Here is a 105,338-nt window from a genome sequence, read left to right as displayed (position 1 = left end):
AGCCAACTTGTTGGCGAGCCAGACGATGCGGTGGGTCAGGTCCGCCGCCTCGCGAATAAATTCGCTCCTACAGGGTTGCGATGGCTTCAGTGCAATTCCCGCCCCGCCAACCCCTTTTCCATATAAAGACTGCGCAGCGTGATCCCGCTCGGATGCTCGTACGCTTCGTCACGAATCGCGGCAAAACCCATCGCACGGTAGAAGTCAGCCGCATTGAGCGACGAGAACAGATACAAGCGAGTGAAGTGTTCTTGAGCCGCTATCGCCTCAAGTCCCTGCATCAACAGTTTGCCGATGCCATTGCCGTCCTGCCCTGGCTCAACGAAGACCGCGATCACCTCACCGCTCTGGCGATCCAGAATCCCGTAGCCCAACAGTTGGCCGTTTTCCTGCGCCATTAAGGCGCTTTGGGTGACGATCAGGCGCACGTAGGACTCAGGCGCAGGCGATGCACTCCAGACTTCGATCTGTTCTGCCGAATAGTGACTGGCGCAGGTCAGTCTGACCGCGCGGGTCCTCAAAGCCCACAGCTGGGGAATATCGCCAATGGCGGCTTTTTTGAGTTCGATCATGATGTTGTTCCCTCTCTCCGTTACGCGCGCACGGCCCTGTGCGCGCACTGCATGAAGGTGTCAATTTCGTCCGGCATTGCGCTCGGCGACGCGGCCCAACACCGCCAGGTCCATGTGCCCTTCGTCGTGGGCGGTCGCGTCCAGCAGGTTACCGCGCACCAGATCACCCAGCGGCATTGGCACTTGCACCTGCTCTGCCGCCGCCAGCGCCAACCCGACGTCTTTCAATCCCAGGGAAGCTTTGAAGGCGGCAGGCTCATAGCTGCGTTCGGCGATCATTTTGCCGTAACCGCCGTACACCGGGCCGGGGAAAATGCTGTTGGAAATCAGGTCGATCAACTGCCCTGATTCCATGCCGTAGGCGCCGACCAACACCGAGGCTTCGGCCATGGACTCAATGGCGCTGACGATCATGAAATTGACCGCCACTTTCATCACGTTGGCCTGGGAGGCTTTATCGCCCATGCGCCAGGTTTTGCGCCCGATCAGGTCGAACAGCGGTTGCACGGTGTCGATGGCATCGCTGGGGCCCGCGGCGAGGATATTGAGGTCGCCAGTGGCCGCTACATTGGGCCTGCCGAGCACGGGAGCTGCGATGTAGCGGACGCCTTTTTCTTCATGCCGAGCGGCGAGATCATCAGCAAAGGCCACGGCGATGGTTGCCATATTGACGTGGATCAGCGGCGCTTTGAGGGTGTTCAGCAGGCCGGACTCCAGCAGTACTTCGCGCAGCGCTTTATCGTCGGCGAGCATGCTGAACACCACGTCGACGGCGAATGCTTGCGCAGGCTCGGTTGCCGCCACTGCTCCCTGTTCGACCAGCGTTTGTACCGGGCCCGCAGAACGGTTCCAGACCACCAATTGGTGGCCGCCCTTCAACAGATTGGCGGCCATGGCCTGGCCCATATTGCCGAGTCCGACGAAACCGATTTTCATGGATCTGTGCTCCTGACGTGGAAAACAAAGACCCCTAGGATGCGCTTTTGCGGCTGGCGATGGGAAGCGCCGGACCGCCACCTTCATGTAGGCGGTTCACCCGCTTATGGGTGGAAGATTCATCCGCTTCTGCCCGGAAGGGGTAGGAGCCTTGCTTGCAGGCGATGGGCTGCGCAGCAGTCCTAATACCGACACTCGGTTTGGCTGACACACCACACTCACCGGTTTGCTGCCGCTTCGCGGTCGAGCGCGACCCCGGCAGATCGTCGGCAAGCCGGACTCCTACGCCTTCGGCAGAAGCAAGAGCCAAGCCCCAGTGCCTGCGGCAGAAGCGGCCGTTTTAAAAACTGACGGTCGCGGTGACTCTCGCGGTGCGCGGCGCGCCGAGGAACAGGTAGTCGTCGCCCAGGTATTCGCCGGCATCGCGCCAGTAGCGTTTGTCGAACAGGTTGTCGACCGTCAAGCGAAACACCGTGTCATAGCCATCAAACCGCGTGCTGTAGCGGCTGCCTGCGTTGAACACCGCGTAGTCATCGACCTTCTGCGTACCCTCGCGATTGGCGTATTTACTGGCGCTGTACTGCACACCGCCGAGCAACGCCAGGCCCGGGATCGGCAGGCTGTAATCGGCATACAGACTGGCGCGGAATTTTGGCACGTTGATCGGCTGATGATCTTCATACGCCGCTGTGCCGCTGTCTTCGACCCGTGCTCGAATCGCCGCCGCGCTGGCAGAAATCTGCAGCTGCGAGGTCAGCCAGCCGTTGGCGCTCAGCTCGATCCCGGTGTTCTTCTGCTGGCCCTGCTGCACGTAAGTCAGCGAGCCATCGTCGTTGGGTTTTGAATACTGATACGCCTGCCGCGTCTGGAATAGCGCCGCCGCAAAACTCATGCGCTGCCAGTCGTACTTGACCCCGGCCTCCAGCTGACGAGAGATCGTCGGCGCCAGAATCTCGCCAATATTGCTGTCGAACACCGACGCCGTGCCGCCCAGCGACAGGCCTTTGCTGTAGCTGGTGTACAGCGAAACGTTGTCCACCGGTTTGTAGATCAGCGCCGCTTGCGGCAGGAAAACCGAGCGCTGCGTATGGCGATTGTCGCTGCCGTCTTCGTTGTAGGCCTTTTCATCAAGACGCACCTGGCGCCCGCCCAGTACGGTCTGCCAATGCTCGTTGAAACTGATGCGATCAGTGGCGAACAGCCCGTACTGACGACTGTCGAGACGGCGCTCTTTATGCCCCACAGACACATCTGAAGGCGCGAACGTCTCGACCGGCTGATGAATATTGCCGGAGCCGACGTACTCGCTGAAATACGGCCGCGTGTCCACGGTGCGCCGGAACACACTGGTGCCGAAGGTCAGCTCATGCTTGAGCCAGCCGGTGTTGAACAGCCCGCTCATGGCCGCCTCGACCTCATCGTTGCGCTTGGTGTCATCGGGGCTGCGGAAGTCGTAAATGTCGTAATTGCCGTCCGAACCGAAATGCCCGGTGAGCGGTTCTGCCGAGCAGTTTGCGGCCTGGTAGTAGCAACCGTAGGCGAACGCGCTGTAGTCATCGATCACTACCCGGCTGCGGGATGCGCTGAGGCTGCCTTTCCAATCGTCGCTGAAACGGTATTCATAGCGGCCGTTCATGTTCAGCGACTGGATGCCCACCGGGTTCGACCAGCTTTGATAACCCAGCAACTTGCGCGGCGAGGCGTCGTGGGGCAGTTCGGTGCCGTTGAGCAATTGGTAACCGGGGACCGAGCGCTGCTCTTTGTCTTGGTATTCGACGTCCAATTGCAGGGTCGATTGATCGTTGATATTCCAGTCGAAGGCCACGGAACCGAAGTCGCGCTGACCGTCGGCGTGTTCGACGTAGGAACGAATGTCTTCGTGGGCCAGGTTCACCCGTAAGCCGAATTGTTTCTCGCTGCCGAACCAGCCGCCGACGTCAGTGGCCAGGTAGCGCTCGCCGTGCTCATTGGTGGAAACCGTGACAGAGCGCACGTCTTCCGGGCGTTTGGTTTTGTAGTTGATCAGGCCGCCGGGCTCGGAGACGCCGCTTTGCAAGCCAGACAGCCCCTTGAGCAATTCAACCTGTTCTTTGTTTTCCAGCGCGACGTTCTGCTCGCCGGTGATGGTTCGGCCATTGATGCGATAACTGCTGGCGGCGTTCAGCGAGAACCCGCGCACCACGAAATTTTCGTAGTAACCGACCGGGGCATAACTGTCGCCTACCGACGCGTCGTTTTTCAGTACGTCGCTGAGCAGTTTCGATTGCTGATTCTTGAGCATTTCGCTGCTGAACACGCTGATCGAGGCTGGGGTATCGAGTAGCGGGGCCTCACCAAAGCCGCCAACCGATGCGCTGCTGGCCTGATACACCGACGCCTGCTCGCCAGATACTCTCACTGCGTCCAGCGTCAGCGGCTCCGACTCTTGGGCGGCGAACAACGGCGAAGCGAAGGCGATGCTCAAGGGAAACAGGCGTCGGGTGAAGCCGGTTGCGGGGCGGCGAGGCGTGGGCATTTCGATAAAACTCCTGAGATGTTTCCAAAACCGGGATGACGAATGAAACCGTGGGAGCGGACCCGTCCGCGAAGTGGTCGGTACATCCGACATACCTTCAGCGCCTGAACTGCTGCATTCGCGGACAGGTCCGCTCCCACGGGACTTGCATCCGGCCAAGAATCCAATGGGTTCAACACCAACCAGCGCGGCGCATCTTTTACGTTTGTTGCCGGTTTTTTACAACCTCGGCAAACTGCGTTACATCTTTCGCCAACACGTTGGCGCTTACAGAACCCCACAAGGAAGTCCCGATGACCCTTTCGCTGTTCATGGCTGTAATCGCTTCCGGGTTTATCTACGGGATTTCTCCGGGGCCTGGCGTGCTGGCGGTGTTCGGCATTGGCGCCGCAAGGGGCCGTCGCGCCGGGGCGCTGTTTCTGTGCGGGCATCTGCTGGGGGACGTGATCTGGTGCAGCGTGGCGCTGGCGGCGATCATCGGCGCCAAGGTCTTTGGCAGCACGACGTTCAACATTCTCGGAGTAATGAGCGGGCTGTTTCTGTTCTGGCTGGGCTTTCGCGCGATCACCGCCAAACGCAGCAACGGCGACGATCAGAATGTCTCGGCGCGCAACCCGTTCTGGCACGGCATCGTGTTCGGCCTGACCAATCCAAAAGCCTACCCGGTGGCGGTCGCGACCTTCACCGCGCTGCTTTCAAGCCGCGCTGAATTGCTCAACTGGTCGATGCTGCCGCTGTTGATTCTGGTCAGCACCCTGGGCGGGATCATCGCTTACACGATCATCGTCGGCGTGGTGGGCGCGCGCCATGTGCGCACCCTGTACCAGCGTCACGAATTGACCATCACGCGCATTTGCGGGGTCATGTTCATCGGTTTCGCGGTCAATGCGCTGGTGCATGCGGTGCCAGGCTTGCTGCCCCGCCGCCCCTGATGGCGGGTCATCCCAACGGCGTGACGGCGGCTTCTTTGGTCAGCCACGCCAGAAACTCCTTCACCGGCGAATGCCGCTCGCGCCCCGGCGTACACACCGCCACATAACGCGGGCCGGGCAATGTGATGTCAGGCCGCAAAGCCACCAGCAAACCCTTCGCCACGCTGTCGGCCACCAATACATTGCTCGCCAACACCAGGCCATGACCGGCAATCGCCGCGCTCAGTGCGTAATGTTCGTCGTCGTATTCTCGAAAGCGCGCGTTGGCCAGCCAACTGTGTTCGCCGGCCGCCGCACACCAGCTTTTCCAGTTCACCACATCGGTGCCGGGGATCTGCCAGCTGAGGTCGATCAGCTCGATGTTTGCTTCATCGATACCGCCCATGCCCGGCGCTACGTACACCGCGAAGTGTTCGCGCATCAGCTCCACATGAATCAGGTTCGGGTCATGGCGATGAGTGGTGCGGATCGCTAGATCAATGCTCGAATCGCGCAACAGATCGACGATTTCATTGCGCGTGTCGATGCGTACGTTGAACTGCGGCCAGGCGCGATGAAAGCCGCCCAACCGGGGGATGAGCCAGGACGCTGCAAGGCCTGGAGTGGTGGAAAGGGTCAGGGTTTGCGAGGCCGATTCGGGGCAGAATCTTTCCAGACTCTGGCTGATGTCGAGCAACGCCCGGTGGGTCTGACGGTAGAGCTTTTCGCCGTCCTCGGTCAGCTTCACGCCCTGCCCCGAGCGGTTGAATAACAACGCGCCGAGCCATGCTTCCAGGGTTTTGACTTGATGGGAGATCGCCGCTGGCGTCACTGACAGCTCATCGGCAGCGGCCTTGAAACTGCCCAGCCTGCCCGCCGCCTCGAAAGTACGCAGGGCCGTCAGCGGTAGGTTGGAAAACACAAGGCGGCTCCAGGTGAATTGAATTGAATGGCGCTCAATTTATCTCATTTTTCTCAAGACCAGGCGGTCGGTAGCGTGGCCTTCAATTCGGTTTATCGATTGGAGGCGCAACATGCAAGGCCCTGCACGCAAGGTGGTTCAAGCAGTTCTGTATGAGGTCATCGCGATTTGTTTTCTGTCACCGGCGCTGGCGTGGGTGTACGACGAGAGTCTGGGGTATTCCAGCGCGCTGTCAGTGATGCTTTCGGCCAGTGCCTTGCTGTGGAACATGCTCTACAACACAGGTTTTGAATGGTGGGAGGCGCGTCAGGTCAAGCGCACCCGCACGCTACTGCGCAGGTTGATCCATTCGCTGGGGTTCGAGGGCGGGCTGACGCTTTTGCTGCTGCCGCTAGTTGCCTGGTGGCTCGAGATTTCATGGCTGGCGGCGCTGGCAACCAATCTGGGGCTGTTCGTGTTTTTCTTCGTGTATGCGTTGGTGTTTCAGTGGGGGTTCGATGTTGTGTTTGATGTGCCGGATTCCGCACGTTCTCCTGTAGGAGCGCGCTTGCCCGCGAAAGCATCCTTTCAATCGCCACAATCGTCGACTGACGGATCCTGATCGCGGGCAAGCGCGCTCCTACAACGGGTTCACGACGCCGCCTACTGCGCCAAACCGACTTTCAACACTTTGCCGTCGTCTTCGTCGGTCAGCACATACAGATACCCATCCGGGCCTTGGCGGACGTCGCGGATGCGGGATTTCAGGTCGCCTAGCAGACGTTCTTCATGCACCACTTTGTCGTCCTTGAGTTCCAGACGAATCAAATCCTGAGATGACAAGGCGCCAATGAAGATGTTGTGGTCCCACTGCTTGAACGTGCTGGAATCGTAAAACGCCATGCCGCTGATAGCTGGCGACTTTGGCCATACATGGAACGGCGTTTTCATGCCCTCGACCACCTTACCCTTGGCCTCGGAAATGGGCTGTCCGGTGTAGTCGATGCCGAAGGTCGCGATCGGCCAGCCGTAGTTGCCGCCGCGTTCGATGATGTTGATTTCATCACCGCCCATAGGCCCGTGCTCATTGGTCCAAAGAGTCCCCGTCCAAGGATTGAGCGCGGCGCCTTGCTGATTGCGGTGGCCGAAACTCCAGATTTCCGGACGCACGTTTTTCTGCCCGACAAAGGGGTTGTCCTTGGGAATGGTGCCGTCAGGATACAGCCGCACGATCTTGCCCTGGAGCTTGTCGAGGTCTTGAGCAGTGGGACGATTGTTGTTCTCGCCCAACGCGATGAACAGGTAGCCGTCGCGGTCGAACACGATGCGCGAACCGAAGTGATTACCCACCGACAGCTTGGGCTGCTGCTGGAAGATCCGCGTGAAGTTTTCAAGCTTGGTCATGTCTTCTGACAAACGACCACGGCCTGCTGCGGTGCCGCCGGTTTTGCCATCGCCGCTGTCCTCGGCGTAAGTCAGGTAAACCATTCGGTCTTTTTTGAAGTCCGGAGACAGCACCACGTCGAGCAGTCCGCCCTGCCCTTGCGCCCAGACTTTAGGCACGCCGCCCAGAGGCTCCGACAGCTTGCCGTCCGCAGAAACAATGCGCAGATTGCCCGGCCGCTCGGTCACCAGCATGCCTTTTTTGTCCGGCAGAAACGCCAGCGCCCACGGGTGTTGCAGGCCGGTCGCGACTTCATCGACGGTCAGCGTGCCTTCTTCGGATTTGTAAGTGGTGGTAGCGGCTGTAGCGCCGAGGGGCAGGCCCAGCCAAACGCTGGCACACAGGGTTGCGATCAAGGTTTTGCGGCTGATTGTTCGGCTGCGAGTCGTTTGAGGCATGGGCGATTCCTTATCGAGGGAAAGAGTTTTCTGACACTGAGGTCTCAACGAATATTGCCGCGCTGGCTGTTACCGGAAGGCGTTGGCGCCTGCTGGCGGGTGGGATAACCGTTGCGGATGCCGCCGTTTTCCAACGTCGGCGAGCGCGGGTTGACCCCGGTTGCCGGGCGGTTGACCGGAGGGCTGATCGATTGTGTGCCTTGGCGGCTGTTGGGATCAGCGCGGCGTATGGCGCCGTTGTCCGGGGTATTGTTACGGGCGGCGCCGTTGGGGTAAGTGGCGGCGGCAAGGGTTAAAGCCGCTTGCCCAGAGGTGGCATTGGTTGCCTGATGATTGCCAGCAGTACCGGCATAGGCAGGGCCGACACTCAGCAAACTGCCGAGGGTCAGGGTCGCAAGACTTCGCAGAACACTGTTCATTACTACCTCAAGAGATCGGGTAACGATTGGTGTGTTGGATGGCGATTGGTCAACTAGGTTCGCGTAGGCCGGGCGGATGAGCAACCGTAGGACGATTCCCTTTGTAACAAGGATCGTCCGAATACGCAGGATTACCGTGGGAGCGGACCTGTCCGCGAAGGGGCCAATGAGCCTGATGCAACGTTGTCGCCTGAAAGTCCGTATTCGCGGACAGTTCCGCTCCCACAGGTCGTCACTAAAGCCGAAATTATTTGTGTACCCTGCAACCGCCCACCCTGCCAGGAACCGCCCGCCATGTCCGACGCCAACACGCCTGCCCCCGCCCTGAAGGAAATCTTCAATCGCGAGCGTCTGCGCCACATTGCCGAACAAACCCTGGCGGTGTATCCGGCGTTCGACAGCAAGGCCTTCATGGCCCGCGCCGCGAAAGACCTGGACGGCCTGTCATTGATGCAGCGCTTGAACCGCGTCAGCCAAAGCCTGCATGCTGGTTTGCCTGAGGACTATCCGGCCGCACTGGACATCCTCTTTCAACTGGCACCCCTTTTGAACAGCGGCTTCGTGACCCTGATCCTCCCCGAATACGTTGCGCTGTATGGGCAGCATGATTTCCAGCGCTCGATGCAGGCGCTTAAATATTTCACCGCGTTTGGCTCCTCGGAGTTTGCCGTGCGGCACTTTCTGCGCAACGACCTCGATCAAGGGCTGGCGCTGATGCACCAATGGTCACTGGACGAAGACCCCCACGTGCGTCGGCTGGCCAGTGAAGGCTGTCGACCTCGCCTGCCGTGGTCATTTCGCCTGGAGAAACTGGTCGCCGATCCCTCGCCGGTGCTGGAGATTCTCGACAACCTCAAAGCCGACGACAGTCTTTATGTGCGCAAATCGGTGGCCAATCACCTGAACGACATCACCAAGGACAATCCCGAGTGGGTGCTCGATCAGATCGAAGCCTGGCCACTGGATAACCCGCACACCGCGTGGATCGTCCGCCATGCGCTGCGTTCGCTAATCAAAAAAGGCAATGCCCGCGCGCTGACGATCATGGGCGCAGGCGAGCAGCCCCAAGTGCGCATCCAAGGCTTGAGCCTCACGCCGAACGCTATCCATCTGGGCGAGCGCATCAGTCTGTCATTCACCCTAACCTCGACTAGCGACGCCCATCAGCGGCTGATCATCGATTACGCGATTCACTACGTGAAAAAGTCCGGTGGCACCTCGGCCAAGGTGTTCAAGCTCAAAACCCTGGAACTGGCCGCAGGGCAATCGGTGACCATCAGCCGCGAGCAACAGATTCGCAACTTCACCACCCGCGTGCATTACGCCGGTCGGCATGAAGTGGATGTGCTGATCAATGGGCAGTGCTTGGGCCGCAGTGGATTTGATCTGGCCGAATAACGCTGCGATGCGACTGGTCGCCGGTTGCACAAATCTTCCAGACTTGGCTTTAAGCTAAAACATACAGTCAGGCTTTAACGCAAAGCACCAGGACCAGGCGCATCCGCAGTTACTGGATTGAGGAACCCCATGCCCACCCCAAACTGGATTGATCTCAAGCAGGACGCCCTGTCTGGCATCGAGACCATGCGCGCGCATTTTGAGGGGCACGCTTACGATCCTCACTGGCACGACAGTTATCTGGTGGGCGTGACCGAACAGGGCGTTCAGCAATTCAACTGTCGTCGGCATAAGCACCTGAGCACGCCGGGCAAGGTCTTTATGCTGGAGCCGGGCGAAATCCATGACGGCGACGCACCCCATGCCGAAGGGTTTACCTATCGCACGCTGTATCTGGACCCAAAGTGGCTGGATCGGGAACTGCGCAGCCTGTTCGAGCAGACACCAGCCTCCACGCAACTGAGCTTTGCCACGACACTGGCGGACGATGCGCGTCTGGCGACGGCAACCGCCAACGCATTTAAGACGCTGCACGATGAGGAAATCCGCATCGTGCGTCAGACCGCGCTCGACACGTTGCTGTCGAGCCTGACCAGCCATTTGCACTGGCGCACCCTGATCACCCCGGACCCGCGCTTGCCGCTGGTTGCACAAAGGGCGCGGGATTATCTGCACAGCCACATGACCCAAGACATCGGGCTGGACGATCTGGCGCGGGAAACCGGTGTCGACCGCTTCCGCCTGACCCGAGCATTCAAGGCCGCATTCGGTATCGCGCCGCACGCGTATCTGATCCAGCTGCGGCTGGCCAAGGCCCGTCAGTTGTTAGCCCGAGGTGAATTACCGGTTTCGGTGGCGGCCGCGTTGGGTTTCGCCGATCAGAGCCATCTGGGCCGGTGGTTTCAGCGGGCGTATCGCATGACCCCGGCGGACTACCGCAAGCGCTGCTCAAATCTTCCAGACTGACGCGCGCGGGACCGTGAAGATCGGTACACGATCAATCACTGTCGAGTTGTTTCATGGACCAGATGCTGCCCTTTCTGCTGTTTGCTTTCGTCGCCTCCATCACCCCCGGCCCTACCAATATTCTGGTGCTGACCAACAGTTCGCGGCACGGCTTGCTCACCACGCTGCCGATTGTGTTTGGCGCCTGTGCCGCCGCCGCTTTGCTGGTGTTGCTAGTCGGTACCGGACTGGGTGATGTGTTGGCACGCCATGGGCAGGTGCAATCGGTCATGTCGTGGATCGGCATCGTGTGGCTGACGTGGATGGCATGGCAGATCTTCAGCGCGCCTGCCGAGGCCATCGACCCCAATCAACCACCAAAAGGCCCGCGAATGGGCGTGTTCGGCGCGGCTGCCTTGCAGTTGGTTAACCCAAAGACCTGGATGATGGCGCTGGCAGTGATCAGCGTGTTTGCCGGGACCGACGCAGACCGCATGGTGCGGGTGATGTGGCTGTCGCTGGCGTTCTTCCTTATATCCATCCCGTGCATGACGATCTGGGCCTATCTGGGCATCGGCGCCGCAAAATTCTGCCGCTCGGCAACGAGCATCAAGCGCTTCAATCAGGTCATGGCGGTGGTGCTGCTGGTGTCGGCGTGGTTGACGTTGGTGGTTTGAAACCCATGATCAAGCGCAGCATTTCGGGGCCGCTTCGCAGCCCATCGTCGGCAAGCCGGACTCCTGCGCCCTCCGGGCAGAAGCGGCAGCGTGCAGCGATACGAATCGCCGTTGATCCCAGGCTGCAGAAGCGGCAGCGTGCGTACGAGCAGAACTTGCTCATACGAAAGTGCCATCACCCTATTGCATCCGTTTTTTCTTTGTCTATGCTCTGAACAGCGAACGGTCGCCACTCAAATGAGTGGTATTGCGCGCGCGATTTTTCCGAATAAGTCGTGTTGGAGCCGATATGGATCGTCAGGCTGACCGTTGCCCCCTGCTGCCGCTTGTCGCTTCGATAGTCATCGGACGATTGGTCGCTGTCCTCGCCTTTCCATCCAAACAGCTCTATTTCAAAGGTTTGGGCGAAAATACCCGATCTGCTTGCGCAAGTTATGTCATCCCGCCATGACTCAAGTCCCGCCTCATGCTGTCGATGCAAACGTATGCCAATCAAGGAAGACGGTCACTGTGACCGCATTCGAACTATCGAGTCACGGAGCGCAGATGTTTAACTCTCACCGCAAGGCTGTCGAAGCCGAGTTGCAAGTCTCCTCAGCCGCTTTGTGCCACACACAGGCCAAGCTGGCCGCGATCAGCCGATCCATGGCGATGATCGAGTTCACGCCTGACGGCATCGTCATTCAGGCCAATGAGAACTTCTGCAACGCCATGGGTTATCAGCCCAACGAATTGGTCGGCAAGCACCACCGGATTTTCTGCGAAAAGTCTTACTGCGACAGCGAAGCCTATCCCAAGCTCTGGCGCGATCTGGCGCGGGGCGAGGCGATTTGCGGCACCGTCATGCGCCTGGACAAATCCGGTCGAGAGATCTGGCTGGAGGCCAGTTATATGCCGGTGTTCGGCGCCGACGGCAAAGTGAATAGCGTGATCAAGGTCGCCTCTGACGTCTCTGCCCGGCTCCACGAGAGTCACGAACACGACAGCATGATCAACGCGATAGGTCGTTCGATGGCAGTGATCGAGTTCTCGCCGGACGGACGTGTCATTACCGCTAACGACAATTTTCTGAAGACCACCCAGTACGCACTCAATGAAGTCGTTGGCCAGCACCACAGCATGTTCTGCACCCGTGCCGAGGTGGATTCGCCTGCTTACAAGGCGTTTTGGGCATCGCTCAATCGCGGCGAATACCATTCCCGTCGCTTTGAGCGGGTCAACAAATACGGTCAGACGATTTACCTCGAAGCGTCGTACAACCCGCTGTTTGACGCCAAGGGCCGGCTGTACAAAGTGGTGAAGTTCGCCAGCGACATCACTGAGCAAGTGAGCGTGCAGCGCATGGCCGCAACGACGGCCCACGACACGTCCGTTCGCACTGACGCCTGCGCGCAGAAGGGCTCCAGTGTCGTGCAGCAGACCGTTGCCGTGATCGAGCAAATCTCCACCGATCTGAATGAGGCTGCGCGCAGCATTGACGCAGTGAACAAGCAGTCGGAAATCATCGCCACCATTGTGCAGACCATCCGTGGTATCGCCGACCAGACCAACCTGCTGGCATTGAACGCCGCCATTGAAGCAGCCCGGGCTGGTGAACATGGCCGCGGGTTTGCGGTGGTTGCCGATGAAGTGAGGGGGCTAGCCGCCAGGACCAGCAAAGCGACAATCGAGATTGTCGATGTGGTGCGCCAGAACAACGAGCTGGCGAAGAGCGCGGTGTCGAGCATGCAATCGAGCTTGAGCCGAACAGGCACCGGGGTCGAGCTGGCCAATGAGGCCGGGGAAGTGATTCTGGAAATTCAGCAGGGCGCGCGGCATGTGGTCAATGCGATCAGCCAGTTCAACTCGACGTTGCAGTTGAGTTGAAACCGGCGCAATCCCTGTAGGAGCGCGCTTGCCCGCGATAACGGTGTATCAGTCAGCAGATTATCAGCAGACAGGATGCATTCGCGGGCAAGCGCGCTCCTACAGGATCAGGGGGGAGTCAGCCTTCACTCCCCAATATCCTCATTCCACAGCTCTGGCTTGTCAGCGATGAACTGGCTCATCAGCGCGACGCAGGTGGCGTCGTGCACAACGTCCACCTGCACGCCCCGCGAGCGCAGCAGTTCTTCCTCGCCCATGAATGTCTGGTTTTCGCCCACGATGATCTTGCGGATGCCGTATAGCAGGATTGCGCCGCTGCACATCGCGCAGGGTGAAAGTGTGGTGTAGAGCGTCGCTTCCTTGTAAACCCTGGCTGGCTGACGTCCGGCATTCTCGAAAGCGTCCATTTCGCCGTGCTTGATCGCACTGCCTTCCTGCACCCGACGGTTGTGCCCACGACCGATAATCTTGCCGTCGTGAACAATCACCGAGCCGATCGGAATGCCGCCTTCGTCCAGCCCCTTCTGCGCCTCGTCGATGGCCGCCTGCATGAATGGATCCATGGTGTTCCCCCGTCACGTCAAAAAAATTCGTCCCCCTGCCGACCGGCAGCGATGGGGCGTCAAGGTTTGGCTTTTTTCAGCGCACTGTCCAGCGCGGTGGAGACGTACACCTTGAGCAACTCGCTGGAGCGGCCCTTCATGTCCATGCCGACATCCCGCTGCTTGGCGCGAAATTTGTTGGCCAGCGGTTGCGCCGGTTCGCCGACATTGAGCTGTTGCAGTTCTTCCGGCGTGAAGGATTGCGAGTAAGCCGCCGCCAGGTTGCGATCCCATTCAGGCTGATATTGCGGTTGCAGGTTTTGCAGCTCGTCCTGCACCAGGGTTTGAGCCTGGGTTCGGCCAACGGCTTCAACGATGGTAGCGAAGGTGACGGTGCGCGAGGCCACCTGATAGCCCAGCCAGCCCAGGCTCTCACCCAAGTGATGGTCTTGCACAAACACCAGTGCTTGATCCGGAACAACGGCAGGCGCTGTTACATCAGCGCGGGCGTTTTGCGGCGCGTTCAGCATCAGGCAAACCAACGCACTCATCATTACGTTCATTACCGTCAGCGCAGTTGATCTGCGATACCCCATGTCCTCTCCCCGGCCATTTTTATCGTGGGTTCAACTTACTCGCTGTGCTGATGACGCTAGCAGTTGAGCCATGGATCGCCATCGGATCAAACGCCACAGCTCAACAAAGTCAGATTCGCGGCACCCGAGTGGATGCCCATTGCTGCTCGGTCATCCGGTAAATCCGCACACCGCGTCGATGGTATTGGCTGTGGATGAACCCACTGAACCCCAGTTTTTGAATGACTTTGACCGACGCCACATTGGTCGGCTCGACGATGGCGATCAACGAATCGATGCCCAATCGGCCGAACGCGTGATTGAGTGTGGCGCGGGCGGCCTCAGTGCCGATTCCCCTGCCCCACCAAGCTGTTGCGAGGCGATAACCGATCTCGATTTCGTCGGCGCCATCGACGCGTTCAGCATTGAGACCGCAGAAGCCGGCCAAGGTTGAGGTGGATTTATCGACGACGGCCATGGGCCCGAAACCGTGCTCGCGATAGGAGTGTCGGCACCACTCGATAAATTCGCCCGTGGATTTTTCGGACATGACCCCGCGCACGGAATGGCGCATGACTTCAGCGTCCGCAAGAATGCGCGCCAAATCCTGGGTGTCGTCACTGGTCAGTTCGCGCAGGATCAAGCGATCAGTGCGCAGCGCGGAATGGTGAATGCTCATGATGTCGCCTCGGCGTCAGTCGAATTGACAGGGCTTGATCATGGCGCAGGGGAAGCGGCGTTGCCAGTGGGGAATGGGTGGGTAGCGCACAACGCCTCTCTGTAGGAGACAACTTGTTGGCGAGCAGTCTGTACGCGGTGCCAGACACACCGCCTCTCTGTAGGAGACAACTTGTTGGCGAGTGGCCTGTACTCGGTGTGCCAGACACCGCCTCTCTGTAGGAGACAACTTGTTGGCGAGTGGCCTTTGTGCGGTGTGACAGTTACACCGCCTCGCGAACAAGTTCGCTCCTACAGAGGGGGTTTTTACAACCCCGCCGTCACCTTCTTGGCCACATCTGCCGGAACCCACGTTGTCCAGATTTCCGGGTGGTCTTTCAGGAAGCTTTTGGCAACCGCGTCCGGCTGTTCACGTTTCTCGCTCATCTGGCCCAAGGTCTTGTTCAACTGGTCGATCGGCAGATCAACTTTCTCGAAGAACGACACCAGTTCCGGATACTGCTTGTGGAAGGGTTCGGACACGCCAATTGCCAGGTGCGCCGCCAGCGATGCGCTGCCGATGGGGTTCGGGTTGCTGGCATCGGACAGGGTTTTCCAGGCGGCTTCGTTGAACGGCGGCTCTTCGAGTTTGATCAACTTGAAGCGACCTAGCAGCGGCGTCGGCGACCAGTAGTAGAACAACACCGGCTGCCCGCGACGTACCGAGGAACTGACTTCGGCATCCAGCGCAGCGCCGGAGCCGGTACGGAAGTTCACATAACTGTCAGTCAGCTTGTAGGCCTTCAGTTTCTGGGTGTTCACGATCTCGGACGTCCAGCCGGACGGACTGTTCAGGAAACGCCCTTGGCCCGGAGATTCCGGGTCTTTGAATACGTCTTTGTATTTGGGCAAATCGGCCACCGATTTCAAATCAGGCGCCAGCGGTTTGATCCCGCGCGCCGCGTCGCCCTTGATCACGAATTCCGGCACGTACCAGCCTTCGGTTGCGCCCTTGACGATGTTGCCCAGGCCATACACCTTGCCTTCCGCCTCGGCCTTGACCCACGCCGGGCTACGCCCTGCCCATTCTTCGCCGATAACTTGAATGTCGTTTTTCGCCAGCGCCGCTTCCAGGCTCACGGTGCTGCCAGGCAGTTTATCAGTCGGGTAGCCGTAGCCTTTCTCGACGATGGTGCGCAGGATTTCGGTGATCAGACTGCCGCTTTCCCAAGTGATATCGCCGAACAGGATGGGCGCGGTTTTGTCTGCCGCGTGGACCGATTGCGTCAGCACCGCCAGCGCCAGCAGCGAGCCGCCCAACAATTTTTTGATCGATGTCATGGTCGTTTCTCGAGATTCAAAGGGTCAGAAGGCTCATTTGGTTGTAGCACAGCAGGCGCGTCATTCCAGGCAAGCGCGCTTGCAGCAGGTCTGGGCCTGATCCATATAAACGCTGACCGAGCGCTGAGAGATACCCAGTTCGACAGCGATTTGTGGATAGGTCAGGCCGTTGTCCCGCGACAGCAAAAACGTCGCCTTGACCTTGGCCGGCAGGCGATTCAAGCGCCGATCGATACGGTTCAGGGTTTCGATGGCCTGAGCCAAATGCTCGGGTGACGGATTGTGACTGTCGTCAATGACGCTCAGTTCATCGAAATAACTGCGCTCGAGGTCGCGTCGCCGCCAGCGTTGGTACAGCAGCCGTTGAGCGATAGTGGTGAGCAACGCGCGGGGCTGGCGAATCGGCACGACGTTGGGCGATTCCAGCAATTGAATGAAAGCTTCGGAAGCGATGTCTTCGGCGCACGCGACAGAATTCAGATGCCGCCGCAAGCGCTCACACAGCCAGACGTAATGGCTGGCGAACAGACTGCTGATGAGTTCGCGATGGGAGAGTTCGGCGGCAGGCATGGGGCGTCCTTGAACGATGGTTTTTATGCTCACTGGCAAACCGGTGACAGGCATCGTAACAAGGGTTTTTATGCATTAAAAATAGCTTTATATGAGATCGATATTCCCATATCGAATATATAGGTGCGCGGTCTGTAGGAGCCAGCTTGTTGGCGAGAAGGTTTATCGCGGTCCCCCTGACACAGCCCCTCGCGAACAAGTTCGCTCCTACAGAGTGCCGGCGATTACCGGACAGTGGGGTATCCGAAATCAACCGCGTGTTGTTGGTAATCGAGCAGCACCTGGTAATCGTCCTCGCTGGCGGCGATCACTTGGCTTATTGCCAGAACGGATGCAACGTCGGGCAATTCCTGCAGCGCTTTGTTGAGGGCCGAGCGAATCGGTTCGGCATCGATTCCCAGCCTTGTGATGTAGGGCAAACTCGGACTCAGCGCTGTCTGGGTAAGAATCCGTAAACCGGCCACTTCATCACTGCCGTCCCGCGCCAGATAGTCGTAGGTCACGCTGTCGATGGCCGCCAGATCACCCCGCCCTTCTTTGAGCCAGCGCAAACTGTCGCGATGGCCACCGGTGACCGACACCTGTCCAAAGAATCGACCCTCCACCTGCAACGGCGCCAGCGTGTGGCGGAACAGATTCATCCCGGAATTGGAATCTTCGCTGTTGATCAGCCCGTGACTGCCGCGAAAGTCGATCAGCTCATGGCGCGGATCTTCCTCGCGCACCAGCAACAGGCTGCAATGACTGCCCTCGGCGCTATGGGGCAATTGGTACACCGGGCGACCGATCACCTGCACGTGGCCACGCAATTGGGTCATCAGCGGATAGCCGCACGTCTGCGCCAGTATCAATTCCGGTGACAGCCAGAGCGACTTGAGGTCGGGCGTCTGGTCATGCAGGCGCGTTTTCGCCAAGTGCTCCAACGTGCGCGTCAGCCAGCGCTCCTGTGCCTCACGCACTGGTTGCGGCGCGACGTACATCAGCAGTTCGGCGAAACCTTGAGGCATGGGAAAATTCCGGATCAGACGTAGGGATGTTGAGGACTGTCGATAGGATTGAGGCTGTGCAGCCGAAAGAGTTCACCATATCCCCGCACCAGAAAAAACCCGCTGCGTGCCAGCCATTGCTCCCTCCGTTCGTGATACACGGTCGGCATGTGGTACCACGACAGCCCCGGTAAATCGTGGTGTACCAGATGCAAATTCAGGTGCAGAAACAGCCAGCTCCAAGGCCATGCCGCTTCGTTGATCACTGTTCGCTGTTCCGGATGCTCGCTGGGCCGATGCTCGTAATACGAACGCACCATCGACACAGCGAGCGCCGGCAAAGCGATCAACAACATGTAATGCAGGGGGGAAAGCGCGCTGTACTGCGCGATAAACCAGAACATCAGCACCGCGAACGCGCCGTGGGTGGCCCACATCAGCCACGCCTGCCGTTCGCCGCGCAGCAAACGTTTCGATTCCCCGATCAACAGACTGCTCAACGCCAGCGGAGCACCAAACAGCACGCGCCCCGGCAAGGTTTTATCGAGCCAGCGCAGCAGTCGCACGATGCCTTGCGTTCGGGCCCAGCCCGACTGACTCAGGTAACGGCTCTCGGGATCCAGGCCCGGCACGGTCAAATCTTCGTCGCGGTGATGCTCAAGATGGGTGTCTCGGTACAGCGTGTAGGGGTACCACACGGCAAACGGCGCGTAACCCAGCACCTTGTTCAGCCACAAAAATCGCGTCGGATGGCCGTGCAGCAACTCGTGTTGCACCGACATCCACAGCACGAGCAACGGAATCATCAGCACCGTGGTCGCCCAGACTCCAAGCTTCGGGCTCAACAGCAGCAAGCCGAACCAGGCGCCGTAAACCCCCGCAAGCAACATCCAGGTCGGCCATTCCGTGCGGCCGGTAAAGCTTGCGCGCAAACGCTGAACGTCTTCGCGCTGGCGGTCGTCGAGGTAGTTGGGCATCGCAGATACCTGCATCGGGGCTGATACCGGTATGTGCATCGACGCAGGAAAATCTTGTAGACCGATTGGTTATGGCGGTAGAACGAAAGCCCCAAAAAGCCGCTGCGCCCCGATGTTTCCCATGCAAATTTGCGTATTACCCGAGATTTCCCGTCCGCTGCTGGACAAGTTCTACCGCGCCCATCAATCGCCCATGCGCGGCAAGGGTGAAGCGACAGCGTGGGTGGTCAGGGATCCGCAGATTATTGCGGCGCTGTGCATCACGCCGGTAGACGGCGGGCACTGGCTGACCGGCGTGTTCGTTGCGCCTGATCGACGTGGTCAAGGTATTGCAGCGCGTCTTATCGAGGCGGCAGTGGCACAGGTCGGCGGCAAGGTCTGGCTGTTTTGCCACCCTGAGTTGGGCGACTTTTACGCGCGCCTGAAATTTGAGGCGGTGTCTGAGTTACCTGAAACGCTTGCAGGACGATTCGCCCGTTACGCCAGAACCAAAGCGCTGATCGCCCTGTACCGCCAATAAAAGCAGCTCACGTCCCGACAAGAAATATCGGGAGCGAGGTGCTTAGATCCTTATTGCACACGCGACCCAACCGAATGCATGATCCCAAGCGCAAACCCGCGTGCTAGCCTCGGCCATCACCTTTATCCAGACCAACGGGACGCCCATGAAAAAGACGCTTATCGCCTGCTCTCTTGCCGCGTTATTCGGATCGACGCTTGTCATGGCCGCCGACACACCGCCGCCTTCGAACATCACCCATGAGCAGTTCGCCAAGGTGCTGGCCGGCGACTGGCGATTGCCGCAAAACAGCGCGCGCGATCAATACCGTCATCCAGAACAGACACTGCAGTTTTTCGGCTTGCGTGACGACCAGACCTTGATCGAGATCACGCCGGGCAATGGCTGGTACAGCGAAGTCCTCGCGCCGCTGCTCAAGGACAAGGGCCAATACATCGCCGCCGTTGTCGCACCCAATACCAGCGATTACGCCAAGCGCGCCGTGGATAATCTCAAGCAGAAGTTCGCCGCCGATCCTGAGCATTACAGCAAGGCGCAGGTGATCGAGTACAACCCCAAGCAACCTGATCTGGGCAAACCTGCCTCGGCCGACGCGGTGCTGACCTTCCGTAACGTGCATAACTGGACCGACGCGAAAACCGAAGTCGCGACCTTCAAAAGCTTCTACGAAGTGCTGAAGCAGGGCGGCACGCTGGGCATCGTCGATCACCGCGCAAAAGCCGGAACCACGGCTGCACAGAACGAGAACAACGGTTATCTCCCCACTGAATACGTGATCAAGCTGGCCACGGATGCGGGGTTCAAGCTGGTGGGCGAAAGCGAAATCAACGCCAATCCGAAGGACACCAAGGACTACCCTGACGGGGTCTGGACGCTGCCGCCATCTTTGGTGCTGGGGGAAACCGATCGCGCGAAGTACCAGGCCATCGGCGAGTCTGACCGGATGACCCTGCGCTTCGTCAAACCGGCCAAGTAAAACGCCGGTCTATTCGTCGGCGTTCGGATCCATGCCCGGAAACAGTACGTCGATGTAGCCGAAGCGGCTGAAATCGGTAATGCGCGAGGGGTACAGCCGACCGATCAAGTGATCGCATTCGTGCTGTACCACCCGCGCATGAAAGCCGCGGGCGATGCGCTGAATGCGCTTGCCGTCGGGGTCGAAACCTTCGTAACGAATGTGCTCGTAGCGGTCGACCACGCCACGCAGACCCGGCACGGAAAGGCACCCTTCCCATCCCTCTTCGAGGGTCTGCTCCAGCGGCGTGATCAGCGGATTGAGCAGGATGGTCTGCGGAACCGCTTCGGCCTCGGGGTAACGTTCGCTGCGCTCGAAACCGAAGATCACCAACTGCAGGTCAACGCCGATCTGTGGCGCCGCGAGCCCCACGCCGCCGACGCTCTCCATGGTTTCGAACATGTCGGCGATCAGGGTTTTCAGCTCCGGGGAGCCAAACATTGATTCAGGCACCGGCGGCGCAATACGCAGCAGGCGCTCATCGCCCATCTTCAGAATTTCGTGAATCATAGTGGCCCTTGCTGGTGAACGAGGATGCGCCGCGCTGACTGCGAACAGCGTGCGCGGGCACATCCTGCCATAAACGGCGTCAGGATTTATCGACCTTGAGCGCTGGCTGCAGCTCAGGGTCGTGATCGTGACTGTGGTCGCGGCCCAAGCCGGACACGTGCTGCTTGTGAGTTGACTCGATACCGCCGTCGCCTTCTACCTTCTCGCCTTTATCCTTGCCTTCGGCGGACATGTGCTCGATGACGGCATTCATCTCCGCGCCAAGCAGCAGCACCGCTGCCGAAATATAGAAGTACAACAGCAGGACGATAATTGCGCCGATGCTGCCGTACATGGCGTTGTAGTCAGCGAAGGTTTTGACGTAGTACGCAAAGCCCAGGGAGGCAATGATCCATACCACCACGGCCAGGACCGAGCCTGGAGTGATGAAACGGAACTTCTGCTCGACGTCCGGCATGACGTAGTACATCAACGCCACGGCCACCATCAGCAGCAGAATGATCAGCGGCCAGCGCAGGATGGTCCAGAGCGTAACAATGAAGTCTTCCAGCCCAATCTGCGCCGCCAGCCAACTCATGACCTGCGGGCCTGTGACCATCAGCGCAGCGGCAGCCAGCATCATCCCCGCGATACCAATGGTGTAGAGGACCGACAGCGGAATACGCTTCCAGACCGGGCGCGCTTCGACCACGTCGTAGGCGGCGTTCATCGCGCTCATCAGCAAGCGGACACCGGCCGAAGCGGTCCACAGCGCAATGACGATACCAATCGACAACAATCCGCCTTTGGACTGCTGGAGCTGGTCGATCACGGGGTTGACCTGCTCCAGCGCCTGAGGCGGGAGTACGAATTCGGACTGCAGACGCAGCCAGGAGAAAAAGTCCGGCAGGTGCAGAAAGCCGATCAAGGCAATGAGGAACAGCAAAAACGGGAACAACGAAAACAACATCTGATAGGCAAGCGCCGACGCGTAGGTCGACATCTCGTCATCGAGAAATTCTTTGACCGTCCTGACCATTACCTTGGTGAACGGTAATTGGCGCAAATCCGGGAAAATCATGGCGTCTCCTTTCGCAACGTCGCTAAGCACATTTACCTATACGAGCGGGCAAACGCTGTGAAATTCCATTGCCAGCCGCGTGGGCGGGCTTTTTACCCTAAGTAAAGCAGTGTGGCGACCCAATAATTGCTTAACTCTTCAAGAGGTGAGCATTCAAGGTCTGCGATAGCCACACAGCATAACGGCCGTCCGAGGACAGCCGTTATCGCGTTTCCAGATGTTTGCGCACGCGTGTCAGGCGTTGCGTGCGCGGGCCATCAGACCTTGTCGACGCCTTTTTTCACAGCGTCTTTGGCTTCGCCAACTTTTTGCTGGGTTTCGCCTTTGACTTCCTGGGCCTTGCCTTCTGCACGCAGTTTGTCGTTGTCGGTCGCTTTACCAACGCCTTGTTTGACGTTGCCGACTGCTTCGTTAGCCATGCCTTTAATTTTATCGCCAGTGCTGCTCATGAGATGTCTCCTGGGTAAGAATCAGGTGTCATAACCTCGACGTAATGATTGACTCATCGCCGTTTGCGAAGGTTTCAATTATTTTTCTCAACGGCATTCAGCGTGATGCGCTGGCAAGAAATCGCGGCTTTTCAAGGGTGTGAAATTTAGACTTTATGTTTGCCAGTCAACGCCTGAGAATGCGCGACTGAAACGTATCCACGGGAACATCATGAAACTCGACAAAACGCAGGCCATCGCACGCAGGAATAAGGATCTGGGTGGCGCCGTACTTGGCACCAACAACACCCATTTCGCGGTGCTCAACACTAACCGGAACATCTGGTGGTTCGACTTGCCGGTGACGCGCCTGCAAGTGGGGCAATACGAATGGCTGCACCTGCTGCTGCACACCCCAAGCACCGATGAGCTGCTGCACTTGAAAGTGACCACCGCGTTCATGCGCGAGCATATGGAAGGCTTGGTAGTGCGCAACGAGGGCAAGCGTAAATCTACCGTCAGCCTGGAATTGAGCGCTGACAAGGACGCCTGGTTGCGCGATGCACGACCGAATGGGGCAAATGTGAGCTTTGCAGCGTTTTTGCAGAAGTAATAGGAACACCGAACTGTAGGAGCGCGCTTGCCCGCGATGCATTGTGTCAAATGCAGAAGGTTGTCTGACCTGACGCAATCGCGGGCAAGCGCGCTCCTACAAAGTGTCGTTGCTTCAGCCCACACGTCGCGCCGCGAGATACCCGACCGCACCCGCCACGCCCGACGCAAACGTCCCCCACGCCCAATCCACCAGCGACAACTGCCCTGGCCAGCCTTGCAGCGTGGCCCAATTGGTCAGGTCGTAGGTGCCGTATGCCATGAGCCCAAGCAGTGCGCTGTGCAGCGCCGCTCTGCCAATCCGATGATGACGTAGCCCTGGCAGTACACCGAAAAACACGATCCCCGCCCCGTATAGCAAATAAAACAGCACGGCAGGCGCAATCACCGGTGTCGGCAGCATCAGCCCGCCCAGCCAGGCGCGGTAGGTCGGGCCCATCAAGACGCCAAGCCATAAACCGTCCAGCACCAGAAATGCCAGCAGCGTGGCAATGTAAGCCGTAAGCGTTTTCTTCATGGGAAGTCCCTGAACAAGGTGTAGGAGGATCAGAGGTGACCCATCGCTCTGAAAGATAGAGCGTGTTCAGGGACCGAAGATTCAAACCAAGTCGATGCGGTCCGCGTGAATCACAATCTCACCTTGCTTGTACAACGCGCCAATGGCCTTTTTGAAGTTGCCTTTGCTGACGCCAAACAGGTTGCTGATCACCTGCGGATCACTTTTGTCGCTCACCGGCAAGGTGCCGTTGTTTTCGCGTAACTTGGTAAGGATCTTGGAGTTCAAGCTGCTGGCAGCCTGTTCGCCCACCGGTTGCAGACTCAGGCTGATATTGCCGTCAGCGCGAATCTCCTTGATGTAACCTTTTTCCTCTTTACCCGGCCGCAGGAACTTGAACACTTCGTTCTTGTGAATCAGGCCCCAGTGCTTGTTATTGATGATCGCTTTGAAGCCCATGTCGGTCGCTTCAGCCACCAGCAAGTCGACTTCCTGCCCCACCTTGTAGTTTGCAGGCACCTTGTCCAGATAGCGGTCAAGCCGGCTGGTAGCGGTGATGCGTCGGGTGTGTTTGTCCAGGTAGACATGCACCACGCAATAATCGCCCGCTTTGAGCGGCTGCCGTTCTTCGGAGTATGGCAACAGCAAATCTTTGGGCAAACCCCAATCCAGAAAGATGCCAATACTGTTCACTTCAACCACTTTAAGACTGGCGAATTCACCGACCTGAACTTTCGGCTTTTCTGTTGTTGCAATTAATTTGTCATCGCTGTCCAGATAAATGAAAACGTTAAGCCAATCTTCGTCTTCGCTGGGAATATCTTTAGGAATATAGCGATTAGGCAGCAGAATTTCGCCATCTTGGGCGCCATCCAGATATAAACCGAAGTTAGTATGTTTAACCACTTGCAAACTGTTGTAGCGCCCGACTAAAGCCATGTTCGAATACCCTCGTTACGTGGGCGGCATTCTACCCGAGTTTTGCGCGGGGGTTGATGGCTGTCGGTGATGGCTGCCAATCGGCGCGGTCAGGCTCAGGAAAATCAAGGCTTTAGCGCGAGCGATCGGCGTTGAGGTCCTTGCAACCGGTCCACTCGTCAGATGTGTGGGGCTGGGCGGTGCAGGATTTCAGTCAGTTATCTGGATTGCTGCGATGGAATCTTGGCAATTAAAACAGTGATTTAGCGTAGACCTTCAGCTTCTCACCCGACTTTTGCGGTTAAACCGGGCTTTCATTCACTCCCATATTTGCCAAGCAATTGCCGGGCGGTTCGGATAGAATGGCCGGCCGTATTAATTTTATATAGGTTAATAGCAGCCATGCGTGTAAAAGCATCCAACTCGAAAGCCAAGCCAGCTCCAGCCGTTGAAACAAGCGACTCGATCAACGCGCAAATCGCGGCTTTCCTGAAATCCGGCGGCGAGATCCAGCAAATCGCAAAAGGCGTCAGCGGCCAGACCTTCGGCCCATCGAAACAAATCTCCCTCGGCAAAAAGTAAATTTCCCCCCGCATCAGTTGTCGATCTCTGGGCGCTTTGAACACAAAGCGCCAGGGCCATCGATCCCCGCTCCAACAAAGCTCTGCTTTACTGTCTCGTCAGACGCCACCAATTGGCCGTCATTGACCAGCCACTCTGATCGCTACGCAAAACCCTGAGACCAGACTCCTCTGCGGAATCCAAAATGAAGAAATGGATATTTTTCGGTGCAGTACTTTGTCTGGGCGGCTGCGCAACGCATGGCTGCGACACCACGGTGCAAGGCAGTCCCTGCCGTGCTGAACACCTTCTCTACCAAAACGACATGATCCAGGCCAAGGTGCTGATCAGCGAAAGACGCCAGGAAAACTACGAGCTGGCCGACGCACTGCTGGAGCGAGCCGCCAAAGACGACACCTCTGGCGAAGCCGGGTTTTATCAGGGAGTTCTGCTGATTCGCCAACAAGGCGATGACGGCAAGATCATGACGCTGTTGCAGAAATCGGCTGATCACCATTATCCACTCGCCATCGCCCTGCTGGCTCAACTCACGGGTATGCATGATCAGGAAAAGGCGCGTGCATACCGCAAGCAGTACGACGAGTTGGACGTTGCCAAGAGCGGATATCCCTCTTTTCCACAAGCGCTGATCGTGGTGAATAACCTCGTTTCCCCTGCCAACTGAAAGCGAAGTTCATATTTTTCGCTGTGAATCGACCAGTGGTCGATTTCGCCGGTCATTGACCGGTATGCTGGCGAGGCTCTAGCTCGCGGTTCTTATCAGGCTTTCAGGCCATATCGATTTGACACCATCGATTTCATTCCTCCTGCTAAATCCAAGGAGTGATGCATGCCTTATGCTCGCTATTACCTGCTGTTTGCCAGCACATTGCTTGTCTGTCAGACCGCTGCAGCTCAGGTTATTGAGCGAGATCTCGGCGATTTCAGCCTCAAGCTCGGCACCACGCCCAGCCGCACCATGGCGCAGGGGCTGGTCACGCCAACGGGCGGCGACTCGGCTTTCCACGGTGGCCTGGACCTGACTCACAACAGCGGGTTCTATTTCGGCCAGTGGTCGCCCAATGCCGGCATCGCCCCGGACAGTGTCCTCGAAGTCGACTCGTACGCGGGGTTCAAAAAGCCCTTCGACAAAACCCTCGGTTACGAACTGGGCGTTATCCGTTACAGCTACCCTAATACCGCGCAGCTCGACAGTCATGAGCTGTATGCAGGCTTCCGGATATTTGATAGCCGCATCGGCACCGCCTTCAGCAACGACGCCGGACGTCAGGACAGCACGCTGTTTCTGGACTTGGGCGGCATCGTGCCGCTTGGCCTGGATTTGCGCATGCAATACGGCAATCATCAGCTCGACACCCCTGCCGCTATCGACGGTGGTGGCCTGGTCAACGCTTACAACGATTGGTCGTTCAACGTTTCGCGCCCGTTGATGGGCATGGACATGAACCTGATGTACAGCGGCTCAAGCCTGACCGGTGCCGACTGCGGCGCCTACAGCGGGCACAACGCTTATTGCGAAAGCACCGTCACATTGAAGGTCGTGCGATCGTTTTTCTGACGGTCCGATCAAAATGCGCTGAACCGGCGTGACATCCTCTGCTCTATACGAGAAGTCAAACGAGCAAGGATCCGTCATGCGCCACACGGTCAAAGTCTGTATTTCCCTGCTGTTTGCCTTGATGCTCGTAACCGGATGCAGCCGTGTTGGCCTGGCGTACCGTAATCTGGATGTGATCATCCCGTGGTCGCTCAGCGACTATCTGGACATGAATACCACCCAAAAAGACTGGCTGAACGAGCGCCTCAAAGAGCACCTCAGCTGGCACTGCACAACGCAAATTCCCGAATACGTGGCTTGGCTCGACCGTTTGCAAGACATGGTCGAAACCCATCAAGTCAATCAATCGGAATTGGCCGCCCGCACCGTTGAAGCCAAGCAGGCTATCGCCACCCTCTCCCGTGAAATCACACCGTCGGCCGTCGAGCTACTCAAGCAGCTGGACGATAAGCAGGTAGCGGAGATGCAGGATGCGTTCGCCAAGGACCTGCGCAAACACGAAGATGAGTTCGTCAATCAGCCATTGAATGAGCAGATCAAAGACCGAACCCAACGCATGGAAAAACGCTTGAATCCATGGATCGGCAAGCTGAACCCGGCCCAGCTGACGCGCGTCAAGCAATGGTCAACTTCTCTGGGTGAGCAAAACCGACTATGGATCGACAACCGGGCACATTGGCAGGCCCAGCTACTCAATACCGTTAAACAGCGTCAAGCCAACGACTTCGACGGCAAAATTGCCAAGCTGTTGCAGGACCGCGAGACGTTCTGGACGCCTGAATACCGCAAAGCGTATGACCGAACCGAGCAGGCCGCGATCTCGTTGCTGGTCGATCTGGTGGCCGAGAGCACACCGGATCAGCAGCAAAAGCTGTTGCAGAAAATCGCCGATACCCGGAAGGACTTCACGGATCTCAGCTGTTTGAAGGCTGCCAAAGCGGCGCTTTAATGCGTAGGAGCGAACGTGAGTCTGTAGGAGCGAACTTGTTCGCGAGCTGGGTTTTCAAAGGCGAAATTGCTCGCGAACAAGTTCGCTCCTACAGGGGCCGCGCTCTGTTTAAAGCTTAAATCGAGCCGCCAGCGATCTGGGCCTTGGACGCTACTTCGTCGAAAGTTTCGGGCTCAAGAGCGTCGTCCTGATCGTCCAGCACATGGCGTGGATGGTTTTCGCCGGGGATGCTGCTGTCGATCATCGCGAGCAGACTGGCGCCCCGTGGAGTCAGGACGAAGTTCTCGCCGTTCCCGCCCTCTTCTTCCGGGCGAGATTCAATAAAACCATTTCTGAACAGCAGCGCTTCGTAATTGGCCGCTTCCATTTTCAGCGTATCGAGATTGCCGACATCTTCGCCGTCAGCGGCTTTGGCAGCTGCGTGCTCTTCAGCGTATTTGCGTGGCTTGAAGCTGTCATCGGCGCTGTTTTGTACTTCATGCAACAGGCGCTCGATCAGATCCCAGTCGTATTTGTTAGACATTTTTCAACCTCCAGCAGGGATAAATGACCCGTGACATCCGGTCATCGGGTTTGTGTGGCTCTAGAGTTGTGACCCAGCGGCGCGCTGGCCGTTCAGCGCAGAGGGCCGGGCGGTCGGGGTGAACTTTTCCGGCGGCATCCGGCTCCACTTTATAAGCCCGCAACAGAAACAGAGGCTGTCATGAAATCCCTGATGAGCTTGACCGCAGCGTTGGCACTACTAACCGCAATGCCGGTCTGGGCATGTACACCTGAAGAAGCCCAGGCAAAACGCGAACAACTGGCGCGAGAAGTCCAGAAGCTGACCCAGCAGAACCCGGCGAAAGCCAAAGAGTTGAATCAAGAGATTAAAGACATGCAACTGGAGACCGCCAGCAAGGATGTACCGGACAAGTGCCAGTTGATTGATCAGCGATTGAAAGAGATGGATGAGGCGGCAAAAAAGGCTGAAGGTTAGTTCGACGCTTTAATTGGGAACGCTAAAACCGTGGGAGCGGACCTGTCCGCGAAGGCGTTGGCACACCCGACAAATACCTATCGGCTGAGCCATTGCCTTCGCGGACGGGTCCGCTCCCACGTGTGGACTATCCAATTTACTCCGCAGCAGGCGCTTCGGTCTTACGCTTCTTCAACGGCGCCATGCCATCGCTGCTCACCAGCGAATCAGGCTTGGGGCGATTCTGCGACTTACGCTTGGTCGGGCCCTTGGCGGCAACTTTCTTCTTGTCGCCTTTGCCGTCGGTTTTCTTCTTTTTCACGCCAACAGCCTTGCCCGACGCCTTGACCTTCTTCGGTCCGCCGTAGGTGCCTTTGACTTCCTTGATCACACGACGCTCGAAGCTTTGCTTCAGGTAACGCTCGACGCTGGACATAAGGTTCCAGTCGCCGTGGCAGATCAAGGAAATTGCCAGCCCTTCGCCGCCTGCACGACCGGTGCGCCCGATGCGGTGAACGTAGTCATCGCCACTGCGCGGCATGTCGAAGTTGATGACCATGTCCAGGCCGTCAACGTCCAGACCGCGTGCTGCCACATCAGTAGCAACCAGAATCTTCACCCCGCCCTGCTTCAGACGATCGATCGCCAGCTTGCGGTCTTTCTGATCCTTGTCGCCGTGCAGTACAAACGCCTTGTACTCCAGCGCGACCAGTCGTCCATATAGACGGTCGGCCATGGCGCGGGTGTTGGTGAAGATGATGGCTTTCTGGTACTTCTCGTTGGCCAGCAGCCAATTGAGGATTTGTTCTTTGTGAACGTTATGGTCAGCGGTCACGATCTGCTGACGCGTACCTGCGGCCAGTTCACTGACGCTGTTGACCTGCAAGTGCTGTGGATCCTTGAGCACTTTGCCGATCATTTCGCGCAGACCCGAACCACCGGTGGTGGCCGAGAAGAGCATGGTTTGCTGACGATTGGCGCACTCTCCGGCCAGACGCTCGACGTCTTCGGCAAAACCCATGTCGAGCATGCGGTCGGCTTCGTCGAGGACCAGCAGTTCAACGTGCTTGAGGTCCAGGTTGCCGGCGTTCAATTGTTCGAGCAAACGACCCGGCGTGCCGATCAGGATGTCAGGCACCTTGCGTAGCATTGCGGCCTGGACCTTGAAGTCCTCGCCGCCAGTGATCAAGCCGGCCTTGATGAACGTGAATTGAGAAAAGCGCTCGACTTCTTTGAGCGTCTGCTGCGCCAGTTCACGAGTTGGCAACAGGATCACGGCGCGGATATCGACGCGAACCTTCGCCGGGCCCATCAAACGATTGAGCATTGGCAATACAAACGCAGCTGTCTTGCCGCTGCCGGTTTGCGCCGTGACCCGCAGATCATGCCCTTCGAGCGCCAGCGGAATAGCCGCTGTTTGCACAGGCGTTGGCTCGACGAAATTGAGTTCGGCCACAGCTTTTAGCAGGCGTTCGTGCAGGGCGAATTGGGAGAACACGGGTGTTACCTCGGCGAAATGCAAAAAAACAGTCGCATAGGGTACCGGTTTCGGAGGTCGAGGCCGAGTTTCTTTACCTCAAACGCCCCTTTTTGTTACTGGATTTGCCATCAGCCGCCCCAGGCCTCACAACAATGCTCTAATCGCGCCCCGTTTTTTTCAGACAGGAGATGTGTACCAAATGGACACTCAATCACTTTGGCTTCGGGTTCAGGCGTTCTGGGGGCTGCTTGAACAACAACCGCTGCTGCGCACCAGTATCGGCCTCGCCGTGCTGTTGATCGCCGCGTTGGTGCTGGGCCGCCTGGCTCGGTTCGTTATCCTCTACGCCGTGAAGATGCTGGGCAGACAACCCGCTCTGTTCTGGCTCAATGACTTTCTGCACAACAAGGTGTTTCATCGTCTCGCGCAAACGGTGCCGTCGCTGATCATCCAGTTCGGGCTGATACTGGTGCCGAACCTCAGCACAACCACCAGCCAGGTGCTGGGCAATATCGCGCTGGCCTTCACCATTCTGTTCCTGATGCTAACCGTCGGCGCACTGCTCAACGCACTGCTGGATATCTACGCGCGCACCGATCACGCCCGCACCCGCTCGATCAAGGGCTACGTGCAACTGGCAAAGATGATTTTGTACATCTTTGCCTCGATCATCATCGTCGCAACGCTGATCGATCGCTCGCCGCTATTGCTGCTGTCCGGGCTCGGCGCCATGTCGGCGGTGATTCTGTTGGTCTACAAAGACACGCTGCTGTCATTCGTGGCCAGCGTCCAACTCACCAGCAACGACATGCTGCGGGTCGGTGACTGGATCGAGATGCCGCAAGTGGGCGCCGACGGCGACGTGGTGGACATCACACTGCACACGGTCAAAATTCAGAACTTCGATAAAACCATCGTCTCGATCCCCACGTGGCGGTTGATGTCCGAATCGTTCAAGAACTGGCGCGGCATGCAGCAGGCAGGCGGCCGACGTATCAAGCGCAGCCTGTTCATCGATGCCAGCGGGGTGCGCTTCATGACCGACGAAGAAGAGCAAACCCTGACCCAGGTGCATCTGCTGACGGATTACATCGGCCGTAAAAAAGCCGAGCTCAGCGCCTGGAATGAAGCTCAGGGCAACGTCGCGCAGGTCTCGGCCAATCGTCGCCGCATGACCAACCTGGGGACCTTCCGTGCCTACGCACTGGCCTATCTGAACTCACACCCCGACATCCACCCCGACATGACGTGCATGGTTCGGCAAATGGAAACTACGGCGCAAGGCGTGCCGCTGGAAATCTATTGCTTCACCCGCACCACCGCCTGGGGAGAATACGAACGAGTACAGGGCGATATATTCGATTACTTGTTAGCGGTATTGCCGGAGTTCGGCTTGAGTCTTTACCAACAACCGAGTGGTACGGATTTGCGAGCGGGGTTGGCCCGGGTTTCGACAATTTAACAGTCGGCAAACTTACGGCGTCGAACAGGCGCTGATCATTTTATTCCACACAACAAAAAGCCCGACGTCCGTCGGGCTTTTGAACTGCTGTAGCGCAAAACTTTACTCAGTAGCGCTGATAAGTCGAACCAAACTCTCTGCGGTTGTCAGCAACGATAACGGTGCTGGACGACTTGCTGGCGAAAGGTTGGGCGCCGTTTTGGTTGTCGGCGTTGATGTCATCGGTGCTGTTAGCAGCAGCGACGGCATGAACGTAAGTGCTTTCCAGTACAACCGGCTGACCTGGAGCAGTGGTGGTTTGTGGGCTGGCGAACACGGAGGTGGTGGCCAGAACGGTCAACGCAAAGCCTGCAACGATTGAAAGTTTCATGATGGATTCTCCAATTAGCGAAAGTAGTAAGCGATTTAAAAAGTTGTGGATGACTCAGTAGCGCTGATAGCTCGAACCGAATTCTTTGCGGTTTTCAGCGACGATTACTGTGCTGGACGATTTGCTGTCGAAAGGCTTGACGCTGTCTTTTGCAGCAACTTTGCTATCGATGACGGTGGCACTTGAAGTGTCAACGATGGCGCGGGTGTAAGTTTTTTCAGGGCTGGCGAATACTGCAGTAGAAGCCAAAACAGAAAGTGCGAAGCCAAATGCGATGGAAGTTTTCATGATCTGTTGCTCCGAGAAGTTAGGGTTAATTCGTTTCGTTGGAGCAACTTTATGGGCTGGGCCCACTATTGAGAAACCACTCTGATGAATCGTCATTATCGATGCCACTGATATCAGGCGTGGGCGCCTCTAGCCCGCGTGTTTTGAGATATCCGGAATCCAATACCACTCTGTAGGAGCGAATTTATTCGCGAAAAACGGGCTCGATCAGCGAGTTCGTCATGGGCGAAATGGCCTCTCGCGACTGAATTCGCTCCTACAGGCAGAACGGACAACGGGTAAACCGCAGGCATAAAAAAGCCCGATGACCTCACGCAAGCGGGTCTATCGGGCAACGCATCCAGGAGCTTTCAGATGCCAAAGGGAGAGTCGATGAACAGGGGCAGGATGAACCGGGCCGATTAACCGGGGATTAACGAAGCCCTCGATTGATCAGTGGCGCTTGGCCGCAGCCATATAAGAGGAGCGGAGAGTAAACGTGACGATATCGATTAAAAAGCCTTAAAACCTGCTGCTAACCATCTAAGAAATTGTTTTATCTGCAAGGGCGCAGTACGCTCCCTTGCGATGGGTCAACGTCACTGGGGCTCGCACTTGAGCGTGATGTACAACTTGATGATTTCCCGGTTGAATTTGGCGGTGACGTCCACGCTGCTTTTAGCGGCGACCTGCACTCGGCGCGTGCGCGGTGCCTCGGGGCCATTGCGGAAAACAACGCTACATTTTGCCGGGACAGCGCCGTAATTGTTCAGGGTGATGTTGCCGATGTCGTACGTCGTGTCGTGGGTGTTGTAGTCGATCTGTACGCCGTTGAGATCCTTGTCCACATCAATGGGGTACGCAAACGCGCTCAAAGGCAGCATCGCTAGCAGCACACAACAGATTTTTTTCATGCGGCAGTCTCCAGTCAGGGATGCCAGCTTAGGACAACAGGAGCGAAAGATGAAAGCGCCCCGCGTGACCCTTGATCAATGGCGAACATTGCAAGCCGTGGTCGATCATGGTGGATTTGCCCAGGCCGCCGAAGCGCTGCACCGTTCGCAGTCATCAGTGAGTTACACCGTCGCCCGGATGCAGGATCAACTGGGCGTGCCGTTGCTGCGCATTGATGGGCGCAAGGCCGTGCTCACCGAGGCAGGGGGCGTGCTGCTGCGGCGTTCGCGGCAACTGGTGAAGCAGGCCAGCCAGTTGGAAGATCTGGCGCATCACATGGAACAAGGCTGGGAAGCCGAAGTTCGGCTAGTGGTCGATGCGGCGTATCCCAATGCGCGGCTGGTGCGTGCGCTGACGGCTTTCATGCCGCAAAGCCGAGGCTGCCGCGTGCGGTTGCGTGAAGAGGTTTTGTCCGGAGTGGAAGAAGTACTGCTCGAAGGCGTTGCAGACCTGGCGATCAGCGGGTTCAGCATTCCCGGTTATCTGGGCACCGAAATGAGCGCTGTCGAGTTTGTCGCCGTGGCTCACCCCCAACACGCACTGCACCAGATGCACCGTGAGCTCAATTTCCAGGATCTGGAAAGCCAACTGCAAGTGGTGATTCGCGATTCGGGGCGCAGTCAGCCCAGGGATGTCGGTTGGCTCGGCGCCGAACAGCGCTGGACCGTGGGCAGCCTGGCCACTGCCGCAACGTTCGTCAGCAATGGACTTGGCTTTGCCTGGCTGCCAAGGCACCTGATCGAGCGTGAACTCAAGGAGGGCGTACTGAAGATTCTGCCGCTGGACAAAGGTGGCAGTCGTCATCCGCTGTTCTATCTTTACTCCAGCAAAGACAAGCCGCTGGGGCCTGCGACGCAGATTCTCATCGAGCTGATCCAGAATTTCGACACCGCGCCGCTGGATGTGCCGTTTGTGGCGCCGCAGTTGGCTTGAACATCCGCCGTCTGTAGGAGCCAACTTGTTGGCGAGTTGAACACCGCGATGCATCAGGCGCACCGCCTCGCGAACACGTTCGCTCCTACAGATAACCACAATCCGCGTCCCCCACCCCCCTTACAGAGATCGCCCTTGCATGGCATTTTTCGACCACGATGGCTGTTCACTGCACTACGAAGAATACGGCCACGGCGCGCCGGTTTTGCTGGTGCATGGCCTGGGGTCGAGCTGTCAGGATTGGGAATATCAGATCCCCGCGCTGTCTGCGCATTACCGGGTGATCGCCGTGGATGTGCGCGGTCATGGCAGGTCAGACAAACCTCGCGAGCGTTACAGCATTCCTGCGTTCAGCGCCGACATCGAAGCACTGCTGGAACACCTGAACCTGGGCCCCGTCCATTACGTTGGCCTGTCCATGGGCGGCATGATTGGCTTTCAACTGGCGGTCGATCGCCCGGAACTGCTTAAAAGCCTGACCATCGTCAACAGCGCGCCAGAAGTAAAAATCAAATCAGCCAATGATTTCTGGCAATACGCCAAACGCTGGACCCTGGCGCGAGTGGTGAGCATGGAAACCATCGGCAAAGGCCTGGGCAACAATCTGTTTCCCAAACCCGAGCAGTCTGATCTGCGTCGCAAGATAGCCACGCGCTGGGCGCAGAACGATAAACGCGCCTACCTCGCAAGCTTCGACGCGATTGTCGGCTGGGGTGTGCAGGAGCGCCTGTCGCGAATCGTTTGCCCGACGCTGATCGTGACCGCCGACAAGGACTACACCCCGGTGCAGTTAAAAGCCGATTACGTCCGATTGATCCCCAATGCGCGGTTGCAAGTCATCGCCGACTCCCGACACGCCACGCCTCTGGATCAACCCGATGAGTTCAATCGGGCGCTGATAGCCTTCATCGCGGCGCATGAAGGTTGAGACCGAACAGGCATGACGCACTGTCCAAATCCCCCCAAACGTGCTTCCCTTGTGACCTGTTTTTGCCGTCGAAAATCACTTTTCAGGACTACTGCCACATGCTGAAAAAAATCGCTCTCTCTGCCGCCGCCGTGCTTTTTGCCTCCAACCTGATGGCCGCACCGGCGCCTCACGTCATTCTGGATACCAGCTTCGGCCTGATCGAGATTGAACTGGAACAGGACAAGGCACCGATCAGCACCAAGAACTTCCTGGGTTACGTAGACAGCAATTTCTACAACGGCACTATCTTTCACCGTGTGATCCCGGGCTTCATGGTTCAGGGCGGCGGTTTCACCCCGCAGATGGTTCAGAAAAACACTCAAGACCCGATCAAGAACGAAGCTGAAAACGGTTTGCACAACGTACGCGGCACCCTCTCGATGGCGCGCACCTCGGACGTGAACTCTGCCACCAGCCAGTTTTTCATCAACACCAACGACAACGCGATGCTCGACCACGGCGTGCGTGACTTCGGTTACGCGGTGTTCGGCAAAGTGGTAAAAGGCATGGACGTGGTGGACAACATTGTTCACTCACAAACCGCCACCAAAAGCGGCATGCAGAATGTGCCCATCGATCCAATCCTGATCAAATCTGCAAAGCGCGTTAACTGAGCAACCGGCTTGACGCATACCTGCACGAAACCGGCCCAGCCGATCGCGGTTTCGTGCAGCCTGATCAGAAGTCTGTCCCTCAGCAAGGAGTGCCCGCTTAGCCCGTGGGTGTCATAACCAATGTTTTATCGCCGTTTCGAAAAACTGATCGATATCTTCCGCGAAGCCCCCACCGTCGCCCCGCCCAACAAAGTTCTGTCGTTTTACGTGTACTACTTGCGTCAGGTATGGCCCAGTTTTGCGGCACTGTTGGTGGTCGGGCTGATCGGCGCACTGATCGAAGTGTCGTTGTTCAGTTACCTGAGCCGCATCATCGACCTGGCGCAGGGCACACCTGACCCCGACTTCTTCAAAATACATGCCGCCGAACTGATCTGGATGGTGGTCGTCGCGCTGGTGTTGCGCCCGGTTTTCGTCGCGCTGCACGATTTGCTCGTACACCAGACCATCGCCCCCGGCATGACCAGCATGATTCGCTGGCAGAACCACAGCTATGTGCTCAAGCAGAGCCTGAACTTCTTCCAGAACGACTTCGCCGGGCGCATCGCTCAACGCATCATGCAGACCGGCAACTCGCTGCGCGATTCAGCGGTGCAGGCGGTGGACGCCCTGTGGCATGTGCTGATCTACGCCATCAGCGCGCTGGTGTTGTTTGCCGAAGCCGACTGGCGCCTGATGATTCCGCTGCTGGTGTGGATCGCTGCCTACACCGTAGCGCTGTTCTACTTCGTGCCGCGTGTGAAAGAACGCTCGGTGGTGTCGTCCGATGCGCGCTCCAAGCTGATGGGCCGCATCGTCGATGGCTACACCAACATCGCCACTCTCAAGCTGTTCGCGCACACCAATTCCGAACAGCAATACGCTCGTGAAGCGATTACCGAGCAGACCGAGAAGACCCAACTGGCTGGTCGGCTGATCACCTCGATGGACGCTGTGATCACCACGCTCAATGGCATTCTGATCGTCACCACCACCGGCCTTGCGCTATGGCTGTGGACCCAGTCGCTCATCTCGGTGGGCGCGATTGCGCTGGCTACGGGTCTGGCGATCCGCATCGTCAACATGTCCGGCTGGATCATGTGGGTGGTCAACGGCATCTTCGAAAACATCGGCATGGTGCAAGACGGTCTGCAAAGTATTTCCCAGCCGGTTGGCGTCAATGACCGCAAAGATGCGCCCAAACTGGAAGTGGACCGCGGCGGCGTCAAGTTCGAGAACCTGGACTTCAATTATGGCAAGGGCAAGGGCGTGATCGAAGGCCTGAACCTGGACATCAAGCCCGGCGAGAAAATCGGTTTGATCGGCCCCTCAGGTGCAGGCAAATCTACTTTGGTGAACCTGCTGCTGCGGCTGTATGACGTGCAGGGCGGGAACATTCTGATCGATGGCCAGGACATCTCCCACGTCACTCAGGAAAGTCTGCGCGCCAACATCGGCATGATCACGCAGGACACGTCGCTTCTGCACCGATCGATCCGTGACAACTTGCTGTATGGCAAACCCGATGCGACTGATGCGGACCTGTGGGAAGCGATGCGCAAGGCCCGGGCTGATGAATTCATTCCGCTGCTGACCGACTCCGAAGGCCGCACCGGACTGGACGCTCATGTGGGCGAGCGTGGGGTGAAGCTGTCCGGCGGCCAGCGTCAGCGGATTGCAATCACTCGGGTGCTGCTCAAGAATGCGCCGATTCTGATCATGGACGAGGCCACCTCGGCGCTGGACTCAGAGGTCGAAGCGGCGATCCAGGAAAGCCTGGAAACCCTGATGCAGGGCAAAACCGTGATCGCCATCGCTCACCGGTTGTCGACCATCGCCCGGATGGATCGCCTGGTGGTGCTGGAGGACGGCCAGATTGCCGAGACCGGCACGCATGCTCAATTGCTCGCGCACAAAGGCTTGTATGCGCGGCTCTGGGCGCACCAGACCGGTGGGTTTGTCGGGGTGGATTGAAGCAGGAGCGCGCTTGCCCGCGATTGAGGTGTGTCAGGTTACTAACGGCTGATTGACATAACGCAATCGCGGGCAAGCGCGCTCCTACAGTGATCCTTGGCGTCTTTCGATGATTTGGTCTCAGCACAAAACCTGTAGGAGCTGACAAGCAGCGCGAGGCTGCGATCTGGGTGTGTCAGTCAGACGGCAATCGCAGCCTTCGGCGGCTCGTCAGCTCCTACAGTGATCTTTGGCGCTTGCGGTTATGTGTGCCAAACGCAAGACCCAGTGGGAGCGGACCTGTCCGCGAATAGGCCGGTACAGTCCGTACATTTGCAGTGCCTGCACCTCAGCCTTCGCGGACAGGTCCGCTTTCACAGTGGATCTCGTCTGACCGTAAGAATTATGTTTGCCGATAAGGCAACGCGGCTCTGGCCTCTTCGGCATACGCCAATATCCCCGCCCTTTCCTGTTCGAGAAAATCCGCCACTGCCTCACGCAAGCCGGGGTGCGTGAGGTAATGCCAGGAATGGGTGATTACCGGCTCAAACCCACGAATCAGCTTGTGCTCGCCCTGAGCACCGGCATCGAAGCGCTTGATGCCCTTGTCGATCGCATATTCCATGCCCTGATAGAAACAGGTCTCGAAATGCAGCCGGTCAAACTCCGCCAGACAGCCCCAATAGCGCCCGTAAAAGCTGTCACCACCGATCAGGCTGAAGGCCATTGCAACAGGCCGTGAGCCCTGCTTGGCGAGCACCACGCGAATCGATTCGGGCATGCGCTCTGCCACCAGGCTGAAAAACTCCCGCGTCAGATACGGCGCTTGCCCACGAATCTCGTAGGTATTGGAGTAACAGGCGTAAACGAAATCCCACTGCGCCTGGGTCAGTTCGTGCCCTTCCAGCCATTCAAACTCGATGCCCTGCCCCGCCACTTGCTCGCGCTCTTTGCGCATCTGCTTGCGCTTGCGTGAACTCAGGGCGTCGAGGAAGTCCTGAAAATCACGATAGCCACGATTCTGCCAGTGGTACTGACAGCCGATGCGCTGCAACCAGCCTGGTTGCTCGGCCAGCAGCGCGTCGGCGGTGGGGTCGGTGAAGTTGACGTGGACGCTGGACAGCTCCTCGATCTCGACATAGCCCGGCAGCGCCGCCAGCAGATCGCGGCCGTCTTCCGGACGTCGGGCCAGCAACCGAGGCCCACTGACGGGGCTGAATGGCACAGCGACCAAGAGTTTCGGGTAATAAGCGATGCCCGCACGGCGGCAGGCATCGGCCCAGCCGTGATCGAACACGTACTCGCCGTAGGAATGCCACTTGCGATACGCCGGCAGCGCAGCAATCAACTGATCCCCTTCGTAGTGCAGCAGGTGCTCGGCGCGCCACCCGGAACGCGGCCCGAGGCTGCCGCTGTCCTCCATCGCGCTCAAAAAAGCATGCCGCAAAAACGGCGAATCTCCCGGGACCAGGTCATCCCACTCTGCAGGCGCCAAGGCCGACAGACTCTCCAATCGATGTAACGGCATCGCATCCCCCACTCGTTTCGACTGCCTGGCGAGTATCACTCATTGGCCTGGATTGCACATGAAATTTCCCCGGACAGCGCTCTAGATCGCGGGTTCAACGAATTTTTCACATGTCATCGATATGGCATCACTTTGCCACCGTACTGTAATAATCCATCGCGATACTGGCGCCAGTTTTTAGAGCGTCCGGTTCTAAACAACGGACGATCCCGTCCACCGCCGGACGGTATTTCCAGGGTGGTTTCCTCCACCCCTCTCAGCTACGGAGATTGATATGCGTCTTGCTTCCACCAAAACTGCGGCGGCCCTGTGCGGGGGTCTGTTACTGGCCATGAGCGTTCCGGCCAGCGCCGCAGTCGACGCCAAATTGCTCGACATGCTTAAGGCAAACGGATCGATTTCCCCAACGCAGTACGCTGAACTGCAAACCGAGCTTGCCAAGGATCAGCAAGCTCAACAGGTCGCTCAGCAGCAACAGGCCACGCAGATCGCCGCGTCGCAAAGCAAGACCGATGAGATGAACGCCTTCGCACAGAAAGTCGCATGGGCCGCCAAGACTCAGTTCAAAGGCGACGTTCGCGTCCGTCAAGAAACCATCAAGATCGATGGTCAGAACAACAGCCAGGACAAAGACCGTCAGCGCATTCGTGCCCGTCTGGGTGCCTACACCGAGATCAACCCACAAGTCAGCACCGGTATCCGTATCGCCACCGGCGGCAGCAACGACGCACGTTCGACCAACCAGGATCTGGACGGCTACTTCGTCAAGAAAGACCTGTGGCTGGACCAGGGTTACATCGACTACCACCCCGATGCCATCAAGAACCTGCACATCATTGGCGGCAAGATGAGCCAGCCGTGGGTCAGCATGGGCGACATCATCTGGGATAGCGACATCAACCCGGAAGGTCTGGCTGCAACTTACAGCCTGCCGATCACCAAGGGCTTCGAGCTGTTCGGTAGCGCCGGTAACTACACGCTCAAGGACAACATCGACGGCGACGGTACGCAGTTCAAGAACGACCTGCGCCTGAACGCTGCTCAGTTGGGTGCCAAGTTCGCGCCGATCGACGCGCTGAAAGTGACCATGGGCGGCAGTATCTACCAGTACCAGAACGACAAGGACAGCGCTGCGCTGTCGGTCAACGGCAACAACACCAACCGTTTCCGTCTGATCGAAGGCTTCGGTCAAGTCGACATCAACGGCCTGGCCGTTCCACTGTCGGTATATGGCCAGTACGTGGTCAACAACGCCACAGACAGCGACGAAGACACTGGCTGGTTGACCGGCGTGAAAACCAAGGTGTTCGGTTTCGGTCTGGACTACAACTACCGCGACACTCAGCGTAACGCAGTGGTTGGCGCCTTCACCGATTCGGACTTCGCCAACGGCACCACCGGTTCGCGCGGTCACAAGCTGGGCGTTTCCTACGATATCGACAAGAACTTCTCGGTCGGCGCTACTTACTTCCTGACCAAGGCTGATTACGCAGTAGCCAGCCAGCGCGACGCCGATGCCAACACGCTGCAACTGGACGTGCTGGCCAAGTTCTAAAACAGCAGCAAGCTTCAAGTTGAAAGCGACAAGTTAGAAGCCTCAGGCGCAAGTGCTCCCTTTGCCTGAGGTGATTACACCCTTGCAACCCGCCGTTGCCCTGTCGGATCCCCATCATCCGTTCGACAGGTCAGCGCCGGGTTGTTTTTGTTCGCGCCCATATTGTAGGAGCGCGCTTGCCCGCGATTGCGGTGTATCAGGCACCAAAGATGAACCTGTCACACCGTAATCGCGGGCAAGCGCGCTCCTACAGAGGGCGGCGTCCCTTACTTCTTACGCAGGATCACGCTACCAATCGAATACCCCGCCCCAAACGAACTCAACACGCCCAAGGCGCCGCTTGGCAGGTCGTCCTGGTATTTGTGCAGCGCAATCACTGAACCTGCCGAGCTGGTATTGGCGTAGGTATCGAGAATCACCGGCGCTTCTTCAACCGTCGCTTCCCGGCCCAGCAGCTTCTTGACGATCAGGTGGTTCATGCTGAGGTTCGCCTGATGCAGCCAGAACCGTTGCACGTCGCTGACGTTCAGGCTGTTCTCCTGCAAATGCGTGCCAACCAGTTCCGCCACCATAGGGCAGACGTCGCGGAACACCTTTCGGCCTTCCTGCACGAACAGTTTGTCGGGCTGGCCCTCGCCTTCTTCAGCGGTGCGGTTGAGGAAGCCGAAGTTGTTGCGGATGTTATTGGAGAAGGTGGTCAGCAGCTTGGTGCTGACGATCTCGAACTGATACGGCGAGGTCGCCAGATCAGCCCGCTCAACTACTACGGCTGTGGCAGCGTCGCCAAAGATGAAGTGGCTGTCGCGGTCACGGAAATTAAGGTGCGCGGTGCAGATTTCGGGGCTGATCACCAGCAACGCTCGGGCCTGTCCCAGTTGCACGCTGTTGCAGGCGGTTTGAATGCCGAACGTAGCCGACGAACAGGCCACGTTCATGTCGAAGCCAAACCCCTGAATCCCCAGTGCCGACTGCACTTCGATGGAAATCGCAGGATAGGCCCGCTGCAGGTTGGAACAGGCCACGATTACGCCGTCGATATCGGCGGCGGTTTTGCCCGCCCGTTGCAGCGCCTGCTCGGCAGCGGCGACGCCCATCTGGCAAAGGATCGACCACTCATCATTGGAGCGCTCCGGCAAACGCGGCTTCATGCGCTGGGGATCGAGAATCCCGTCTTTGTCCATGACGAAGCGGGCTTTGATGCCGGAAGCTTTTTCGATGAACGCCGCGTTGGATTCGGTCAGCGGCTGCACTTCACCGCGCTCGATGGCCGAGGCGTTTTCGGCATTGAACTGAGCGACATAAGTGTTGAAAGATTGCACCAGTTCTTCGTTGGAAATGCTGCTGGCCGGGGTGTAGAGCCCTGTGCCACTGATCACGACGTTGTACACGGTCGTTCCTCTCTTGTTTGATGGCAGCAGGTGACAGACCTGCTCAGGCATTGGCATTGTCGAGTTTCTGGGACGGCAGTACCAATGCAGAAATAATAGCTCCCCATCGAGCGGGGACAGTGTTCGTGATGCGTTGACGATCAAGGCGCGAAGTTTGCCATATCAGCCCGGATTTGGCGCTAGTGGGGAGGTAAGTCTGTAGGAGCGCGCTTGCCCGCGAAGGCAATCATTCAGCCGACATAGGCGTTGCCGACATACCGCAATCGCGGGCAAGCGCGCTCCTACAAAATGCCGATGATCATCCTTCAACCGCCGCCCACTGCTTACTCAGTCGCTTATCCGAAATCGGCACTTTGGTGCCCAGTTGCTGGCCGAACAGCGAAACGCGGTATTCCTCCATCCACCAACGGTAGACCACCAGTTCATCGTCGCGCTTGCCCTCCTGAGCGTGTTTGTCAGCGCGGGCCTGGTATTGCGCCCACAGGTTGGCCAACTCGATGCTCCAGACCCGATCCTTCTGAACTTGCGAGGGCAGTTTTTCCAGGCGCAGCTCGATGGCTTTCAGGTAGCGCGGCAGTTCTTTAAGCCACTGCGCCGGGGTCTCGCGCACGAAGCCCGGATACACCAGTTTGCTCAGCTGCGATTTGATGTCGTTGAGCGCCACCGCCTGGGCCAGATCGATCTTGCCCTTGAAGCGCTTCTGCAAGCCATGCCACAGCTTGAGGATTTCCAGGGTCAGCTTCGCCAGGCGCTCGGCGTGTTCGGTCAACCCGCCACGCTTGCGCTCGGCCAGCGACAGCAATCCGGCACCGTCACGAGGCAAACTGCTTTCGCCTTCCAGAATGCAGCTGTCCAGGCTCGCCAGCAGGATGTCCTCGATCAGCGCATCCACCCGGCCCAACTCGCGATACAACAACCCAAGCTCAGTCTGCCCCGGCAGTTTGCTGCGCAGGAATTTCGCCGGTTCCGCCAGTTGCTGCAGTAGCAAGCGCTGCAAGGCGCGGCGGTGTTGATACTCAGCTTCGGTGGCCGTGGAGAAACGCCCCTCCTTCACCGCGCCCCCCTCTTCGACCAACGCCGGATACACCGTCATCGACAGCCCGGCAATGTTTTGCTGGGTCTGCTGCGCCACCGCCGAGAAGCCTTTTGGCTCGACCGGCTGCTGACTTTTCGCCGTCTGCGGGACGGCCAACGCGGCTTGACTGGCCTGGGCAAAGCGCGCGGTCAGTTCGTCCAGCTCGCGACCTTCGCCAAGAAACTTACCGTCACCGTCGACGATTTCCAGGTTCATTTTCAGATGGCCTTCGAGCTGCCGGGTCGCTTCATCCCACGCTTCTTCGGAGACGCGAGCACCCGTCATGCGCAGCAGCTCGCGGCCCAGCGCCTGGGTCAACGAGCCCTCGCCAAACGTCATGCGCTGCAAGGCGGCTTTAACGAAATCCGGCACCGGCACGAAATTCTTGCGCAGGGCTTTGGGCAGTTCACGCACCAAGGCAATGCATTTGGTTTCCAGCAGCCCCGGCACCAGCCATTCCAGACGCTCGGCAGGCAGCGACAGCAACAGCGGCGCCGGCACGCGCACCGTCACGCCGTCGCGCGCATGGTTCGGTTCGAAGTGATAGGTCAACGACAGGGTCAAGTCGCCCAGCCGCAAGGTGTCCGGGTACTGATTGGCGGTGACTTCGCTGGCTTCGCGGGCCAGCACGTCTTCTTCGCGCATGATCAACAGCTGCGGGTTTTTATGACTTTCGGTCTTGTACCAACTGTCGAACGTTGCGGTCTGGTGGATCTCCGCGGGCAGGCGCTCGTCGTAGAAACGGAACAGGGTTTCTTCGTCCGCCAGTATGTCGCGACGGCGGGCCTTGGCCTCCAGCTCGTCGAGTTCTTCCAGCAATTTGGCGTTGGCGGTCAGGCATTTGGCGCGGGACAGAATCTCGCCTCGCACCAGCCCTTCGCGAATGAAAAACTCCCGGGACACCACCGGATCGATCGGCCCGAAATGCACCGGGCGCCGACCCACCACGATCAGCCCGAACAGCGTGATCTGCTCGAACGCCACGACCTGTCCGCGCTTCTTCTCCCAATGGGGCTCGAAATGGTTTTTCTTGATCAAGTGCCCGGCCAACGGCTCGATCCAGTCCGGCTCGATCTTCGCCACCATGCGCGCGTAGAGCTTGGTGGTCTCAACCAGCTCGGCGGCCATCAGCCATTGTGGACGCTTGCGACCCAGCCCCGATGACGGGTGAACCCAGAAGCGCCGTTGACGGGCGCCCAGATAATCGCCTTCTTCGGCTTTCTGCCCGATCTGGCTCAGCAGGCCGGACAGCACCGCTTTGTGCAATTTGGGGAAGTCGGCCGGTTCTTTGTTCACCGTCAGTTGCAGGTCCCGGCAGATCAGGCTCAGCTGGCGGTGGGAGTCGCGCCACTCGCGCAGCCGCAAGTAATTAAGGAAGTTGCGACGGCACCAGTTACGCAGCGGGCTCGCGGTCAGCGCTTGACGCTGCTCCTCGAAACCGCGCCATAGATTGACCAGTCCGGCGAAATCCGAGTCCTGATCCTTCCACTGCGCGTGGGCTTGATCGGCCGCTTGTTGCCGCTCGGGCGGACGCTCGCGGGGGTCCTGAATCGACATCGCACTGGCGACGATCAGCACTTCCTGCAAGCTGCCCTGCTTGGCCGCCTCCAGCAGCATGCGCCCCATACGCGGGTCCACCGGCAGGCGCGCCAACTGGCGACCCAATGGCGTGAGCTGGTTCTCGCGATTGACCGCCGACAGCTCCTGCAACAGGTTGAAACCGTCGCTGATGGCTTTGCCGTCAGGTGGCTCGATAAACGGGAAATCGGTGATCTCGCCCAAGCGCAGATGCAGCATTTGCAGGATTACGGCGGCGAGGTTGGTGCGCAGGATTTCCGGATCGGTAAACCCCGGGCGTCCGTTGAAATCCTCTTCGCTATAAAGACGCACGCACAGCCCCGGCTCGACACGCCCGCAACGGCCTTTGCGCTGGTTGGCGCTGGCCTGGGAAATTGCCTCGATCGGCAGGCGCTGCACTTTGGCGCGGTAGCTGTAGCGACTGATGCGCGCGGTGCCGGTGTCGATCACGTAACGGATGCCCGGCACGGTCAGCGAAGTCTCGGCCACGTTGGTCGCCAGTACAACGCGACGGCCCGGATGGGACTGGAAAATCCGCTGCTGCTCGGCGGGCGAAAGGCGCGCGTACAGCGGCAGAATTTCGGTGTGCTTGAGTTGTGCCTTGCGCAGCATTTCGGCGGCGTCACGAATCTCGCGTTCGCCGGGCAGGAATACCAGCACATCGCCAGGGGATTTGCGCTCGGCGCGTTCCATGTCGGCCAGTTCGTCCAGCGTCGCGAGAATCGCTTGATCGACGGTGAGGTCTTCTTCGACGCTGTTGCCGTCTTCGTCTTGCTGCGAAGTCAGCGGGCGGTAGATCGTTTCCACCGGGAACGTGCGGCCCGAGACCTCGATGATCGGCGCCTTGTCGAAATGCTCGGAGAAGCGCTCAAGGTCGATGGTGGCCGAGGTGATGATGACTTTCAGGTCCGGGCGACGGGGCAGCAGGGTTTTCAGGTAGCCCAGCAGGAAGTCGATGTTGAGGCTGCGTTCGTGGGCTTCGTCGACGATGATCGTGTCGTAGCGTTCGAGAAAACGGTCGTGCTGGGTTTCGGCCAGCAGGATGCCGTCGGTCATGAGCTTGATCAGGGTGTTGCTGTCGCTCTGGTCTTCGAAACGGACCTGGTATCCGACCAAGGCACCGAGGGGCGTGCCGATTTCTTCCGCGACCCGGCTGGCAACGCTGCGCGCAGCGATTCGGCGCGGTTGGGTGTGGCCGATGAGACCGTGCTGGCCGCGACCGATCTCCAGGCAGATTTTCGGCAATTGGGTGGTTTTGCCGGACCCTGTTTCGCCGGCGATGATCAGCACCTGATGCTTGAGCAGCGCCTCTTTGATCTCATCGCGTTTGGCGGCAATCGGCAGATTGTCGTCGTAGCGGATCGTCGGGACGCTGTTTTTGCGTGCCAGCACCTGAGCGCTGGAGGCCTGAACGCGCTCAACCCACTGCGCCAGCTTCGCCTCATCGGGCTTCTTGCGCAGCTCATGCAACTGGCGACGCAGACGATGACGATCACTGATCATCGCGTGGTCGAGGTTCTTGAGCAGTTGGTCGATGGAGGGCGATTCGTCGGTCATCAGCGGCGCAGGGTCTTCATTTGAAATGCAGGGCGCGGATTGTCGCAGATTTAACACGGTCCCTGTAGACGCTGCGAGATCCTGTAGGAGCGTGGCTTGTCCCGCGATGGCGGCGGGTCAGGTCAATCGATAGTGGCGGGACGAATGCATTCGCGGGCAAGCGCGCTCCTACAGGGAATGGACCAGCCACAAAATCCCGGCCAGGCTCAAATCCGCTGTAGGAGCGCGCTTGCCCGCGATGGCGGTGGGTCAGGTCAATCGATAGTGGCGGGACGAATGCATTCGCGGGCAAGCGCGCTCCTACAGGTACGCCGGGGAATAAAAACCCCCGCGCTGGGCGGGGTTTTGGAACTGCGTAGGATCAAGCCTGCTTCTTCAGCGCCAGCTTTTTGATTTCACCGTCGCGCAGCTCGCGGCGCAGGATTTTGCCGACGTTGGTGGTTGGCAACGCGTCGCGGAACTCGATGCTGCGCGGCACTTTGTAGGCCGTGACGTTGGCGCGCATGTGCTCCATGACCTGTTCTTTGGTCAACGTTGCACCTGGCTTGGTGACGATGAATATCTTGATCGCCTCGCCCGATTTCTCGTCCGGCACGCCAATCGCTGCGCACTGCAACACACCCGGCAAGCCTGCCAATACATCTTCCAGCTCGTTGGGATAAACGTTGAAGCCCGACACCAAAATCATGTCTTTCTTGCGATCAACGATGCGCATGTAGCCATCAGGCTGGATCACGGCGATGTCGCCGGTCTTCAGCCAGCCGTCGGCATCGAGCATTTCATCGGTGGCGTCCTGACGCTGCCAATAGCCCTTCATCACCTGCGGACCTTTCACACACAACTCACCGACTTCGCCCAGCGGAAGTTCTTCGCCGGCATCGTTGATGGTTTTGCACAAGGTCGAGGGCACCGGAATACCGATGGTGCCCATCTGGATCTTTTGAATCGGGTTCACCGTCGCCACCGGGCTGGTTTCGGTCATGCCGTAACCTTCGCAGATCTCACAACCAGTCACTTCCTTCCAGCGCTCAGCCGCCGCCTGTTGCAGCGCCATGCCGCCGGAAAGCGTGACTTTCAGCGAGGAGAAATCCAGCTGACGGAAATCCTGGTTATTGCACAGCGCGACGAACAACGTATTGAGGCCGACGAAGCCGGAAAACTTCCACTTCGACAGCTCTTTGACCATCGCCGACAGATCCCGCGGGTTGCTGATCAGGATGTTGTGGTTGCCGATCAGCATCATCGCCATGCAGTGAAATGTGAAGGCGTAGATATGGTAAAGCGGCAACGGCGTGATGAGGATTTCGCTGCCTTCGTTGAGATTGGACGCCATCAACGCCTTGCATTGCAGCATGTTGGCGATGAGATTGCGGTGAGTCAGCATCGCGCCTTTGGCAATGCCGGTGGTGCCGCCGGTGTATTGCAGCACTGCGACATCGCCGCTGTCCGGCGAGGCGTCGTTTACCGGCTGGCCGTGACCTTTGGCCAACACGTCGTTGAACTTGATCGCCTTGGGCAAATGGTACGGCGGGACCATCTTCTTCACGTACTTGATGACGCTGTTAACCAGCAAGCGCTTGAGCGGCGGCAAGAGGTCGGCGACTTCAGTGACGATGACGTGTTTGACGCCGGTTTTAGGCACGACCTTTTCTGCCAGATGCGCCATGTTCGCCAGGCAGACAAGCGCTTTGGCGCCGGAGTCGTTGAATTGGTGTTCCATTTCCCGCGCGGTGTACAACGGGTTGGTGTTGACCACGATCAGCCCGGCGCGGATGGCGCCGAAGACGGCAATCGGGTACTGCAATACGTTGGGCAACTGAACAGCGATGCGGTCGCCGGGTTGCAGGTCAGTATGCTGCTGCAGGTAAGCGGCGAACGCGCCGGACAACGCGTACATCTCACCGTAAGTGAGTGTCTTGCCCAGATTGCTGAAAGCCGGTTTGTTGCCGAAACGCTCGCAAGACTGCTTCAATACGGCCTGAACGTTGGGATACTCGTCAGGATTGATATCGGCGGCGATACCAGACGGATATTTATCCTTCCAGAAGTTTTCGATCACGGAAGACGACTCCTCAGCAGCAGCGATTTCTACACGCCGCTTGAATGCGGCGATTTGTTGTGTTTGGAAGGGTGTAGCTCGCGCGTTTCGGCCTGATTAGGGGTCCAAAAGCGGGCCGAGAGTAGCAGCTTTGCCAAAGGCCGCCTAGAGCCAAAGGTGGGCGCCACGGTCACAAATATGACTCTTGAATTCGCGGCAGTCACGTTTAGAGCAATGAACCTAAATGTCGAAAATCACCGCCTCATTGTAGGAGTGCGCTTGCCCGCGATTGAGGCTTGTCTGGCTGATCGATGGTGGCTAGATAAATGCAATCGCGGGCAAGCGCGCTCCTACAAGGCGTTTTCTGCAAACAAAAACGGCGTGTTCTCACACGCCGTGTTCCTGTTTCAAACAGCCTAAGCCATATCGCGCAACTCGCGGCGCAGGATTTTGCCTACCGGCGTCATCGGCAGTGACTCACGCAGCACGATCTGCTTGGGAATCTTGTAGCCGGTGAAGTTTTCTTTGCAGTAGGCCTTCAACTCTTCGCAGGTCAGGCTCGACTCGCGCGGCACCACGAACAATTTCACCGCTTCCCCGGAGCGCTCGTCAGGAACGCCAATCACCGCACAGTTGGCAACCTTGGGGTGACGCATGACCACGTCCTCGATTTCGTTTGGATAGACGTTGAAACCCGAGACGATGATCAAATCTTTTTTGCGGTCGACGATGCGGATAAAGCCGTCTGGGTCGATCACCCCAATGTCGCCGGTCTTGAGCCAGCCGTCGGCGTCGAGTACCTCGGCAGTGGCATCCGGACGATGCCAATAGCCGAGCATGATCTGCGGCCCCTTGAGGCACAATTCGCCGCGTTCTCCCAACGGCAATTCAACGCCGTCGTCATCGATTACTTTCGCGACCGTGCCCGGCAACGGCATACCCACCGTACCCAGCCGAGACTGAGCGCCATAAGGGTTGGCGGTGGCCACGGGAGAAGTTTCGGTCAGGCCGTAACCTTCGACAATGGGGCAGCCTGTCAATTGTTCCCAGCGCTCTGCAGTAGTTTTCACCAGCGCAGTGCCGCCTGAGTTGGTCAACCGCAGCGTGGAGAAGTCCAGAGTCTTGAAGTCGGGGTGTTCCATCAATGCGACGAACAAAGTGTTGAGCCCGATCATGGCCGAGAAGCGCCACTTTTTAAGCTCTTTGATGAAACCGGCGATGTCTCGCGGGTTGGTGATCAGCAGGTTGTGATTACCGCTGACCATCATGCACATGCAATTCACGGTAAATGCATAAATGTGATAGAGCGGCAGTGGCGCAACCATGATCTCGCTGCCCTGCTTGAAGATCGGCTGGCCGTCGGTGCCGTGCTGCAGCATGCAGGCATAAACCTGCTGCATGTTCGCCACCAGATTGCCGTGGGTCAGCATCGCGCCTTTGGGCGAGCCGGTGGTGCCGCCGGTGTATTGCAGGACCGCGATGTCTTCGAGATCCAGTTGCACACGCTGCAAATGATCCCCGCGCCCCATTTTCAAGACGCTTTTAAACGCAACAGCCTGGGGCAAGTGATAGTCGGGGACCATTTTCTTGATTTTGTCGACCACGGTATTGATCAGCCAGCCTTTGGCAGCCGACTGCATGTCACCCATTTTTACTTCGATCAGGTACTGGATGTCGGTATCTGGCAGTACTTCCTGCACGTTCTTGCCGAACAGGTTCAGGTAAACCAGAGCGCGGGCGCCGGAATCCTTGAACTGGTGGCGCATCTCGCGGGTGGTATACAGCGGGTTGGTGTTAACCACGATCAGGCCCGCGCGAATCGCCCCGAAGACGGCGATGGGGTACTGAATCAGGTTGGGCATTTGCACGGCGATGCGGTCGCCGGCTTTTAAATCGGTCTGTTGTTGCAGGTAGGCGGCGAAGGCTGCGGAGTAGCGATCCAGCTGGGCGTAGGTAATCGTGACGCCCATATTGCTGAACGCGGGGCGGTCTGCGTACTTCTTGCAGCTGCGCTCAAACACCTCCACCACTGATTTATAGGCCTTTAGATCCACCTCAGGGAGCACGCCCGCCGGGCGTTTATCGTTCCAGAAGTCAGGTTGCATGTTGTTTTTATCCTCTTACCTGAGAGTGCTTGCCGGACGTTAGCAGTTAACGTCTGTCAGGCAAATAGCCCGACAAGTGTCATCATTATTGTGAATCTTGCCAGTGATCAGACGGTCACTTGTCATCGGCTATACACTTCTACCCAAGCGCCGACACGCAGCTTTTCAAGACAAATTCTTACAAGGGCAAGGAATCGCCATGAAACATGAAGGCTTTTGGCTCGACGCCGACGACCACAGCCGGTTAAACGTCAATGCCTGGATTCCGGTGGCGGGGCCCAAGGCTGTGGTTATGCTGGCCCACGGGATGGCTGAACACAGCGGGCGCTACGCGCGGCTGGGTGCAGCGCTGAGTGCTGCAGGTTTTGCGCTGTACGGCCACGACCAGCGTGGCCATGGCCGAACGGCAGCGCACGGCGTGCTTGGGCATTACGCCGATGAAAAGGGATGGAGCAAAGTGGTGGGTGATCTGGACACCCTGCGTCTAGCCATCGAGGCGCGACATCCTGGGCTGCCGATTTTCCTGCTCGGGCACAGCATGGGCAGCTACGTTGCCCAGGCTTATCTGTTGCAGCACAGCAGCACGTTGCAGGGAGCGGTGCTCAGTGGCTCGAATTTCCAACCGGTTTCGTTGTATCGCGGCGCCGCCCTCATCGCCCGGCTAGAACGCTGGCGGCAGGGCGCGACAGGCCGCAGTGCGTTGATCGAATGGCTGTCGTTCGGCGCGTTCAACAAGGCGTTTAAGCCGGTTCGCACGCCATTTGACTGGCTCAGCCGCGATGCTGCCGAGGTTGATCTGTATATCAACGACCCAATGTGCGGGTTTCGCTGCACCAACCAGTTTTGGCTCGACCTGCTGGGCGGGCTGGCGCAGATCAGCACGCTGTCAGAGCTGGAAAAGATCGATCACCGCCTGCCGCTGCTGATTATGGGCGGCGAATGTGATCCCGTGAGCGAAGGCAAACGTCTGAGGGATCTGGCTAACGCCTACAAAGGCACAGGGCAGCAATCGGTCACGCTGAATCTCTACCCCCAGGCGCGGCACGAAATCTTCAACGAAACCAACCGCGACGAGGTCACCCGTGATCTACTCGCCTGGTTTGAACAGGCGCTGACCGAGCCAAAAGCGCGCCCGGCACCATAATCGTCACGGATTTCGATTTTCTTCGTTTTTAATATTCATGTCTCAGGATCACCCCATGACCGAAGTCACCAACACCCCGTACGAGGCCCTTGAAGTTGGCCAGACCGCCAGCTACAGCAAGACCGTCGAAGAGCGTCACATCCAGCTGTTCGCCGAGATGTCCGGCGATCGCAATCCGGTGCATCTGGATGCCGAGTTTGCCGGCAAGAGCATGTTCAAGGAGCGCATCGCCCATGGCATGTTCAGCGGCGCCCTCATCAGCGCTGCAGTAGCTTGCGAACTGCCTGGACCGGGCACGATCTACCTGGGCCAGCAGATGACCTTTCAAAAGCCGGTGAAGATTGGCGACACGCTGACCGTGCGTTTGGAAATTCTTGAGAAACTGCCGAAATTCCGCGTGCGCATCGCGACCCGCGTGTTCAACCAGAACGATGAATTGGTGGTGGATGGCGAGGCCGAGATCCTTGCGCCGCGCAAGTTGCAGACGGTGACGCTGACGGATCTGCCGAAGATTACGCTCGGCTGAAATACCGACTCTGTAGGAGCCAACTTGTTGGCGAGGCGGTGGCTAATGTGTGTCAGGCAGGCCGTCTCGCGAATGAATTCGCTCCTACAGAAGAATAAAGCGGGACCACTCAACGCTTCTTTGGCTTGCCCTTGGGCTTTTTCTTGCCCTTGCCCAGCGGCAGGGCTTGCTCGAAGGCCGAGCGGACTTCGTTGAGTCGCTTGTCGTTCAGATCATGCACACGCTTGGCGCGTTCGGCGCCAAGATCTACCAGCTTTTCGTCGTCGCTCATGGCACTAAGGTTCTCGCAATCTTAATGCAGCCAATAATGCGCAATCGCGCTGCGCATGACCAGCACACGTAGCCTTCAAACCTTCAAATCCAGCCACAAGCCCTTGCGCGGCTCGTCGTCGATGATCGGCACCACCGGCACCGTGTCGTCCGCGTTCAATGAGTATCCGGGCACCGCCAGCGGTTCTTCCTGCAACTCGGGATGGCGATCGGCGGTGCGCCGGTCATTGCGACGACGTTGCTGCCTGCGCTGTTCTTCGCGCAGCAATAATTCGCCCTGAGCAGGATCGCGCTCGGCCATGTCGATGACCGTCTCGCTGAAACTGGCCTGAACGGCGGCCACCGGCGGAATATCCGGGGTCGATTTGACCGGGTCCAGCTGCGATGTCACGGGGGCCGCGCTCAATGGGATCAACGGTGGCAGCATGGTAATGGTCTCCTGATATAAACCTGTCGGCTGCCTTTTCGTCGACTTGAGCCGTTTGATCGGAAAGTTTCGACTATGTTTTTCCCAGCAAGTGCCAAAACCGGTACTGCGCCCCACAAATACAGGCGTTTTTGCAATGTATCTTTGGCCTCGGCGCCTTGTTCCGTTAACATAGTCGGCTTTTTCACGGCGGGAGTCAGGCAGCATGGCGCAGCAGTATCAACCGGGGCAACGCTGGATTAGCGACAGCGAAGCCGAGCTGGGTTTAGGCACCGTTCTGGCACAGGACGGCCGCTTGTTGACCGTGCTCTATCCGGCCACTGGCGACACGCGTCAATACGCGCTGCGCAATGCACCGCTCACGCGTGTGCGGTTCTCACCGGGCGACGTGATCACCCACTTCGAGAACTGGAAAATGACCGTGCGCGAAGTCGACGATGTCGACGGCCTGCTGGTCTACCACGGGCTCAACGCGCAGAACCAACCCGTCACCCTGCCTGAGACCCAACTGTCGAACTTCATTCAGTTCCGCCTGGCCAGTGATCGCCTGTTCGCAGGACAGATCGACCCGTTGCCGTGGTTCTCCCTGCGTTATCACACCCTCGAACACACCAGCCGCCAACTGCAATCCTCGTTGTGGGGCCTGGGTGGCGTTCGTGCTCAGCCTATTGCCCACCAGTTGCACATCGCCCGGGAAGTCGCCGACCGCGTCGCGCCCCGTGTATTGCTGGCGGACGAAGTAGGCTTGGGCAAGACCATCGAAGCCGGCCTGATCATCCATCGCCAACTGCTTTCAGGTCGTGCCAATCGGGTACTGATCCTGGTGCCGGAAAACCTCCAGCACCAATGGCTGGTCGAGATGCGTCGCCGCTTCAATCTGCAGGTCGCGCTGTTCGACGCCGAGCGCTTCATCGAGAGCGATGCCAGCAACCCGTTCGAAGACACCCAACTGGCGCTTGTGTCGCTGGAATGGCTGGTCGAAGACGAAAAAGCCCAGGACGCCCTGTTCGCGGCGGGCTGGGACATGCTGGTGGTCGACGAGGCTCACCACCTGGTCTGGCATGAAGAAAAGGCCAGCCCGCAATATTCGCTGGTCGAGCAACTGGCTGAGGTCATCCCTGGCGTACTGCTGCTGACCGCAACCCCGGAGCAACTGGGCCAGGACAGCCACTTTGCGCGCCTGCGCCTGCTCGATCCGAACCGTTTCCATGACCTGCACGCCTTCCGCGCCGAGAGTGAAAACTATCGCCCGGTAGCCGAGGCCGTTCAGGAGTTGCTGGATCAAGGGCGTCTGTCGCCCAAGGCCCACGAAACCATTCGCGGCTTCCTTGGTGCCGAAGGCGAAGCACTGTTGGGCGCCGTGGCAGATGGCGACACCGAAGCCAGCGCCCGTCTGATCCGCGAGCTGCTTGACCGCCACGGCACCGGTCGCGTGCTTTTCCGTAATACCCGCGCCGCCGTGCAGGGTTTCCCTGAGCGCAAACTGCATCCATATCCGCTGCCCTGCCCTGCTGAGTACCTGGAGCTGCCGATTGGCGAACACGCTGATCTGTATCCGGAAGTCAGCTTCCAGGCGCAGATGGAGACCCCGGAAGACGAACGCTGGTGGCGCTTTGACCCGCGCGTCGACTGGCTGATCGACACCCTGAAGATGCTCAAGCGCGTCAAAGTGCTGGTGATCTGCGCCCACGCCGAAACCGCCATGGACCTGGAAGACGCGCTACGCGTGCGCTCCGGCATCCCGGCCACGGTGTTCCACGAAGGCATGAACATCCTTGAGCGTGACCGCGCTGCCGCTTATTTCGCGGATGAAGAGTTCGGTGCGCAAGTGCTGATCTGTTCGGAGATCGGCAGCGAAGGCCGCAACTTCCAGTTCTCGCACCACTTGGTGCTGTTCGATCTGCCAGCTCACCCGGACCTGCTGGAGCAGCGCATCGGTCGTCTGGACCGGATTGGCCAGAAACACATTATCGAGCTGCATGTGCCGTACCTGGAGCCCAGCCCGCAAGAGCGCCTGTTCCAGTGGTATCACGAAGCGCTGAACGCCTTCCTCAATACCTGCCCCACCGGTAACGCTCTGCAACACCAGTTCGGCCCGCGTCTTCTGCCACTGCTTGAAGGTGGCGATGACGACGAATGGCAAACTCTGGTGAACGAAGCGCGCGATGAGCGTGTGCGCCTGGAATCCGAACTGCACACCGGTCGCGACCGACTGCTGGAACTCAACTCCGGCGGCGCGGGCGAAGGTGATGCGCTGGTGGAGGCGATCCTTGAACAGGACGATCAGTTCACCCTGCCGATCTACATGGAGACGCTGTTCGACGCGTTCGGTATCGACAGCGAAGACCATTCGGAAAACGCGCTGATCTTGAAGCCGAGCGAGAAGATGCTCGACGCCAGCTTCCCGCTGGGCGACGACGAAGGCGTGACCATCACCTACGACCGCAACCAGGCGTTGTCTCGCGAGGACATGCAGTTCCTGACCTGGGAACACCCGATGGTTCAGGGCGGCATGGATCTGGTATTGGCCGGTTCCATGGGCAACACCGCCGTGGCGCTGATCAAGAACAAGGCACTCAAGCCCGGCACTGTATTGCTGGAATTGTTGTACGTCAGTGAAGTGGTCGCGCCGCGCTCTTTGCAGCTGGGCCGCTATCTGCCGCCTGCCGCACTGCGCTGCCTGCTGGATGCCAATGGCAACGATCTGTCGGGCGGTGTGTCATTCACCAAGCTCAATGAGCAACTGGAAAGCGTGCCCCGTGCCAGCGCCAACAAGTTCATCCAGGCCCAGCGGGACGAGCTCACGCCGCGGATCAATGCCGGTGAAGCGAAGATCTCGACCAAGCACATCGAACGTGTGGCTGAAGCGCAACGTCGTTTGGCAGCGGATACCGACGAAGAGCTTGCTCGCCTGACTGCACTGCAAGCGGTCAACCCCACCGTACGCGACAGCGAGCTGGTGGCGTTGCGCGAGCGACGCGAACAAGGCCTGGCAATGCTGGATAAGGCAGCGCTGCGCCTGGAAGCAATTCGGGTGTTGGTGGCCGGTTAACTTCCTGATAAAACGCAAAATCCTGTAGGAGCGCGCTTGCCCGCGATGGCAGTGCGCTAGTCGCTGATTTACTGGCTGACACACCGCAAATCGCGGGCAAGCGCGCTCCTACAGTTCCTGATCAGACCAACGACGGCTTACCACCCTCCACCACCGGCGCATCCGCCACCATACCCTCCCGCATCCGCTCGGCATCACGACTGAAACACCGCGACCCCTGAAGCAGAAACACCAGCGCAAAACACAGCGCCACCGGAATCAGATACATCGCGTCATGCAGTCCCACTGCTTTAAAAGCTTCGGTCATTTGCCCGGCCTGCGCCGCGTACATCGCTGAGTGGGCGAAGTGGTCCGACAGCAAGCCCACCACCACCGGCCCCAATCCCCCGCCCAACAAATACAGACCGGCAAAAAACAACGCCATGGCCGTTGCGCGCAATCTTGGCTGGACCACGTCCTGAATGGCTGTGTAAACGCAGGTATAGAAGTTGTAAGAGAACAGCCAGCCGACGCTGAATACCGCAATAAACACACCAATCTCAATCCGACCGGCGTGCAGTGCATAACCGGTTGCCAGCGTCGCAATCAGCATGCTGAACGCGGCAAACAGCAGCCGTCCGTTACGCGTGCGTTGATGCAGCTTGTCCGCCACCCAACCGCCAGCGGTCAAACCCACCAGCCCTGTCACGCCGACGATCAGCCCGGTGGCCATGGCCGCTTCCTGCAACGGCAGCAAAAAATAGCGCTGCAGCATCGGCACCATGAACGAGTTGCAGGCGTAGGTTGCGAAGTTGAACGCCAGCCCCGCCAGCACCAGCCAGCGAAACGTCGGAATCGCCAACACGCTGCGGATCGGCTTTTTGATTTTCTCTTGGGACATCTTCACGCTCTCGGCCGCCCCTCGTTGCGGCTCGCGGATCAAAAACATGAACACCGCCAGAATCAGTCCCGGCACTGCCGCGATAAAGAACGGCGCGCGCCAGCTGTCGAACGCTTTAACCATCGCGCCGATGGTAAAGAACGCCAGCAGGAGGCCCAAGGGCAGGCCAAGCATGAATATGCCCATGGCCCGGGAACGCTTGTGGGCCGGGAACAGATCACCGATCAGCGAATTAGCCGCGGGCGCATAGCTCGCCTCCCCGATGCCGACCCCCATGCGCACCAGCAGAAAGGTCCAGAAACTGCCCGCCAGACCATTGACCGCCGTAAGCCCGCTCCACACTGCCAGCCCCCAGCCCATCAACTTGCGCCGCGAACCGTTATCGGCCATGCGTCCAAGCGGCAGTCCCGCGATGGCATACACCAGCGTGAATGCAGTACCGATGATCCCTAACTGGAAGTCGCTCAGGTGCCATTCCATCCGGATTGGCTCGATGATGATGGCCGGGATGGTGCGGTCGAAGAAGTTGAACAGGTTGGCCAGGAACAACAGAAACAGCACGCGCCAGGCATTTGCCGCTTGTTGATTGCCCGCAATCGAGGGTTCGCCCATGAGTCATCCGTCCATGTTTTTGTTATTCGGGGACTGCCTTTCTGCGAATCTAAATCCCTGAGAGGGCAGTGTCTGTAAACATTCGTAAAGCGGATAACGGCGAATTAGTGCGCAAGACCTGTCGCAACCAAATCTGGCGCATTGCTTATAACCATTAGTGAGCAGAGCTATTTCGAAATAATTGATACGACGGTCCAGCACCTGCTGACTAACCCAAACGGATATCTATAATCATCTCAAATTGCCAGTACCTCCATTCGGATGATGGCAACCTCGGATCTGGACGCAGGGACACGCTATGGAATGGCTGGGCATACACTTTTTATCCGCCATCCCGGCAGACGGCCGGCTGCTGATGAACTGCAATCACAACCCTTCGCTGGTGCTGCTTGCCTATCTGGTGGCCTGCGCGGCCAGTTTTGCCACCCTGAACATCGCCGAACGTGTCGGACATGTAGAGACTCCGAACGCCAAGATGCGCTGGCGCGGGCTCGGTGCGTTGTGCCTGGCGGTGGGCATCTGGGCGATGCACTTCATCAGCATGTTGTCGTTCCAGACGCCGCTGGAAATCCACTACGAGCTGCCGATCACCGTCGCCTCGCTGATTATTGCGCTGTTCGCCGGGCTGGTTGCCATGCGTGCGCTGAACCGCGCGTCGCTGGGGCCAGGACAATATCTGCTCGCCGCCACCTGCATGGGGCTGGGCATCGCTGCCATGCATTACGTCGGCATGTCCGCAATGCGCTCCAGTGCCACGCAGTATTACGACCCGCTGCTGTTCGGCCTGTCGATCGTGATCGCTATCGCGTCCAGTCTGGTGGCGTTGATACTGGCGATGCGCTTTCGTAACGGCAGCAGCCTGACCCACCACTTGCTCAAATACATTGCCAGCCTGGTGCTGGGCGCTGGCATCGTCAGCACGCACTTTATGGGCATGTGGGCATTGCATCTGGTAGTGCCCGTGGACGCCGAGCTGCGAATGGCTGGCACCCAGAACAGCCTGCAATTGAGCCTGACCATCGCCCTGATCGTCCTGCTGATCATGGCCGGCAGCATCAGCGCTGCGCTGGCCGACAAAAAGCTGCAGAGCAAAGACCACGACCTGCGTCGGGTCAACGCGCTGCTCAATCAACTCGATCAGGCGCGCGCGTCCCTGCAACAGGTTGCGCACTACGACCCCCTGACCAATCTGATCAACCGCCGTGGCTTCAATCAGGTCTTCGGCGAACGGCTGACTGAACAGCGACTGTGCAGCGGCAAGCTGGCGGTGATGTTTCTGGACATCGATCACTTCAAGCGTATCAACGACAGCCTCGGTCACGATGCCGGGGACGAATTGCTGAAGGTAATTGCTGATCGTATCCGTGGCGCGACCCGGGCCAGTGACATGGTCGCCCGGTTTGGCGGCGATGAATTCTGCATCCTCATCACCCTGCAAAACCCGGAGGAAGCCCGTTATCTGGCGCAGCGCGTCATGCAGAAAATGAAAGAGCCCATCGATCTGGGCGGTCGGCGCATGGTGATGACCACCAGCATTGGCATCAGCATTTTCCCCGACGACGGCGACAGTTGCGACGAACTGCTCAAGCACGCGGACCTTGCGCTGTATCAATCCAAGGGGCACGGGCGCAACACCGTTCACTTCTTCAGCGCCAACCTTAAAACCCGCGCCAGCATGGAGCTGCAACTTGAGGAGCAGTTACGCAACGCCCTGCGCGAACAGGACGAGTTGCAACTGTATTACCAGCCCATCGTGGACCTGCGCACCGGGCATGTCGCCAAGCTCGAAGCACTGGTCCGCTGGCAGCACCCGACCCAGGGGCTGCTGACGCCGGATCGCTTTATTACCATCGCCGAGAACAATGGCCTGATTGCTGAACTGGACAATTGGGTGCTGCGCCGCGCCTGCCACGACCTGGGGATGTTGCGCGACTCTGATTTCGACAAACTGATCATCGCCGTCAACTGCTCGGCGCTCAATCTGGCGCGCGATGCGCTGGTGGACGAAGTCGCTCATGCCCTGGACGAGGCTGGCGTTTCAGCTAATAGGCTGGAAGTGGAGGTCACGGAAAACGCGCTGATGGGCAATATCAGCAACACGGTTTTGTTGCTCAAGGAAATCCGCAAGCTGGGTGTTGCGTTGTCCATCGATGACTTCGGCACCGGTTACTCGTCGCTGGCCTACCTCAAGCGACTGCCACTGGACACGGTGAAGATCGACCGCTCGTTCATCATCGACATTCCAGCTTCGCCCCAGGACATGGAGATCGTGCAGGCGATCATCGTCATGGCCCACACGCTGCACCTGAAAGTCGTGACCGAAGGAGTGGAAACCGCGGCCCAATTGGAGTTTTTGAGCAAGCACGGCTGCGATTACGTGCAGGGTTATCTGTTCAGCAGGCCAGCGCCGCTTGAGGTATTGCTGCCTCTGGTGCAGCAGATCAATCAGCGCAAACCGGCTGGGCTCTCCCCGACCATGGCAATGCTGGAAGCGGCGCGGCTGAGTCTGCATACGCCGCAGCTCGAAAGCGTCGAAGCACCCGAAGACCCAAGAGCGGATCGTTTCCGGTCCAAACCGATTCGGCAGAGCTAAGGGCCTATGGAGATTTTGTAGGAGCGAACTTGTTCGCGAAGCGGCTGACCTCATGCCCCCCATATCCGGTCTCGCCAACAAGTTGGCTCCTACAGAAAAGCAGGCACTGTCATGGGATTTTTCGCTACTTGAGGCAAGTAGACGGTTACTGACCTACCCACTTTGCCATCACGCCACGCACCAATATAAGGCGTCGATTACCGCGACGCCCTTTCCTGGATCAGCACCCAAGGGGCCACGACCACCGCCCACAACGCCGGATCGCGAGTCAATAAGTCCAAAGCCCGCGACTCAGCCACCTTGCCGACCTCTTCACGCTCAAGCCAGCCAGCCACGGCTGGTTCGTCGTTCTCGGCAAAGGCCACTGCGACGGCAATCAAATCCTGTTCAGCCTCGACCCACAACAGGGCACCCTTCGCAAAGAACGGTTGCAATTCTTTCCAGGTGATTGATGCAGTTTCGCCAAGCAGCTTGGCATAGAGGGTGCTAGGTTCTTGCGTCATGGGTTTCACCAAAAAGAAAATCCGGGCAATGATAGCGCCCTGTTTTCTTCAGACAAACCCAGATTCAAGTGATTGATTGCAGGGAACTTCACGCACGCCGATAGATTTGGGGAGGTCACTCAGGGATCGACCGGTATGAATGTGTATCTTTGTGTCAATTAAGCGACATCAGTAGTCCTTGCCCCCCGTAGCCAGCTTTTCAAGCGATCAATCGGCGCTCTAAACTGTTCCGGTACAGTTGCCGGGGGTACGGTCTGGATAAGTTAATCCGGTCCTGCGCCTTTTGGCCGTCAGGATTATAAAAACGACAACGCAAGAGTGGAGCATCATGACTAAGGGTATTACTCAGATTTCCAAACTGTTCGCCGCACTGGTTCTGGCGGGTGTTGCCAGCCACTCGTTCGCAGCCGACACCATCAAGATCGGCATCGCCGGCCCTAAAACCGGACCGGTTGCCCAATACGGCGACATGCAGTTCAGCGGTGCGAAAATGGCTATCGAGCAAATCAACGCCAAAGGCGGCGTGGATGGCAAGAAACTCGAAGCCGTGGAATATGATGACGCCTGCGACCCTAAACAAGCGGTAGCGGTCGCCAACAAAGTGGTCAACGACGGCGTCAAGTTCGTGGTCGGTCACCTGTGCTCCAGCTCCACTCAGCCAGCGTCCGACATCTACGAAGACGAAGGCATCATCATGGTGACCCCGGCTGCTACCAGCCCGGAAATCACCGCTCGTGGCTACAAACTGATCTTCCGCACTATCGGTCTGGACAGTGCTCAAGGCCCTGCCGCTGGCGAATACATCGCCAAACAGGTCAAGCCTAAAGTCGTTGCGGTCATCCACGACAAGCAGCAATACGGTGAAGGCATCGCCACCGCCGTTAAGCAGACACTGGAAAAAGACGGCGTGAAAGTCGCTGTGTTCGAAGGCATCAACGCCGGCGACAAAGACTTCTCTTCGCTGATCGCCAAGCTCAAACAAGCCAACGTCGATTTCGTCTACTACGGCGGCTATCACCCTGAGCTGGGTCTGATCCTGCGTCAGGCACAGGAAAAAGGTCTGAAAGCCGGTTTCATGGGTCCAGAAGGCGTGGGCAACGCATCGATCTCGCAGATCGCTCAGGACGCATCCGAAGGCCTGCTGGTGACCCTGCCGAAATCGTTCGACCAAGACCCGTCCAACAAGGCGCTGGTTGATGCTTTCGCCGCGAAGAAAGAAGACCCGAGCGGTCCGTTCGTGTTCCCGGCCTACGCTGCTGTTGAAGTAATCGCCGACGCCATCAAAACTGCCAAATCCGAAGACACCGCCAAAGTGGCTGCTGCCATCCACGCTGGTACCTTCAAGACCCCTACCGGCGATCTGTCGTTTGACGCCAAGGGTGACTTGAAAGACTTCAAATTCGTCGTTTACACCTGGCACAAAGACGGCACCAAGACTGAAGCGCCTGTGAAGTAATCGCACGCCCTTCGTTCAACCCGAAGCCCACTGCAACCGCAGTGGGCTTTGTTTTAGAAGGCCGACGGGATTCACAAGACCCCTTCGACTGAACATCTTGAAACCGCACCAGTGAATCACTGGGCTCGTGCCAAACGCAGACGTAGATCACGACGTGCGAGCGGGAAAAAGACTTCACCAGTGAAACACCGATAAGGTTTTTAGGAGCGCGCGGCAATGCCCGAGATAGACATCTATCACTTTTTCCAACAGCTGGTTAATGGCATGACCATTGGCAGCACTTACGCCTTGATCGCCATTGGCTACACCATGGTGTACGGCATCATTGGCATGATCAACTTCGCCCACGGCGAGGTGTACATGATCGGCTCGTACGTGGCGTTCATCGCCATTGCCGGCTTGAGCATGATGGGTATCAACAGCCTGCCGCTGGTGATCACCGCAGCTTTCGTCGCCAGTATTGTGGTGACCAGCGCCTACGGTTACGCCATCGAACGGGTCGCCTACCGTCCGTTGCGCGGCAGCAACCGTCTGATCCCGCTGATTTCCGCCATCGGCATGTCGATTTTCCTGCAGAACACTGTGCTGCTTGCGCAGGATTCCAAGGACAAATCGATCCCCAACCTGATCCCTGGCAACATCGTATTCGGCAGTGTGAGCACCCATGAAGTGGTGATCTCCTACATGCAGATCCTGATTTTCGTCGTGACCCTGATCGCGATGCTCGCACTGACCTGGTTCATCTCCCGCTCTCGCTTGGGCCGCGCCTGCCGCGCCTGCGCCGAAGACATCAAGATGGCCAACCTGCTTGGCATCAACACCAACAATATCATCGCCCTGACCTTCGTCATCGGCGCTGCACTGGCGGCGGTCGCTGCGGTATTGCTGAGCATGCAATACGGCGTGATCAACCCTAACGCCGGGTTCCTGGTCGGCATCAAAGCCTTCACCGCAGCGGTATTGGGCGGTATCGGCAGTATCCCGGGCGCGATGCTCGGCGGTCTGGTGCTGGGTGTGGCTGAAGCGTTTGGCGCTGACATTTTCGGCGACCAGTACAAGGACGTGGTGGCGTTCGGCTTGCTCGTTCTGGTGTTGTTGTTCCGGCCAACCGGCCTGCTGGGCCGTCCGGAGGTTGAAAAAGTATGACTCGGAATCTCAAATCGGCCTTCTTCAGCGCCTTGTTGGTGCTGGCCGTGGCTTACCCGATCCTGGGGCTCAAGCTGGAAATCGTCGGGGTCAACCTGACCGTTCTTGGCGCCAGCCATACCACCGTCGCCATCATTTTTGGCTGCGCGCTGCTGATGTTTGTGCGCGTGCTGTTCGCTGAGCAAATCAGCGCTGCGTGGCGTTCATCCCCAAGCCTGCCCAGCGTTCCGAGCAAGGCCAGCAACTTTCTGACCCTGCCGTCGACCCAGCGCTGGTTCCTGCTGGCATTGGTGGTCGGTGCGTTCATCTGGCCGTTCTTCGGTTCGCGCGGCGCGGTGGACATCGCCACGCTGATCCTGATCTACATCATGCTCGGCCTGGGCCTGAACATCGTCGTTGGCCTGGCTGGCTTGCTGGACTTGGGCTATGTCGGTTTCTACGCCGTCGGCGCCTACAGCTACGCGTTGCTGTCGCACTACTTCGGCCTGGGTTTCTGGATCTGCCTGCCGATTTCCGGATTGATGGCGGCGCTGTTCGGCTTCCTGCTGGGCTTCCCGGTATTGCGATTGCGCGGTGACTATCTGGCCATCGTGACGTTGGGCTTTGGTGAAATCATTCGTCTGTTGCTGCGTAACATGACCGACCTCACCGGCGGCCCGAACGGCATCAGCAACATCGAAAAACCAACCCTGTTCGGCCTCACCTTCGAACGCAAGGCGGCCGAAGGCATGCAGACCTTCCACGAGTATTTCGGCCTGCAATACAACTCGATCAACAAGGTGATCTTCCTGTATCTGGTGGCGTTGCTGCTGGCACTGGCAGCACTGTTCGTGATCAACCGCCTGCTGCGCATGCCGATTGGCCGTGCGTGGGAAGCGCTGCGCGAAGACGAAATCGCCTGCCGCGCGCTGGGTCTGAATCCGACCATCATCAAGCTCTCGGCTTTCACCCTGGGTGCTGCGTTCGCGGGTTTTGCCGGCAGCTTCTTTGCTGCGCGTCAGGGCCTGATCACTCCGGAATCGTTCACCTTCCTGGAGTCCGCGATCATTCTGGCAATCGTGGTACTGGGCGGCATGGGCTCGCAACTAGGCGTGATTCTGGCGGCGATCGTGATGATCCTGCTGCCGGAAATGATGCGTGAGTTCAGCGAATACCGCATGCTGGGCTTCGGCGCCTTGATGGTGCTGATGATGATCTGGCGTCCTCAGGGCTTCCTGCCCATGCAGCGTCCCGTAATGAAACTCAAAGGGGATCTGAGCTAATGAGCCGTCCACTTCTGCAAGCCTCAGGTCTGAGCATGCGCTTCGGTGGCCTGCTGGCCGTCAATGGCGTGGGCCTGACCGTTCATGAGAAACAGGTTGTGTCGATGATCGGCCCCAATGGCGCCGGCAAGACCACCGTCTTCAACTGCCTGACCGGTTTCTACAAGCCGACCGCAGGGACAATCCTGCTGGACGGCGAGCCGATTCAGGGCCTGGCCGGTCATGAAATCGCCCGCAAAGGCGTGGTGCGTACGTTCCAGAACGTGCGCTTGTTCAAGGAAATGACCGCTGTCGAGAACCTGCTGGTGGCTCAGCATCGTCATCTCAATACCAACTTCCTGTCCGGTCTGTTCAAGACTCCGTCGTATCGCAAAAGCGAGCGCGAGGCCATGGAGTACGCCGAGCATTGGCTGGAAGCGGTGGACCTGAAAGAGTTCGCCAACCGCCCTGCCGGCACGCTCGCCTACGGTCAGCAACGCCGCCTGGAAATCGCCCGCTGCATGATGACGCGCCCGCGCATCCTCATGCTCGACGAACCAGCTGCAGGCCTGAACCCCAAGGAAACCGAAGACCTCAAGGCGCTGATCGGTGTGCTGCGTAACGAGCACAACGCCACCGTTCTGCTGATCGAGCACGACATGAAACTGGTGATGAGCATTTCTGACCACATCGTGGTGATCAACCAGGGCACGCCGCTGGCTGATGGCACGCCCGAGCAGATCCGTGACAATCCTGAAGTGATCAAAGCCTACCTGGGGGAAGCGTAAATGCTGCAGTTCGATAACGTTTCCACCTTCTACGGCAAGATCCAGGCACTGCACGGCGTCAGCGTCGATGTGCGTCAGGGCGAGATCGTCACGCTGATCGGTGCAAACGGCGCAGGCAAGTCCACGCTGCTGATGACCCTGTGCGGTTCGCCGCGCGCCCACAGCGGCAGCATCCGTTACATGGGTGAAGAGCTTGTGGGGCTGGAGTCGTCGGTGATCATGCGCAAGAGCATCGCGGTGGTGCCGGAAGGCCGTCGCGTGTTTGCGCGTCTGACCGTGGAAGAAAACCTGGCCATGGGCGGTTTCTTCACCGAGAAGGACGCTTATCAGGAGCAGATGGATAAGGTGCTGCACCTGTTTCCGCGCTTGAAAGAACGCTTCAATCAGCGCGGCGGCACCATGTCAGGCGGCGAACAGCAAATGCTCGCGATTGGCCGCGCGCTGATGAGCAAGCCCAAGTTGTTGCTGCTCGATGAGCCGTCGCTGGGGTTGGCGCCGATCATCATTCAGCAGATCTTCGAGATCGTCGAACAGCTGCGCCGCGATGGCGTAACGGTGTTCCTGGTGGAGCAAAACGCCAACCAGGCACTGAAAATCGCTGATCGCGCGTACGTGCTGGAGAACGGTCGCGTGGTGATGCAAGGCACTGGCGAAGAACTGCTGGTCGACCCGAAAGTGCGGGATGCTTATCTCGGCGGGTAAACAGAAACGGAAATCTTGCCGCTGATGAAATACCTGTGGGAGCGGACCCGTCCGCGAATGCGTCGTTTCAGTCGATAGAGATATATCGAATGTACTGGCCTCTTCGCGGACAGGTCCGCTCCCACAAAAGCTGCATTTCCTGTAGGAGCGAACTTGTTCGCGAGAGGCCGGAACTGGTGTACACATCAGGCCATCTCGCCAACAAGTTGGCTCTTACAGGGTCATCAGAGGTTAGCCAGCGCCTGACTGCTGCGCTCAAACCAGGTGGTCAGGTAATCGGCCATCACCTGGGTTCTCCTTGGCAATTGCCCTTCAAACGGATGCACCAGAAACAACGATGACGTGGGCGTCTGGTAATCGCGCAGCAACCAGTGCAAGCGGCCGTCGTTGAGCTCGTCATGAATCATGTACGAAGGCAGCCGCGCCACACCTGCGCCGACCAATGCTGCGCGCTTCAACAGGCCGTAGTGGTTGCTGGCGAACGTGCCCTTCACATGCACCCGCTGCGGCTCATGATTTCGGTGATATACCCAGGATTCCCGGCCGCTGTAATGGCTGTTGAGCAAACAGCGATGAGCGCGCAAATCTTCGGGCGTCTGCGGTTTACCGAACTGCTCCAGATACGAAGGGCTGGCACAGGTCAGCTCCTGTAGCGCCAGCAACGGCTTGGCCACCAGCCGCTCATCCACTCCGACGCTGGAACGAATCCCCAGGTCAAAACCATCGCGGCGCATGTCCCTAAAGTTGTTATTCAGGTCCAGCTCCACCTGAAGCAATGGATAGCTTTCAGCGAACTCGGTCAGCAGCCCCTCAAAAAACGTTTCGCCCAACGACACCGGAACGGTCAAACGCACAGTGCCAGACAAGCTCTCACTCAAATAGGCCATGGCATCGCGTACCCGATCCCGTTGCACCAGGAGTGCTCGCGCCTCAGGCAACAGAATCGCGCCGGCAGATGTCAGCGTCAGGCTGCGGGTGGTGCGGTGGAGCAAGGTCACGCCGTAGCTTTTTTCAAGCTTGCTGATGCGCTTGGACAACTGGCTGGTGCTGGTCTCCAACCACTGCGCGGCGAGGGTAAAACTGTTGGCCTCGACCAGCATCGCGAACGCGGCCAGATCGTCCATTTCGCTCATGATTGTTTCCTTATCCACAAACCGGGTTTGCGCTTTACCCCATATATCCGTGGGCAAAGGCGATTCACACTGTGCGTCATATCCATCCAGGTAAGGACTGCACCGTGAAAATTCTATTGATTGGCGCCAGCGGGACCGTAGGCTCGGCGATTGAAAAAGAGCTGGCGCCGCGTCATGACATCATCCGAATCGGCCGCAGCAGTGGCCAGGAGCACGTCGATATTAGTGACAGCGGCTCGATCCGCAAACTGTTCGAACGGACAGGTCCTTTCGATGCACTGATCTGCGCGGCTGGCAACGTCACGTTCGCGCCACTGGCGGACATGAACGAGGAATCCTTCGCCCTCGGCCTGCGGGACAAGCTGATGGGTCAAGTCAATCTGCTGCTGATCGGTCGTGAATTTGCCAACGACGGCGCCTCCTTCACCTTTACCACCGGCGTGCTCAGCCATGACCCCATCGCGGCGGGCGCGTCGGCGAGCCTTGTAAACGGAGCGATCGATGCGTTTGTGCGCGCCGCTGCGATTGAAATGCCCCGGGGCATGCGCGTCAACTCGGTCAGCCCCAACGTGCTGGTGGAGGCCATGGGCAGCTACGCACCGTACTTTCGCGGCTTCAAACCGGTGCCTGCCGCCGATGTAGCCCTGGCGTATGCAAAAAGTGTCGAAGGGCTACAAACCGGACAGACTTACCACGTCGGGTAATCGCCTCTTGTGATGAGCGAACAGGCTGAGTAACGTGGCGGCACTTGTCTGGAGACCCGCCCCATGTCCGCTGCTCGTTCCGTCGTGATATTCGCCCTGCTGCCCCTGTTTGCCGGATGCCAGATGCTGGCGCCCAAGTCTGATGCCACTAAGGTTTCCACGGCGGGGATGATCCGCATGCAGGGCGAACTGACCGGCCAGAATGGCAAGCTGATGTTCCAGCCGTGCGACGAGCATCGCTTGTACGTGGTGCTGGATAAGGGCAATACCGGCATTCTTCAGGAAGCAGCTTCGGTGGTGGATAAGAACGGCAAGGCCTTCGCCGATGTACGTGGCAACTTTGTCGCTAGTAAGGCGGCGGGCAGTGAAGGTGAACTGAGTCTGTACCAGTTCTACCGCGTCGAGCGCCCCACCGATGCCTGCATGGACCCCAACTTCAAGCGCTTGACCATCCACGCCAGCGGCAATGGCCCCAAGTGGAACCTCAATGCCAGCGGCAAGGGCATGGTGCTTGAGCGCGAAGGCAAGGCGCCGTTTGCCGTGCCTTACATGGAAGAACAACTCCCCGATGGCCGCTTCAACCTGGTCACCGACGCCAACGATCAGCACGTTGAGCTGTGGGTCGCGCCCCAGCGCTGCGTCGATACGGTCAACGGCTCGGTACAGCACTTGACCGCGCAATTACGCGTCAACGGTCAGGTGCAGCAGGGCTGTGCGTATTACGGTGGTGGCCGTAACGATTGATCTTCCACTTCGTCGGCACGCGGTGCCTGATTTTGTAGGAGCGCGCTTGCCCGCGAACGCGGTGCGTCAGCGATAAATCGGACGCAGGTGGGTTACTTTCGCGGGCAAGCGCGCTCCTACACTTCCCGGATCATCCGGTCCGTCACCGTTTGCGCGCCAATCTGGCTTATAATCGCCGGTTCTTGAAGCGCTGCCGGGCAGAACCTGCGGCCCGGAAACTGGACCTTTCAATGTTACGAATCACCGAACTCAAACTCCCCCTGGAACATGCGGAAGAAGCGCTGCGCCCTGCGCTCCTGCAACGCCTTGGGATCGACAGCGATGAACTGATCGACTTCACGCTGTTCAAGCGCAGCTATGACGCGCGCAAGAAATCCTCCGAACTGCAATTCATCTACACCATCGACTTCGAAGTCCGTAACGAAGCCGCACTGCTGGCGCGTTTGTCCAACGATCGACACGTCACCCCGGCCCCGGACGTCAGCTACAAAGTCGTCGGCCACGCACCTGCGGACCTCACCGAACGCCCCATCGTGGTCGGGTTCGGACCGTGCGGCATCTTCGCTGGCCTGTTGCTGGCACAAATGGGCTTCAAGCCGATCATCCTCGAGCGCGGCACCGAAGTGCGCCAGCGCACTAAAGACACCTGGGGGCTGTGGCGCAAGAACGTGCTCAAACCTGAGTCCAACGTGCAGTTCGGCGAAGGCGGCGCCGGCACGTTCTCCGACGGCAAGCTTTACAGCCAGATCAAAGACCCGAAATTCCACGGTCGCAAGGTGCTGCACGAGTTCGTCAAAGCCGGAGCGCCGGACGAGATTCTCTACGTCAGCAAACCGCACATCGGTACTTTCCGCCTGACCGGCGTGGTCGAGAACATGCGCCAGCAAATCGAAGCGCTGGGCGGCGAAGTGCGTTTTCAGCAGCGCGTGACTGACGTGCTGATCGAAGACGGTCAGTTGCACGGCGTCGAACTGGATGGCGGCGAGCGCATCGAATCGCGTCATGTGATCCTCGCCCTCGGCCACAGCGCGCGGGACACCTTCCGCATGCTCCACGGCCGTGGCGTGTACATGGAAGCCAAGCCGTTCTCGGTGGGTTTCCGCATTGAACACCCTCAGGGCCTGATCGATCGCGCGCGGCTGGGTAAATACGCTGGCCACCCGAAGCTGGGCGCCGCTGATTACAAACTGGTGCACCACGCCAAGAACGGCCGTTCGGTCTACAGCTTCTGCATGTGCCCTGGCGGCACAGTGGTTGCGGCGACGTCCGAACCCAATCGCGTCGTCACTAACGGTATGAGCCAGTACTCGCGCAACGAACGCAATGCCAACTCCGGCATCGTGGTCGGCATCACGCCGGACGAGGATTACCCAGGCAGCCCGCTGGCCGGGATCGAGCTTCAGGAACGCCTCGAATCCCACGCTTACGTGCTGGGCGGCGGAACCTACGAAGCGCCTGCGCAGTTGGTGGGTGACTTCATCGCGGGCAAGGTGTCGAGCGAGCTGGGTAGCGTCGAGCCGTCCTACAAACCCGGCGTTAAGCTGGTGGACCTGGCCGACGCCCTGCCCGCCTACGCCATTGAAGCGATCCGCGAGGCGCTGCCTGCGTTCGACAAGCAGATCAAGGGCTTTGCCCAGCATGATGCGGTGCTCACCGGCATCGAAACCCGCACCTCCTCGCCACTGCGTATTACGCGTGGCGACGACATGCAGAGCCTGAACGTCAAGGGGCTGTTCCCGGCTGGCGAAGGCGCAGGTTATGCGGGCGGGATTCTGTCGGCGGGCGTGGACGGGATTCGAATTGCCGAGGCGTTGGCAAAAAGCATGCTGGGCATCGCCATCTAATATTGCTTTTGCGCATACAAAAACGCCCCGACATGCCGGGGCGTTTTTGTGTAACAACTTCTTACTTCAGCACTGAAACACTCAATCAGGCTCAGCGAGTGACGCGGCTGGTGCCGTTGACGCTCATGATGCGAACACGGTCGCCGACCCGGAAAATCTCGTTTTCCTGAACCTGCTGAACGTAGGCGCGCATGGTGCCGTCGTCTTCACGCACGGTGATTTCCACGCCCTGGGTGCGGGTGAGACCTTCTTCGGTCATCGAACCCAGCAGACCGCCAGCAACGGCACCGATCACTGCAGTCACGATGCTGCCACGACCGCCGCCAATGGCGCTGCCGCCTACACCACCCACGATTGCACCGGCGCCAGCACCGATTGGGGTCTTCGTGCCTTCGATCTTCACAGGGCGCAGCGACTCGACGGTACCCAAACGAACGGTCTGAACGGTCCGGGCTTCATCGCGCGAGTAGGAATCGCCGGTCAGACTAGAAGTACAGCCGCCCAGTGTCAGCGCCATGGCTGTGAACGAAGCAACTAACAGAACGGACTTGCGCATAACAATATCTCCAGAGGAACAGGCGGCCATTAAACTCCGCGACGCCAACCGATGTCACGGCCCTGTACCGATAATTTACGTTCATTCAGGCGTGATACAGATACGCCAGCGTCTTCACTTATGGACGATTGCGCACTGATTTGATTCAACGAAAAATCGCCCTGCCTGCCGGATTGTCAGGGCGCCAGACGTTCACGCAACCACGCGCCTTGCACAAGACGGTAATTCAAACGGTCATGAAGACGGCTTGGGCGACCTTGCCAGAACTCGATGCGATCCGGCACCAGCCGATAGCCGCCCCAGTGTTCCGGACACTCAGGCGGGGTATCGCTGAAACGCTGCTCGGTGGCGCTGAGCAAATTTTCCAGCTCCGCGCGGTCAGCGATCACCCGGCTTTGCGGCGACGCCCACGCGCCTAAACGGCTGCCCAGTGGGCGAACCTGATAATAGGCGTCGGATTCTTGTGCGGTGACTTTGCTCACGCGACCTTCGATGCGCACCTGGCGCTCAAGAGTCGGCCAGAAGAACGTCATTGCGCCGAATGGATGAGCAGCCAATTGCTGGCCTTTGGCGCTGTCGTAGTTGGTGAAAAACGTGAAACCTTGAGCGTCCAGGCCTTTGAGCAACAGCACCCGGCTGTGGGGACGGCCATCAGCGTCGACAGTGGCCAACGTCATAGCGTTGGGCTCGATCGGCGCCTGCTCGGTCTTCACCGCTTCATCGAACCACTGATGAAACAGAGCAAATGGCTCAGCGGTTGCCTGCGCTTCGGTCAAACCGTCGCGGGCATAGTTGCGGCGCATGTCAGCCAGGCGCTCAGTCATCACGTACTTCCTTAATCGGCATCCGTTGTCGGGATGCCGATGTTACTTCAGTTCGCGTTGGCTTGAGTATTGGTCGCTTTTTTTGCCGGCGTCTTGGCTGGGGCTGCTTTGGCAGGGGTGGTTTTCTTGGCGACAGCCTTTTTCGCTGGCGCTTTGGCGGCCGTGGCCTTCTTGGCAGGGGCAGCGGCTTTTTTAACCGGTGCGGCCTTTGCTGCCGGGGTAGGTGCAACGACAGGCGCTGCGACCACTGGTTTGTTCTGCACGGCGACCATGACCGGCGCTGGCGTCGGCATGTTGTACTTGGCGAGCAGCGCAACCATGGTCTCTTGCGGGGTCATGATCATCTCTACGCGGCGGTTCAGTTCGCGACCTGGCGCGCTGTCGCTGGCGGCACGCGGTTGCAGATCACCCATGCCTCGCAGGTTCAGACGGTTACGCTGCAGACCACTGAGACGGAAAATCGCGGCGACAGACTGGGCGCGTTCCTGACTGATTTTCAGCGGTGCGTCGCCTGCCAGGTCCGAGTGGCCCAGGACCAGAACCGCGGTTTTTGGATCGCGTTCGAGCATTTTCGCGAGCTTGGTGATTGGCCCAAGGTTAGTGGGCAGCAGCATCGCAGGACGGTCAGGGTTGAAGGTGCTATCCACCGGCGCGGTGATCACCAGAACGTCTTCACGACGCTCAAGTTCAAATTTGCTGCCCTTGATGGCTTCGCGCATAAGGGGCTCGTTCGAATCAAGCCAGGCCTGAGTAACCTTTGGGTCGACCTTTGGTACAGCCGGGGCAGCATCTTTTTTATCGGCCGCCGGGAAAGGCCACCACCACTTGTTGCCGTCATTGGCGCTGGCAACGGCAGGAGCTGCCTTGGCTGTCGGCTGAGTGGCGGCCAGTTCTGGTTTGGTTTCAGTGGCGCCATGATCGGAACCAAACGGCCAGTACCAATGGGTGCCGGTTTCGGCATCAGCCTTCTTCACTTCAGCGACTGCAGGTTTTACTTCAGGCTTGGCGGGTGCGGCGTCGGCAGTTTTGCCAGCACCGAACGACCACCATGGGGCGCTATCGGCAGATTGATTCTGAGGCGTCTGGGCGCAGCCAGTGACGGCAAGACAAACGGCGAGAACGAGGCTTTTATTGGTAGACATGGATGACCCGAAAAATAATTGATCAGAAAATGAACGAAGCAGCGCCCATATAACACGCAAAAACGGTCTGTTGGAAAAAGAAACCGCTCTGCGGTTCCCATATCAGGCATTTACCTGACAGTCGGTTATAAACAAGCACTTAACAGCGATATCTATTGCAAACACTCACCAAGCACGCGCACCAGCTTTTGCGCGCGGGGGTCCATCAGCACGTAAGGCCCGAGAGTATTGGTGACGAAACCGAATGCGACATCACGCTCAGGGTCGGCAAAGCCCACCGACCCACCTGCGCCGGGATGGCCGAAGGCTTTGGCACCCAGGCCGTAGGTCGCGTTGGGCATATTGGGTTGATCGAGCATGCAGCCCAGCCCGAAACGGGTTTGGGTCAATAGTGTCTTGTCCTGCCCGATGCTGTGCTCGCGGGTGAGCTCATTGAGCAAGTCAGCCTCCAGCAGGCTGCCGTCCAGCAATGCACTGTAGAACCCGGCAAGACTGCGGGCATTACCGTGACCGTTGGCGGCAGGCTGTTGCATGCGGCGCCATTCCGGCTTGTTGGTGCTGGTCATGACCGAAGGAGGATTGGTAAACGCGCGGGCAGTCATCGAAGCGGGCTCGCGCATAGTGGTCTGCACAAGTCGCTGCGCCGCTTCGTCGCCACTGTTGCCCTTGCCGCGAGCTATATGAGCGACCCGGTAAAACTCTTCATCGGCCAGACCCACATGAAAATCCAGACCCAGTGGACGGGAAATGCGCGCTGCAATGGACTCGCCCGGCCCACGTCCGTCGGCGCGACGAATCATCTCCCCTACCAACCAGCCGTAGGTGATGGCTGCGTAGCCATGACCTTGGCCAGGCGTCCACCAAGGCTCTTCGGCAGCCAGTGCGCTGGTCATTGCGTGCCAGTCGTAAAGTGCTTCGGCGGGGAGCAGTTGCCTGATCGCGGGCAGCCCGGCTTGATGGCAGAGCAAATGGCGCAAAGTAATGTTGCCCTTGCCCGCTGCGGCAAACTCGGGCCAAAGATCGGCAACCGGCTTGTCCAGGTGCAGCTTGCCTTCGTCCACCAACTGCAAGGCAGCGACGGCAGTGAAAGTCTTGGTGCAGGAGAACAAATTGGCAATGGTGTCGGTGTGCCAAGCCTCCGCGCCGTCTTTGTCAGCGGTGCCAGCCCAGAGATCGACAACGCTCTGGCCGCCGACCTGAATGCAAAGCGCCGCGCCGCGCTCCTGTGGATCGTCGAACAGCGCCGCGAACGCCTCGCGCACTGGCTCGAATTGAAGCTCGAAATGACCCTGAATCTGCACGTGCCTGCTCCCGGTCCACCGCTGGCTGAAATGGCGTGCATTGTTCCAGCGATTAGCACGTTTGGGAACCGACACATTGTGTAGGAGCTGACGAGCCGCCGAAGGCTGCGATAGCGGTGTGTCAGGCATATTGAATCGCAGCCTTCGGCAGCTCGTCAGCTCCTACCCGGGATGCGGTGATCAAGGGGTTTTTACGGGCCCCTTGCCCAACACATCCACCACTTGGTTGTTGGCTTTGCGCACGGCATCGACGAAACCCTGATACGGCACATCGGTGATGCCGACCAGCCCAAGGTGGCCGTTCTCGCCATCGAGTCTGCGTCCGGACACCGGCTGATCCAGATACTGGAACCAATGCACGCCGACAATCGACGGCTCGGCCAGGGCGTTTTTCAGGAAGTTGGCGTAGGCCGGGCCACGATCCTCTTCTTTGGCGACTTCCATCGCACCACCCCAGAAAGGCCCACGGTCACGGGAGCCGAAGTGGAACTCGGTCACCATCACAGGCTTGTCCAGCACGCGCAATTTGGCGAAATCAAAGCCGTCCTGCGGTTTGGGCGTATAGAAGTTGAAACTCAGCACGTCACAGAATTTGGCGCAGGCCTCGACCGCTTCCGGCGTGGTGACCCCGAAACGGCCGCCCAGCAGCAGATGGTTGGGCGCATGCCATTTCAGAGAGTCAGCAATGGTTTTGAAATAGGTCTCGGCGAACACGCGCAGAAAATATTTGAAGTCGTTCTCGATTTCCGGGTGCTCAGGACTTGGCAACGGCGGTTCGAAGCCTGGGTCTTCCATCAACTCCCACGCCGGCAGGTCAATACCCCACGCCTTCGACAGCCCTTCCTGATTGCGATATTTGTCGCGCAATTGCTTGAGGAATGCGCGTTTGGCTGGCACATCAGTGGTCTGTTTAAGCGTGCTGTACGCCAGAGCGTAACGGGCTCTCGGGTCATCGCCCGGCGCGGCCCACGCCAGCTCGTTATCCGCGTAATAGCCGATTAGCCACGGATCATCCCGATGGTCACGCGCGGCGATAGCGACAGCGCGTTCGGTGGCCATGGCAAAACGCGGATCGAACGGATCGGGCATACCGCCCCACCAATCCTGGCCCGTGCTGATGCTGACGTAATCGCCGACGATCGACAGCGGCAAGGTATAGGGCACGCGAGCCTTGAGCCCAAGGCCCGCATCGCTCCAGTTGCCGATGGTATTGAAACCCCAGCCTTGCAGGCGGGTGAGCGTGTGATCGATCCAGCGCTCGGCATCGACCTTGGCCGGTTTGCAATCAGGCTTCTCAGCGGCGGTTTGCGATGCGCTATCGACGGCACAGGTCGGCACGCCATAGGTGCGTTGCAGGTTAGCGCCGTAGAAGTCGAACCAGCGTCCCTGATCGAACTGGCGATTGCGATTGGCCCCGGTGTCGCGGTTATCGTCGCTCTTGCCATAGAACGCTGCCAGCGGTTCATCCGCTTGCGGCAGGCTGGCAAACATCGACTCGCGGCCTTCGATGTAGGTTTGGCTGTCATCGGGTGTGATGGCGTTAACGCCCAGCGAATAAAACGGATGGCCTTCAGGGGTCACCAGATACCAGCGATCATCGTGCTTCTCGGTCCGAAAAAAGCCCTTGGCTTCAAACGTCGGACCCTTGAGCATGCCGCCGTATTTGTCGTGCGCTGGACGCTCGGCCATCCAGGTCTTGAGCTGTTGTTGCTCTTTGTTCGCAGAGGTTTTGAGTTGATCGTCGCTGGTCACCTTTTCCGGCCATTTACCGCGTGCGTATTGGCCGTAACCATCGACCAGATTGCTGTAGACAGCCTTCTGCATCTCATCGCTTTCCTGCACGCCAAAACGTTCTATCAGCACACTTTGCGCGATATCGGGCTGGGACATGGAAACAGTGACCGACGCCACCTGACTCAGGTCAAGCTCACCCTCGCTGCTGGCCAGCAATACGCGCTGCCCATCGAACGTCCAGGGCATCGGCGGACCTGCGCGCATGCCTTGGCTCAAGGCCGACGTGGCGTGCAGTGGCACATACAACGTTTGCGCTGGGCCTGCGGGCAAATCAATGCGGCTGTTGAGAATCTTGCCGTCGTTGCTCTGGATTTGTACGTACAGCGTCAGCGCCCAGTCCATGGCGCTCTGAATGCGCAGGGTCATGGCGCTGTCGGCCGACCAGTCCCAGACCCCGGCCTGTGGTGCCAGACGCAGGCTCGGTTTGGCGACCGGATTGAACGTTACACGGCGCAGCACTTCGCCTTCGGCGGTCTGCTCGGCGTTGGATTGCGGCAGGCTGGCATCTTGTGTTGTGACCTGCACCACATCGGCAGGACGCACGAAATTGAACAGCGTCTGCTGACCGTTGGGCGCGGCAATCGCAGGCCCGGCGCAAAGCAGCGCGAGCAAGGCAGACAGTGAACGGTGAATCATGTGGACGGGTGCTCCTGGTGAGAACTTAAGGCCCGATACGGACATAGTGGGAGCGGACAGGTCCGCTCCCACAGTGATGATGCATTGCGCTTGGCAGATCGACTTGAGACAGGATCCTGCGCGATTAATCCCGAGCGATATCAGGAAATTTCGCGGCGGAACGGAGGAAGCGCATTGAGGATGGCTTTGCCATAGCGTTGCGTGACCACACGACGGTCCAGCAGCGTGATCGTGCCGCGATCCGCTTCGGTGCGCAGCAAACGCCCGCAGGCTTGAATCAGGCGCAATGAAGCATCCGGCACAGCGATTTCCATGAAGGGATTGCCGCCCCGGGCTTCGATCCACTCCGCCAGGGCGGCCTCGACCGGATCATCCGGCACAGCGAACGGGATCTTGGCAATGACCACGTGTTCGCAGTACGCACCGGGCAAATCGACGCCCTCGGCAAAGCTCGCGAGACCGAACAGCACGCTGGCATCGCCACCATCGACCCGGGCCTTGTGCTTGTTCAGGGTTTCCTGCTTGGACAGGTTGCCTTGAATGAACACACGCTTGCGCCAGTCACGCTCCAGGCCGTCGAACACGTCCTGCATCTGTTTGCGCGACGAGAACAACACCAGCGTGCCTTTGGAGCCTTCGACCAGGTCCGGCAGATCGCGAATGATCGCAGCGGTGTGCTCGGCGGCGTTGCGCGGATCGGCCTTGAGGTCCGGCACCCGCAACACACCGGCATCGGCGTGATGAAAGGGGCTGGGCACCACGGCCGTCACGGCGCCTTTGGGCAAACCGGCGCGCATGCGGAAACGGTCGAACTTGCCCAACGCCGTCAGCGTGGCCGATGTCACCAGCGCACCATAAGCCACGTTCCACAGGTTGCGTCGCAGCATTTCCGCCGCCAGGATCGGGCTGGCATTGACCTCGATATCAAATAGCGAACCGCTGTCCGCCAGTGTTAGCCAACGTGCCATGGGCGGGCTGCTTTCAGGGTCTTCGGCGGTGAAAGCGGTCCACAATTCCCAACTGCCGTGCGCACGGGCCAAGAGGCTACCGAACAGCGGATACCATTCTTCAGCCTGATGGCTGGCGATGCCGATGTTGACCTCGCCATCCATGCCTTCCTTGAGCAATTCGGTCAGACGCGTGAACAGATCGTCCAGCCGCGCAAAGCCTTTTTTCAATTCGATGCCCATCTCGCGCATGTGCTCAGGCACCACGCCACCCACGAAACGATGGCGAGGGCGCTCGCGGCCTTCCATGTCTTCGCCGGCCTTGAAATCGGCCAATTGCTCGCAAGCGGTGAACATGAATTGCTGCTGGGTCTTGATCTCCCGCGCCAGCTCCGGCACTTGTTCGATCAGCTTGCCGAGGTCACCGGGTAAAGGATGCTGGGCGAGCAGTTTGGTAAGGTTCTTGGCGGTGGTTTCCAGCCAGTCGGAAGTAGAGCGCAGCCGCGAATAATGGGCAAAGTGGCCGATGGCCTTGTCCGGCAAGTGGTGGCCTTCGTCGAACACATAAAGTGTGTCGCGCGGATCGGGCAATACCGCACCGCCACCCAGGGCGAGGTCTGCCAGGACCATGTCGTGATTCGTCACGATCACGTCGACTTTTCCCATGCCTTCGCGCGCCTTGTAGAAAGCGCATTGTTGAAAATTCGGACAATGACGATTTGTGCACTGGCTGTGATCGGTGGTGAGGCGCGCCCAGTCTTGGTCGGCCAGCTCCTGAGGCCAACTGTCCCGGTCGCCGTCCCATTTGTTGCCCGCCAGCTTTTCGATCATGGTGGTGAAGAGCTTCTGGCTGGCCTCATCGACCTCGATCTTGAAGCCTTCTTCTTCGAAAAGCTGCGCTGTCGCGCTTTGTGCGTCGCCTTCCTGCAACAGCACGTCCAGTTTGGACAGGCACATATAACGACCGCGGCCCTTGGCCAGGGAGAACGTGAAGTTCAGGCCGCTGTTGCGCATCAGGTCAGGGAGGTCTTTGTAGACGATCTGTTCTTGCAAGGCGACGGTGGCAGTGGCGATCACCAGGCGTTTGCCCGCAGCTTTGGCGGTGGGAATCGCAGCGATGGCGTAAGCGACCGTCTTGCCGGTGCCGGTGCCTGCTTCTACGGCAACCACGGCCGGATCGCCCGAACGGCGGCCCTCTTCGTCGGTGTCGATGTCGCCCAGCACCTTGGCGACCTCGGCGATCATCAAACGCTGGCCGTAGCGCGGTTTCAGGCTTTTGGCTTCGAGGAAACGCGAGTACGCGCCCTGAATCTGGGATTTGAGTTCGGTGCTGATCATCAGGCTACGGTCTTCGCTCGGCGCTTTAACAGGTGCTAAACAGGCGTCATGTGGCACATCACGCTAAAAAACTGCTGGATATATCTTCAGTAGTTCCAACGGGCGGCTATCATACCGCGCTTAATCTTTGCGCGCAGAACGGAGTTCCGCATGTCACCGACCGCTCTTGTCTACACCTTGCACTTATTGGCCGCGATCCTGTGGGTTGGCGGTATGTTTTTCGCCTGGATGATCTTGCGACCGGCGGCAGTGGCTGCCCTGGAAGGGCCGATGCGCTTGAAACTGTGGCTACAGGTGTTTTCGCGATTTTTCGTGTGGGTCTGGACGGCGGTCATCATGCTGCCTGTCACGGGGATCGGCATGATTCAGGTGAATTTCTCAGGATTCGAAACCGCGCCGCGTTACGTGCAGGTGATGATCGGGCTGTATGTGGTGATGGTGGCGCTGTTCATCAAGATTCAGTCGGTGCAACTGCCCGAATTGCGACGAGCTGTTGCAGCAGAGCAATGGCCTGATGGCGCGGCGGCGCTGGGCAAGATTCGTCGGCTGGTGGGCGTCAATCTGTTGGTGGGGATTGCTGTGGTGTGTATCGCAGCGGCCCGCCCGATGTTTTGATACCGGCCCAGTAGGAGCGCGCTTGCCCGCGAAAGCGTGGTTCCAGACGAAATCCACGTCACAGAAATACCGCAATCGCGGGCAAGCGCGCTCCTACAAGAGATAAGCGGTTAAAGCTGCTTCAAATACACCGCACCCGCAGGACCTGCCGCGCCGTCCTGGCCTTTCTCGCCGGTCTTGCCCGATTTGGCGCCATCGGCGCGGTAAACGATGCAGCCCTTGGACGTGCCACCTTTACCGCCCTTCCCGCCCGCGCCGCCCTGGCCACCGGCGCCGCCTGCAACATTGACCTTCACGCGGTCCTCTGGAAAGTCTCTTGGCAGTTCCAGCCGGACCAATGCCCCTGCCGCGCCTTCGTGACCGTTGCCACCATTGTCGCCATCGGTGCCGCGACTGGCTGAGCCAAAGGTGCAGCCCGGATCTTCACCGTTGCCTCCGTCCAGGCCTACGAAGCCTGGCACGCCCGAACCGCCCCGCGCGTCAACCGACAACACATCGGCATTGAGCTGCTCGACCCGCAGGGTCAGATTGCGTCCCGGCAAGGGCGCTTTGTTAAAAGTACCCGGCGCGCCACGGGCCGTGATCTGGCTGCCGCTGCCGAGCTCGCCGCGCTTGATCTGGAAACTGAACGGCTGCTGGCTCGGCACGATCGCAATACGCGCTTCGTGACCAAGCACCAACTGGTCAACCTTCACTTCAGTCAAGCCTGCGGGGATCAGCAACGTACCGTAATCGGCCACTTCCAGACGCTCGAGCTGCAGCACACTGGTGTTGGTGGGCAAGCGCATCAGCGAGTGTGTCTCGACCGAAATCGTCTGCGCCATGGCCCAGGAACTGCTCAAAGCCGACACTATCCCGGCGGTCATCAGCAATCCATTACGCATGTTGAACCTCCGCAGAACGACGACCGAAAGATTGCAGATGAAAAATACCGAACACCAGAATCAGCACCCGGTCACGCCACGGTTGCGCACGCCCGCGCAAGCTACCGTTGAACAAAAACAATTCCAGCACATGGGTCAGCAACAGCAGACTGCCCGCCAGCCTGACCAGCACATCGAAGGGGTTTGGCAGCATTACGGCCTGATTGACCAGCACCACCACCCAAAACCCCAACGTCAAAATCTTCCCTAACCCCCAAAACACCCTCATGACACGCCTCTGCTGTTTTCTTTCTTTTAAATCCGGTGTGCTTTTAAACCCGTCGCACAACGCGCAAACGAGCATTTCCTGGCGCACAGTACGGCGACGGCCATGACTATGCCAGAAGCCCATGAAAATAGTTGATGCCACTGGCGTGGTGAACAAAACACACGCAAGAAAAACCCGACGCTGGGTCGGGTTTTTCTGAGCTACCGCGTTGAGAGTTCAGCGATCAACGATTGATCTTGATCTCTACGCGACGGTTGAGCGCACGCCCTTCAGCTGTTTTGTTGTCAGCAACCGGACGCGCTTCGCCATCACCTTCCACTGACACGAAAGCGCTGCGCGAAACACCTGCGCCGACCAGATAGTCAGTCACAGAATTTGCACGTTTTTCGGAGAGCTTCTGGTTGTAGCTGTCACTGCCCACGCTGTCTGTGTGGCCGCTGACATGCAGTTGCACGTTCGCAGCTTCAGTTTTCAGGCGAGTAGCGACGGTATCAAGTTGCGCTTTATCGGCAGATGTCAGGACAGCTTTGTTGAACTCGAAATGCACATCACGAATGGTGATGATTTCTTCTTTAGGCTGAACCACTGGCTCTACGACAGGGGCAGGAGCGGCCGGTACGATCGGGCAACCGGTCGCATCGACTGGGGTGCCTTTAGGCGTATCAGGACACTTGTCGACGCTGTTCAACACGCCATCACCATCATCGTCGCCATCGCCGTGAACCCAGCAATAAGCGCCGGCCATCACACCGGTCGCAGCACCGAGGCCCGCTGCCACCGATGCTGTCTGGAACGCGCCGATTGCAGCACCACTTAAGGCACCGCCTGCCGCGCACAGTGGCCAGTCGGTCTTTTGCAGGCCCGCACAACCCGTCAATACACTGGTAACCAAAATCAGAGGTAACGCTGTCCGAATCATGCTCATACAGTTCTTCTCCTTTGGTATCGGCTAAAACCGACTGGGATGGAGTAAAGACGGCCCTATACCAGTTTTCCACTCTGCTGCGATCATGCAGGGCAATAGGCTGTCGATTTCCGCGATCAGTGCTCAAAGACCTGGGTCAGTTGCACTCAATCATCGATCTACGCTTCCTGCACACGATTACGAGAGGCTGAAACCTGGAAGGATCTTCTTTTGGGGTAGCCAAATGCCTTCACTCCGTACATTTGGTCATGCCCATGCAGGAAAAAGTTCAAGCGCTAGGCCATATCGGCTCGGCAGGCTAGTCTTGCAAGCTTGATCAGGGGATTTAGATGACCGACAGTTTTTCTACTCGCACACCGCAACAAGCCCTCGCGGCGTTGCTGGATCTGCAAGCGCCCAAGCGGCTCCTACTGATTGGCGCGCAGACGTTTCCGGCGCTGCTCGCGTTTCAAGAGGCCCATCCCGACACTCATGTGGCTTTCGCGGCACCTGGGCGTTTGCCTCCTGAAATCGCGGCCCAGCGTTTTGATCTGGCGTTGGTGGTTGATTGTCTTGAGCACATTCCCAAGCGTGAAGGCCTTGAATTGCTGGGCGGCATTCGCAATCTCAACGCCAGCCGCATCGCGGTGCTGGCCGATCTTAAAGCGGCACAATGGCAGACCACCGACTTTTATTCCCTGGCGCTGCAACTGAGCGAACGTTTCGCACGGGACGATCAAGTGCTGACCTTGTTCACTTACGATCTGCGTGAATACAAACAGGTCCCGGACTGGCTGAACGCCAAGTTTTGGGCTAACCCGGAAAACTTCGGCAAATACTGGTGGTGAGAGAGCCCTCATGAGCAGTTCAGTTTGTCCTTGCGGCAGCGGCAATCTGTTGAGCGCCTGCTGCGGCCATTATCACGCAGGCCAGCCAGCGCCGTGCGCCGAAGCCTTGATGCGTTCGCGCTACAGCGCTTATGTATTGGGCCTGATCGATTACCTGGTGCAGACCACGCTGCCTGCGCAGGCGACGGGACTTGATCGTGAAGCGATCAGTCAATGGAGCGCGCAGAGCACCTGGCTTGGGCTGGAAGTTGAAAGCGCGCAAGTTTTGGGGGGCAAGCCTGAACACGCGTTCGTGACCTTTACCGCCCGCTGGCACGATCAGGGCGGTGAGCACAGTCATCGGGAGCGCTCGGCGTTTGTGCAACATCATGACCGCTGGTATTTCATCGACCCGACCGTGCCGTTCAAGGCCGGACGCAATGACGCTTGCCCCTGCGGCAGTCAGCAGAAATTCAAAAAATGCTGTGCTGCTTACGTGAACTAAGCAGTTTGTGCACGTAATCCCCCGCCGCAGAGACCACACCAGCCTGTGGGAGGGAGCTTGCTCGCGATTCGATAATAGGCACCCAGGTGATGCAGCGGATGTAATGGCCTCATCGCGAGCAAGCTCCCTCCCACAGTTACCGCGTCATCGTGGATGAGGGCAGGCAATGAGTTCGCTCAGGATTTGGCCAGGCTCAGGTGGGACGTATCGGGAGCAGGTCCCGCAGCCGGGCGTTTGAGCGATTCAATGTCGCTGCCGGCGGGAGCCAGACTCAGACCGGACAAATCAAGTCGTGGCGCCGCCGGTCTGGCTTTTGGGTCTTGAACGTCGCTGCCCAAATCGGCGATTGAGAAGTCAGGCGCCTCGACATCAACAAACGCGGCCATGTAAACATCACGCGGTTCTATCTGTTGATTGCCGGCTGCTTTAGTCATGGGAGCGGCTTTGGGCAGCGACGGTTTGCGCGTCCAGGTCGGCTCGTCCGGCGGCGGTGCGAGTTCGACCTCTTCGACTTCCACTTCATCCGCAGGCTCCGGTTCAGCCTCAACGGGCATGGCGACCACTTCGACGAAAGCACCGGCACGCTCAAGGGTGGAGCGGTACTTCTCGGCACCGGCTTCGTCCAGGTTATTTTTGAGCACCAGACGGCGACCGGAGAACAGCAGTGCGATGCGTTGTGCGTCCGCCTGAAACAATTTTGCGAGGTTGCCCTGGACCCGCTCAGCTTGAGCGCCGGGAACCAGTTGGCCGGAAAATACAATTTCGTATAGCTTCACGGGTCAATACTCCTTCGACACATAGCGTGAGTATGGCGCAGGCTCTATGAGACAGCGAGTTGCCGGGTTGCCCTCAATCGGTCCATTGCTAGACTCAAGCCCGACAGGGAGTAAATGAATGTTTTTTCAGGCACGTGTTTTTCAAGTGGTCGGCCTTATGCTGCTGCTGGGGTTGTCCGGGTGTTCGACCTGGATCACCGGCGGCTACGAAGACCCTGACGTCCGGCTGATGAAGGTCGAGGTGGTCAAGGCCAAACTGCTGCGCCAGGACTTCAAGTTGCGCTTTCGCGTTGATAACCCCAACGACTCAAGCATGCTGGTGCGAGGTCTACGTTACAAAATCCTGCTCAACGATATTCTGCTCAGTGAAGGAGAGTACAGCGACTGGTTCGTCGTCAAGGCCAACAGCCACAGAAACTTCTCCGTACCCGTGCGCACCAACCTCTGGGAGCACCTCAAAGATATTTCGAAAATGCTGGGCAAACCGAACCAGCCTATTCATTACCGATTGGAAGGCAAGCTCAAGACCGGACTTTTATTCGGACATAGCGTGCGTCTTGGGCGCAACGGCGAGATAATCCCCGGCGATTTAATTCCGGAGTAACCCCGATGAACCAGCAAGCCCACGTCCATGGCCCTGATTGCGATCACGATCACGATCACGCCCACGACCACCAACACGATCACGGCCATGTCCACGGCCCGCACTGCAACCATGAGCCGCAAGAGCCTGTGCGCAATGCATTGAAGGACGTAGGCCGCAACGATCCCTGCCCTTGCGGCAGCGAGAAGAAGTTCAAGAAATGCCACGGCGCCTGATCGCCGCCCGCATTGCCAACGGCCTGTGAATCAGGCCGTTTTTATTTGTGTCAGCGCGCGGCAAAAGAGTAAAACAAGCGTCAGCCTGAAACGGCAGTTGTCTTGACTCATTTGGAGCTATCGATGATCGACCTGCATTACTGGACTACCCCTAACGGCCACAAGGTTTCTATCTTTCTGGAGGAAGCAGGCCTGCCGTACAAGATTTTTCCGGTCAACATTGGCAAGGACGAGCAGTTCGAGCCGGACTTCCTGAAGATCGCCCCCAACAATCGCATCCCGGCCATCGTCGACCATACGCCAGCCGATGGCGGCGTGCCGTTGAGCCTGTTTGAGTCCGGCGCGATTCTGTTGTACTTGGCCGAGAAGACCGGCCAGTTCATCGCCAAAGACCTGCGCGGCCGCGAAGAAGTGCTGCAATGGCTGTTCTGGCAGATGGGCGGCCTGGGGCCGATGGCCGGGCAGAATCATCATTTCAACCGGTTCGCCAAAGAAAAAATCCCTTACGCGATCACTCGCTACGTCAATGAAACGGCCCGTTTGTATGGCGTGCTGAATAAGCGTCTGGCGGATCGGGCGTATGTGGCGGGAGACGACTACAGCATCGCTGACATGGCGATTTATCCGTGGATCGTGCCGCACACCTTTCAGGAGCAAAACCTGGATGATTTCCCGCACCTCAAGCGCTGGTTTGAAAGTGTTGCCAGCCGTGAAGCGGTGAAGCGGGCGTATGCGCTGGTGGACAAGGTCAATCCGCCGAAGCCCTGAGCAACGCTGATCCCTTGTAGGAGCGCGCTTGCCCGCGATGGGGTGTGTCAGTTGACGCATTCATTGCACAAAGATCGCATTCGCGGGCAAGCGCGCTCCTACAGGTCAGGCGTCAACTTGGACATTCCCCGAAATAAACACCCGCTCCCCGCTTGCGCGCCGCCTGCCCGCTCACTAACGTAGCGCCTTTCGTACGCCTACCCCCGCAGGAGCTTCAACATGGCCTCGCCAGCCCTCTTATTTGTAAAAAACCGGTTCGGCGTTGCCGCAGCCATGACGGGGCTTTTGAGCCTTGCGGGTTGCCAGTTGAATGGGGGTGACAGCAGCACCCTGCCGCCCACCAATGGCGTGTTCGCCATCAAAGGCCTGGCGCAGAATGTCTCTGTGCGCCGCAACAATCAGGGCATGCCGCTGATCGAGAGCAACACCTTCCACGATGCACTGTTCACCTTGGGCTATGTTCACGCCACCGATCGCATCAGCCAGATGGTGCAAATGCGCCTGCTGGCCCAAGGGCGTCTGTCGGAAATCGCAGGCCCCGGTGCTCTGGATCTCGACCGCATGATGCGCGCGGCCAATCTCAAGCAAAACGCCAGCGAGCTTTACGCTGCTTCATCGCCACGCCTCAAACGCTTCTTCGAAGTCTACGCCCGCGGGGTCAACGCTTACCTGTTCCGCTACCGCGACAAACTGCCGGCCGATCTGGCGGAATCGGACTACAAGCCTGAGTACTGGAAACCGGAGGATTCAGCGCTGATCTTCAGCCTGCTGAATTTCAGTCTGTCGGTGAACGTGCAGGAGGAAATTGCCTCGCTGGTGCTGGCGCAGAAGGTCGGGACTGACAAGCTTGCCTGGCTGTTGCCGACCTACCCCGATGAAGAATTACCGTTTGCCGAAGCCGAAAAACTCAAGGGTCTGAACCTTGGCACGCAGCTGCCAGGGCTGAGCGATCTGGACAAGGCTGCGCTGCAACTGTCGGATCTCAACCTGCTGGGCGTTGCTGCTTCCAACAACTGGGCCATCGCGCCACAGCGTGCGCGATCCGGGAAAAGCCTGTTGGCCACCGACAGCCAGTTGCCGACCACATTGCCATCGATGTGGAATTTCGTGCAGATCCGCGCGCCGAAATATCAGGCCGCGGGCGTGACCGTAGCCGGTCTGCCGCTGGTGTTGTCGGGCTTTAACGGCAAGCTGGCGTGGGGCATGGGTCCGGTGCTGGGCGACAACCAGGACTTGTTCCTGGAAAAGATCAAGCGCGAAAACAATCGCCTGATGTACATGGCCGACGGCAAATGGCTGCCGGCCACTGCTCATGAAGAAACCTTCTTCGTCAAAGGTCAGCGTCCGGTGCGCGAAGCGGCCTACGCCACACGCCACGGCGCCCTGCTCAACGGCAGCTCGGCGCAGCTCAACAGCGGCCTGGGCATTGCCCTGCAAACTCCCGATGCAAAAGACGACAAAACTCTGGATGCCCTGTTTGACCTGACCCGCGCGCAGACCGTCGAGCGGGGTTTTGACACCACCCGTGAGATTCGCGCGATCACTCTGAACATGGTCTTCGCCGATGCCGCGAACGTCGGTTGGCAGGTCACGGGCAAGTACCCGAATCGTCGCGAGGGCTTGGGCCTGATTCCATCGCCGGGCTGGGACAGCCGTTTTGACTGGGACGGCTTCGCCGACGCGATGCTGCACCCCTACGACCAAGACCCGCAGTCCGGCTGGATCGGCAACGCCAACAACCGCACGATGACCAAGGGTTATGGCATGCAACTGTCCAATTCTTGGGATTATCCGGAACGTGCCGAGCGCATCGCTGAACTCGCCAACAGCGGCAAGCAGGACAGTCGCAGCACCATCGCCATGCAATACGACCAGACCACGACGTTCGCGGCCAAGCTGAAGAAGATGTTCGAAGCCCCGGGCATGTCCCAGCCGCTGAAAAAAGCCATCGACGCCTTGCCAGCCCCTGAGCGAGATAAGGCCCGCGAGGCCTATACGCGCTTGATGGCGTTCGACGGCAAACTGTCGCCGACCTCGGCGGATGCGGCGATTTATGAGCTGTTTTTGCAGGAAAGCGCCAAGCAGATTTTCCTCGATGAACTGGGCCCTGAAACCAGCCCGGCCTGGAAAGCACTGGTGCAGGAAGCAGACCTTTCCTACTCGGCTCAGGCCGATCACCTGCTGGGCCGTGACGACAGTCCGTATTGGGATGACGTGAAAACCCCGCAGAAAGAAGACAAACCGGTGATTCTGGCGCGCAGTCTGGCGGCGGCGATCACTTCGGGCGACAGCCTGTTGGGCGGTGATCACAAGGCCTGGCAGTGGGGCAAACTGCATCACTACGGCTGGACCAGCCAAAGCGCGCAATTGGCCGCAGCACTGGGCGGCAGCAAACCGAGCCTGTTCAAGGGCCCGGTTGCAGCGGGCGGCGATCACACCACGCTCAATGCTTCGGGCTATCGCTGGGGTCAGGATTTTGATGCGGTGCAGGCTTCGACGCTTCGCATGATCGTCGACTTCTCACAGCAGGAACCGATGATGGGCCAGAACGGCGCAGGCCAGTCCGGCAACCCGGCCAGCCCCAATTATGCAGACGGCATCGAGCCTTGGTTGAAAGGCCAGTACCTGTCGATACCGATGCAGCCGGAGAATTTCGAGAAGGTTTACGGCAAAGCCCGGCTGACGTTGACGCCTGGGAAGTAGCGCCAACGATGAGCGTACCCACGTTCATCGACTCCTGTAGGAGCGCGCTTGCCCGCGATTCCGGTGTGTCAGACACGATGATGATGACTGACATGATGCCTTCGCGGGCAAGCGCGCTCCTACAAGTGCGATCTTCGTAGGCATCATCATCGCGAGCAAGCTCCCGCCCACAACATGATCAACGGCTGAAAATGGGAACGATCATCGGCCCATCCCGCTCATAACTGACAAGCCCCTCCATCTGGTTATCCCATGGATCTTGTCATCGCCCGCCCTGAAGGTTTGTACTGCCCGCCCGGAGACTTCTACATCGATCCGTGGCGTCCGGTCGAACGCGCGGTCATCACCCACGGCCATGGCGACCATGCGCACACCGGCAATAAACACTATCTGGCCGCCGCCCCCGGCGAAGGCATTTTGCGTCAGCGTCTGGGTCAGGACATCAACCTGCAAACCCTGGAATACGGCGAAAGCATCACCCATCACGGCGTGAAACTCAGCCTTCATCCTGCGGGGCATGTGCTCGGTTCGGCGCAGGTTCGCCTGGAGTACGAAGGTGAGGTCTGGGTCGCATCAGGTGACTACAAAGTCGAACCGGACGGCACCTGCGCGCCATTCGAACCGGTGCGTTGCCACACCTTCATCACCGAATCCACCTTCGGCCTGCCGATCTATCGCTGGGCGCCACAATCGGAAATTTTCACCGGCATCAACGACTGGTGGCGCGCGAACGCTGCCGTGGGCAAGGCCAGCGTGCTATTCGCCTACTCGTTCGGAAAGGCGCAGCGAATTCTGCACGGCATCGACCCCAGCATCGGCCCGATTCTGGTCCATGGTGCCGTGGAACCGCTGAACCGCGTGTACCGCGCAGCGGGCATCCGCATACCGGAAACCCAATACGCAGGCGATTTTAAAAAGACCGACCCGGCTTTGCGCCAGGCCTTGATCATCGCCCCGCCGTCGGCTGGCGGCAGCACGTGGATGCGCCGTTTTGGCGAGTTCAGCGACGCCTTCGCCAGCGGCTGGATGATGTTGCGCGGCCCAAGGCGTCGGCGCGGCGTGGACAGAGGCTTTGTCTTGTCGGATCACGCGGACTGGCCGGGCCTGTTGTGGGCGATTGAAAACACTGGCGCCGAGCGGGTGATGGTGACCCACGGCTCAGTGGCGATTCTGGTGCGTTATCTGCGTGAGCTGGGCCTGGATGCCCAAGGCTTCACTACCGAATACGGCGCTGAAGAAGATGAGGCACCTGCAACGCCGGAACCCGCCAGCGAGGAACCGGCATGAAGGCATTCGCTGAGCTGTACTCGGCACTCGATGCCACCACGTCGAGCAACGCAAAGCTGGCTGCCATGCAGCAATATTTCGCTATGGCAGCGCCCGAAGACGCGGCGTGGGCGGTGTACTTTCTGTCTGGAGGTCGGCCTCGGCAACTGGTGCCGACGCGCTTGCTGAGAGAACAGGCAATCGCCTTGTCTGGGCTGCCGGAATGGCTGTTCGAAGAAAGCTATCAAGCTGTGGGGGATATCGCTGAAACGCTGTCGTTGCTGCTGCCTCAGGCCGAACACAGTTCCGATGAAGGGCTCGCGACCTGGATGGAAAACAAGTTGCTGCCACTGCGCGGCTTGCCCCCTGAGGAATTGATGGAGCGCCTGCCGACGTTCTGGGCGCAACTGGATCGCCTGAGCCTGATGGTGTGTCTTAAGCTCATCACAGGCAGTTTTCGGGTCGGCGTGTCGAAGCTGTTAGTCACTCGCGCCCTTGCTGCGCTCGCCGACATAGACAGTAAGCGCGTGGCGCAACGGCTGGTGGGTTACACCGATTTGTCGCACCGCCCCAGCGCCGAGGGTTATCTGAAACTGATCGCCGCTGAATCCGAGGATGAACATGCCCAGCGCGGCGGCCAGCCTTACCCGTTCTTCCTCGCCCACGCGTTGCAACAGCCGGTGGATCAATTCGAAACCCTGCTGGGCCCGGCTGAAAACTGGCAGGTGGAATGGAAGTGGGACGGCATACGCGCGCAGATCGTCAAGCGCGAAGGCCGATTGTGGATCTGGTCCCGTGGCGAAGAACTGGTCACCGAGCGCTTCCCTGAATTGCACAGCCTGACGCAGGCTCTGCCCGACGGCACAGTGATCGATGGCGAAATCGTGGTGTGGAAAGCGCCCGTGATCGAGGCCGACAGTGGCGAAGGTTTCAGTCTTGACACGCCCGCTCCCGGCACAGCTGACGCAGATTCGCCATCAGTTCAGCCCTTCGCTCTGCTGCAACAGCGCATCGGTCGCAAGACTCTTGGCAAGAAAATCCTCGAAGATGTTCCGGTCGTGATCCTCGCCTACGATCTGCTGGAATGGGAGGGTCATGACTGGCGCAGTCGCCCTCAGCACGAACGTCGCACGCAGCTGGAAACATTGATTGAGCGCTGTAACAGTCCGGTGTTGCTTCCCTCCCCGGTGCTCAACGGCAAAGATTGGCTGGACCTCGGCAAGCAGCGCGAGGCCTCACGCAGCCTGGGCGTCGAAGGCATGATGCTCAAGGCGCGGGATTCGATGTACGGGGTGGGCCGGACCAAGGACATGGGCGTCTGGTGGAAATGGAAAGTCGATCCGTTCAGCGTCGATGCCGTGTTGATCTACGCGCAACGGGGTCATGGACGACGGGCCAGTTTGTACAGCGACTACACATTCGCCGTCTGGGACGGGCCGGAAGATGCCAGCGAACGCACCCTGGTGCCCTTCGCCAAGGCGTATTCCGGGCTGACCGATGTCGAAATGCGCAAGGTCGATGCGATCATCCGCAAAACCACGGTCGAGAAGTTCGGCCCGGTGCGCAGCGTGACCCCGACGCTGGTATTCGAGCTGGGGTTCGAGGGCATTGCCCTGTCCAAACGGCACAAGAGCGGAATCGCGGTGCGGTTTCCGCGGATGCTCAGGTGGCGGCTGGACAAACCGGTGGCCGAAGCTGACAGCCTGGCGACGTTGCAGGATCTTTTGAGCTAGGCACCGTTTTGGGGCGCACGAATTTGAGCGCACCACTTTGATCACTGTAGGAGCGCGCTTGCCCGCGAAAGCATTGTGTCAGCCATCGATGTGATAACTGACCCACCGCAATCGCGGGCAAGCTCGCTCCTACAAATTGCTGCAGCGCTAATCCCCCATTCCCGCTACTCTCCCACCCGCTGGCCTCGGTGAAAATGTCGAAAGATGGCGCTAAGTCATCATTGCGACAACTGCGTACATTTAAAACGCACGTTCGTATCTTTGGTTCGGAAATTGCTGTCTATTTGCGGTCTGGCACTCGCCGGTAGCAAGCCTTCGCGTGTTCCCAACGCTCAATTTGGTTTTAAGGACTGAACGATGAAAAAAGCATGGCTGACCCTTTCTGCACTCGCCATCTGTCTGGCCGCTGGTAACGCAATGGCCAAGGAATACAAGGAGCTGCGTTTTGGCGTCGATCCTTCGTACGCACCCTTCGAATCGAAAGCTGCTGACGGCAGCCTGGTGGGCTTCGACATCGATCTGGGCAACGCGATCTGTGCTGAACTGAAGGTCAAGTGCAAGTGGGTCGAAAGCGATTTCGACGGCATGATTCCTGGTCTGAAAGCTAACAAGTTCGACGGCGTTATCTCGTCCATGACTGTTACCGACGCACGCTCCAAAGTCATCGACTTCTCGTCAGAACTGTTCTCCGGCCCTACTTCGCTGGTGTTCAAAAAAGGCGCTGGTTTCACTGAAGACCCGGCTTCGCTCAAAGGCAAAACCGTTGGTTACGAGCAAGGCACCATCCAGGAAGCCTACGCCAAGGCCGTTCTGGACAAGGCTGGCGTAAAAACCCAGGCCTACGCCAATCAGGATCAGGTTTACGCTGACTTGGTATCGGGCCGTCTCGACGCTTCCGTTCAAGACATGCTGCAAGCCGAACTGGGCTTTCTGAAGTCGCCACAAGGTGCTGGCTACGAAGTCAGCAAGCCAATCGACAACCCGTTGCTGCCAGCTAAAACTGCGGTCGGTATCTCGAAAGGTAACAAAGACCTGAAAGCACTTTTGGATAAAGGTATCAAAGCGTTACACGACGACGGCAAATACGCCGAGATCCAGAAAAAGCACTTCGGTGATCTGAATCTGTACAGCGGTAAGTAAGAAAACAGACGCCCGTTGATTTCAGCGAGAATCCCTCGCTGACAACGGGCGTTTTATTGACTGTATAGGTTGCACATGTTCGAAACCCTCCTGCAAAACCTGGGACTCTCCGCATTCAGCTTGAAAGGCTTCGGCCCGCTGCTGCTTGAGGGCACCTGGATGACCATCAAATTATCGCTGATGTCGTTGCTGCTGAGCATCGTCCTCGGTCTGCTCGGCGCCAGTGCCAAGCTTTCAAAATCCGCCCTTCTGCGAGTACCCGCTCAGGTCTACACGACCCTGATCCGTGGCGTGCCCGATCTGGTGCTGATGCTGTTGATCTTCTACAGCCTGCAAACCTGGCTGAGTACCCTGACCGACGCAATGGAATGGGACTACATCGAAATCGATCCCTTCAGCGCAGGCGTGATCACTCTCGGTTTTATCTATGGCGCCTACTTCACGGAAACCTTCCGTGGCGCGATCCTCGCCGTGCCCCGTGGTCAGGTCGAAGCCGGCACTGCGTATGGCCTGTCCCGCAGTCAGCGCTTTCGCTACGTGGTGTTCCCGCAAATGATGCGTTTCGCGCTGCCAGGCATTGGCAACAATTGGCAAGTGGTGCTGAAAGCCACCGCGTTGGTGTCGATCATCGGACTGGCCGATCTGGTCAAAGCGGCGCAGGACGCCGGCAAAAGTACTTATCAGCTGTTTTACTTTCTGGTCCTGGCGGCACTGATCTACCTATTGATCACCAGTGCATCGAACTTTGCCTTGCGCTGGGCTGAACGACGTTACGCCGCAGGCAGCCGGGAGGCGCAACGATGATCGAATTGCTTCAGGAATACTGGCGAGCCTTCCTTTATACCGACGGCCAGAACATCACCGGGCTGGCCATGACCATGTGGTTGCTCAGCGCCTCGATCGCCATTGGCTTCATCGTGTCGATTCCGCTGTCAATCGCCCGCGTTTCGCGCAACCCGTTGGTGCGCTGGCCGGTGCAGTTCTACACCTATCTGTTTCGCGGCACGCCGCTGTATATCCAGCTACTGATTTGCTACACCGGCATCTACAGCATTGCCGCCGTGCGCGAACAGCCGATGCTCGGCGCGTTTTTTCGCGACGCGATGAACTGCACGATCCTGGCCTTCGCCCTGAACACCTGCGCGTACACCACCGAGATCTTCGCGGGCGCCATTCGCAGCATGAACCACGGCGAAGTCGAAGCCGCCAAGGCCTACGGCCTGACCGGCTGGAAGCTGTATGCCTACGTGATCATGCCGTCGGCACTGCGTCGCTCGCTGCCTTATTACAGCAACGAAGTGATTCTGATGCTGCACTCGACCACCGTGGCCTTCACCGCCACTGTGCCGGACATCCTGAAAGTGGCGCGCGATGCGAACTCGGCGACCTTCCTGACGTTCCAGTCGTTCGGCATCGCTGCGCTGATTTACCTGACTGTCACGTTCATTCTGGTCGGGCTGTTCCGACTGGCCGAACGTCGCTGGCTGGCGTTCCTCGGCCCTTCTCACTAAGGCTCACTTTCACCAGGCTGCGACCTCTCAGGCCCGTCTACTCAGGAATGTTCAATGCGACACCAGACTCATGATTTGCTGGCGCCGGTGCCAGGCACGGCGCGGCAGATTCACAGCTTTCATTACGGCCCCGAAAATGGCGCCTGCAAAATCTACATTCAGGCGTCGCTGCACGCCGATGAACTGCCCGGCATGATGGTGGCCTGGTATCTGAAACAACGCTTGGCCGAGCTGGAACGCGCCGGGCAATTGTTGGGCGAGATCGTGGTAGTGCCGGTGGCCAACCCGATCGGCCTCGAACAGGTGCTGATGGACATTCCGCTGGGCCGTTACGAGTTGGAAAGCGGGCAGAACTTCAACCGCTTGTTCGTCGATTTGAGCCAGCAAGTAGGCGACGAAATCGAATCGCGGCTGACCGACGATTCCGATCACAACGTACGACTGATCCGCACGACGCTGCTTGCCGCGCTGAAAGCCCTTGTGCCCGGCACGCAGCTGGAATCCCAGCGTCTGGTACTGCAGCGTCTGGCCTGCGACGCCGACATGGTCCTTGACCTGCATTGCGACTTTGAAGCGGTGGAGCACTTGTACACCACGCCCGAGGCCTGGCCACAGGTCGAGCCGCTGGCGCGTTATCTCGGCTCCCAGGCGAGCCTGTTGGCGACCGACTCCGGTGGTCAGTCATTTGACGAGTGCTTCACGCTGGTGTGGTGGCAGTTGCAGCAGCGCTTCGCTGGCCGGTTCGATCTGCCGCTGGGCAGCTTTTCTGTCACGCTGGAGTTGCGCGGCCAGGGCGATGTTTGTCACGCCCTCGGCAGCCGCGACTGTCAGGCGATCATCAGTTATCTGATGCATTACGGTGCGATTGCCGGTGAGCCAGAGGATCAACCCCAATTGCTGTACCCGGCGACACCCTTGGCCGGGGTCGAACCCGTAGCAACCCCGGTAGGCGGTCTGCTGGTGTTCTGCACATTACCGGGCGAGCACATCGAAGCGGGACAACTGATCGCTGAGGTTATCGATCCGATCAGCGATGCAGTGACACCGGTTCACGCGCTCAACCCAGGCCTGATGTACGCCCGCTCCCTGCGACGCATGGCGACAGCGGGCATGGTCGTTGCCCATATCGCCGGTGTCGACGCCTACCGCAGCGGCTACCTACTTTCTCCTTAAGGATTGCCAGTCATGTACAAATTGACCATCGACGGCCTGCATAAAAGCTACGGCGACCACCAGGTGCTCAAAGGCGTTTCGCTCAAGGCCAACGTCGGCGACGTGATCTGCCTGATCGGCGCCAGTGGCTCGGGCAAAAGTACTTTCCTGCGCTGTATCAACTTTCTGGAACAACCCAACGACGGCGCCATGAGCCTGGATGGCCAGCAAATCCGTATGGTCAGCGACGCCAGCGGCATGCGTGTGGCGGACCCGGCCGAGCTGCAACGCATTCGCACGCGCTTGGCGATGGTGTTTCAGCACTTCAACCTGTGGAGCCACATGACGGTGCTGGAAAACATCACCATGGCACCGCGCCGGGTGTTGGGCGTGTCCAAAGTCGAAGCCGAGGAACGCGCTCGCAAGTACCTGGACAAGGTTGGATTGCCGGCGCGTGTTGCCGATCAGTACCCGGCGTTTCTGTCCGGCGGCCAGCAACAGCGCGTCGCCATTGCCCGTGCGTTGGCAATGGAGCCGGAAATCATGCTGTTCGACGAGCCCACTTCGGCACTCGACCCTGAGCTGGTAGGCGAGGTACTGAAAGTGATTCAAGGTTTGGCCGAAGAAGGCCGGACCATGATTCTGGTGACTCACGAAATGGGCTTTGCGCGCAAAGTGGCCAATCAGGTGGTGTTCCTGCACCAGGGCCAAATCGAAGAAATCGGCCACCCGGATGACGTACTGGGCAATCCGAAAAGCGAGCGCTTGCAGCAGTTTTTGAGCGGGAACTTGAAGTAAACGGCAATCCTCTGTAGGAGCGAACTTGTTCGCGAGGCGGTGTCCCTGATACACCGCATGCCACCTCGCCAACAAGTTGGCTCCTACAGACACCCGCGAGCGAACAAACTTCAAACTAATCCCCTCCCCCGGCTGTCTCTGACTTAACCCCGTCCAGAGCTCACAGCCCACGCATGCCCAAATCACCCGATTTCGCCCAGCGATGGTTTGCAGCACGCGGCTGGAAAGCCTTCCCGTTTCAAAAGGAAGTCTGGAAAGCCGTCAAACAAGGCGAATCGGGACTGCTGCACGCCAGTACTGGCGCGGGCAAAACCTATTCGGTGTGGTTCGGCGCCCTCAACAACTTCGCCGAGACAGTCCCGCCCACGGCTGATAACAAACCGCGCAAACGCAAAGTGCCGGCACCGCCGCTGACTGTCTTGTGGATTACCCCGATGCGCGCCCTCGCCGCCGACACCGCACGCGCGCTTGAGGCGCCACTCAAGGAACTCGAGATCCCGTGGTCCATCGGCCTGCGCACAGGCGATACCAGCAGTAGCGAACGCGCCAAACAAGGCAGGCGCCTGCCCACCGCACTGATCACTACGCCAGAAAGCCTGACATTGCTGCTGACCCGTGCCGATGCCCAGGTAGCCCTGTCGCCATTGAAAATGATCGTTGTCGACGAGTGGCACGAACTCATCGGCAACAAGCGCGGCGTGCAGCTGCAACTAGCGTTGGCGCGTCTGCGAAAGTGGAATCCGGACCTTATCGTCTGGGGGTTATCGGCAACCCTGGGCAATCAAGCCCACGCGCAACAAGTGTTGTTGGGCGACGGCGGCGTCACGGTTCAGGGCAAAGTGGTCAAGGAGCTGATTGTTGACACCTTGCTGCCTGCCAGCATCGAGCGTTTTCCCTGGGCGGGCCACATGGGGCTGCGGATGCTGCCGCAAGTGGTGAAGGAAGTAGACAGCAGCGCCAGTTGCCTGCTGTTTACCAACACTCGGGCGCAATCGGAAATCTGGTATCAGGCGCTGCTGGACGCGCGTCCCGACTGGGCCGGACTGATCGCCCTGCACCATGGATCGCTCGCCCGCGAGGTGCGCGACTGGGTCGAACGCGCGCTGAAGGAAGGCCACCTTAAAGCCGTGGTCTGTACGTCAAGTCTGGACTTGGGCGTGGACTTTCTGCCAGTGGAGCGAGTGCTGCAAATTGGCTCGCCCAAAGGCGTGGCGCGGCTGATGCAGCGCGCAGGGCGTTCAGGCCATGCGCCGGGGCGCCCATCGCGGGTCACGCTGGTGCCGACCCATAGCCTTGAACTGGTAGAAGCGGCTGCGGCCCACGACGCTGTCGCGGCAAGACTGATCGAACCCAGGGAATCGCCCGACAAGTCCCTGGACGTACTCGTACAGCACTTGGTGAGCATGGCCTTGGGCGGTGGGTTTGTGCCTGACGATCTATTGGCCGAGGTTCGCACAGCCTGGGCCTATCGAGATTTGACCGATGAGCAGTGGGAATGGGCGTTGCTGTTCGTTCGGCAAGGGGGGCATTCGCTGACCGCTTACCCGGATTATCAGCGGGTAGAGCCCGATGAACACGGAGTCTGGCGTGTCCCTGACGCACGTTTGGCCAGGCGCCACAGGATGAGCGTCGGCACCATCGTCAGCGACGCCAGCATCAACGTGAAGTGGTGGAGCAAAGGCGGCGGCGGAGGCTCGCTGGGCAGCGTGGAAGAAGGCTTCATCGCGCGACTCAAGCCCGGCGATGGTTTTCTCTTCGGCGGCAGGCTACTGGAACTGGTACGCGTCGAGAACATGAGCGCATACGTGAAGCGCGCCACAACAAAGAAGGCTGCCGTCCCACGCTGGAATGGTGGACGGATGCCGCTGTCCAGCGAACTGGCTGACGCAGTGGTGGAAAAATTCGATGCGGCAGCCCACGGCGATTTCTCAAGTCCGGAGATGCAGGCCGTCAGGCCGTTGCTCGATGTGCAGCAGGAATGGTCTGCGCTGCCCCGCAAAACCACGTTATTGGCCGAAGTCCTCAAATCCCGGGAGGGCTGGCATTGTTTTCTTTATCCATTTGCCGGGCGTCACGTGCATTTGGGGCTTGCAAGCTTGCTGGCGTGGCGCCTGAGTCGGGATCGACCTTTGACGTTTTCGATTGCGGTCAACGACTACGGGTTTGAATTGCTCAGCGCTACCGAGATCGACTGGGCCGCACATTTGCAGCCCCGACTGTTCAGCGAGGATGACTTGCTGGCCGATATCATTGCCAGCCTGAATGCAGGCGAACTGGCGCTGCGACGGTTCCGGGAAATTGCCCGAATTGCCGGGCTGGTGTTTTCCGGCTATCCAGGAGCACCCAAAAGCAATCGACAACTTCAGGCCTCCAGCGGGCTATTTTTTGAAGTGTTCAAACAATACGACGCGGGCAATCTATTGCTGACCCAGGCGGAGGAAGAAGTTATGCGACAAGAACTCGACGTCACCCGACTGGAGCACACATTGCAGCGGATCAATAGTCGTCAGTTGGACTTGCACGTCATTAAACGCCCTACGCCATTGGCATTCCCATTGTTGGTGGAACGTATGCGCGAAAGCCTGAGCAGTGAAAAACTGTCTGACCGAATCGCGCGGATGGTCCGTGATCTGGAGAAAGCTGCTGGCCCTGAGGTCGGCGCATGAAGTCTTGGTTGTCTATCGAACTGGCTGGCGCGCAATTGTATTTGCTGGCTGACAAAGCGATTTATTACCCGGCCCAGCGTTGCTTGCTGGTTGCCGATGCGCATTTTGGCAAAGCCGCCGCCTATCGCAAGCTGGGCCAGCCGGTCCCTCACGGCACTACGGAAAACAATCTGCAGCGCCTGGACGCCATGTTGGCTGCATGGCCCTGTGATCAGTTGATCTTTCTAGGGGATTTCCTGCACGCCCCGGAATCTCACGCGGCCGGGACCCTGGCGGCGCTGGGGAAATGGCGAGCCAAACATGCCGAGCTGCGGATCACGCTGATCCGCGGCAACCACGACAAACGCGCAGGTGATCCGCCTGAGCGTCTGAACATCAACGTAGTGACGGAGCCTCTGATGCTCGAACCCTTTGCGCTACAGCACGAACCAGACCCTCATCCCACGCATCACGTGCTGGCAGGACACGTCCACCCTGCCTACCGACTGTATGGCAAGGGACGACAACGACTGAGACTGGCGTGCTTCTACGTGCAGAAATCGCTGACGCTGTTGCCAGCGTTCGGCGCATTTACGGGTGGGATGAATATCGAGCGAGCGCAGGACAGCCGGATCTTCGTTGTAGGAGACGACGCAATCTGGGAAGCGCATTAGGATCTCAAAGCGCTGAAAGCGCTTTGAGCAGGAATGGTGTGCTGAACATCCCTGCCAAAGCGTGCGCTTGGGCAGGGATAAAATCATGCAACGGGAGCGGGTGGTGGCTCATCCGGAATAGTCGGCACACCGGGCTCTTCAGGCTGGGGAAATTCGTTTGGAGTATCGGGATTAGGCTGGCCGGGAATACCGCCACCTACCATGTTCAGCTGTGGATGCGCTAACAGCGACCAAGCCAAGAGTCCTACCTGATTTTGTCCCGGGTCCGCTTCCTTGCTGGAGGGGTTCGATTGTTGTCTATTCATAGGGCACTCCCTGAGCGTCTGGCCCCACCCGCATGCGGCGAATGGGAACGGTTCAGTCTGTAGAGTGCCGATTTGGAGACTAATTCACTTTCGAAATGACCAACGGCATTTTTTAATTTCCGGCCGTCAGGTGCGTGGCAACGTGACACCACGCTGGCCTTGATATTTACCACCACGATCCTTGTATGAGACTTCGCATTCCTCGTCGGACTCCAGAAACAGCATTTGTGCGACGCCTTCGTTCGCGTAGATCTTGGCTGGCAATGTGGTGGTGTTCGAAAACTCCAGGGTCACATGGCCTTCCCATTCCGGCTCAAGCGGCGTCACGTTAACGATGATGCCGCAGCGGGCGTAGGTGCTTTTGCCCAGACAGATGGTTAGCACGTTGCGGGGGATACGGAAATATTCGACCGTGCGCGCGAGTGCGAACGAGTTCGGCGGGATGATGCAAACGTCACTTTTGATATCGACAAAGCTTTTTTCGTCGAAATTCTTCGGGTCAACGGTGGCCGAATTGATGTTCGTGAACACCTTGAATTCATCGGCGCAACGCACGTCGTAACCGTAGCTGGAGACGCCGAAGGAGATCACCCGATCAGCGCCTTCGCCACGCACCTGACGCTCTACGAACGGCTCGATCATGCCGTGTTCCTGCGCCATGCGGCGAATCCACTTGTCCGATTTGATGCTCATGGCGATGTCCTGAATAGCGAGGTGAAAAAGATGTCCGGCATCTTACCGGGCCAAGGCGCCGGGTTCAAAGGCTGTACGCCTCCGTGCGCTAATCGGTTTGGCATCTCTTGAAATAAATCCTCGACAGACCATTGGCACATCAGAAAAAAACGGTTAAGGTGGGTCCACTGTGTTGCTTGTGTCACTGAGAATCTCTACACGATGTTGAATTTCGATCCAACCATCTCCAAGAATTTTTCCTGCTCTTTGCACTCAGTCTCGGCCAGGGTTCTTCCTGAGTCGCAGTTAACTTTGTCCAAGGAGATACACCATGTCTAATCGCCAAACTGGTACCGTTAAGTGGTTCAACGATGAAAAAGGCTTCGGCTTCATCACTCCACAATCGGGTGACGACCTGTTCGTTCACTTCAAAGCAATCCAATCCGACGGCTTCAAAAGCCTGAAAGAAGGCCAACAGGTTTCTTTCATCGCTACCCGCGGTCAGAAAGGTATGCAAGCTGAAGAAGTTCAAGTTATCTAACTTGTTCTGATTTGCTTAAAAGACCCCGCCCTCAAAAGCGGGGTTTTTTTACGCCTGCAGTTATGTAGCCAGCAATACCATTGCTCTGTAGGAGCGAATTTATTCGCGAGCTGGCAATGCGCAGGAATTAACTCCCGAGCTGCCGCTTCGCGAACAAGTTCGCTCCTACAATAGCGAATCAGTCGTCGCTGACGGTGATGCTTGGCATTTCCGGCGAAGCTGCTTCCTGCAGCACAATCCGCGCGCCTACGTGCCGGGCCAACTCTTGGTACACCATCGCAATCTGGCTTTCTGGCTCAGCAATCGCTGTCGGCTTCCCACCATCGGCCTGCTCACGAATAAGCATCGATAGCGGCAATGAAGCCAACAACTCGACGTCATACTGCGTCGCTAGCTTCTCACCCCCACCCTCACCAAACAGATGCTCGGCGTGACCACAGTTCGAGCAGATATGCACTGCCATGTTCTCAACGACGCCGAGAACCGGAATATTGACCTTGCGGAACATTTCGACGCCTTTCCTGGCATCAAGCAGCGCGAGATCCTGCGGCGTCGTGACGATTACAGCACCTGCGACTGGCACTTTCTGCGCCAGGGTTAGCTGGATGTCACCCGTACCGGGCGGCATATCGATCACCAGATAATCCAGGTCATTCCATGCGGTTTGCGTAATCAACTGCAATAGCGCGCCGGAGACCATCGGACCTCGCCAGACCATAGGTGTGTTGTCGTCGGTCAAGAAGGCCATCGACATCACTTCGATGCCGTGCGCCTGGATCGGAACAAACCACTTCTGATCCTTGATCTTCGGACGCGTGCCTTCGGGGATGCCGAACATCACGCCCTGACTCGGGCCATAGATGTCTGCGTCGAGAATGCCCACTCGGGCACCCTCACGTGACAGCGCCAGCGCCAGATTGGCGGCAGTCGTGGATTTACCCACGCCGCCCTTGCCGGAGGCGACAGCCACAATATTTTTAACATTAGCCAGAGCAGGGATCTGACCCTGAGCCTTGTGCGACGTGATCAGCGTATTGATTGCTACGGTGGCCGACGACACACCTTCCAGCCCCTCAATGGCAATCTGCAGGACATGCGCCCAGCCATTTACGAACAGGGCGGCGGCGTAGCCCAGCTCCAGCTGAACGCTGACGCGATCACCCTGAATCTCGATGGCGCGCACGCATCCGGCGCTCACTGGGTCTTGATTCAAATAAGGGTCAGTGTACTGACGAAGGACGGCTTCCACCGTTGCGCGATTAACGGCGCTCATGGGTTACTCCCGAAATAAAGACTGAGCAAAACAGGCGGCCATCCTACCCCTTATGTCGGGTGACGACATCGATTCCCTGCATTTACGGCACGTTTCCCACAGCGCTGCGGGGTGAAAAAAAATGCTCAGACCTTTATAGTGGCCGACCTCCGTTTCACTTCAAGTAGCCGAGCCCAATGTCCGAGCCACGCAAGATTCTCGTTACCAGCGCCCTGCCCTATGCCAATGGTTCAATTCACCTAGGCCACATGCTGGAATACATCCAGACCGACATGTGGGTGCGTTTCCAGAAGCATCGCGGCAATCAGTGCATTTACGTCTGCGCGGACGACGCTCACGGTTCGGCCATCATGCTGCGCGCCGAAAAGGAAGGTATTACCCCTGAACAACTGATCGCCAATGTTCAGGCGGAGCACAGCGCTGATTTCGCCGAATTTCTGGTGGATTTCGACAACTTCCACTCGACCCACTCTGAAGAAAATCGCGAGCTGTCGAGCGAGATATACACCCGCCTGCGTGACGCCGGTCACATCGCCACGCGCTCGGTAACCCAGTATTTCGACCCGGAAAAGAAAATGTTCCTGGCCGACCGCTTTATCAAGGGCACTTGCCCGAAATGCGGAACAGAGGATCAGTACGGGGATAACTGTGAAAAATGCGGCGCCACCTATGCGCCGACAGACCTGAAAGACCCCAAGTCGGCGATCTCAGGTGCCACACCGGTCCTCAAAGACTCCAAGCATTTCTTCTTCGACCTGCCTGCATTTGACGCCATGCTGAAAAGCTGGACCCGCAGCGGCTCGTTGCAGGACGCCGTAGCCAACAAGATCGCCGAGTGGTTGGACGCAGGCCTTCAGCAGTGGGACATTTCTCGCGACGCGCCGTATTTCGGTTTTGAGATTCCGGACGAGCCTGGCAAATACTTTTACGTGTGGCTGGATGCACCGATCGGCTACATGGCCAGCTTCAAAAACCTTTGCGCCCGACGCCCTGAACTGGACTTCGATGCGTTTTGGAATAAAAACTCGACCACCGAGCTTTACCATTTCATCGGCAAGGACATCGTGAATTTCCACGCGCTGTTCTGGCCGGCAATGCTGGAAGGTGCAGGCTTGCGCAAGCCAACCGCGATCAACGTGCACGGCTACCTGACAGTCAACGGCCAGAAGATGTCGAAATCACGCGGCACGTTCATCAAGGCCCGCACTTACCTTGATCATTTGTCCCCCGAATACCTGCGCTATTACTACGCTGCCAAACTGGGCCGCGGCGTTGATGACCTCGATCTGAACCTGGAAGACTTCGTGCAGAAGGTCAACTCCGACCTGATCGGTAAGGTAGTGAACATAGCCAGTCGCTGCGCGGGCTTTATCCATAAAGGCAACGCGGGCGTAATGGTGGCCGATAACGCTGCCCCAGAATTGACCGATGCTTTCCTCGCTGCCGCCCCAAGCATTGCCGAAGCTTATGAAGCGCGCGATTTTGCCCGTGCCATGCGTGAAATCATGGGACTGGCAGACCGTGCCAACGCTTATATCGCAGATAAGGCCCCGTGGTCGCTGGCCAAACAGGAAGGCAAGCAGGATGAAGTTCAGGCGGTATGCGCCTTGGGTATCAACCTGTTCCGACAGTTGGTGATTTTCCTTAAGCCTGTACTGCCATTGCTCGCAGCCGATGCCGAACGCTTCCTGAATGTTGAGCCATTGACCTGGAACGACCACAGCAGCATGCTGAGCAATCATCAGCTCAATCCTTTCCAGCCATTGATGACACGCATCGATCCGGCAAAGGTGGAAGCCATGACCGCTGCATCGAAGGAAGACCTGGCCGCTAGCGCAACCGACACCGGCCCCAAAGGCAATGGCGAATTGAGCAAAGACCCGTTGTCACCGGAAATCGAGTTCGATGCCTTCGCTGCGGTGGACCTGCGAGTCGCTCTCATCGTAAAAGCCGAGCACGTAGAAGGCGCAGACAAGCTGTTGCGCCTGACGCTGGATATTGGTGATGAGCAGCGCAATGTCTTTTCCGGCATCAAGAGTGCTTATCCGAATCCTTCGGAGCTCGAAGGTCGTTTGACAATGATGATTGCCAACCTCAAGCCTCGGAAGATGCGCTTTGGCATCTCCGAAGGCATGGTGATGGCGGCAGGCCCTGGCGGTGAGGAAATCTACTTGTTGAGCCCTGACAGCGGCGCCAAGCCGGGTCAGCGCATCAAGTAATCGAATAACCCGGCGGTCGCATGCGATAGCCGGGTTATTTCCCCTCGCAGACCCCGTTCGCGCGTCAGAAATGCTCTCAACTATCCAAGGCCTTGATTCAGCATGAGCCTGATCCAACGCATTGATGCGCTTTTGCCACAAACCCAGTGTGGCAAGTGCGGTCATCCAGGGTGCAAGCCTTACGCCGAAGGCTTGGCCCGGGGCGAAGCAATCAATAAATGCCCGCCCGGCGGCGACGAAACCATCGCTCAGTTGGCCCTCTTGCTTAATGTCCCCATTATCGCGCTAGACCCTGACCGTGGTGCAGCCCCCGCGCAGATTGCGTTCATCCGCGAAGCCGAGTGCATCGGTTGCACCAAGTGCATCCAGGCATGTCCCGTAGACGCAATCCTTGGCGCCGCAAAGCTGATGCATACGGTCATCATCGATGAATGCACGGGCTGTGATTTGTGCGTTGCCCCCTGCCCCGTCGACTGCATCGAAATGCACCCCGTGCCGCTGGCTACAATCACGCCGATTATTGGCGCGACGGCGCTTACCCCGGCGCAATACCTGGCGCGCGACACTAAGCGCAATAAAGCGCGATACCGTTATGACGCGCGCAATGCTCGACTCAAGAAGGAGGAGGAACAACGGCACGCTGAACGCCAGGCTCGGGCTCATCGGCTGACGCCTGCAGGACCTTCCCAAGTAATGGCGAGCAACGGCACGAACACGCCAGCAGACGCAGATACCGCCCTGAAGCAAGCTCGTATCGCCGTGACCATGAGTCGAACCCAGCTCAACAGATCCCTCAAAGCGTTCGGTCATCCGCCTATTGCAGAGCAAGCCTTGCGCCTGGTGGAGTTGCAGAAGGAATTTGAAATGGCTGAAAGCGTACTGGCAAGCTTACAAAACAGCGGTCAGGACCAGCCAGCGGCCATTACTGTCCAATCCGATATGGCTTCGCTCAATCGTGCAAAAATTCAGCTCGCCATGCGTCGTGCCGCGTTGAAAAAAGCTACGACCTCGGAAACGCCAGCTGATCAGATTGCGCTTTTGCAGGCTGCCGTCGACCAAGCACAGGACGTTTTGAGCCAGCTCGAAAAACAGACAGCTGTCAGCATCAAACCCTAATTGACTATCAACCCATAACGAACTGCGCCTTGAGTCGCGGCAAACCCTTAAGGAATCACGGCAGCCATGAATGCAGCAAAACGTCTGGAGATTTTTCGTAGGCTGCATGAAGACAACCCGGACCCAAAAACAGAACTGGCCTATAACACGCCGTTCGAACTGTTGATTTCAGTGATCCTCTCAGCTCAAGCCACAGACGTCAGCGTAAATAAGGCCACCGCTCGGCTCTACCCGGTCGCAAGCACGCCACAGGCCATCTACGAGCTAGGGGTCGAAGGGCTTTCGCAATACATCAAGACCATCGGCCTGTACAACAGCAAAGCGAAGAACGTAATCGAGACGTGCCGTCTGCTGGTTGAGCTTTACGGGGGCGAAGTACCGCAGACCCGAGAGGCGCTTGAAGCGTTGCCAGGGGTGGGCCGCAAAACCGCTAACGTGGTGCTCAATACTGCGTTTCGACAAATCGCAATGGCGGTGGATACGCACATTTTCCGTGTCAGCAATCGCACCGGCATCGCCAAAGGCAAGAATGTGGTTGAAGTTGAAAAGCAGCTGATGAAGTTTGTCCCGAGGGATTTTTTGCTTGATGCACATCACTGGCTAATCTTGCATGGACGCTATGTCTGCCAGGCGCGTAAGCCACGTTGCGGCAGCTGCAGGATTGAAGACCTGTGTGAATACAAGGAAAAAACTTCTGACGATTGAGCGATAGGTATTTTAAACGATGATCGATTGAAAAAATCTTTTTTACCCGGTGCGAGATTGTCGCTATAAGGTCCGCCAATGACCGGCGAAGCCTGGAGTCAATTTATGAGCACTGGCAAAGAGCAACTGGACACCGATGATGACGTCGGTGTTGTCGATAATGATGACATCGCG

The 105,338-nt window shown here is 58.5% G+C and carries 99 protein-coding genes and 1 pseudogene (1 of these 100 only partly in view); 54 read left to right on the top strand and 46 right to left on the bottom strand.

Annotated features, from left to right (window positions below; translation table 11 throughout):
- Positions 1–86: 86 nt before the first annotated feature.
- The 3 genes from ACWKV9_RS02320 to ACWKV9_RS02310 form a co-directional block, all read right to left on the bottom strand.
- Positions 87–572: a GNAT family N-acetyltransferase gene (locus ACWKV9_RS02320; RefSeq protein ID WP_483834464.1), complete on the bottom strand. Its 486-nt coding sequence runs from the start codon at positions 570–572 to the stop codon at positions 87–89.
- A 60-nt stretch (positions 573–632) separates the two neighbouring features.
- Complete coding sequence (locus tag ACWKV9_RS02315) at positions 633–1,595, bottom strand: NAD(P)-dependent oxidoreductase (RefSeq protein WP_483834463.1); 963 nt, start codon at positions 1,593–1,595, stop codon at positions 633–635.
- A gap of 253 nt (positions 1,596–1,848) precedes the next feature.
- Positions 1,849–4,023 carry a TonB-dependent siderophore receptor gene (locus ACWKV9_RS02310; protein WP_483834462.1) on the bottom strand — a complete coding sequence of 725 codons (2,175 nt, stop codon included), beginning with the start codon at positions 4,021–4,023 and terminating at the stop codon, positions 1,849–1,851.
- 293 nt (positions 4,024–4,316) lie between these two features.
- Between ACWKV9_RS02310 and ACWKV9_RS02305 the strand changes: the two genes are divergently transcribed.
- Positions 4,317–4,955 (top strand): LysE family translocator, encoded by a 639-nt coding sequence (locus tag ACWKV9_RS02305; RefSeq protein ID WP_483834461.1) that lies wholly within the window; start codon positions 4,317–4,319, stop codon positions 4,953–4,955.
- A 7-nt stretch (positions 4,956–4,962) separates the two neighbouring features.
- Here ACWKV9_RS02305 and ACWKV9_RS02300 read toward each other — a convergent pair whose 3' ends face one another.
- Complete coding sequence (locus ACWKV9_RS02300) at positions 4,963–5,856, bottom strand: LysR substrate-binding domain-containing protein (RefSeq protein ID WP_483834460.1); 894 nt, start codon at positions 5,854–5,856, stop codon at positions 4,963–4,965.
- 112 nt (positions 5,857–5,968) lie between these two features.
- Here ACWKV9_RS02300 and ACWKV9_RS02295 point away from each other — a divergent pair, with 112 nt between their 5' ends.
- Entirely contained in the window at positions 5,969–6,457 is a 489-nt protein-coding gene (locus ACWKV9_RS02295) for a PACE efflux transporter (protein WP_483834459.1), read from the top strand.
- Between the two features lie 41 nt (positions 6,458–6,498).
- On the opposite strand, the gene ACWKV9_RS02290 is transcribed toward ACWKV9_RS02295, so the two are convergent.
- Positions 6,499–7,650: a PQQ-dependent sugar dehydrogenase gene (locus ACWKV9_RS02290; protein ID WP_483834723.1), complete on the bottom strand. Its 1,152-nt coding sequence runs from the start codon at positions 7,648–7,650 to the stop codon at positions 6,499–6,501.
- Between the two features lie 71 nt (positions 7,651–7,721).
- Positions 7,722–8,096, bottom strand: coding sequence for a hypothetical protein (locus ACWKV9_RS02285; RefSeq protein ID WP_483834458.1), 375 nt, complete (start codon positions 8,094–8,096; stop codon positions 7,722–7,724).
- A gap of 294 nt (positions 8,097–8,390) precedes the next feature.
- Here ACWKV9_RS02285 and ACWKV9_RS02280 point away from each other — a divergent pair, with 294 nt between their 5' ends.
- From ACWKV9_RS02280 to ACWKV9_RS02260, 5 genes and pseudogenes are all read left to right on the top strand, one after another.
- A complete protein-coding gene (locus tag ACWKV9_RS02280) occupies positions 8,391–9,494 on the top strand; it encodes a DNA alkylation repair protein (protein WP_483834457.1) in 1,104 nt (367 codons plus the stop codon).
- A 129-nt stretch (positions 9,495–9,623) separates the two neighbouring features.
- Positions 9,624–10,460 carry a helix-turn-helix domain-containing protein gene (locus ACWKV9_RS02275; RefSeq protein ID WP_483834456.1) on the top strand — a complete coding sequence of 279 codons (837 nt, stop codon included), beginning with the start codon at positions 9,624–9,626 and terminating at the stop codon, positions 10,458–10,460.
- Positions 10,461–10,513: 53 nt separating this feature from the next.
- Positions 10,514–11,116, top strand: a complete 603-nt coding sequence (locus ACWKV9_RS02270) for a LysE family translocator (RefSeq protein WP_483834455.1) — start codon at positions 10,514–10,516, stop codon at positions 11,114–11,116.
- A gap of 447 nt (positions 11,117–11,563) precedes the next feature.
- Positions 11,564–12,445: pseudogene (locus ACWKV9_RS02265) on the top strand (PAS domain-containing protein); the annotation flags it as partial.
- Between the two features lie 12 nt (positions 12,446–12,457).
- Entirely contained in the window at positions 12,458–12,982 is a 525-nt protein-coding gene (locus ACWKV9_RS02260; protein ID WP_483834722.1) for a methyl-accepting chemotaxis protein, read from the top strand.
- 125 nt (positions 12,983–13,107) lie between these two features.
- Here ACWKV9_RS02260 and ACWKV9_RS02255 read toward each other — a convergent pair whose 3' ends face one another.
- The 7 genes from ACWKV9_RS02255 to ACWKV9_RS02225 form a co-directional block, all read right to left on the bottom strand.
- Complete coding sequence (locus tag ACWKV9_RS02255; protein ID WP_483834454.1) at positions 13,108–13,545, bottom strand: nucleoside deaminase; 438 nt, start codon at positions 13,543–13,545, stop codon at positions 13,108–13,110.
- Positions 13,546–13,604: 59 nt separating this feature from the next.
- A complete protein-coding gene (locus ACWKV9_RS02250) occupies positions 13,605–14,087 on the bottom strand; it encodes a hypothetical protein (protein WP_483834721.1) in 483 nt (160 codons plus the stop codon).
- 142 nt (positions 14,088–14,229) lie between these two features.
- The gene (locus ACWKV9_RS02245) at positions 14,230–14,778 is read right to left on the bottom strand and encodes a GNAT family N-acetyltransferase (protein WP_483834453.1); all 549 of its coding nucleotides are present in this window, start codon (positions 14,776–14,778) and stop codon (positions 14,230–14,232) included.
- Between the two features lie 305 nt (positions 14,779–15,083).
- On the bottom strand, positions 15,084–16,097 hold the full coding sequence (locus tag ACWKV9_RS02240) for an ABC transporter substrate-binding protein (RefSeq protein WP_483834452.1): 1,014 nt from the start codon (positions 16,095–16,097) through the stop codon (positions 15,084–15,086).
- A 60-nt stretch (positions 16,098–16,157) separates the two neighbouring features.
- Positions 16,158–16,667 carry a sigma-70 family RNA polymerase sigma factor gene (locus ACWKV9_RS02235; RefSeq protein ID WP_483834451.1) on the bottom strand — a complete coding sequence of 170 codons (510 nt, stop codon included), beginning with the start codon at positions 16,665–16,667 and terminating at the stop codon, positions 16,158–16,160.
- Between the two features lie 224 nt (positions 16,668–16,891).
- Positions 16,892–17,674, bottom strand: coding sequence for a phosphate/phosphite/phosphonate ABC transporter substrate-binding protein (locus tag ACWKV9_RS02230; RefSeq protein WP_483834450.1), 783 nt, complete (start codon positions 17,672–17,674; stop codon positions 16,892–16,894).
- Positions 17,675–17,688: 14 nt separating this feature from the next.
- Entirely contained in the window at positions 17,689–18,630 is a 942-nt protein-coding gene (locus tag ACWKV9_RS02225) for a fatty acid desaturase (protein ID WP_483834449.1), read from the bottom strand.
- Between the two features lie 121 nt (positions 18,631–18,751).
- Here ACWKV9_RS02225 and ACWKV9_RS02220 point away from each other — a divergent pair, with 121 nt between their 5' ends.
- Positions 18,752–19,150 (top strand): GNAT family N-acetyltransferase, encoded by a 399-nt coding sequence (locus ACWKV9_RS02220; RefSeq protein ID WP_483834448.1) that lies wholly within the window; start codon positions 18,752–18,754, stop codon positions 19,148–19,150.
- A gap of 145 nt (positions 19,151–19,295) precedes the next feature.
- On the top strand, positions 19,296–20,126 hold the full coding sequence (locus ACWKV9_RS02215) for a class I SAM-dependent methyltransferase (RefSeq protein WP_483834447.1): 831 nt from the start codon (positions 19,296–19,298) through the stop codon (positions 20,124–20,126).
- 9 nt (positions 20,127–20,135) lie between these two features.
- On the opposite strand, the gene def is transcribed toward ACWKV9_RS02215, so the two are convergent.
- From def to ACWKV9_RS02200, 3 genes are all read right to left on the bottom strand, one after another.
- Positions 20,136–20,675: a peptide deformylase gene (def, locus tag ACWKV9_RS02210; RefSeq protein WP_483834446.1), complete on the bottom strand. Its 540-nt coding sequence runs from the start codon at positions 20,673–20,675 to the stop codon at positions 20,136–20,138.
- A gap of 79 nt (positions 20,676–20,754) precedes the next feature.
- Complete coding sequence (locus ACWKV9_RS02205; protein WP_483834445.1) at positions 20,755–21,735, bottom strand: YihY/virulence factor BrkB family protein; 981 nt, start codon at positions 21,733–21,735, stop codon at positions 20,755–20,757.
- A gap of 257 nt (positions 21,736–21,992) precedes the next feature.
- The gene (locus ACWKV9_RS02200; protein WP_483834444.1) at positions 21,993–22,184 is read right to left on the bottom strand and encodes a CsbD family protein; all 192 of its coding nucleotides are present in this window, start codon (positions 22,182–22,184) and stop codon (positions 21,993–21,995) included.
- Between the two features lie 211 nt (positions 22,185–22,395).
- Between ACWKV9_RS02200 and ACWKV9_RS02195 the strand changes: the two genes are divergently transcribed.
- The gene (locus tag ACWKV9_RS02195; protein WP_483834443.1) at positions 22,396–22,776 is read left to right on the top strand and encodes a hypothetical protein; all 381 of its coding nucleotides are present in this window, start codon (positions 22,396–22,398) and stop codon (positions 22,774–22,776) included.
- A gap of 114 nt (positions 22,777–22,890) precedes the next feature.
- On the opposite strand, the gene ACWKV9_RS02190 is transcribed toward ACWKV9_RS02195, so the two are convergent.
- Together ACWKV9_RS02190 and ACWKV9_RS02185 are read right to left on the bottom strand one after the other, a co-directional pair.
- The gene (locus ACWKV9_RS02190; protein ID WP_483834442.1) at positions 22,891–23,292 is read right to left on the bottom strand and encodes a DUF2177 family protein; all 402 of its coding nucleotides are present in this window, start codon (positions 23,290–23,292) and stop codon (positions 22,891–22,893) included.
- A gap of 81 nt (positions 23,293–23,373) precedes the next feature.
- Positions 23,374–24,210, bottom strand: coding sequence for a CvfB family protein (locus tag ACWKV9_RS02185; protein ID WP_483834441.1), 837 nt, complete (start codon positions 24,208–24,210; stop codon positions 23,374–23,376).
- A 381-nt stretch (positions 24,211–24,591) separates the two neighbouring features.
- On the opposite strand from ACWKV9_RS02185, the gene ACWKV9_RS02180 reads away from it, so the two are divergent.
- From ACWKV9_RS02180 to ACWKV9_RS02165, 4 genes are all read left to right on the top strand, one after another.
- On the top strand, positions 24,592–24,771 hold the full coding sequence (locus ACWKV9_RS02180) for a hypothetical protein (RefSeq protein ID WP_037012170.1): 180 nt from the start codon (positions 24,592–24,594) through the stop codon (positions 24,769–24,771).
- A gap of 184 nt (positions 24,772–24,955) precedes the next feature.
- Positions 24,956–25,435: a hypothetical protein gene (locus tag ACWKV9_RS02175; RefSeq protein WP_483834440.1), complete on the top strand. Its 480-nt coding sequence runs from the start codon at positions 24,956–24,958 to the stop codon at positions 25,433–25,435.
- Positions 25,436–25,600: 165 nt separating this feature from the next.
- Positions 25,601–26,329 (top strand): TorF family putative porin, encoded by a 729-nt coding sequence (locus tag ACWKV9_RS02170; RefSeq protein ID WP_483834439.1) that lies wholly within the window; start codon positions 25,601–25,603, stop codon positions 26,327–26,329.
- 76 nt (positions 26,330–26,405) lie between these two features.
- On the top strand, positions 26,406–27,278 hold the full coding sequence (locus ACWKV9_RS02165) for a DUF6279 family lipoprotein (RefSeq protein WP_483834438.1): 873 nt from the start codon (positions 26,406–26,408) through the stop codon (positions 27,276–27,278).
- Positions 27,279–27,393: 115 nt separating this feature from the next.
- On the opposite strand, the gene ACWKV9_RS02160 is transcribed toward ACWKV9_RS02165, so the two are convergent.
- Entirely contained in the window at positions 27,394–27,801 is a 408-nt protein-coding gene (locus ACWKV9_RS02160; protein WP_483834437.1) for a transcriptional regulator, read from the bottom strand.
- A gap of 180 nt (positions 27,802–27,981) precedes the next feature.
- Between ACWKV9_RS02160 and ACWKV9_RS02155 the strand changes: the two genes are divergently transcribed.
- Positions 27,982–28,257 (top strand): hypothetical protein, encoded by a 276-nt coding sequence (locus ACWKV9_RS02155; protein WP_483834436.1) that lies wholly within the window; start codon positions 27,982–27,984, stop codon positions 28,255–28,257.
- A 136-nt stretch (positions 28,258–28,393) separates the two neighbouring features.
- Here the strand turns inward: ACWKV9_RS02155 and ACWKV9_RS02150 are convergent, their stop codons facing one another.
- Positions 28,394–29,734, bottom strand: a complete 1,341-nt coding sequence (locus tag ACWKV9_RS02150) for a DEAD/DEAH box helicase (RefSeq protein ID WP_483834435.1) — start codon at positions 29,732–29,734, stop codon at positions 28,394–28,396.
- A 181-nt stretch (positions 29,735–29,915) separates the two neighbouring features.
- On the opposite strand from ACWKV9_RS02150, the gene ACWKV9_RS02145 reads away from it, so the two are divergent.
- A complete protein-coding gene (locus ACWKV9_RS02145; RefSeq protein ID WP_483834434.1) occupies positions 29,916–31,178 on the top strand; it encodes a mechanosensitive ion channel family protein in 1,263 nt (420 codons plus the stop codon).
- Between the two features lie 106 nt (positions 31,179–31,284).
- On the opposite strand, the gene ACWKV9_RS02140 is transcribed toward ACWKV9_RS02145, so the two are convergent.
- The 3 genes from ACWKV9_RS02140 to ACWKV9_RS02130 form a co-directional block, all read right to left on the bottom strand.
- Positions 31,285–31,548, bottom strand: a complete 264-nt coding sequence (locus ACWKV9_RS02140) for a hypothetical protein (RefSeq protein ID WP_483834433.1) — start codon at positions 31,546–31,548, stop codon at positions 31,285–31,287.
- Between the two features lie 54 nt (positions 31,549–31,602).
- Positions 31,603–31,836, bottom strand: a complete 234-nt coding sequence (locus ACWKV9_RS02135; RefSeq protein ID WP_483834432.1) for a hypothetical protein — start codon at positions 31,834–31,836, stop codon at positions 31,603–31,605.
- Between the two features lie 578 nt (positions 31,837–32,414).
- Positions 32,415–32,729 carry a 3-phosphoglycerate kinase gene (locus tag ACWKV9_RS02130; RefSeq protein ID WP_483834431.1) on the bottom strand — a complete coding sequence of 105 codons (315 nt, stop codon included), beginning with the start codon at positions 32,727–32,729 and terminating at the stop codon, positions 32,415–32,417.
- Positions 32,730–32,778: 49 nt separating this feature from the next.
- On the opposite strand from ACWKV9_RS02130, the gene ACWKV9_RS02125 reads away from it, so the two are divergent.
- The 4 genes from ACWKV9_RS02125 to ACWKV9_RS02110 all read left to right on the top strand — a co-directional run bounded on the left by ACWKV9_RS02125 (position 32,779) and on the right by ACWKV9_RS02110 (position 37,239).
- On the top strand, positions 32,779–33,702 hold the full coding sequence (locus tag ACWKV9_RS02125) for a LysR family transcriptional regulator (protein ID WP_483834430.1): 924 nt from the start codon (positions 32,779–32,781) through the stop codon (positions 33,700–33,702).
- Between the two features lie 139 nt (positions 33,703–33,841).
- Positions 33,842–34,630: an alpha/beta fold hydrolase gene (locus ACWKV9_RS02120; protein WP_483834429.1), complete on the top strand. Its 789-nt coding sequence runs from the start codon at positions 33,842–33,844 to the stop codon at positions 34,628–34,630.
- A 98-nt stretch (positions 34,631–34,728) separates the two neighbouring features.
- Positions 34,729–35,286: a peptidylprolyl isomerase gene (locus tag ACWKV9_RS02115; RefSeq protein ID WP_483834428.1), complete on the top strand. Its 558-nt coding sequence runs from the start codon at positions 34,729–34,731 to the stop codon at positions 35,284–35,286.
- A 120-nt stretch (positions 35,287–35,406) separates the two neighbouring features.
- Positions 35,407–37,239, top strand: a complete 1,833-nt coding sequence (locus ACWKV9_RS02110; RefSeq protein WP_483834427.1) for an ABC transporter ATP-binding protein — start codon at positions 35,407–35,409, stop codon at positions 37,237–37,239.
- 382 nt (positions 37,240–37,621) lie between these two features.
- Here ACWKV9_RS02110 and ACWKV9_RS02105 read toward each other — a convergent pair whose 3' ends face one another.
- Positions 37,622–38,746, bottom strand: a complete 1,125-nt coding sequence (locus ACWKV9_RS02105) for a GNAT family N-acetyltransferase (RefSeq protein ID WP_483834426.1) — start codon at positions 38,744–38,746, stop codon at positions 37,622–37,624.
- 274 nt (positions 38,747–39,020) lie between these two features.
- Here ACWKV9_RS02105 and ACWKV9_RS02100 point away from each other — a divergent pair, with 274 nt between their 5' ends.
- Positions 39,021–40,301, top strand: coding sequence for a putative porin (locus ACWKV9_RS02100; protein WP_483834425.1), 1,281 nt, complete (start codon positions 39,021–39,023; stop codon positions 40,299–40,301).
- Between the two features lie 266 nt (positions 40,302–40,567).
- Here ACWKV9_RS02100 and ACWKV9_RS02095 read toward each other — a convergent pair whose 3' ends face one another.
- The 4 genes from ACWKV9_RS02095 to fadD2 form a co-directional block, all read right to left on the bottom strand.
- Positions 40,568–41,689, bottom strand: a complete 1,122-nt coding sequence (locus ACWKV9_RS02095) for a beta-ketoacyl-ACP synthase III (RefSeq protein WP_483834424.1) — start codon at positions 41,687–41,689, stop codon at positions 40,568–40,570.
- A gap of 298 nt (positions 41,690–41,987) precedes the next feature.
- Positions 41,988–45,899 carry an ATP-dependent RNA helicase HrpA gene (hrpA, locus tag ACWKV9_RS02090; protein ID WP_483834423.1) on the bottom strand — a complete coding sequence of 1,304 codons (3,912 nt, stop codon included), beginning with the start codon at positions 45,897–45,899 and terminating at the stop codon, positions 41,988–41,990.
- Positions 45,900–46,260: 361 nt separating this feature from the next.
- Positions 46,261–47,958: a long-chain-fatty-acid--CoA ligase FadD1 gene (gene fadD1, locus ACWKV9_RS02085; protein ID WP_483834422.1), complete on the bottom strand. Its 1,698-nt coding sequence runs from the start codon at positions 47,956–47,958 to the stop codon at positions 46,261–46,263.
- A gap of 395 nt (positions 47,959–48,353) precedes the next feature.
- On the bottom strand, positions 48,354–50,042 hold the full coding sequence (fadD2, locus tag ACWKV9_RS02080; protein WP_483834421.1) for a long-chain-fatty-acid--CoA ligase FadD2: 1,689 nt from the start codon (positions 50,040–50,042) through the stop codon (positions 48,354–48,356).
- 199 nt (positions 50,043–50,241) lie between these two features.
- On the opposite strand from fadD2, the gene ACWKV9_RS02075 reads away from it, so the two are divergent.
- Positions 50,242–51,186 (top strand): lysophospholipase, encoded by a 945-nt coding sequence (locus ACWKV9_RS02075; RefSeq protein WP_483834420.1) that lies wholly within the window; start codon positions 50,242–50,244, stop codon positions 51,184–51,186.
- A gap of 55 nt (positions 51,187–51,241) precedes the next feature.
- The gene (locus tag ACWKV9_RS02070; protein WP_483834419.1) at positions 51,242–51,712 is read left to right on the top strand and encodes a MaoC family dehydratase; all 471 of its coding nucleotides are present in this window, start codon (positions 51,242–51,244) and stop codon (positions 51,710–51,712) included.
- Between the two features lie 109 nt (positions 51,713–51,821).
- On the opposite strand, the gene ACWKV9_RS02065 is transcribed toward ACWKV9_RS02070, so the two are convergent.
- Together ACWKV9_RS02065 and ACWKV9_RS02060 are read right to left on the bottom strand one after the other, a co-directional pair.
- Positions 51,822–51,983 carry a hypothetical protein gene (locus tag ACWKV9_RS02065; protein WP_483834418.1) on the bottom strand — a complete coding sequence of 54 codons (162 nt, stop codon included), beginning with the start codon at positions 51,981–51,983 and terminating at the stop codon, positions 51,822–51,824.
- Positions 51,984–52,058: 75 nt separating this feature from the next.
- Positions 52,059–52,409, bottom strand: coding sequence for an aspartate-semialdehyde dehydrogenase (locus tag ACWKV9_RS02060; RefSeq protein ID WP_483834417.1), 351 nt, complete (start codon positions 52,407–52,409; stop codon positions 52,059–52,061).
- 205 nt (positions 52,410–52,614) lie between these two features.
- Here ACWKV9_RS02060 and rapA point away from each other — a divergent pair, with 205 nt between their 5' ends.
- Positions 52,615–55,461, top strand: a complete 2,847-nt coding sequence (gene rapA, locus ACWKV9_RS02055; RefSeq protein WP_483834416.1) for an RNA polymerase-associated protein RapA — start codon at positions 52,615–52,617, stop codon at positions 55,459–55,461.
- Between the two features lie 121 nt (positions 55,462–55,582).
- On the opposite strand, the gene ACWKV9_RS02050 is transcribed toward rapA, so the two are convergent.
- On the bottom strand, positions 55,583–56,953 hold the full coding sequence (locus ACWKV9_RS02050; RefSeq protein WP_483834415.1) for a spinster family MFS transporter: 1,371 nt from the start codon (positions 56,951–56,953) through the stop codon (positions 55,583–55,585).
- Between the two features lie 298 nt (positions 56,954–57,251).
- On the opposite strand from ACWKV9_RS02050, the gene ACWKV9_RS02045 reads away from it, so the two are divergent.
- Positions 57,252–59,546 (top strand): putative bifunctional diguanylate cyclase/phosphodiesterase, encoded by a 2,295-nt coding sequence (locus ACWKV9_RS02045; protein WP_483834414.1) that lies wholly within the window; start codon positions 57,252–57,254, stop codon positions 59,544–59,546.
- Positions 59,547–59,743: 197 nt separating this feature from the next.
- Here the strand turns inward: ACWKV9_RS02045 and ACWKV9_RS02040 are convergent, their stop codons facing one another.
- Positions 59,744–60,049, bottom strand: a complete 306-nt coding sequence (locus ACWKV9_RS02040; RefSeq protein ID WP_483834413.1) for a DUF2288 domain-containing protein — start codon at positions 60,047–60,049, stop codon at positions 59,744–59,746.
- Between the two features lie 328 nt (positions 60,050–60,377).
- Between ACWKV9_RS02040 and ACWKV9_RS02035 the strand changes: the two genes are divergently transcribed.
- From ACWKV9_RS02035 to ACWKV9_RS02015, 5 genes are all read left to right on the top strand, one after another.
- Complete coding sequence (locus ACWKV9_RS02035) at positions 60,378–61,505, top strand: branched-chain amino acid ABC transporter substrate-binding protein (RefSeq protein WP_483834412.1); 1,128 nt, start codon at positions 60,378–60,380, stop codon at positions 61,503–61,505.
- A gap of 216 nt (positions 61,506–61,721) precedes the next feature.
- Positions 61,722–62,651, top strand: a complete 930-nt coding sequence (livH, locus tag ACWKV9_RS02030; RefSeq protein WP_483834411.1) for a high-affinity branched-chain amino acid ABC transporter permease LivH — start codon at positions 61,722–61,724, stop codon at positions 62,649–62,651.
- Complete coding sequence (locus tag ACWKV9_RS02025; RefSeq protein WP_483834410.1) at positions 62,648–63,913, top strand: high-affinity branched-chain amino acid ABC transporter permease LivM; 1,266 nt, start codon at positions 62,648–62,650, stop codon at positions 63,911–63,913. Before livH ends, ACWKV9_RS02025 begins: the two co-directional genes overlap by 4 nt.
- Positions 63,913–64,680 (top strand): high-affinity branched-chain amino acid ABC transporter ATP-binding protein LivG, encoded by a 768-nt coding sequence (gene livG, locus ACWKV9_RS02020; protein ID WP_349802180.1) that lies wholly within the window; start codon positions 63,913–63,915, stop codon positions 64,678–64,680. Before ACWKV9_RS02025 ends, livG begins: the two co-directional genes overlap by 1 nt.
- Positions 64,681–65,382 (top strand): ABC transporter ATP-binding protein, encoded by a 702-nt coding sequence (locus tag ACWKV9_RS02015; protein WP_483834409.1) that lies wholly within the window; start codon positions 64,681–64,683, stop codon positions 65,380–65,382.
- 224 nt (positions 65,383–65,606) lie between these two features.
- Here the strand turns inward: ACWKV9_RS02015 and ACWKV9_RS02010 are convergent, their stop codons facing one another.
- Positions 65,607–66,515 (bottom strand): LysR family transcriptional regulator, encoded by a 909-nt coding sequence (locus ACWKV9_RS02010; protein WP_483834408.1) that lies wholly within the window; start codon positions 66,513–66,515, stop codon positions 65,607–65,609.
- Positions 66,516–66,619: 104 nt separating this feature from the next.
- Between ACWKV9_RS02010 and ACWKV9_RS02005 the strand changes: the two genes are divergently transcribed.
- The 3 genes from ACWKV9_RS02005 to ACWKV9_RS01995 all read left to right on the top strand — a co-directional run bounded on the left by ACWKV9_RS02005 (position 66,620) and on the right by ACWKV9_RS01995 (position 69,807).
- On the top strand, positions 66,620–67,219 hold the full coding sequence (locus tag ACWKV9_RS02005) for a short chain dehydrogenase (protein WP_483834407.1): 600 nt from the start codon (positions 66,620–66,622) through the stop codon (positions 67,217–67,219).
- 63 nt (positions 67,220–67,282) lie between these two features.
- Positions 67,283–67,963, top strand: coding sequence for a COG3650 family protein (locus tag ACWKV9_RS02000; protein WP_483834406.1), 681 nt, complete (start codon positions 67,283–67,285; stop codon positions 67,961–67,963).
- A gap of 230 nt (positions 67,964–68,193) precedes the next feature.
- The gene (locus ACWKV9_RS01995; protein WP_483834405.1) at positions 68,194–69,807 is read left to right on the top strand and encodes an NAD(P)/FAD-dependent oxidoreductase; all 1,614 of its coding nucleotides are present in this window, start codon (positions 68,194–68,196) and stop codon (positions 69,805–69,807) included.
- Between the two features lie 91 nt (positions 69,808–69,898).
- On the opposite strand, the gene ACWKV9_RS01990 is transcribed toward ACWKV9_RS01995, so the two are convergent.
- From ACWKV9_RS01990 to dinG, 6 genes are all read right to left on the bottom strand, one after another.
- On the bottom strand, positions 69,899–70,363 hold the full coding sequence (locus tag ACWKV9_RS01990) for an outer membrane lipoprotein (RefSeq protein WP_349795720.1): 465 nt from the start codon (positions 70,361–70,363) through the stop codon (positions 69,899–69,901).
- Positions 70,364–70,539: 176 nt separating this feature from the next.
- On the bottom strand, positions 70,540–71,187 hold the full coding sequence (gene pdxH, locus ACWKV9_RS01985) for a pyridoxamine 5'-phosphate oxidase (RefSeq protein ID WP_483834404.1): 648 nt from the start codon (positions 71,185–71,187) through the stop codon (positions 70,540–70,542).
- Between the two features lie 47 nt (positions 71,188–71,234).
- Positions 71,235–72,329 (bottom strand): OmpA family protein, encoded by a 1,095-nt coding sequence (locus tag ACWKV9_RS01980; protein WP_483834403.1) that lies wholly within the window; start codon positions 72,327–72,329, stop codon positions 71,235–71,237.
- Positions 72,330–72,481: 152 nt separating this feature from the next.
- Positions 72,482–73,630 carry a serine hydrolase domain-containing protein gene (locus ACWKV9_RS01975; RefSeq protein ID WP_483834402.1) on the bottom strand — a complete coding sequence of 383 codons (1,149 nt, stop codon included), beginning with the start codon at positions 73,628–73,630 and terminating at the stop codon, positions 72,482–72,484.
- A gap of 180 nt (positions 73,631–73,810) precedes the next feature.
- Positions 73,811–76,060 (bottom strand): beta-agarase, encoded by a 2,250-nt coding sequence (locus ACWKV9_RS01970; RefSeq protein WP_483834401.1) that lies wholly within the window; start codon positions 76,058–76,060, stop codon positions 73,811–73,813.
- A gap of 140 nt (positions 76,061–76,200) precedes the next feature.
- Positions 76,201–78,345: an ATP-dependent DNA helicase DinG gene (gene dinG / locus ACWKV9_RS01965; protein WP_483834400.1), complete on the bottom strand. Its 2,145-nt coding sequence runs from the start codon at positions 78,343–78,345 to the stop codon at positions 76,201–76,203.
- Positions 78,346–78,495: 150 nt separating this feature from the next.
- On the opposite strand from dinG, the gene ACWKV9_RS01960 reads away from it, so the two are divergent.
- On the top strand, positions 78,496–78,960 hold the full coding sequence (locus ACWKV9_RS01960; protein ID WP_483834399.1) for a CopD family protein: 465 nt from the start codon (positions 78,496–78,498) through the stop codon (positions 78,958–78,960).
- Positions 78,961–79,070: 110 nt separating this feature from the next.
- On the opposite strand, the gene ACWKV9_RS01955 is transcribed toward ACWKV9_RS01960, so the two are convergent.
- From ACWKV9_RS01955 to ACWKV9_RS01945, 3 genes are all read right to left on the bottom strand, one after another.
- On the bottom strand, positions 79,071–79,844 hold the full coding sequence (locus ACWKV9_RS01955) for a collagen-like protein (protein ID WP_483834398.1): 774 nt from the start codon (positions 79,842–79,844) through the stop codon (positions 79,071–79,073).
- The gene (locus ACWKV9_RS01950; RefSeq protein WP_483834397.1) at positions 79,837–80,112 is read right to left on the bottom strand and encodes a DUF1145 domain-containing protein; all 276 of its coding nucleotides are present in this window, start codon (positions 80,110–80,112) and stop codon (positions 79,837–79,839) included. The genes ACWKV9_RS01955 and ACWKV9_RS01950 overlap by 8 nt, the downstream gene beginning before the upstream one ends.
- Before the next feature lie 223 nt (positions 80,113–80,335).
- Positions 80,336–81,037: a PA1041 family peptidoglycan-binding anchor lipoprotein gene (locus tag ACWKV9_RS01945; protein ID WP_483834396.1), complete on the bottom strand. Its 702-nt coding sequence runs from the start codon at positions 81,035–81,037 to the stop codon at positions 80,336–80,338.
- Between the two features lie 329 nt (positions 81,038–81,366).
- Between ACWKV9_RS01945 and ACWKV9_RS01940 the strand changes: the two genes are divergently transcribed.
- Positions 81,367–81,864 (top strand): DUF6231 family protein, encoded by a 498-nt coding sequence (locus ACWKV9_RS01940; protein WP_483834395.1) that lies wholly within the window; start codon positions 81,367–81,369, stop codon positions 81,862–81,864.
- Between the two features lie 10 nt (positions 81,865–81,874).
- Positions 81,875–82,348 (top strand): YchJ family protein, encoded by a 474-nt coding sequence (locus tag ACWKV9_RS01935; RefSeq protein ID WP_483834394.1) that lies wholly within the window; start codon positions 81,875–81,877, stop codon positions 82,346–82,348.
- Positions 82,349–82,524: 176 nt separating this feature from the next.
- Here the strand turns inward: ACWKV9_RS01935 and ACWKV9_RS01930 are convergent, their stop codons facing one another.
- Positions 82,525–83,124, bottom strand: coding sequence for a hypothetical protein (locus tag ACWKV9_RS01930; protein WP_483834393.1), 600 nt, complete (start codon positions 83,122–83,124; stop codon positions 82,525–82,527).
- Between the two features lie 118 nt (positions 83,125–83,242).
- Between ACWKV9_RS01930 and ACWKV9_RS01925 the strand changes: the two genes are divergently transcribed.
- The 13 genes from ACWKV9_RS01925 to pdeM all read left to right on the top strand — a co-directional run bounded on the left by ACWKV9_RS01925 (position 83,243) and on the right by pdeM (position 98,333).
- Positions 83,243–83,728 carry an LEA/WHy family protein gene (locus tag ACWKV9_RS01925; RefSeq protein WP_483834392.1) on the top strand — a complete coding sequence of 162 codons (486 nt, stop codon included), beginning with the start codon at positions 83,243–83,245 and terminating at the stop codon, positions 83,726–83,728.
- A 5-nt stretch (positions 83,729–83,733) separates the two neighbouring features.
- On the top strand, positions 83,734–83,943 hold the full coding sequence (locus ACWKV9_RS01920) for an SEC-C metal-binding domain-containing protein (RefSeq protein WP_483834391.1): 210 nt from the start codon (positions 83,734–83,736) through the stop codon (positions 83,941–83,943).
- Positions 83,944–84,066: 123 nt separating this feature from the next.
- Positions 84,067–84,711, top strand: a complete 645-nt coding sequence (locus tag ACWKV9_RS01915; protein ID WP_483834390.1) for a glutathione binding-like protein — start codon at positions 84,067–84,069, stop codon at positions 84,709–84,711.
- A gap of 219 nt (positions 84,712–84,930) precedes the next feature.
- The gene (locus ACWKV9_RS01910; protein ID WP_483834389.1) at positions 84,931–87,414 is read left to right on the top strand and encodes a penicillin acylase family protein; all 2,484 of its coding nucleotides are present in this window, start codon (positions 84,931–84,933) and stop codon (positions 87,412–87,414) included.
- 252 nt (positions 87,415–87,666) lie between these two features.
- Positions 87,667–88,701, top strand: coding sequence for a ligase-associated DNA damage response exonuclease (locus tag ACWKV9_RS01905; RefSeq protein ID WP_483834388.1), 1,035 nt, complete (start codon positions 87,667–87,669; stop codon positions 88,699–88,701).
- The gene (locus ACWKV9_RS01900; protein ID WP_483834387.1) at positions 88,698–90,413 is read left to right on the top strand and encodes an ATP-dependent DNA ligase; all 1,716 of its coding nucleotides are present in this window, start codon (positions 88,698–88,700) and stop codon (positions 90,411–90,413) included. The genes ACWKV9_RS01905 and ACWKV9_RS01900 overlap by 4 nt, the downstream gene beginning before the upstream one ends.
- A gap of 357 nt (positions 90,414–90,770) precedes the next feature.
- The gene (locus ACWKV9_RS01895) at positions 90,771–91,553 is read left to right on the top strand and encodes a transporter substrate-binding domain-containing protein (protein ID WP_483834386.1); all 783 of its coding nucleotides are present in this window, start codon (positions 90,771–90,773) and stop codon (positions 91,551–91,553) included.
- Between the two features lie 75 nt (positions 91,554–91,628).
- Positions 91,629–92,357 (top strand): ABC transporter permease, encoded by a 729-nt coding sequence (locus ACWKV9_RS01890; RefSeq protein ID WP_483834385.1) that lies wholly within the window; start codon positions 91,629–91,631, stop codon positions 92,355–92,357.
- Positions 92,354–93,064, top strand: coding sequence for an ABC transporter permease (locus ACWKV9_RS01885; RefSeq protein ID WP_483834384.1), 711 nt, complete (start codon positions 92,354–92,356; stop codon positions 93,062–93,064). The genes ACWKV9_RS01890 and ACWKV9_RS01885 overlap by 4 nt, the downstream gene beginning before the upstream one ends.
- Positions 93,065–93,118: 54 nt before the next feature.
- Entirely contained in the window at positions 93,119–94,237 is a 1,119-nt protein-coding gene (locus tag ACWKV9_RS01880; RefSeq protein ID WP_483834383.1) for a succinylglutamate desuccinylase/aspartoacylase family protein, read from the top strand.
- Positions 94,238–94,249: 12 nt separating this feature from the next.
- Positions 94,250–95,014, top strand: a complete 765-nt coding sequence (locus tag ACWKV9_RS01875; protein WP_483834382.1) for an ABC transporter ATP-binding protein — start codon at positions 94,250–94,252, stop codon at positions 95,012–95,014.
- Positions 95,015–95,187: 173 nt separating this feature from the next.
- On the top strand, positions 95,188–97,680 hold the full coding sequence (locus tag ACWKV9_RS01870; protein ID WP_483834381.1) for a ligase-associated DNA damage response DEXH box helicase: 2,493 nt from the start codon (positions 95,188–95,190) through the stop codon (positions 97,678–97,680).
- Positions 97,677–98,333 (top strand): ligase-associated DNA damage response endonuclease PdeM, encoded by a 657-nt coding sequence (gene pdeM / locus ACWKV9_RS01865; RefSeq protein ID WP_483834380.1) that lies wholly within the window; start codon positions 97,677–97,679, stop codon positions 98,331–98,333. Before ACWKV9_RS01870 ends, pdeM begins: the two co-directional genes overlap by 4 nt.
- An 83-nt stretch (positions 98,334–98,416) precedes the next feature.
- Here pdeM and ACWKV9_RS01860 read toward each other — a convergent pair whose 3' ends face one another.
- A complete protein-coding gene (locus ACWKV9_RS01860; RefSeq protein ID WP_483834379.1) occupies positions 98,417–98,638 on the bottom strand; it encodes a hypothetical protein in 222 nt (73 codons plus the stop codon).
- Positions 98,639–98,764: 126 nt separating this feature from the next.
- Complete coding sequence (gene dcd, locus ACWKV9_RS01855) at positions 98,765–99,331, bottom strand: dCTP deaminase (RefSeq protein WP_002554836.1); 567 nt, start codon at positions 99,329–99,331, stop codon at positions 98,765–98,767.
- A 310-nt stretch (positions 99,332–99,641) separates the two neighbouring features.
- Between dcd and ACWKV9_RS01850 the strand changes: the two genes are divergently transcribed.
- Positions 99,642–99,851 carry a cold-shock protein gene (locus ACWKV9_RS01850; protein WP_002554837.1) on the top strand — a complete coding sequence of 70 codons (210 nt, stop codon included), beginning with the start codon at positions 99,642–99,644 and terminating at the stop codon, positions 99,849–99,851.
- A 178-nt stretch (positions 99,852–100,029) separates the two neighbouring features.
- Here the strand turns inward: ACWKV9_RS01850 and apbC are convergent, their stop codons facing one another.
- On the bottom strand, positions 100,030–101,124 hold the full coding sequence (apbC, locus tag ACWKV9_RS01845; RefSeq protein ID WP_483834378.1) for an iron-sulfur cluster carrier protein ApbC: 1,095 nt from the start codon (positions 101,122–101,124) through the stop codon (positions 100,030–100,032).
- A 176-nt stretch (positions 101,125–101,300) separates the two neighbouring features.
- Here apbC and metG point away from each other — a divergent pair, with 176 nt between their 5' ends.
- The 4 genes from metG to ACWKV9_RS01825 form a co-directional block, all read left to right on the top strand.
- Positions 101,301–103,343, top strand: coding sequence for a methionine--tRNA ligase (metG, locus tag ACWKV9_RS01840; protein ID WP_483834377.1), 2,043 nt, complete (start codon positions 101,301–101,303; stop codon positions 103,341–103,343).
- Positions 103,344–103,445: 102 nt separating this feature from the next.
- A complete protein-coding gene (rsxB, locus tag ACWKV9_RS01835) occupies positions 103,446–104,459 on the top strand; it encodes an electron transport complex subunit RsxB (protein WP_483834376.1) in 1,014 nt (337 codons plus the stop codon).
- A 66-nt stretch (positions 104,460–104,525) separates the two neighbouring features.
- Positions 104,526–105,164 (top strand): endonuclease III, encoded by a 639-nt coding sequence (gene nth / locus ACWKV9_RS01830; RefSeq protein ID WP_483834375.1) that lies wholly within the window; start codon positions 104,526–104,528, stop codon positions 105,162–105,164.
- A 105-nt stretch (positions 105,165–105,269) separates the two neighbouring features.
- Positions 105,270–105,338: the start of a PA3496 family putative envelope integrity protein gene (locus tag ACWKV9_RS01825; protein WP_483834374.1), read on the top strand. 114 nt of this gene lie beyond the right edge of the window; 69 of the gene's 183 nt are visible here — the first part of the coding sequence; the start codon lies at positions 105,270–105,272; its stop codon lies beyond the right edge, outside the window.

The sequence above is a fragment of the Pseudomonas corni genome (assembly GCF_057128765.1).
Note: the sequence above shows the minus strand (reverse complement) of the source record. Positions and strands in the feature narration are given on the sequence as shown.

Coding starts and splice junctions, on each gene's coding strand:
- ACWKV9_RS01925 (WP_483834392.1), top strand. CDS start 83,243: ATGTTTTTTCAGGCACGTGTTTTTCAAGTGGTCGGCCTTATGCTGCTG.
- ACWKV9_RS02125 (WP_483834430.1), top strand. CDS start 32,779: ATGAAAGCGCCCCGCGTGACCCTTGATCAATGGCGAACATTGCAAGCC.
- ACWKV9_RS02250 (WP_483834721.1), bottom strand. CDS start 14,087: ATGAACGTAATGATGAGTGCGTTGGTTTGCCTGATGCTGAACGCGCCG.
- ACWKV9_RS02235 (WP_483834451.1), bottom strand. CDS start 16,667: ATGCCTGCCGCCGAACTCTCCCATCGCGAACTCATCAGCAGTCTGTTC.
- ACWKV9_RS02145 (WP_483834434.1), top strand. CDS start 29,916: ATGGACACTCAATCACTTTGGCTTCGGGTTCAGGCGTTCTGGGGGCTG.
- apbC (WP_483834378.1), bottom strand. CDS start 101,124: ATGAGCGCCGTTAATCGCGCAACGGTGGAAGCCGTCCTTCGTCAGTAC.
- hrpA (WP_483834423.1), bottom strand. CDS start 45,899: ATGACCGACGAATCGCCCTCCATCGACCAACTGCTCAAGAACCTCGAC.
- ACWKV9_RS02155 (WP_483834436.1), top strand. CDS start 27,982: ATGAAATCCCTGATGAGCTTGACCGCAGCGTTGGCACTACTAACCGCA.
- ACWKV9_RS01890 (WP_483834385.1), top strand. CDS start 91,629: ATGTTCGAAACCCTCCTGCAAAACCTGGGACTCTCCGCATTCAGCTTG.
- ACWKV9_RS02220 (WP_483834448.1), top strand. CDS start 18,752: ATGCAAATTTGCGTATTACCCGAGATTTCCCGTCCGCTGCTGGACAAG.
- ACWKV9_RS02270 (WP_483834455.1), top strand. CDS start 10,514: ATGGACCAGATGCTGCCCTTTCTGCTGTTTGCTTTCGTCGCCTCCATC.
- ACWKV9_RS01905 (WP_483834388.1), top strand. CDS start 87,667: ATGGATCTTGTCATCGCCCGCCCTGAAGGTTTGTACTGCCCGCCCGGA.
- ACWKV9_RS02185 (WP_483834441.1), bottom strand. CDS start 24,210: ATGGCTTTAGTCGGGCGCTACAACAGTTTGCAAGTGGTTAAACATACT.
- ACWKV9_RS02245 (WP_483834453.1), bottom strand. CDS start 14,778: ATGAGCATTCACCATTCCGCGCTGCGCACTGATCGCTTGATCCTGCGC.
- ACWKV9_RS02050 (WP_483834415.1), bottom strand. CDS start 56,953: ATGGGCGAACCCTCGATTGCGGGCAATCAACAAGCGGCAAATGCCTGG.
- ACWKV9_RS02045 (WP_483834414.1), top strand. CDS start 57,252: ATGGAATGGCTGGGCATACACTTTTTATCCGCCATCCCGGCAGACGGC.
- ACWKV9_RS02070 (WP_483834419.1), top strand. CDS start 51,242: ATGACCGAAGTCACCAACACCCCGTACGAGGCCCTTGAAGTTGGCCAG.
- ACWKV9_RS02120 (WP_483834429.1), top strand. CDS start 33,842: ATGGCATTTTTCGACCACGATGGCTGTTCACTGCACTACGAAGAATAC.
- rsxB (WP_483834376.1), top strand. CDS start 103,446: ATGAGCCTGATCCAACGCATTGATGCGCTTTTGCCACAAACCCAGTGT.
- ACWKV9_RS01850 (WP_002554837.1), top strand. CDS start 99,642: ATGTCTAATCGCCAAACTGGTACCGTTAAGTGGTTCAACGATGAAAAA.
- ACWKV9_RS02015 (WP_483834409.1), top strand. CDS start 64,681: ATGCTGCAGTTCGATAACGTTTCCACCTTCTACGGCAAGATCCAGGCA.
- pdxH (WP_483834404.1), bottom strand. CDS start 71,187: ATGACTGAGCGCCTGGCTGACATGCGCCGCAACTATGCCCGCGACGGT.
- ACWKV9_RS02000 (WP_483834406.1), top strand. CDS start 67,283: ATGTCCGCTGCTCGTTCCGTCGTGATATTCGCCCTGCTGCCCCTGTTT.
- ACWKV9_RS02195 (WP_483834443.1), top strand. CDS start 22,396: ATGAAACTCGACAAAACGCAGGCCATCGCACGCAGGAATAAGGATCTG.
- ACWKV9_RS01875 (WP_483834382.1), top strand. CDS start 94,250: ATGTACAAATTGACCATCGACGGCCTGCATAAAAGCTACGGCGACCAC.
- ACWKV9_RS01950 (WP_483834397.1), bottom strand. CDS start 80,112: ATGAGGGTGTTTTGGGGGTTAGGGAAGATTTTGACGTTGGGGTTTTGG.
- ACWKV9_RS02025 (WP_483834410.1), top strand. CDS start 62,648: ATGACTCGGAATCTCAAATCGGCCTTCTTCAGCGCCTTGTTGGTGCTG.
- ACWKV9_RS01970 (WP_483834401.1), bottom strand. CDS start 76,060: ATGATTCACCGTTCACTGTCTGCCTTGCTCGCGCTGCTTTGCGCCGGG.
- ACWKV9_RS02320 (WP_483834464.1), bottom strand. CDS start 572: ATGATCGAACTCAAAAAAGCCGCCATTGGCGATATTCCCCAGCTGTGG.
- ACWKV9_RS02105 (WP_483834426.1), bottom strand. CDS start 38,746: ATGCCGTTACATCGATTGGAGAGTCTGTCGGCCTTGGCGCCTGCAGAG.
- ACWKV9_RS01860 (WP_483834379.1), bottom strand. CDS start 98,638: ATGAATAGACAACAATCGAACCCCTCCAGCAAGGAAGCGGACCCGGGA.
- ACWKV9_RS02230 (WP_483834450.1), bottom strand. CDS start 17,674: ATGCCTCAAGGTTTCGCCGAACTGCTGATGTACGTCGCGCCGCAACCA.
- ACWKV9_RS02315 (WP_483834463.1), bottom strand. CDS start 1,595: ATGAAGGTGGCGGTCCGGCGCTTCCCATCGCCAGCCGCAAAAGCGCAT.
- ACWKV9_RS01945 (WP_483834396.1), bottom strand. CDS start 81,037: ATGAGCATGATTCGGACAGCGTTACCTCTGATTTTGGTTACCAGTGTA.
- ACWKV9_RS02165 (WP_483834438.1), top strand. CDS start 26,406: ATGCGCCACACGGTCAAAGTCTGTATTTCCCTGCTGTTTGCCTTGATG.
- ACWKV9_RS01990 (WP_349795720.1), bottom strand. CDS start 70,363: ATGCGCAAGTCCGTTCTGTTAGTTGCTTCGTTCACAGCCATGGCGCTG.
- ACWKV9_RS02305 (WP_483834461.1), top strand. CDS start 4,317: ATGACCCTTTCGCTGTTCATGGCTGTAATCGCTTCCGGGTTTATCTAC.
- fadD2 (WP_483834421.1), bottom strand. CDS start 50,042: ATGCAACCTGACTTCTGGAACGATAAACGCCCGGCGGGCGTGCTCCCT.
- ACWKV9_RS01920 (WP_483834391.1), top strand. CDS start 83,734: ATGAACCAGCAAGCCCACGTCCATGGCCCTGATTGCGATCACGATCAC.
- ACWKV9_RS02180 (WP_037012170.1), top strand. CDS start 24,592: ATGCGTGTAAAAGCATCCAACTCGAAAGCCAAGCCAGCTCCAGCCGTT.
- ACWKV9_RS02110 (WP_483834427.1), top strand. CDS start 35,407: ATGTTTTATCGCCGTTTCGAAAAACTGATCGATATCTTCCGCGAAGCC.
- ACWKV9_RS01935 (WP_483834394.1), top strand. CDS start 81,875: ATGAGCAGTTCAGTTTGTCCTTGCGGCAGCGGCAATCTGTTGAGCGCC.
- ACWKV9_RS01880 (WP_483834383.1), top strand. CDS start 93,119: ATGCGACACCAGACTCATGATTTGCTGGCGCCGGTGCCAGGCACGGCG.
- ACWKV9_RS02310 (WP_483834462.1), bottom strand. CDS start 4,023: ATGCCCACGCCTCGCCGCCCCGCAACCGGCTTCACCCGACGCCTGTTT.
- ACWKV9_RS02130 (WP_483834431.1), bottom strand. CDS start 32,729: ATGAAAAAAATCTGTTGTGTGCTGCTAGCGATGCTGCCTTTGAGCGCG.
- def (WP_483834446.1), bottom strand. CDS start 20,675: ATGATTCACGAAATTCTGAAGATGGGCGATGAGCGCCTGCTGCGTATT.
- ACWKV9_RS01870 (WP_483834381.1), top strand. CDS start 95,188: ATGCCCAAATCACCCGATTTCGCCCAGCGATGGTTTGCAGCACGCGGC.
- ACWKV9_RS02200 (WP_483834444.1), bottom strand. CDS start 22,184: ATGAGCAGCACTGGCGATAAAATTAAAGGCATGGCTAACGAAGCAGTC.
- ACWKV9_RS02170 (WP_483834439.1), top strand. CDS start 25,601: ATGCCTTATGCTCGCTATTACCTGCTGTTTGCCAGCACATTGCTTGTC.
- ACWKV9_RS01955 (WP_483834398.1), bottom strand. CDS start 79,844: ATGCGTAATGGATTGCTGATGACCGCCGGGATAGTGTCGGCTTTGAGC.
- ACWKV9_RS02285 (WP_483834458.1), bottom strand. CDS start 8,096: ATGAACAGTGTTCTGCGAAGTCTTGCGACCCTGACCCTCGGCAGTTTG.
- ACWKV9_RS02260 (WP_483834722.1), top strand. CDS start 12,458: ATGGCCGCAACGACGGCCCACGACACGTCCGTTCGCACTGACGCCTGC.
- ACWKV9_RS02215 (WP_483834447.1), top strand. CDS start 19,296: ATGAAAAAGACGCTTATCGCCTGCTCTCTTGCCGCGTTATTCGGATCG.
- ACWKV9_RS01895 (WP_483834386.1), top strand. CDS start 90,771: ATGAAAAAAGCATGGCTGACCCTTTCTGCACTCGCCATCTGTCTGGCC.
- nth (WP_483834375.1), top strand. CDS start 104,526: ATGAATGCAGCAAAACGTCTGGAGATTTTTCGTAGGCTGCATGAAGAC.
- ACWKV9_RS02115 (WP_483834428.1), top strand. CDS start 34,729: ATGCTGAAAAAAATCGCTCTCTCTGCCGCCGCCGTGCTTTTTGCCTCC.
- ACWKV9_RS02275 (WP_483834456.1), top strand. CDS start 9,624: ATGCCCACCCCAAACTGGATTGATCTCAAGCAGGACGCCCTGTCTGGC.
- ACWKV9_RS02225 (WP_483834449.1), bottom strand. CDS start 18,630: ATGCCCAACTACCTCGACGACCGCCAGCGCGAAGACGTTCAGCGTTTG.
- rapA (WP_483834416.1), top strand. CDS start 52,615: ATGGCGCAGCAGTATCAACCGGGGCAACGCTGGATTAGCGACAGCGAA.
- ACWKV9_RS02190 (WP_483834442.1), bottom strand. CDS start 23,292: ATGAAGAAAACGCTTACGGCTTACATTGCCACGCTGCTGGCATTTCTG.
- ACWKV9_RS02205 (WP_483834445.1), bottom strand. CDS start 21,735: ATGATTTTCCCGGATTTGCGCCAATTACCGTTCACCAAGGTAATGGTC.
- dinG (WP_483834400.1), bottom strand. CDS start 78,345: ATGATCAGCACCGAACTCAAATCCCAGATTCAGGGCGCGTACTCGCGT.
- ACWKV9_RS02065 (WP_483834418.1), bottom strand. CDS start 51,983: ATGAGCGACGACGAAAAGCTGGTAGATCTTGGCGCCGAACGCGCCAAG.
- ACWKV9_RS02035 (WP_483834412.1), top strand. CDS start 60,378: ATGACTAAGGGTATTACTCAGATTTCCAAACTGTTCGCCGCACTGGTT.
- ACWKV9_RS02175 (WP_483834440.1), top strand. CDS start 24,956: ATGAAGAAATGGATATTTTTCGGTGCAGTACTTTGTCTGGGCGGCTGC.
- ACWKV9_RS02060 (WP_483834417.1), bottom strand. CDS start 52,409: ATGCTGCCACCGTTGATCCCATTGAGCGCGGCCCCCGTGACATCGCAG.
- ACWKV9_RS01910 (WP_483834389.1), top strand. CDS start 84,931: ATGGCCTCGCCAGCCCTCTTATTTGTAAAAAACCGGTTCGGCGTTGCC.
- ACWKV9_RS01980 (WP_483834403.1), bottom strand. CDS start 72,329: ATGTCTACCAATAAAAGCCTCGTTCTCGCCGTTTGTCTTGCCGTCACT.
- ACWKV9_RS01885 (WP_483834384.1), top strand. CDS start 92,354: ATGATCGAATTGCTTCAGGAATACTGGCGAGCCTTCCTTTATACCGAC.
- livG (WP_349802180.1), top strand. CDS start 63,913: ATGAGCCGTCCACTTCTGCAAGCCTCAGGTCTGAGCATGCGCTTCGGT.
- ACWKV9_RS01995 (WP_483834405.1), top strand. CDS start 68,194: ATGTTACGAATCACCGAACTCAAACTCCCCCTGGAACATGCGGAAGAA.
- ACWKV9_RS01940 (WP_483834395.1), top strand. CDS start 81,367: ATGACCGACAGTTTTTCTACTCGCACACCGCAACAAGCCCTCGCGGCG.
- ACWKV9_RS02010 (WP_483834408.1), bottom strand. CDS start 66,515: ATGAGCGAAATGGACGATCTGGCCGCGTTCGCGATGCTGGTCGAGGCC.
- ACWKV9_RS02280 (WP_483834457.1), top strand. CDS start 8,391: ATGTCCGACGCCAACACGCCTGCCCCCGCCCTGAAGGAAATCTTCAAT.
- ACWKV9_RS02140 (WP_483834433.1), bottom strand. CDS start 31,548: ATGAAACTTTCAATCGTTGCAGGCTTTGCGTTGACCGTTCTGGCCACC.
- ACWKV9_RS02040 (WP_483834413.1), bottom strand. CDS start 60,049: ATGACGCAAGAACCTAGCACCCTCTATGCCAAGCTGCTTGGCGAAACT.
- ACWKV9_RS01900 (WP_483834387.1), top strand. CDS start 88,698: ATGAAGGCATTCGCTGAGCTGTACTCGGCACTCGATGCCACCACGTCG.
- livH (WP_483834411.1), top strand. CDS start 61,722: ATGCCCGAGATAGACATCTATCACTTTTTCCAACAGCTGGTTAATGGC.
- ACWKV9_RS02160 (WP_483834437.1), bottom strand. CDS start 27,801: ATGTCTAACAAATACGACTGGGATCTGATCGAGCGCCTGTTGCATGAA.
- ACWKV9_RS02255 (WP_483834454.1), bottom strand. CDS start 13,545: ATGGATCCATTCATGCAGGCGGCCATCGACGAGGCGCAGAAGGGGCTG.
- ACWKV9_RS01915 (WP_483834390.1), top strand. CDS start 84,067: ATGATCGACCTGCATTACTGGACTACCCCTAACGGCCACAAGGTTTCT.
- metG (WP_483834377.1), top strand. CDS start 101,301: ATGTCCGAGCCACGCAAGATTCTCGTTACCAGCGCCCTGCCCTATGCC.
- ACWKV9_RS02240 (WP_483834452.1), bottom strand. CDS start 16,097: ATGACATCGATCAAAAAATTGTTGGGCGGCTCGCTGCTGGCGCTGGCG.
- ACWKV9_RS01960 (WP_483834399.1), top strand. CDS start 78,496: ATGTCACCGACCGCTCTTGTCTACACCTTGCACTTATTGGCCGCGATC.
- ACWKV9_RS02135 (WP_483834432.1), bottom strand. CDS start 31,836: ATGAAAACTTCCATCGCATTTGGCTTCGCACTTTCTGTTTTGGCTTCT.
- ACWKV9_RS02295 (WP_483834459.1), top strand. CDS start 5,969: ATGCAAGGCCCTGCACGCAAGGTGGTTCAAGCAGTTCTGTATGAGGTC.
- ACWKV9_RS02100 (WP_483834425.1), top strand. CDS start 39,021: ATGCGTCTTGCTTCCACCAAAACTGCGGCGGCCCTGTGCGGGGGTCTG.
- dcd (WP_002554836.1), bottom strand. CDS start 99,331: ATGAGCATCAAATCGGACAAGTGGATTCGCCGCATGGCGCAGGAACAC.
- ACWKV9_RS02075 (WP_483834420.1), top strand. CDS start 50,242: ATGAAACATGAAGGCTTTTGGCTCGACGCCGACGACCACAGCCGGTTA.
- pdeM (WP_483834380.1), top strand. CDS start 97,677: ATGAAGTCTTGGTTGTCTATCGAACTGGCTGGCGCGCAATTGTATTTG.